This window comes from Neisseria sp. DTU_2020_1000833_1_SI_GRL_NUU_006 (assembly GCA_032388755.1).
In the GTDB taxonomy this organism is placed as follows: domain Bacteria; phylum Pseudomonadota; class Gammaproteobacteria; order Burkholderiales; family Neisseriaceae; genus Neisseria; species Neisseria sicca_C.
The window spans coordinates 1727367-1842209 of the sequence record CP135593.1; the positions used below are offsets into that span (position 1 = coordinate 1727367).

At 50.3% G+C, this 114843-nt stretch carries 110 protein-coding genes, 6 tRNA genes, 1 other RNA gene, 6 pseudogenes and 1 riboswitch (2 of these 124 running past the window's edge); of the genes and pseudogenes, 58 read left to right on the top strand and 65 right to left on the bottom strand.

The genetic code is table 11. From position 1 onward, the window contains the following. The 4 genes from rpmF to plsX all read left to right on the top strand — a co-directional run. Window positions 1-5, top strand: partial view of a 50S ribosomal protein L32 gene (gene rpmF, locus RSJ68_08340; GenBank protein ID WNU96460.1) — the end only. Its footprint begins 175 nt before the window's first position; the window shows 5 of its 180 coding nt (coding positions 176-180); the start codon falls outside the window, past its left edge; its stop codon occupies window positions 3-5. Between the two features lie 159 nt (window positions 6-164). Then, window positions 165-692: a phosphoribosyltransferase gene (locus RSJ68_08345; GenBank protein WNU98378.1), complete on the top strand. Its 528-nt coding sequence runs from the start codon at window positions 165-167 to the stop codon at window positions 690-692. Between the two features lie 112 nt (window positions 693-804). After that, window positions 805-984 (top strand): hypothetical protein, encoded by a 180-nt coding sequence (locus RSJ68_08350; protein ID WNU96461.1) that lies wholly within the window; start codon window positions 805-807, stop codon window positions 982-984. Beyond that, window positions 981-2039, top strand: a complete 1059-nt coding sequence (gene plsX / locus RSJ68_08355; protein WNU96462.1) for a phosphate acyltransferase PlsX — start codon at window positions 981-983, stop codon at window positions 2037-2039. The genes RSJ68_08350 and plsX overlap by 4 nt, the downstream gene beginning before the upstream one ends. A gap of 490 nt (window positions 2040-2529) precedes the next feature. Here plsX and glyS read toward each other — a convergent pair whose 3' ends face one another. Further along, window positions 2530-4593: a glycine--tRNA ligase subunit beta gene (gene glyS, locus RSJ68_08360; protein ID WNU96463.1), complete on the bottom strand. Its 2064-nt coding sequence runs from the start codon at window positions 4591-4593 to the stop codon at window positions 2530-2532. A 116-nt stretch (window positions 4594-4709) separates the two neighbouring features. Continuing rightward, on the bottom strand, window positions 4710-5606 hold the full coding sequence (gene glyQ / locus RSJ68_08365) for a glycine--tRNA ligase subunit alpha (GenBank protein WNU96464.1): 897 nt from the start codon (window positions 5604-5606) through the stop codon (window positions 4710-4712). 188 nt (window positions 5607-5794) lie between these two features. Here glyQ and RSJ68_08370 point away from each other — a divergent pair, with 188 nt between their 5' ends. After that, window positions 5795-6589 (top strand): 3'-5' exonuclease, encoded by a 795-nt coding sequence (locus RSJ68_08370; GenBank protein WNU96465.1) that lies wholly within the window; start codon window positions 5795-5797, stop codon window positions 6587-6589. Window positions 6590-6942: 353 nt separating this feature from the next. Here RSJ68_08370 and RSJ68_08375 read toward each other — a convergent pair. The 5 genes from RSJ68_08375 to RSJ68_08395 all read right to left on the bottom strand — a co-directional run bounded on the left by RSJ68_08375 (window position 6943) and on the right by RSJ68_08395 (window position 9413). After that, a tRNA-Asp gene (locus RSJ68_08375) sits at window positions 6943-7019 on the bottom strand. A 32-nt stretch (window positions 7020-7051) separates the two neighbouring features. Beyond that, a tRNA-Val gene (locus tag RSJ68_08380) sits at window positions 7052-7127 on the bottom strand. Between the two features lie 40 nt (window positions 7128-7167). Then, window positions 7168-7244 (bottom strand) — tRNA-Asp (locus RSJ68_08385). Window positions 7245-7276: 32 nt separating this feature from the next. After that, window positions 7277-7352: transfer RNA gene (locus RSJ68_08390), tRNA-Val, on the bottom strand. 72 nt (window positions 7353-7424) lie between these two features. Continuing rightward, on the bottom strand, window positions 7425-9413 hold the full coding sequence (locus RSJ68_08395) for a cation:proton antiporter (GenBank protein WNU96466.1): 1989 nt from the start codon (window positions 9411-9413) through the stop codon (window positions 7425-7427). Window positions 9414-9666: 253 nt separating this feature from the next. Here RSJ68_08395 and RSJ68_08400 point away from each other — a divergent pair, with 253 nt between their 5' ends. Next, a complete protein-coding gene (locus RSJ68_08400) occupies window positions 9667-10134 on the top strand; it encodes a YchJ family protein (GenBank protein ID WNU96467.1) in 468 nt (155 codons plus the stop codon). 513 nt (window positions 10135-10647) lie between these two features. After that, window positions 10648-10752: pseudogene (locus RSJ68_08405) on the top strand (IS5/IS1182 family transposase). Between the two features lie 226 nt (window positions 10753-10978). Here RSJ68_08405 and rpsI read toward each other — a convergent pair. From rpsI to RSJ68_08435, 6 genes are all read right to left on the bottom strand, one after another. Further along, window positions 10979-11371, bottom strand: a complete 393-nt coding sequence (gene rpsI / locus RSJ68_08410; GenBank protein WNU96468.1) for a 30S ribosomal protein S9 — start codon at window positions 11369-11371, stop codon at window positions 10979-10981. Window positions 11372-11380: 9 nt separating this feature from the next. Further along, the gene (gene rplM / locus RSJ68_08415; GenBank protein WNU96469.1) at window positions 11381-11812 is read right to left on the bottom strand and encodes a 50S ribosomal protein L13; all 432 of its coding nucleotides are present in this window, start codon (window positions 11810-11812) and stop codon (window positions 11381-11383) included. A gap of 258 nt (window positions 11813-12070) precedes the next feature. Then, window positions 12071-12250: non-coding RNA, 6S RNA (gene ssrS, locus RSJ68_08420), on the bottom strand. A 7-nt stretch (window positions 12251-12257) separates the two neighbouring features. Next, window positions 12258-12560 (bottom strand): cell division protein ZapA, encoded by a 303-nt coding sequence (locus RSJ68_08425; GenBank protein WNU96470.1) that lies wholly within the window; start codon window positions 12558-12560, stop codon window positions 12258-12260. 9 nt (window positions 12561-12569) lie between these two features. Next, entirely contained in the window at window positions 12570-12893 is a 324-nt protein-coding gene (locus RSJ68_08430) for a hypothetical protein (protein WNU96471.1), read from the bottom strand. A 141-nt stretch (window positions 12894-13034) separates the two neighbouring features. Continuing rightward, window positions 13035-14024: an NAD(P)H-dependent glycerol-3-phosphate dehydrogenase gene (locus RSJ68_08435; protein WNU96472.1), complete on the bottom strand. Its 990-nt coding sequence runs from the start codon at window positions 14022-14024 to the stop codon at window positions 13035-13037. A 328-nt stretch (window positions 14025-14352) separates the two neighbouring features. Between RSJ68_08435 and RSJ68_08440 the strand changes: the two are divergent. Both RSJ68_08440 and thiC read left to right on the top strand, forming a co-directional pair. Next, window positions 14353-15541, top strand: a pseudogene (locus tag RSJ68_08440) (cytochrome-c peroxidase). A 213-nt stretch (window positions 15542-15754) separates the two neighbouring features. Further along, window positions 15755-15854, top strand: a riboswitch (TPP riboswitch). A 92-nt stretch (window positions 15855-15946) separates the two neighbouring features. Continuing rightward, on the top strand, window positions 15947-17848 hold the full coding sequence (gene thiC, locus RSJ68_08445; GenBank protein ID WNU96473.1) for a phosphomethylpyrimidine synthase ThiC: 1902 nt from the start codon (window positions 15947-15949) through the stop codon (window positions 17846-17848). A 372-nt stretch (window positions 17849-18220) separates the two neighbouring features. Here the strand turns inward: thiC and rpmA are convergent, their stop codons facing one another. Continuing rightward, window positions 18221-18493, bottom strand: a complete 273-nt coding sequence (gene rpmA, locus RSJ68_08450) for a 50S ribosomal protein L27 (protein ID WNU96474.1) — start codon at window positions 18491-18493, stop codon at window positions 18221-18223. A gap of 25 nt (window positions 18494-18518) precedes the next feature. Then, window positions 18519-18827 carry a 50S ribosomal protein L21 gene (gene rplU / locus RSJ68_08455; GenBank protein WNU96475.1) on the bottom strand — a complete coding sequence of 103 codons (309 nt, stop codon included), beginning with the start codon at window positions 18825-18827 and terminating at the stop codon, window positions 18519-18521. A 262-nt stretch (window positions 18828-19089) separates the two neighbouring features. Between rplU and RSJ68_08460 the strand changes: the two genes are divergently transcribed. The 4 genes from RSJ68_08460 to ubiM all read left to right on the top strand — a co-directional run bounded on the left by RSJ68_08460 (window position 19090) and on the right by ubiM (window position 21997). Next, window positions 19090-20064: a polyprenyl synthetase family protein gene (locus tag RSJ68_08460; protein ID WNU96476.1), complete on the top strand. Its 975-nt coding sequence runs from the start codon at window positions 19090-19092 to the stop codon at window positions 20062-20064. Window positions 20065-20069: 5 nt separating this feature from the next. Next, window positions 20070-20516, top strand: a complete 447-nt coding sequence (locus RSJ68_08465) for a DUF441 domain-containing protein (GenBank protein ID WNU96477.1) — start codon at window positions 20070-20072, stop codon at window positions 20514-20516. A 4-nt stretch (window positions 20517-20520) separates the two neighbouring features. Beyond that, window positions 20521-20595 (top strand) — tRNA-Arg (locus tag RSJ68_08470). Between the two features lie 217 nt (window positions 20596-20812). Then, window positions 20813-21997, top strand: a complete 1185-nt coding sequence (ubiM, locus tag RSJ68_08475) for a 5-demethoxyubiquinol-8 5-hydroxylase UbiM (GenBank protein ID WNU96478.1) — start codon at window positions 20813-20815, stop codon at window positions 21995-21997. A 142-nt stretch (window positions 21998-22139) separates the two neighbouring features. On the opposite strand, the gene rpmG is transcribed toward ubiM, so the two are convergent. The 16 genes from rpmG to pnuC form a co-directional block, all read right to left on the bottom strand. Continuing rightward, window positions 22140-22295 (bottom strand): 50S ribosomal protein L33, encoded by a 156-nt coding sequence (gene rpmG, locus RSJ68_08480; protein WNU96479.1) that lies wholly within the window; start codon window positions 22293-22295, stop codon window positions 22140-22142. A 28-nt stretch (window positions 22296-22323) separates the two neighbouring features. After that, window positions 22324-22557 carry a 50S ribosomal protein L28 gene (rpmB, locus tag RSJ68_08485; protein ID WNU96480.1) on the bottom strand — a complete coding sequence of 78 codons (234 nt, stop codon included), beginning with the start codon at window positions 22555-22557 and terminating at the stop codon, window positions 22324-22326. Between the two features lie 276 nt (window positions 22558-22833). After that, on the bottom strand, window positions 22834-24363 hold the full coding sequence (locus RSJ68_08490; GenBank protein ID WNU96481.1) for a DHA2 family efflux MFS transporter permease subunit: 1530 nt from the start codon (window positions 24361-24363) through the stop codon (window positions 22834-22836). Window positions 24364-24550: 187 nt separating this feature from the next. Beyond that, window positions 24551-25681 (bottom strand): HlyD family efflux transporter periplasmic adaptor subunit, encoded by a 1131-nt coding sequence (locus RSJ68_08495; protein WNU98379.1) that lies wholly within the window; start codon window positions 25679-25681, stop codon window positions 24551-24553. Between the two features lie 740 nt (window positions 25682-26421). After that, a complete protein-coding gene (locus tag RSJ68_08500) occupies window positions 26422-27633 on the bottom strand; it encodes an acetate kinase (GenBank protein WNU96482.1) in 1212 nt (403 codons plus the stop codon). 307 nt (window positions 27634-27940) lie between these two features. After that, a complete protein-coding gene (gene prpF / locus RSJ68_08505; protein WNU96483.1) occupies window positions 27941-29110 on the bottom strand; it encodes a 2-methylaconitate cis-trans isomerase PrpF in 1170 nt (389 codons plus the stop codon). A gap of 407 nt (window positions 29111-29517) precedes the next feature. Further along, entirely contained in the window at window positions 29518-32127 is a 2610-nt protein-coding gene (gene acnD / locus RSJ68_08510) for a Fe/S-dependent 2-methylisocitrate dehydratase AcnD (GenBank protein ID WNU96484.1), read from the bottom strand. A gap of 101 nt (window positions 32128-32228) precedes the next feature. Next, on the bottom strand, window positions 32229-33434 hold the full coding sequence (locus RSJ68_08515) for a DUF819 family protein (protein WNU96485.1): 1206 nt from the start codon (window positions 33432-33434) through the stop codon (window positions 32229-32231). 25 nt (window positions 33435-33459) lie between these two features. Then, window positions 33460-34182 (bottom strand): M15 family metallopeptidase, encoded by a 723-nt coding sequence (locus RSJ68_08520; protein WNU96486.1) that lies wholly within the window; start codon window positions 34180-34182, stop codon window positions 33460-33462. 92 nt (window positions 34183-34274) lie between these two features. After that, complete coding sequence (gene prpC, locus RSJ68_08525; protein WNU96487.1) at window positions 34275-35429, bottom strand: 2-methylcitrate synthase; 1155 nt, start codon at window positions 35427-35429, stop codon at window positions 34275-34277. Window positions 35430-35511: 82 nt separating this feature from the next. Beyond that, the gene (gene prpB / locus RSJ68_08530; protein ID WNU96488.1) at window positions 35512-36387 is read right to left on the bottom strand and encodes a methylisocitrate lyase; all 876 of its coding nucleotides are present in this window, start codon (window positions 36385-36387) and stop codon (window positions 35512-35514) included. A 1186-nt stretch (window positions 36388-37573) separates the two neighbouring features. Further along, window positions 37574-39007 carry an MFS transporter gene (locus RSJ68_08535; GenBank protein ID WNU96489.1) on the bottom strand — a complete coding sequence of 478 codons (1434 nt, stop codon included), beginning with the start codon at window positions 39005-39007 and terminating at the stop codon, window positions 37574-37576. A gap of 486 nt (window positions 39008-39493) precedes the next feature. Then, window positions 39494-40264 carry a TIGR03915 family putative DNA repair protein gene (locus RSJ68_08540; protein ID WNU96490.1) on the bottom strand — a complete coding sequence of 257 codons (771 nt, stop codon included), beginning with the start codon at window positions 40262-40264 and terminating at the stop codon, window positions 39494-39496. A 19-nt stretch (window positions 40265-40283) separates the two neighbouring features. Next, window positions 40284-41546, bottom strand: coding sequence for a putative DNA modification/repair radical SAM protein (locus tag RSJ68_08545; GenBank protein ID WNU96491.1), 1263 nt, complete (start codon window positions 41544-41546; stop codon window positions 40284-40286). Window positions 41547-41668: 122 nt separating this feature from the next. After that, the gene (locus RSJ68_08550) at window positions 41669-41833 is read right to left on the bottom strand and encodes a hypothetical protein (protein ID WNU98412.1); all 165 of its coding nucleotides are present in this window, start codon (window positions 41831-41833) and stop codon (window positions 41669-41671) included. Window positions 41834-41966: 133 nt separating this feature from the next. Then, window positions 41967-42680 (bottom strand): nicotinamide riboside transporter PnuC, encoded by a 714-nt coding sequence (pnuC, locus tag RSJ68_08555; GenBank protein WNU96492.1) that lies wholly within the window; start codon window positions 42678-42680, stop codon window positions 41967-41969. Window positions 42681-43075: 395 nt separating this feature from the next. Here pnuC and RSJ68_08560 point away from each other — a divergent pair, with 395 nt between their 5' ends. Beyond that, the gene (locus RSJ68_08560; protein WNU96493.1) at window positions 43076-43642 is read left to right on the top strand and encodes an NADPH-dependent FMN reductase; all 567 of its coding nucleotides are present in this window, start codon (window positions 43076-43078) and stop codon (window positions 43640-43642) included. Window positions 43643-43849: 207 nt separating this feature from the next. Here RSJ68_08560 and RSJ68_08565 read toward each other — a convergent pair. Together RSJ68_08565 and RSJ68_08570 are read right to left on the bottom strand one after the other, a co-directional pair. Then, window positions 43850-44143: pseudogene (locus tag RSJ68_08565) on the bottom strand (phage virion morphogenesis protein). A gap of 18 nt (window positions 44144-44161) precedes the next feature. Beyond that, a complete protein-coding gene (locus RSJ68_08570) occupies window positions 44162-46858 on the bottom strand; it encodes a phage tail tape measure protein (protein WNU96494.1) in 2697 nt (898 codons plus the stop codon). Window positions 46859-46906: 48 nt separating this feature from the next. On the opposite strand from RSJ68_08570, the gene RSJ68_08575 reads away from it, so the two are divergent. Then, complete coding sequence (locus tag RSJ68_08575) at window positions 46907-47209, top strand: hypothetical protein (protein ID WNU96495.1); 303 nt, start codon at window positions 46907-46909, stop codon at window positions 47207-47209. On the opposite strand, the gene RSJ68_08580 is transcribed toward RSJ68_08575, so the two are convergent. After that, window positions 47204-47356: a GpE family phage tail protein gene (locus RSJ68_08580; protein WNU96496.1), complete on the bottom strand. Its 153-nt coding sequence runs from the start codon at window positions 47354-47356 to the stop codon at window positions 47204-47206. The two genes, RSJ68_08575 and RSJ68_08580, sit on opposite strands and share 6 nt — an antisense overlap. Next, window positions 47334-47636, bottom strand: a complete 303-nt coding sequence (locus RSJ68_08585; GenBank protein ID WNU96497.1) for a phage tail assembly protein — start codon at window positions 47634-47636, stop codon at window positions 47334-47336. Before RSJ68_08585 ends, RSJ68_08580 begins: the two co-directional genes overlap by 23 nt. A gap of 1480 nt (window positions 47637-49116) precedes the next feature. Between RSJ68_08585 and RSJ68_08590 the strand changes: the two genes are divergently transcribed. The 5 genes from RSJ68_08590 to RSJ68_08610 all read left to right on the top strand — a co-directional run bounded on the left by RSJ68_08590 (window position 49117) and on the right by RSJ68_08610 (window position 51649). After that, window positions 49117-49368: a hypothetical protein gene (locus RSJ68_08590; GenBank protein WNU96498.1), complete on the top strand. Its 252-nt coding sequence runs from the start codon at window positions 49117-49119 to the stop codon at window positions 49366-49368. A gap of 125 nt (window positions 49369-49493) precedes the next feature. Beyond that, window positions 49494-49808, top strand: a complete 315-nt coding sequence (locus tag RSJ68_08595) for a hypothetical protein (GenBank protein WNU96499.1) — start codon at window positions 49494-49496, stop codon at window positions 49806-49808. Window positions 49809-50054: 246 nt separating this feature from the next. Next, the gene (locus RSJ68_08600) at window positions 50055-50372 is read left to right on the top strand and encodes a Mor transcription activator family protein (GenBank protein WNU96500.1); all 318 of its coding nucleotides are present in this window, start codon (window positions 50055-50057) and stop codon (window positions 50370-50372) included. Between the two features lies 1 nt (window position 50373). Continuing rightward, a complete protein-coding gene (locus RSJ68_08605) occupies window positions 50374-50964 on the top strand; it encodes a hypothetical protein (protein ID WNU96501.1) in 591 nt (196 codons plus the stop codon). A 13-nt stretch (window positions 50965-50977) separates the two neighbouring features. Then, window positions 50978-51649 (top strand): hypothetical protein, encoded by a 672-nt coding sequence (locus tag RSJ68_08610; GenBank protein ID WNU96502.1) that lies wholly within the window; start codon window positions 50978-50980, stop codon window positions 51647-51649. A gap of 291 nt (window positions 51650-51940) precedes the next feature. On the opposite strand, the gene nhaC is transcribed toward RSJ68_08610, so the two are convergent. From nhaC to RSJ68_08625, 3 genes are all read right to left on the bottom strand, one after another. Then, window positions 51941-53329 (bottom strand): Na+/H+ antiporter NhaC, encoded by a 1389-nt coding sequence (gene nhaC / locus RSJ68_08615; GenBank protein WNU96503.1) that lies wholly within the window; start codon window positions 53327-53329, stop codon window positions 51941-51943. 246 nt (window positions 53330-53575) lie between these two features. After that, the gene (locus RSJ68_08620) at window positions 53576-54232 is read right to left on the bottom strand and encodes a hypothetical protein (protein WNU96504.1); all 657 of its coding nucleotides are present in this window, start codon (window positions 54230-54232) and stop codon (window positions 53576-53578) included. 193 nt (window positions 54233-54425) lie between these two features. Beyond that, window positions 54426-55313 carry a cell division protein gene (locus RSJ68_08625; protein ID WNU96505.1) on the bottom strand — a complete coding sequence of 296 codons (888 nt, stop codon included), beginning with the start codon at window positions 55311-55313 and terminating at the stop codon, window positions 54426-54428. Between the two features lie 3 nt (window positions 55314-55316). Here RSJ68_08625 and RSJ68_08630 point away from each other — a divergent pair, with 3 nt between their 5' ends. Then, window positions 55317-55556 carry a hypothetical protein gene (locus RSJ68_08630; protein ID WNU96506.1) on the top strand — a complete coding sequence of 80 codons (240 nt, stop codon included), beginning with the start codon at window positions 55317-55319 and terminating at the stop codon, window positions 55554-55556. On the opposite strand, the gene RSJ68_08635 is transcribed toward RSJ68_08630, so the two are convergent. The 4 genes from RSJ68_08635 to RSJ68_08650 all read right to left on the bottom strand — a co-directional run bounded on the left by RSJ68_08635 (window position 55496) and on the right by RSJ68_08650 (window position 60197). Next, window positions 55496-57295 (bottom strand): bifunctional biotin--[acetyl-CoA-carboxylase] ligase/type III pantothenate kinase, encoded by a 1800-nt coding sequence (locus RSJ68_08635; protein WNU96507.1) that lies wholly within the window; start codon window positions 57293-57295, stop codon window positions 55496-55498. The genes RSJ68_08630 and RSJ68_08635 overlap by 61 nt on opposite strands. After that, on the bottom strand, window positions 57292-57798 hold the full coding sequence (rfaE2, locus tag RSJ68_08640) for a D-glycero-beta-D-manno-heptose 1-phosphate adenylyltransferase (protein ID WNU98380.1): 507 nt from the start codon (window positions 57796-57798) through the stop codon (window positions 57292-57294). Before rfaE2 ends, RSJ68_08635 begins: the two co-directional genes overlap by 4 nt. A gap of 189 nt (window positions 57799-57987) precedes the next feature. Beyond that, on the bottom strand, window positions 57988-59400 hold the full coding sequence (locus RSJ68_08645) for a PepSY domain-containing protein (protein WNU96508.1): 1413 nt from the start codon (window positions 59398-59400) through the stop codon (window positions 57988-57990). Window positions 59401-59720: 320 nt separating this feature from the next. After that, complete coding sequence (locus RSJ68_08650; GenBank protein ID WNU96509.1) at window positions 59721-60197, bottom strand: cyclic pyranopterin monophosphate synthase MoaC; 477 nt, start codon at window positions 60195-60197, stop codon at window positions 59721-59723. 417 nt (window positions 60198-60614) lie between these two features. On the opposite strand from RSJ68_08650, the gene ppc reads away from it, so the two are divergent. Next, the gene (gene ppc, locus RSJ68_08655) at window positions 60615-63317 is read left to right on the top strand and encodes a phosphoenolpyruvate carboxylase (GenBank protein ID WNU96510.1); all 2703 of its coding nucleotides are present in this window, start codon (window positions 60615-60617) and stop codon (window positions 63315-63317) included. A 203-nt stretch (window positions 63318-63520) separates the two neighbouring features. Then, window positions 63521-64867: a chloride channel protein gene (locus tag RSJ68_08660; protein ID WNU96511.1), complete on the top strand. Its 1347-nt coding sequence runs from the start codon at window positions 63521-63523 to the stop codon at window positions 64865-64867. Between the two features lie 386 nt (window positions 64868-65253). On the opposite strand, the gene pgi is transcribed toward RSJ68_08660, so the two are convergent. Further along, window positions 65254-66882 carry a glucose-6-phosphate isomerase gene (gene pgi / locus RSJ68_08665; GenBank protein ID WNU96512.1) on the bottom strand — a complete coding sequence of 543 codons (1629 nt, stop codon included), beginning with the start codon at window positions 66880-66882 and terminating at the stop codon, window positions 65254-65256. Between the two features lie 292 nt (window positions 66883-67174). Between pgi and RSJ68_08670 the strand changes: the two genes are divergently transcribed. The 4 genes from RSJ68_08670 (at window position 67175) to RSJ68_08685 (ending at window position 73235) form a co-directional block, all read left to right on the top strand. Then, window positions 67175-68212 carry a LacI family DNA-binding transcriptional regulator gene (locus RSJ68_08670; protein ID WNU96513.1) on the top strand — a complete coding sequence of 346 codons (1038 nt, stop codon included), beginning with the start codon at window positions 67175-67177 and terminating at the stop codon, window positions 68210-68212. 219 nt (window positions 68213-68431) lie between these two features. Beyond that, window positions 68432-69763, top strand: coding sequence for an MFS transporter (locus RSJ68_08675; GenBank protein WNU96514.1), 1332 nt, complete (start codon window positions 68432-68434; stop codon window positions 69761-69763). Between the two features lie 167 nt (window positions 69764-69930). Continuing rightward, window positions 69931-72039: a TonB-dependent siderophore receptor gene (locus RSJ68_08680; protein WNU96515.1), complete on the top strand. Its 2109-nt coding sequence runs from the start codon at window positions 69931-69933 to the stop codon at window positions 72037-72039. Between the two features lie 380 nt (window positions 72040-72419). Further along, entirely contained in the window at window positions 72420-73235 is an 816-nt protein-coding gene (locus RSJ68_08685) for an alpha/beta hydrolase (protein WNU96516.1), read from the top strand. 846 nt (window positions 73236-74081) lie between these two features. On the opposite strand, the gene RSJ68_08690 is transcribed toward RSJ68_08685, so the two are convergent. From RSJ68_08690 to RSJ68_08700, 3 genes are all read right to left on the bottom strand, one after another. Next, window positions 74082-75857 carry an extracellular solute-binding protein gene (locus RSJ68_08690; protein WNU96517.1) on the bottom strand — a complete coding sequence of 592 codons (1776 nt, stop codon included), beginning with the start codon at window positions 75855-75857 and terminating at the stop codon, window positions 74082-74084. A gap of 84 nt (window positions 75858-75941) precedes the next feature. Continuing rightward, window positions 75942-76469 (bottom strand): hypothetical protein, encoded by a 528-nt coding sequence (locus RSJ68_08695; GenBank protein WNU96518.1) that lies wholly within the window; start codon window positions 76467-76469, stop codon window positions 75942-75944. A 148-nt stretch (window positions 76470-76617) separates the two neighbouring features. Next, complete coding sequence (locus tag RSJ68_08700; GenBank protein ID WNU96519.1) at window positions 76618-77859, bottom strand: YihY family inner membrane protein; 1242 nt, start codon at window positions 77857-77859, stop codon at window positions 76618-76620. 139 nt (window positions 77860-77998) lie between these two features. Between RSJ68_08700 and wrbA the strand changes: the two genes are divergently transcribed. Beyond that, window positions 77999-78601 (top strand): NAD(P)H:quinone oxidoreductase, encoded by a 603-nt coding sequence (gene wrbA / locus RSJ68_08705; GenBank protein ID WNU96520.1) that lies wholly within the window; start codon window positions 77999-78001, stop codon window positions 78599-78601. 97 nt (window positions 78602-78698) lie between these two features. On the opposite strand, the gene RSJ68_08710 is transcribed toward wrbA, so the two are convergent. From RSJ68_08710 to RSJ68_08725, 4 genes are all read right to left on the bottom strand, one after another. Continuing rightward, window positions 78699-78971 (bottom strand): hypothetical protein, encoded by a 273-nt coding sequence (locus RSJ68_08710; protein WNU96521.1) that lies wholly within the window; start codon window positions 78969-78971, stop codon window positions 78699-78701. Beyond that, window positions 78875-79498 carry a TSUP family transporter gene (locus RSJ68_08715; protein WNU96522.1) on the bottom strand — a complete coding sequence of 208 codons (624 nt, stop codon included), beginning with the start codon at window positions 79496-79498 and terminating at the stop codon, window positions 78875-78877. Before RSJ68_08715 ends, RSJ68_08710 begins: the two co-directional genes overlap by 97 nt. 255 nt (window positions 79499-79753) lie before the next feature. Beyond that, window positions 79754-80377 carry an alpha/beta hydrolase gene (locus tag RSJ68_08720; protein ID WNU96523.1) on the bottom strand — a complete coding sequence of 208 codons (624 nt, stop codon included), beginning with the start codon at window positions 80375-80377 and terminating at the stop codon, window positions 79754-79756. A 230-nt stretch (window positions 80378-80607) separates the two neighbouring features. Continuing rightward, window positions 80608-81831 (bottom strand): sugar MFS transporter, encoded by a 1224-nt coding sequence (locus RSJ68_08725; GenBank protein ID WNU96524.1) that lies wholly within the window; start codon window positions 81829-81831, stop codon window positions 80608-80610. Between the two features lie 194 nt (window positions 81832-82025). On the opposite strand from RSJ68_08725, the pseudogene RSJ68_08730 reads away from it, so the two are divergent. From RSJ68_08730 to RSJ68_08790, 13 genes and pseudogenes are all read left to right on the top strand, one after another. Continuing rightward, window positions 82026-82139, top strand: a pseudogene (locus tag RSJ68_08730) (IS5/IS1182 family transposase). Window positions 82140-82187: 48 nt separating this feature from the next. Continuing rightward, on the top strand, window positions 82188-82598 hold the full coding sequence (locus RSJ68_08735; GenBank protein ID WNU96525.1) for a YqaA family protein: 411 nt from the start codon (window positions 82188-82190) through the stop codon (window positions 82596-82598). Window positions 82599-82702: 104 nt separating this feature from the next. After that, window positions 82703-83896 (top strand): amino acid aminotransferase, encoded by a 1194-nt coding sequence (locus RSJ68_08740; protein ID WNU96526.1) that lies wholly within the window; start codon window positions 82703-82705, stop codon window positions 83894-83896. A gap of 82 nt (window positions 83897-83978) precedes the next feature. Beyond that, window positions 83979-84530, top strand: a complete 552-nt coding sequence (mobC, locus tag RSJ68_08745) for a plasmid mobilization relaxosome protein MobC (protein ID WNU96527.1) — start codon at window positions 83979-83981, stop codon at window positions 84528-84530. A 10-nt stretch (window positions 84531-84540) separates the two neighbouring features. Then, window positions 84541-85605, top strand: coding sequence for a traS protein (locus RSJ68_08750; GenBank protein ID WNU96528.1), 1065 nt, complete (start codon window positions 84541-84543; stop codon window positions 85603-85605). Window positions 85606-85819: 214 nt separating this feature from the next. Further along, on the top strand, window positions 85820-86494 hold the full coding sequence (locus RSJ68_08755) for a Fic family protein (protein WNU96529.1): 675 nt from the start codon (window positions 85820-85822) through the stop codon (window positions 86492-86494). Window positions 86495-86502: 8 nt separating this feature from the next. Then, window positions 86503-87129, top strand: a complete 627-nt coding sequence (locus RSJ68_08760) for a recombinase family protein (protein WNU96530.1) — start codon at window positions 86503-86505, stop codon at window positions 87127-87129. Window positions 87130-87132: 3 nt separating this feature from the next. Continuing rightward, window positions 87133-87354 carry a hypothetical protein gene (locus tag RSJ68_08765; protein ID WNU96531.1) on the top strand — a complete coding sequence of 74 codons (222 nt, stop codon included), beginning with the start codon at window positions 87133-87135 and terminating at the stop codon, window positions 87352-87354. 306 nt (window positions 87355-87660) lie between these two features. Then, window positions 87661-88923 carry a DNA cytosine methyltransferase gene (locus RSJ68_08770; GenBank protein ID WNU96532.1) on the top strand — a complete coding sequence of 421 codons (1263 nt, stop codon included), beginning with the start codon at window positions 87661-87663 and terminating at the stop codon, window positions 88921-88923. Further along, entirely contained in the window at window positions 88916-91093 is a 2178-nt protein-coding gene (locus tag RSJ68_08775; GenBank protein WNU96533.1) for a sensor histidine kinase, read from the top strand. Before RSJ68_08770 ends, RSJ68_08775 begins: the two co-directional genes overlap by 8 nt. Continuing rightward, the gene (locus RSJ68_08780; protein WNU96534.1) at window positions 91086-92255 is read left to right on the top strand and encodes a response regulator; all 1170 of its coding nucleotides are present in this window, start codon (window positions 91086-91088) and stop codon (window positions 92253-92255) included. The genes RSJ68_08775 and RSJ68_08780 overlap by 8 nt, the downstream gene beginning before the upstream one ends. A 101-nt stretch (window positions 92256-92356) precedes the next feature. Then, entirely contained in the window at window positions 92357-92938 is a 582-nt protein-coding gene (gene umuD, locus RSJ68_08785) for a translesion error-prone DNA polymerase V autoproteolytic subunit (GenBank protein ID WNU96535.1), read from the top strand. A 1-nt stretch (window position 92939) separates the two neighbouring features. Then, the gene (locus tag RSJ68_08790; protein ID WNU96536.1) at window positions 92940-94190 is read left to right on the top strand and encodes a Y-family DNA polymerase; all 1251 of its coding nucleotides are present in this window, start codon (window positions 92940-92942) and stop codon (window positions 94188-94190) included. Between the two features lie 24 nt (window positions 94191-94214). Here the strand turns inward: RSJ68_08790 and RSJ68_08795 are convergent, their stop codons facing one another. The 4 genes from RSJ68_08795 to RSJ68_08810 all read right to left on the bottom strand — a co-directional run bounded on the left by RSJ68_08795 (window position 94215) and on the right by RSJ68_08810 (window position 96932). Beyond that, complete coding sequence (locus RSJ68_08795) at window positions 94215-94754, bottom strand: hypothetical protein (protein ID WNU96537.1); 540 nt, start codon at window positions 94752-94754, stop codon at window positions 94215-94217. A gap of 704 nt (window positions 94755-95458) precedes the next feature. Beyond that, a complete protein-coding gene (locus tag RSJ68_08800) occupies window positions 95459-95674 on the bottom strand; it encodes a hypothetical protein (GenBank protein ID WNU96538.1) in 216 nt (71 codons plus the stop codon). A gap of 17 nt (window positions 95675-95691) precedes the next feature. Continuing rightward, window positions 95692-96480, bottom strand: a complete 789-nt coding sequence (locus RSJ68_08805; protein ID WNU96539.1) for an N-6 DNA methylase — start codon at window positions 96478-96480, stop codon at window positions 95692-95694. A 53-nt stretch (window positions 96481-96533) separates the two neighbouring features. Beyond that, window positions 96534-96932, bottom strand: coding sequence for a phosphoglycerate kinase (locus RSJ68_08810; GenBank protein WNU96540.1), 399 nt, complete (start codon window positions 96930-96932; stop codon window positions 96534-96536). A gap of 665 nt (window positions 96933-97597) precedes the next feature. Here RSJ68_08810 and RSJ68_08815 point away from each other — a divergent pair. Beyond that, window positions 97598-97978: a hypothetical protein gene (locus tag RSJ68_08815; protein WNU96541.1), complete on the top strand. Its 381-nt coding sequence runs from the start codon at window positions 97598-97600 to the stop codon at window positions 97976-97978. Between the two features lie 48 nt (window positions 97979-98026). On the opposite strand, the gene RSJ68_08820 is transcribed toward RSJ68_08815, so the two are convergent. The 4 genes from RSJ68_08820 to RSJ68_08835 form a co-directional block, all read right to left on the bottom strand. Continuing rightward, the gene (locus RSJ68_08820) at window positions 98027-98287 is read right to left on the bottom strand and encodes a Txe/YoeB family addiction module toxin (GenBank protein ID WNU96542.1); all 261 of its coding nucleotides are present in this window, start codon (window positions 98285-98287) and stop codon (window positions 98027-98029) included. Further along, the gene (locus tag RSJ68_08825) at window positions 98287-98535 is read right to left on the bottom strand and encodes a type II toxin-antitoxin system prevent-host-death family antitoxin (GenBank protein ID WNU96543.1); all 249 of its coding nucleotides are present in this window, start codon (window positions 98533-98535) and stop codon (window positions 98287-98289) included. Before RSJ68_08825 ends, RSJ68_08820 begins: the two co-directional genes overlap by 1 nt. A 507-nt stretch (window positions 98536-99042) precedes the next feature. Beyond that, a complete protein-coding gene (locus RSJ68_08830; GenBank protein ID WNU96544.1) occupies window positions 99043-99810 on the bottom strand; it encodes a hypothetical protein in 768 nt (255 codons plus the stop codon). A gap of 2 nt (window positions 99811-99812) precedes the next feature. Further along, a complete protein-coding gene (locus tag RSJ68_08835) occupies window positions 99813-100025 on the bottom strand; it encodes a helix-turn-helix transcriptional regulator (GenBank protein WNU96545.1) in 213 nt (70 codons plus the stop codon). A 120-nt stretch (window positions 100026-100145) separates the two neighbouring features. On the opposite strand from RSJ68_08835, the gene RSJ68_08840 reads away from it, so the two are divergent. The 12 genes and pseudogenes from RSJ68_08840 (at window position 100146) to RSJ68_08895 (ending at window position 107381) form a co-directional block, all read left to right on the top strand. Continuing rightward, complete coding sequence (locus RSJ68_08840) at window positions 100146-100829, top strand: S24 family peptidase (protein ID WNU96546.1); 684 nt, start codon at window positions 100146-100148, stop codon at window positions 100827-100829. Between the two features lie 111 nt (window positions 100830-100940). Beyond that, the gene (locus RSJ68_08845) at window positions 100941-101186 is read left to right on the top strand and encodes a type II toxin-antitoxin system Phd/YefM family antitoxin (protein ID WNU96547.1); all 246 of its coding nucleotides are present in this window, start codon (window positions 100941-100943) and stop codon (window positions 101184-101186) included. After that, window positions 101183-101569 carry a type II toxin-antitoxin system VapC family toxin gene (locus tag RSJ68_08850; protein ID WNU96548.1) on the top strand — a complete coding sequence of 129 codons (387 nt, stop codon included), beginning with the start codon at window positions 101183-101185 and terminating at the stop codon, window positions 101567-101569. The genes RSJ68_08845 and RSJ68_08850 overlap by 4 nt, the downstream gene beginning before the upstream one ends. 652 nt (window positions 101570-102221) lie before the next feature. Then, window positions 102222-102527 (top strand): hypothetical protein, encoded by a 306-nt coding sequence (locus RSJ68_08855; protein WNU96549.1) that lies wholly within the window; start codon window positions 102222-102224, stop codon window positions 102525-102527. A 622-nt stretch (window positions 102528-103149) separates the two neighbouring features. Then, entirely contained in the window at window positions 103150-103428 is a 279-nt protein-coding gene (locus RSJ68_08860) for a hypothetical protein (GenBank protein ID WNU96550.1), read from the top strand. Window positions 103429-103626: 198 nt separating this feature from the next. Continuing rightward, complete coding sequence (locus tag RSJ68_08865; protein ID WNU96551.1) at window positions 103627-103794, top strand: hypothetical protein; 168 nt, start codon at window positions 103627-103629, stop codon at window positions 103792-103794. A gap of 128 nt (window positions 103795-103922) precedes the next feature. Further along, window positions 103923-104474: a TrbM/KikA/MpfK family conjugal transfer protein gene (locus RSJ68_08870; protein WNU96552.1), complete on the top strand. Its 552-nt coding sequence runs from the start codon at window positions 103923-103925 to the stop codon at window positions 104472-104474. A gap of 150 nt (window positions 104475-104624) precedes the next feature. After that, window positions 104625-105386 (top strand): conjugal transfer protein TraL, encoded by a 762-nt coding sequence (locus RSJ68_08875; protein ID WNU96553.1) that lies wholly within the window; start codon window positions 104625-104627, stop codon window positions 105384-105386. After that, entirely contained in the window at window positions 105386-105835 is a 450-nt protein-coding gene (locus tag RSJ68_08880; GenBank protein WNU96554.1) for a hypothetical protein, read from the top strand. The genes RSJ68_08875 and RSJ68_08880 overlap by 1 nt, the downstream gene beginning before the upstream one ends. A gap of 7 nt (window positions 105836-105842) precedes the next feature. Continuing rightward, the gene (locus tag RSJ68_08885; protein WNU96555.1) at window positions 105843-106097 is read left to right on the top strand and encodes a lipopolysaccharide heptosyltransferase; all 255 of its coding nucleotides are present in this window, start codon (window positions 105843-105845) and stop codon (window positions 106095-106097) included. Between the two features lie 2 nt (window positions 106098-106099). Then, window positions 106100-106429: an excisionase family DNA-binding protein gene (locus RSJ68_08890; protein WNU96556.1), complete on the top strand. Its 330-nt coding sequence runs from the start codon at window positions 106100-106102 to the stop codon at window positions 106427-106429. Next, window positions 106345-107381, top strand: a pseudogene (locus tag RSJ68_08895) (site-specific integrase). Before RSJ68_08890 ends, RSJ68_08895 begins: the two are co-directional and overlap by 85 nt. Here the strand turns inward: RSJ68_08895 and RSJ68_08900 are convergent. Next, window positions 107369-107444 (bottom strand) — tRNA-Lys (locus RSJ68_08900). The pseudogene RSJ68_08895 and the gene RSJ68_08900 sit on opposite strands and share 13 nt — an antisense overlap. Before the next feature lie 170 nt (window positions 107445-107614). Next, window positions 107615-108694 (bottom strand): iron-sulfur cluster carrier protein ApbC, encoded by a 1080-nt coding sequence (gene apbC / locus RSJ68_08905; protein WNU98381.1) that lies wholly within the window; start codon window positions 108692-108694, stop codon window positions 107615-107617. 179 nt (window positions 108695-108873) lie between these two features. Here apbC and queA point away from each other — a divergent pair, with 179 nt between their 5' ends. Then, a complete protein-coding gene (queA, locus tag RSJ68_08910; GenBank protein WNU96557.1) occupies window positions 108874-109917 on the top strand; it encodes a tRNA preQ1(34) S-adenosylmethionine ribosyltransferase-isomerase QueA in 1044 nt (347 codons plus the stop codon). Between the two features lie 304 nt (window positions 109918-110221). Here the strand turns inward: queA and RSJ68_08915 are convergent, their stop codons facing one another. Further along, a complete protein-coding gene (locus RSJ68_08915; protein ID WNU98382.1) occupies window positions 110222-110449 on the bottom strand; it encodes a hypothetical protein in 228 nt (75 codons plus the stop codon). 177 nt (window positions 110450-110626) lie between these two features. Between RSJ68_08915 and RSJ68_08920 the strand changes: the two are divergent. Beyond that, a pseudogene (locus RSJ68_08920) lies at window positions 110627-110752 on the top strand (IS5/IS1182 family transposase). Window positions 110753-110851: 99 nt separating this feature from the next. On the opposite strand, the gene RSJ68_08925 reads toward RSJ68_08920, so the two are convergent. The 4 genes from RSJ68_08925 to RSJ68_08940 form a co-directional block, all read right to left on the bottom strand. Beyond that, entirely contained in the window at window positions 110852-111610 is a 759-nt protein-coding gene (locus tag RSJ68_08925) for an ABC transporter ATP-binding protein (protein WNU98383.1), read from the bottom strand. A 71-nt stretch (window positions 111611-111681) separates the two neighbouring features. Further along, window positions 111682-112305, bottom strand: a complete 624-nt coding sequence (locus tag RSJ68_08930; protein WNU96558.1) for an FmdE family protein — start codon at window positions 112303-112305, stop codon at window positions 111682-111684. A 57-nt stretch (window positions 112306-112362) separates the two neighbouring features. Next, window positions 112363-113361: an iron chelate uptake ABC transporter family permease subunit gene (locus RSJ68_08935; protein ID WNU96559.1), complete on the bottom strand. Its 999-nt coding sequence runs from the start codon at window positions 113359-113361 to the stop codon at window positions 112363-112365. Then, window positions 113351-114325: an ABC transporter permease gene (locus tag RSJ68_08940; protein WNU96560.1), complete on the bottom strand. Its 975-nt coding sequence runs from the start codon at window positions 114323-114325 to the stop codon at window positions 113351-113353. The genes RSJ68_08935 and RSJ68_08940 overlap by 11 nt, the downstream gene beginning before the upstream one ends. An 11-nt stretch (window positions 114326-114336) precedes the next feature. On the opposite strand from RSJ68_08940, the gene RSJ68_08945 reads away from it, so the two are divergent. Beyond that, window positions 114337-114540 carry a hypothetical protein gene (locus RSJ68_08945; GenBank protein WNU96561.1) on the top strand — a complete coding sequence of 68 codons (204 nt, stop codon included), beginning with the start codon at window positions 114337-114339 and terminating at the stop codon, window positions 114538-114540. A gap of 218 nt (window positions 114541-114758) precedes the next feature. Continuing rightward, window positions 114759-114843, top strand: partial view of a HesA/MoeB/ThiF family protein gene (locus RSJ68_08950; GenBank protein WNU96562.1) — the start only. 683 nt of this gene lie beyond the right edge of the window; 85 of the gene's 768 nt are visible here — the first part of the coding sequence; the start codon lies at window positions 114759-114761; its stop codon lies off the right edge, out of view.

The window sequence follows — 114843 nt, forward strand, 5'->3', positions numbered from 1 at the left end:
AATAATCTTATTCGACTGACTGAAAAAGCCAGAATATTGCCATGCAATGCTGGCTTTTTTACATTACATCCGAACTGCCCGACTCCATGCCTGCCCATACTTCAAAATGCGGCACAAAATCCTTGCAGTTCAAACTGATACACCCCATTGAATCGGGAATCGCCATGAAACAGAAAATCTGGTACACCTACGACGACATCCACCGCGTGATCAAAGCGTTGGCGGAAAAAATCCAAAACTCCGGCGTCAAATACGATGCCATGATCGCCATCGGCGGCGGCGGCTTCATCCCCGCCCGTATGCTGCGCTGCTTTCTGGAAATCCCGATTTACGCCGTAACCACCGCCTATTACGACAGCGACAACGAAGGACAGGTGACGGAAGAAGTCAAAAAAGTCCAATGGCTCGACCCCGTGCCCGACGCGTTGAAAGGCAAGAATGTGCTCGTAGTCGATGAAGTCGACGACAGCCGCGTGACCATGGAATTCTGCCTGACCGAGTTGCAAAAAGAAGATTTCGGCACCATCGCCGTAGCCGTCCTGCACGAAAAAATCAAAGCCAAAGTCGGCAAAATCCCCGAAGGCATCCCCTACTTCAGCGGCCTTACCGTAGAAGACTGGTGGATCAACTACCCTTGGGACGCACTCGACATCGACGAGCACAACCGCCTCGCCGCCGAAGGCAAAAAATAAGCCCGCGACGGAGAAGTCCGCCTTCTCCCGAAACAGCAAAAGCAAAATCCGTAGAACACCGACAAAACGAGATTTTGCCTCTTTTCAGCGTATCTTCATAAAACGCATTAGAATGTGGAACGCAACCCTTCAATCCGAAGCCCCCGACCACACATACACCCCTTTTCAGACGACCCCGTACCGCGTATCGCAAAAAGGTCGTCTGAAACCGACTGTGAAGCCGAACAAACCCACAGAGGCAGCCGACACCGCCCCTCTTCCGCTTCACAGCACAAACCGGAGAACAACATGATTACATTGGCCGTAGATGCCATGGGCGGCGACTCAGGTCTCCCAGTTACCGTCCCCGGTGCCCTTGCCTTTTTGAAACAGCAGCAAGACGTACACCTCATTATGGTCGGCGACGAATCCGCCGTCCGCCAAGCCCTCTCCGCAGCCAACGCGCCGATGGAGCGCATTACCGTGCTCCACGCCTCCGAAGTCGTCGGCATGGACGAAGCCCCTCAGCTTGCCCTGAAAAATAAAAAAGACTCCTCCATGCGCATTGCCATCAACCAAGTCAAAGAAGGCACCGCGCAAGCCGCCGTCTCTGCCGGCAACACCGGCGCGCTCATGGCAACCGCCCGCTTCGTCCTCAAAACCATTCCCGGCATCGACCGCCCCGCCATCGCCAAATTCCTGCCATCCGACAGCGAACACCTGACCCTCGCCCTCGATTTGGGCGCAAACGTCGACTGCACGCCTGAGCAGCTCGTACAGTTCGCCATCATCGGCAACGAACTCTTCCAAGCCCTCTACCCGCAAAAAGGTAGCCCGCGCATCGGCCTGCTGAACGTCGGCACCGAAGACATCAAAGGCACGGACACCGTCAAACAAACCTTCAAACTGCTCAAAAACAGCAAACTGAATTTCATCGGCAACATCGAAAGCAACGGCGTACTGTACGGCGAAGCCGACGTGATTGTCGCAGACGGCTTTGTCGGCAACATCATGCTCAAAACCATCGAAGGCGCGGTCAAATTCATGAGCGGAGCCATCCGTCAGGAATTCCAACGCAACCTGTTCAACAAAATGGCCGCCGTCGCCGCCCTCCCCGCCCTGAAAGGCTTGAAAAGCAAACTGGATCCGCGCAAGTTCAACGGCGCCATCCTGCTCGGTCTGCGCGGCATCGTTATCAAAAGCCACGGCGGCACAGATGATATCGGTTTCAGCTATGCCTTAGAAGAAGCCTACCACGAAGCAAAATCCGCCAGCCTGTCGAAAATCGAACAAGGTGTCGCGGCACAACTTGCTGCATTGGAGGCAATCAAAGGACAAAAAGAGGCTGCTTCTGATACGGCAGAATAACGCCATTGAACGACAAAATATAAAAACGTCGTCTGAAAAATTTTCAGACGACGTTTTTTTGAAAAATCATATGCCGGCATTGGGTTGATGATTTTTAGAACAAACTTGCCAAACCATATGCTGTCCGGCAAACCAAAACTTGTGGCACAAGCTTTATCGGCAAATTATGCCGAAAACTTTAAAAGCTTTTTCCATAACATTTGAAAGCAAAGTCCATGCTGCATCACCTTCGTCATTTCCACACAGACAAAAGTCTATATTTCAGTCTTTCAAGAATATTTAAATATTTCCAAGATTTCTAATCTTTAGGTTTCCACTTGCACGAAAATAGTAGAGCCAATCTCGAAAACGAAATAAGTTCGCTATATAAATCGGTTACCTAGCTCCCCCACCCCGCAACCGCGAACCTGAAACAATCAAAAAGGTCGTCTGAAAACGTTGGGCAAAGCTGCTTGTCCGTTTTCAGACGACCTTTATTTATGGCTCGATATTATTCGCCCAAGAGCGCAATATCCGCTACCGCGTTCATCTGCTCTGCCAAGCGGTTCAGCAGGTTCAGGCGGTTTTGTTTTACGGCGGAGTCTTCCGCCATCACCATCACGCCGTCAAAGAAGGCATCGACTTGCGGTTTGACGGAAGCCAGTTCGGACAAGGCGGTTTGGAAATTGCCTTCGGCAACGGCGGCGGCGATTTTCGGCTGCAAGCCTTGTGCGGCGGCGTACAGGGCTTTTTCTTCGTCCTGTTGCAGCAGGCTTTCATCGACTTCGCCCAACTCGGCATCGGCTTTTTTCAGCAGGTTTTGCACGCGTTTGTTGGCGGCAGCGAGCGCGGCGGCTTCGGGCAGTTGTTTGAAAGCGGCGACGGCTTGCAGTTTGGCGGTCAAATCATCCAAACGGCGCGGCTGTTTGGCGAGTACGGCGGCGACGATGTCTTGCGGATAGTCGTTTTGCAGCAACACGGCAAGGCGCGCCTGCATGAAGTCGGCGGTTTCAGACGGCGTTTTTTCATTGAGCAAACCTTTGGGGAAGCTGTCGAAGGTCGTCTGAATCAGCTCGTTTACGTCCAAACCATACTGCATCAGCATCCGCAAAATACCCAAGGCGGCGCGGCGCAGTGCGTAGGGGTCTTTGTCGCCGGTAGGAATCAGACCGATACCCCAAATGCCGACCAGGGTTTCCAGTTTGTCGGCCAGCGCAACGGCAGTGGCAACTTTGCCGTTCGGCAGGTTGTCGCCGGCAAAACGTGGCTGATAGTGCTGCTCGACGGCTTCGGCGATTTCTTCAGTTTCTCCGTCCAAGCGGGCGTAGTATTTGCCCATCGTGCCTTGCAGTTCGGGGAACTCACCGACCATTTCGGTCACCAAGTCGGCTTTCGCCAGACGCGCGGCGCGTTCGGCTGCGGCAGCGTCCGCACCCAAAGCTTTGGCGATGTGGGCGGCAATGCTTTGCAGGCGCTCGATTCGTTCGGCTTGCGAGCCGATTTTGTTGTGATAAACCACGTTCGCCAGCTTGGGCAGGCGGCTTTCCAAAGTTGCTTTTTGGTCTTGCTTGTAGAAGAACTCGGCATCAGACAGGCGCGCGCGCAAAACGCGTTCGTTACCTTGGATGATGTGCGACGGATCGTCGGTTTGCAGGTTGGAGACCAACAGGAAGCGGTTCATCAGCTTGCCGTTTTGGTCGAGCAGCGGGAAGTATTTTTGGTTTTGCTGCATGGTCAGAATCAAACATTCCTGTGGCACGACGAGGAAATGTTCTTCAAAACCGGCTTCCAAAACAACGGGGTATTCGACCAGCGCGGTCACTTCGTCCAGCAGGGCTTCATCGGCGGCTACGGTGGCTTTCAGACGACCTGCCTGCTCGTTCAAAGCCGTCTGAATCGCGGCTTTGCGCTCGGCAAACGAAGCGACGACTTTGCCTTGTTCGCACATTTGGGCGGCGTAGCTGTCGGCGTTTTCAATGGTGATTTCGCCGTTGGACAGGAAGCGGTGTCCCAAGGTTTGATTGCCGCTTTGCAGGCCCAAAACGCTGACGTTCACGATGTCGCCGCCGTGCAGCACAATCAGCCCGTGAACGGGGCGCACGAAGGTAAACGTGCTGCTGCCCCAACGCATCACTTTCGGAATCGGCAGTTTCTTAACCGCTTGATTGATAATGTCTTCCAAAAGTTCGCCCAACGGCTTGCCGGTTTGGATATATTCGTAGGCGTACACGTCTTGCTTGCCGTCGTGGACGATGGTCAAGTCTTCGATTTTCGCGCCTGCGCCGCGTGCGAAACCTTCCAAAGCCTTGGTCGGCGCACCGTCTTTCATGGCATTCGCCACGGCAGGGCCTTTTTTCACGATTTTTTGATCGGCTTGAACGGCTTTCACGTTTTTAACTTGAACGGCCAAACGGCGCGGCGAGGCGTAGGCGGTATATTCGGCTGCGCCGTCAATCAGTTGCGTTTTTTCCAAGCCTTCGGCAACAGAAGCGGCGAAGTGGTTGCCTAGATTATTCAGGGCTTTTGGGGGGAGTTCTTCGGTAAGGAGTTCGATTAAAAGGGTTTGGGTTATCATGTGAGACTTTCTGTTTGTCCGTAGGCCCTGCTTATAAATCCTGCATATGCCGTACGGCCTGTATTAATGGATACTCAATAAAGGTCGTCTGAAAACCTGTTTCAGACGATGTATCGTTATTTTTTAATCAACGGGAAGCCCAGTTTCTCGCGGCTTTCAACGTATTTCTGCGCTACGGTGCGGCTCAGCGCGCGGATGCGGCCGATGTAGGTGGCGCGTTCGGTAACGGAAATGGCGCCGCGTGCGTCTAAGAGGTTGAAGGTGTGTCCGGCTTTGAGGACCAGCTCGTAGGCGGGCAGGGCGAGGCTGGCGTTTTCTTCGGTGAGCAGGCGTTTGGCTTGCGCTTCGTAGTCGTTGAACTGGCGCAGCAGCCAGTCGGCATCGCTGTATTCGAAGTTGTAGGTGGATTGTTCGACTTCGTTTTGGTGGTACACGTCGCCGTAGGTGACGGTGTTGCCGTCCAGCGTTTTTGCCCAAACGAGGTCATAGACGTTTTCCACGCCTTGCAGGTACATCGCCAAGCGTTCGATGCCGTAGGTGATTTCGCCGAGTACAGGCGTGCAGTCGATGCCGCCGACTTGTTGGAAGTAGGTGAACTGAGTCACTTCCATGCCGTTGAGCCAGACTTCCCAGCCCAAGCCCCATGCGCCGAGGGTGGGGTTTTCCCAGTCGTCTTCGACGAAGCGGATGTCGTGGACTTTGGGGTCGATGCCCAATTCGCGCAGGGAGTCGAGATAGAGGTCTTGGATATTGGCGGGAGCAGGCTTGAGGGCAACTTGGAACTGGTAATAGTGTTGCAGGCGGTTGGGATTGTCGCCGTAGCGACCGTCTTTGGGGCGGCGGCTGGGTTGGACGTAGGCGGCAAACCAAGGCTCGGGGCCGAGCGCGCGCAGGCAGGTGGCGGGGTGGGAAGTACCGGCGCCGACTTCCATGTCGAAAGGTTGGATGACGGTGCAGCCTTTGTCTGCCCAGAATGTTTGCAGTTTGAAGATGATTTGTTGGAAGGTGAGCATGGCTTATGGTTCGAATTGGGATAAAAGGGGGATTTTACTGTTTTGACGGTGTTTTGGGTAGGTGTACAGGCAGATGGAATGGTGGGGCGGCGATGTGATTTGACTGTCAATAAATGCGGAAACATGCCACAATGCCGTTATCCTGTTGTCTGTTTTAATCTGTTTTGACTGAATTTGAGGAGTCGCCCATGACCCCGATTTTGGCTTTCGATATTGAAACCGTACCTGATGTGAACGGCATCCGCCTGTTGTACGACCTGCCTGCCTCTTTGCCGGATGACGAGGTGGTCTTGTTCGCCCAGCAGAAACGACGCGCCCAAAACGGCTCTGATTTTATGCAACACCACTTACACCAAGTGGTCGCCATTTCCTGCTGTATGCGCTGGGGGCAGGACAAAATCCACGTCGGCACCATAGGCGAAATGCACGACAGCGAAGAGGAAATGATCGCCAAGTTTTTCGACCTTATCGAAAGCCATACGCCGCAATTGGTCAGTTGGAACGGCGGCGGCTTCGACCTGCCCGTCCTGCATTACCGCGCGCTGATACACGGCATTGCAGCGGCGCGTTATTGGGATATGGGCGAGGGCGATTTCGGCGACAGCCGTGATTTCAAGTGGAACAACTACATCAGCCGCTACCACAACCGCCATTGCGACCTGATGGATCTGCTCGCCCTGTACCAACCGCGTGCCAATGTGCCACTGGACGATATGGCGAAACTTTGCGGCTTCCCCGGCAAACTGGGCATGGACGGCAGCAAAGTTTGGGAGGCGTTCCACGCAGGTCGTCTGAAAGACATCCGCGATTATTGCGAAACCGATGCGGCAAACACTTATTTGATGTTCCTGCGCTTCCGCCTGATGAGCGGCGCTTTGGATGCGGACGAGTATGAAGTGGAAGTCAAACGGCTGAAGCATTACCTGACCGGACAGGCTCAGGACAAACAGCATTGGAATGAGTTTGTCGCCGCGTGGCGTTAAACGTCAGACTTGGAAAGTCTATCGTTCCTACCAATCATAAAGGTCGTCTGAAAAGCATAATCCGGTATGGATTTCTGTTTTCAGACGACCTTAAACAAAATTAGAACCTACAATGGCTTAACTTCAAACCAAAACAACGTTACCTCACCTTAACTCAAAGAGAACACGATTTACTAAGGTTCGAAAGCACAAGGTAATCAACCGCAGACTCTATACAGCCGATCATTCCTCTACCCTATCCTGCTTCAAAGTAAAATCTCTATAAGACGTCGTCTGAAAACCAAATAGCTGTCCTCTCCACGTTCGTTTCTTACGCGTAAAAAAATACCGGCAAAGCCGGTATTTTTGAAATTTGGCGCGGCGGACGGGGCTCGAACCCGCGACCCCCGGCGTGACAGGCCGGTACTCTAACCAACTGAGCTACCACCGCGCATCATTGTTTTACAACAATAAAAGGAAACTTGGTGGGTGATGACGGAGTCGAACCGCCGACATTCTGCTTGTAAGGCAGACGCTCTACCAACTGAGCTAATCACCCGAAAATAAAAAATACCGACGATGTCAGTATTTTTGAAATTTGGCGCGGCGGACGGGGCTCGAACCCGCGACCCCCGGCGTGACAGGCCGGTACTCTAACCAACTGAGCTACCACCGCGCATCATTGTTTTGCAACAATGAAAGGAAACTTGGTGGGTGATGACGGAGTCGAACCGCCGACATTCTGCTTGTAAGGCAGACGCTCTACCAACTGAGCTAATCACCCTTGTCGCTGCGTTTGCGAAGACGCTATTAAATCAAAAAAGCATCCGCCGCGCAAGCTTTATTTTTCAGTGTATTAGGTATTTCCTTGCAAACTCCAGTTTTCAAAAGAAATAATTTCCTCCTGTCTGCCTGCGACGACCAAAATATCATTTGGTTGAAGCTGGAAATCCAAGTCGGGGTTTTCTATCCTGCTTGTGTTTCGGCGGATAAATAGAAGTTTGATGCCTGCGTTATCCAAAGGCAAATCACGGATGGTCTTGCCGATGGCGTAGGCTTCGCCGGTCAGAGGGAAGGCGTGGCGGCATATGGATTTGCCTTCTTCACCGAATCGGTTTTCATCATCGCTGCCGACAAACAAGCCTTCCAGAGAGGCGTAGCGGCTGTGTCGGATGTTGGTAATGGTTTGATAAACGTGGCTGTATGTCGCGCCATTGCCCAACATGGCGTAGCTTGCCAGCACTAAGCTAGTTTCTTTGGTATCGGATACTGCTTCTTCTGCGCCCATATCTGTGAAGATTTTAACGTAATCATCATTGTTCGCCCGAACATACACAGGCATACTCGGATGCAAGGACATGATATTGTCGAGAACATGCTGGGTTTCGTGCATATTGTTCAGGGTAATAACCACCATTTTGGCGCGTTCCAAACCTGCTGCCTCTAAGACTTCGCGCCGTTTGGCGTCGCCGAACGAGACCGGCTCTCCGGCATTGCGCGCGACCTGAACCCTGGCAATATCGAGGTCGAGAGCGAAAAAGGGGATGTTTTCCTGAGCCAAGACCCGTCCGACGGTCTGACCGCCGCGTCCGAAACCGATTATCAGGACGTGGTCGGATTTGCTCATGGTTTCCACTAACATACTGTGCAGATCCACTGCCTTCATATCCCAGCTTGATTTGACAAAACGGCTAACGATGGCATCGCTGCTGCCCAAGATAAATGGGGCGATAATCATGGACAACAGAATCGCTGCTGTAGCCGCCTGCTCCAGCTCGGGCGACACCATATTGATTTTGCTGGAGATGTTTAACATCACAAAACCAAATTCGCCGCCTTGTGCTAAATAGAGGGCTGTTTTCAAGCTGTCCGCAATCGGATGCTTCATATGCAAAGCGATGAAAAAGACGACCAATGCTTTCAATACCAGCAGGATTGCCAGCAAAATCAGAATCTGCTGCCAGCCGCCGATTAAAGCCTGGATATCCAGTTTCATGCCGACCGTGATAAAGAAGAAACCAAGCAGAATATCGCGGAACGGGCGGATGTCGTCTTCCACCTGAAAACGGTATTCCGTTTCCGAAAGCAGCATACCGGCAACGAATGCGCCCAATGCCATCGACAAGCCTTCCAGTTCGGTCAGATAAGCTACGCCCAAGGTTACCAGCAGGACGTTGATCATAAACAATTCAGACGACTTGCGTTTGGCGACCATTCTGAACCAGCGCGACATTACTTTGCTGCCGACAACGAATAACACGCCCAGCGTGACCAGCATTTTCAATCCGGCAAAACCGAGCGCTGCCCACAGGCTGCCTTCATCGCCCTTTCCTGACAACGCGGGAATCAAGATCATCAGCGGTACGACGGCAATATCCTGCATCAACAAGACGCCCATCGCCATTTGACCATGCGGCTGTCCCAATTCGGTTTTTTCGGACAGGATGCGGCTGACGATTGCCGTGGACGACATGGTCATCGCCCCAGCTGCGGCAAACGCCCAATTAAAATTGACGCCCATCAGCATTAAAATGCCGATAATTGACAGCATGGTTACAATAACCTGCAAACCGCCCAGTCCGAACACCAAACGGCGCATGGCTTTGAGCTTGGGCAGGGAGAATTCGAGACCGATACTGAACATCAGGAATACGATACCGATTTCACCCAAATAATCAGTGGCATGGCCTTGCGGAATCAGCTTCAACATACCCGGACCGGCGATAAAACCGACCAAAAGATAACCGAGCATGGAAGGAATGTTGAATTTACGGCAGTAAATCACCGTGATGACGGAAACGAGGAGGACGATAACGATGGGTGCGAGGGAAAAAGTTTCGTGCATAGAGCGGGCGGCCTTGATGTTTGGCTGGGAAATAACTATTTTATTTATGGCAGGCCGTCCGAGCGGACGCGGAATAGCATTCCGGCATTGTCGGGACGGAGCTAAGGTATTCTATCAAAAAACCTTGTAAAATAATGTTCCTATAAAACAAATAATACCGAATAAATGAACATTTCAAATATTTTTGTCTCAGACGACTTACTAGAGTAACTTTTATTCCCTCAACAAAGCAAACCTTAATAGGACATCTTCCATGCTCCCTACCCCTTGCCCATGTTCTTCTTCCCTCCCCTACGCTGAATGCTGCCACACCTTCCATACCTATCAAACTCATCCGCAGACTGCCGAAAAACTGATGCGCTCAAGATACAGTGCCTATGTGTTACATAATATTGATTATATTGTTGCCACCACAGTTCCCTCCCAGCAAAATCTGCTGAATCAAGAAGAAATACAGCAATGGAGCCGAGGAACCCTTTGGCTGGGATTAGAAGTAATCCACCATACCCTCATCGGCAAACGCCACGCGCAAGTTGAATTTAATGCCCATTTTCAAGATGGAGCTGAAACGGCATATCATCATGAACTATCTACATTCGTCAATATTGACGGATACTGGTACTTTATTGATCCAACCGCTCCACTCCCGACAATGAAGCAAGCCTGCATCTGCGGTTCAGGAAAAAAATTCAAGGCATGCTGCAGACAATTTTTCAAATAAGGCAGAATCAAAATCACAAAGGTCGTCTGAAAAACATATTTCAGACGACCTTTTCATCTTCATAAGGCAACATAAAAAACTTAGATAAAAAAAACCATTCATACCAAGGGAGAAGTATGAATGGCCAATACATTGCGGGAAAACGTCTTACTTGCTGCACCGCCCAAAAGGGATAAAAGAGCGGTGTGTGTCAGCAATTTGGATTCTACTATTTTTAGTATTAAATGTCGTTAAGAAGTGAAATATTTTGAATATATTGCGCAGAATTTAAGATAGACGTTAGTTTATTAAGATAAGCGGTATATTTTGCCATTATTTGTATTGGTTATTTTGCAACACCTCACTAGAACAATCATCTGAGAAGTATTTCCATATTACATCACCTCTCAAAATCAAACTTTAGAAGTAAAGATTTTCTTGGAGCTCCATCCATACACTATTAACAGGAAAAGTATATACCCCCCCCCCCCTTAAACCAAAAATGTCTTATCCCAAAGCCTTAAAATGAAGAGTTATAGTGGATTAAATTTAAATTAGGACAAGGCGACGAAGCCGCAGACAGTACAGATAGTACGGCAAGGCGAGGCAACGCCGTACTGGTTTAAAGTTAATCCACTATAATTCATCATTATTTTGATACCAATGAGAATTCATAGAGTTAAAAATAGATTAGTATTACAAACACTCCTAAAATACTCCTAATATCTGTCCCTAAAAAATAGAACCATCCTATTTGTTAAAATCAAACTTTTTAGAAAAACGCTCATTATTCTTTTAATATTTACATGAATTAGCCCATAAAAAAGCCCTGCATTGCAGGGCTTTTTGAGATTCCAAAAACGAATTAACGTTTGGAGAATTGTTTTGCGCGGCGTGCTTTGCGCAGACCCGGTTTTTTACGTTCAACTTCACGGGCATCGCGAGTCACGAAACCGGCTTGAGACAAGGCAGGTTTCAGCGCAGCGTCGAAGTCGATCAGGGCGCGGGTAATGCCGTGGCGGATAGCGCCGGATTGACCGGTTTCACCGCCGCCGATAACGTTGACTTTGATGTCGAACGCTTCAGCGTTTTCAGTCAGAACCAAAGGTTGGCGAACAACCATGCGGCTGGTTTCGCGGGCGAAGAATTCATCAACGGGACGACCGTTTACGATGATTTGGCCGGTACCTTTAGTCAGGAATACACGAGCCACTGAACTTTTGCGGCGGCCTGTGCCGTAGTAGTATTTACCGTTCATGTCGTGTCCTTATTTCAATTCCAAAACTTTGGGTTGTTGTGCGGCATGGGCGTGTTCTGCACCAGCGTACACTTTCAGTTTTTTGATCATGGCGTAACCCAATGGGCCTTTAGGCAACATGCCTTTTACGGCTTGTTCCAAAGCGCGGCCTGGGAATTGCTCTTGCATTTCACGGAAAGTACGCTCGTAGATACCGCCGGGGAAACCGGAGTGACGGAAGTATTTTTTGTCTTCGAATTTGGCACCGGTTACACGCAGTTTGTCCGCGTTGATGACGATGATGTAGTCGCCGGTGTCAACGTGGGGGGTGTATTCAGGTTTGTGCTTGCCACGCAGACGGTGTGCGACTTCGGCTGCAACGCGACCCAGAACTTTATCTTGGGCGTCGATAACGAACCATTCGCGCTTCACCTCGTGGGGTTTCGCTGAAAAGGTTTTCATAGTGGAAATCCAGATAGATATAGAAAGTTGTGAATTTTAAAGATGGGATTGGCTTTTGTCAATCGGATTAGGATCGTCTGAAAGTGTTTTTTCTATGATGGCGTTTTTATGCATTGGGAAATGTTGTTTTTAAGCTGGAAAACATTGCTGATGTTCCAAAATATCGGGATGTGTTTTCAATTTGATGCTTGGTTTTCAGACGACGTCGAAGCCGATGATAAATGAAAGCCATGCCGCAATCGGGCATGGCTTGATATGGGAATCCCCGCGAGAGCCGTTTTGGCTGAATCCGCTTGAACCTTGTTGACAAGGCGGTCACCTCGGGCAGTTTCGGGTGCATCTAAGGATAGACGCTCGCGCCCACTGCAACTCCCGGCAACCTTAAGCGAACTTATTGGTTCAAAGGAATATATGCCTTCGCGGACACCGCAGGGAAAAAGAAAAATCAGTTTTGTTCCAACCGCGCCAAAGCTTTTTGGCAGGCGTTGTTCATGTCGGTTATTTTACGCTCAAATTCACCTATTGCCAAATCGTCTTTGAGTGTGATTTTAAGGAGGTCGTGGACAACGTTGAGCGCGGTCATAATGGCGATTTTATCGCTGCCGACAATGCGTCCGCTCTCTTTGATGGCGGCACTTTTTTTGTTGAGCATATCAACGGCTTGGAGCAGGGTATCTTTTTCTTCGCTCGGGGTGTTGATGGTGAAATTGACATTCATGATGTCGAGGCTGACTTGTTCGATACTCATGGCGTGTCCTTATGATTGCGTTTCTTGCGGCAGGCGGGCAATGAGCCGGCGGATTTTTTCTGCAGTCTGCTCTAATGCGCTGCGGTATTGTTCTTTTTCGGCGGTAAGGTTGTCGATTTTGCCTTGTAGGTCTTCTTTGAGTTTGCCGACTTGTACGAGCAGCGCTTCGCTCAATTCGTCAACGGCGGCTTCGTGTTCGCGCTTTTGTTGTTCATGCTCGAGCTTGAGGCGGTCGATTTCTTCGTTAAGGCGGCGGTTTTCACCAACAAGGGTTTCAAATTTTTGGGCCAGCTGGTAAACGCTGACTTCCAAGGTGTCGAGTGATTGATTCATGTATAGGCTTCCGTATTGCCGCATGGTGGCAGGCGGTCAGGATATTAGGATGATGATGCAGGGATGTCAATCGCTGCCGAATGTTGAGGTCGTCTGAAACTTTTTGGCTTGATGTTTTCAGACGACCTTTGCCGTTCGGTCTTACTCAAAGCGCGCGCTGCGCTCCATGAGTCTTTCTGCAACTTGCTGCGGGGTCATTTCCTTGCGGATGAGTTGCAGCAGGGTTTGGGTAATGGGCATATCGATTTGGTATTTCACAGCGGTGTTAAACACTTCTTCGATGGTGCTGACGCCCTCGGAAACATGGCCGATTTCCACCAACACTTGATGCAGTTCTTTGCCTTCTGCCAAACCCAAACCGACACGGCGGTTGCGCGAAAGTGCGCCGGTACAGGTCAGGATAAGGTCGCCGATACCGGCAAGCCCCATCATGGTTTTGGGCTGCGCACCCATAGCCATGGCAAGACGGGTAATTTCGGCGAGACCGCGCGTCACCAGCGCCGCACGCGCATTGAGCCCGTATTCGAGACCGTCGGAAAGACCGGTGGCGATTGCCATCACGTTTTTGACGGCACCGCCGACAGCCACGCCGATAACGTCTGTGCTGCCGTAAAGGCGCATTACGTTGGTGTTGAGCTGCGGCACCAATTCCTCAATCCACTCCTGATTTTCTGAGGCGACAACCACAGCACAAGGCAGTTGTTTGGCGAGTTCTTGGGCAAAGCTCGGACCTGACAGCACGCCGATTTTTTTGTTCTCAGGCAATACTTCTTTCAATACTTGGAAGGTCAACAGCCCTGTGTCTTGTTCAAAGCCTTTGCAGGCAGCAAGGACGGGAATATGGTCGGCATTGTGTTGTTTGAGGAGTTCCGCGCTGCTTCTCAAGCCCGCGACAGAAGTTACGACAAGGACGAGCCCGCTGTCTTTGAGCGCATCACCCAAATCGGCGTAAACGGTTAAGGATTCAGGGAAAGGGAAACCGGGCAGGCCGCGTTTGTTTTCACGTTCTGCCTGCAATGTACGGACTTGTTCGGGATTGCGTGTCCAAAGGGCGACTTCGTTGCCGTGGCTGGCAAAGTGCAGGGCAAGGGCTGTACCCCAAGAACCTGCGCCGATGACGGTAATTTTCATTGTGTGTCTTCCAACGGTAAATTGTCGTTTAATTTAAACCAATCGGCTTGGCAGTGCAAGCGATAGAGGCCCATTCAACATGAAAACCGCATGAAAATGCAGAAGCTATCGCATATATTGTTTGTCTCTATTGAAAATCCAATATTGATTTACCGCAAAGGGCAAACTCCGCCCGCTGTTTATACTTCGCGGACAAAAAAAGCCGGACATATCAAACGGACGCAAACAAAGCGGAATGTCATTCCCCATTTTCGCCCGCCATTCATCACGGCAATCAACGGAAACGGTGCTTACTCATAATAATATCCACTACAAAAAGGAACACGCCATGAACCACCGCAACACCCGACTGCTCCTGTCGCTTGCTGTTTTATCCGCATTAGCCGCCTGTGGCGGACAGGAAAGCAAGGAACAAAAACCTGCTTCCGCACCGACCGAAGCCTCTGCCGTTCAGACGACCCCTGACGCTGCTTCAACCGCCTCAGCAGCGTCCCAAGCCGCCGTTGACAGCAATGCCTCTCCTGAAGACCAAGAGCTGCTCAAACGCGCACAAGGCATCTTCAAACCGCTGCCGAGCGCCGAAGAAATGCAGAAACTGCGCCCGTTTACCGAAGAACAGGTCAAACTCGGCCATCAATTATGGTATGAACCACGCCTCTCCAAAGGCAACACCGTGAGCTGCAACTCCTGCCACAACCTTGCCACCGCAGGCGTGGACAACCTGCCGACCAGCCAAGGCCATACATAAAGGACAGTTTGGCGGACGCAACTCCCCGACCGCTTTAAACGCCGCCCTGCTCGGCATGCAGTTCTGGGACGGACGCGCGGCTGACGTTGAAGAACAAGCCGGCGGACCGTTGGTGAACCCTGTGGAAATGGCAAACGACTCGCAAGAAGCAGCCGCTGCCAAAATCGCCAAAATCCCCGAATATCAAGAACTGTTTAAAACCGCATTCCCTGAAGACGGCGCAGTTTCCTTCAAAAACATCACCACCGCACTGGGCGCATTCGAACGCACCCTGTTGACACCGACCAAATGGGACGACTACCTCAAAGGCAACGTCAACGCCCTGAGCGAACAAGAGCGCAAAGGCGTGCGCGCCTTTATGGACAACGGCTGTATCGCCTGCCACAGCGGCGTCAACCTCGGCGGCGCAACCTTCCAAAAATTCGGTTTGGTTGAAGGCCCGTACTGGAAATTCATCGAAGATCCGAAACACGACAAAGGCCGTGCCGACGTAACCAAAAAAGCTGAAGACGAATTCTTCTTCCGCGTCCCCGGCTTGCGTAACGTTGCCAAAACTTATCCATATTTCCACAACGGCAGCGTTTGGGAATTGGACAAAGCCGTTACCATCATGGGTAAAGCGCAACTGGGCAAAGACTTATCGAAAGAAGACACCGACAACATCGTTGCCTTCCTGAAAACCCTGTCCGGCAATGTTTCCGACACCGCCCGCACCATGCCCGAACTGCCTTTGTCTGCACCGATGGAATCCCATCCGAACAATAAATAAGACATAGATTTAGGGTAACGGAACCCGTTATCCTAAATTTGTGCCATACCAAACGTCGTCTGAAAAAGTTGTTCTGCTTTTCAGACGACGTTTCGATTTATGGAAACGCAATATAGCTATCCCCTCGATATTTAAGCCATTCATTCCTTAAAATACCGATGTCAGCCCTGTTAAGATTTCCAACAAACTCCAATCGTGGTTTATAATCCCATTCTAACGAAACAGGGGTGCTGCCTGATGTGCAGGCGGCTGAGAAATACCCTTTACACCCGATCGGGATAATACCTGCGTGGGGAGTTTTCACGGATTCTGTCTTTCGGACGACCTTTTTTGATATTGGGGTCGTCTGAAAAAGCAAAACGCTCCTGTTTCTTCTTTTCAAACGAGAAAACAGGAGCATTTTTTATGACTACGCCAAAGAAAACCGCCAAAACCTCCGGCAACGAAGCACGCGAGCTTGCCGACTTGAGCGAAGACATCGGCATCCGCTTCAAATATCCGAACTCGGAGCGCGTGTATCTGCAAGGCAGCCGCGACGACATCCGCGTGCCTTTGCGCGAAATCCGTCAGGACGACACCTACACGGCGCAAGGCACGGAAGCCAACCCGCCGATTCCCGTCTATGACACCAGCGGCGTGTACGGCGATCCGGCGGCACACATCGACCTGAAACAAGGTTTGCCGCACGTCCGCACCGCATGGTTGGACGAACGCGGCGATACCGAAATCCTGCCCAAGCTTTCCAGCGAATACGGCATCGAACGCGCACACGATCCGCAAACCGCCCATCTGCGCTTCAACCAAATCACCCGCCCGCGCCGCGCGAAAAGCGGCAGCAACGTAACCCAGCTTCACTATGCGCGCCGCGGCATCATCACGCCCGAAATGGAGTTTGCCGCCATACGCGAACGTATGAAGCTGGACGAACTTTTCAGACGGCCCGAATACGCCAAGCTCTTGAAACAGCACGCAGGGCAAAATTTCGGCGCGAATATCCCGACCCACCCCGACCAAATCACGCCCGAATTCGTGCGCCGAGAAATTGCCGCCGGACGCGCGATTATCCCCGCCAACATCAACCACCCCGAACTCGAACCGATGATTATCGGCCGCAACTTCCGCGTCAAAATCAACGGCAACTTGGGCAACTCCGCCGTAACCTCCAGCCTGACCGAAGAAGTCGAAAAAATGGTGTGGTCGCTGCGTTGGGGCGCGGACACGATTATGGATTTGTCCACCGGCGCGCATATCCACGAGACGCGCGAATGGATTATCCGCAACGCGCCCGTTCCCATCGGCACCGTGCCCATCTATCAGGCTTTGGAAAAAACCGGCGGCATTGCCGAAGATTTGACTTGGGATTTGTTCCGCGACACCTTAATCGAGCAGGCGGAACAAGGCGTGGACTATTTCACCATACACGCGGGCGTGTTGCTGCGCTATGTGCCGATGACCGCCAACCGCCTCACCGGCATCGTATCGCGCGGCGGCTCCATCATGGCGAAATGGTGTCTCGCCCACCATCGGGAAAACTTCCTCTACACGCATTTCGACGAAATCTGCGAAATCATGAAAGCCTACGACGTGTCGTTCAGCCTCGGCGACGGCCTGCGCCCCGGCTGCATTGCCGATGCCAACGACGAATCCCAGTTCGCCGAATTGCACACCTTGGGCGAATTGACCGCCAAAGCGTGGGAACACGACGTACAAGTCATGATCGAAGGCCCCGGCCATGTGCCGCTGCAACGCGTCAAAGAAAACATGACCGAAGAGCTGCAACACTGCTTTGAAGCGCCTTTCTACACACTCGGCCCGCTCGTTACCGACATCGCCCCCGGCTACGACCACATCACCTCGGGCATAGGCGCGACCAACATCGGCTGGTACGGCACAGCCATGCTCTGCTACGTTACCCCGAAAGAGCATCTCGGCCTGCCCGACAAAGAAGACGTGCGTACCGGCATCATCACCTACAAACTCGCCGCCCACGCCGCCGACCTCGCCAAAGGCTGGCCGGGCGCACAGTTGCGCGACAATGCCCTGAGCAAGGCGCGTTTCGAATTCCGCTGGCGCGACCAATTCCGCCTCAGCCTCGACCCCGAACGCGCCGAAAGCTTCCACGACGAAACCCTGCCCGCCGAAGGCGCGAAAATCGCCCACTTCTGCTCGATGTGCGGCCCCAAATTCTGCTCGATGAAAATCACGCAGGAAGTGCGCGATTACGCCGACAAGCAAAAAGCCCAACGGCAGGGCATGGAGGAAAAAGCGGTCGAGTTTGTGAAGAAAGGGGCTGAGATTTACAGTTGATAAAAAGGTCGTCTGAAAAGTTTTCAGACGACCTTTTGGTTTTATTGGAAACCTGAAATTTTGGGTATATAAACCGATCTGCTTCATTTTTGACGGAGCACCTATCCTCCGCAGCTATTCTCAGACAGGCAGGAATTCATCAAAATTCCAAGAAACAAGTATTTGAAAAAAGGTTTCCGGAATTCAAAAGCAAATTCTCGCCACAATTTGTCCTCATGCAGAAAGAGACTGAATGACGACTTATGACAGGTGTCGTATCAAAAAACAAATGGCCCGGCTAATGCCGACCTGTAAAACCACTCAACCTGACACAAACAAAAAAGCCGTATTCCCTAAGAAATACGGCTTTCTCAATATCACGATAAACTCGGATTATTCTTCAGAACCGGTGTAAGGACGGATGCTGACCGTTTTACGGTTCAGCGCGCCTTTGGTTTTGAATTCAACATAACCGTCAACTTTGGCGAACAAAGTGTGGTCTTTGCCCATGCCTACGTTGTCACCGGCGTGGAATTTGGTACCGCGTTGGCGGACGATGATGGAACCTGCCGGAATCAGTTCGTTGCCGTAGGCTTTTACGCCCAAGCGTTTGGCTTCTGAATCGCGACCGTTGCGGGTGCTACCGCCTGCTTTTTTACTTGCCATTTGTAATACTCCTAAGTTTCAAAAATTAGGCGATTGCCACGATTTCGATTTGGGTGAAATTTTGGCGGTGGCCTTGGCGTTTTTGGTAGTGTTTACGGCGGCGCATTTTGAAAATGCGTACTTTCTCGCCGCGACCATGGGCTACTACTTTAGCTGTTACTTTTGCGCCTTCAATGAAAGGAGCGCCAACTTTTACAGATTCGCCGTCAGCAATCATCAAAACTTCGGTCAGTTCGATTTGGCTGTCGAGTTCGGCTGGTATCTGTTCTACTTTCAATTTTTCGCCAACGGCAACTTTATATTGTTTACCGCCGGTTTTTACGACCGCGTACATACTCAACTCCATGAGAATTATGGTTAATATCCCGCACACCATTGTGCGAAACGTGGCATTCTATTGCTATTTGCCTGTTTTGTCAAAGTTTATTTCGTTTGTGGGGTCAGGGTCGTCTGAAAGATGTGTCAAACGGGCTTTGCTGCTATAATCGCGCGTTGGATTGCCGATATTTTTTATGCGGCAATATTATTTCCGCCTTATACCCAACCCATTTATTTATACGGCAAGCCTGCTTCATTTTGCCGACTGAGAATGTGTTATGCTCGAAAACCTGCCTTATTTCCAACGCCATCTGCCTGAAGACCTTTCACGGGTCAATGAGGTGATCAACCAAGCGGTTCAGTCTGATGTTGCGCTGATTTCGCAAATCGGTACTTATATTATCAGTGCCGGCGGTAAGCGTCTGCGTCCGATTATGACGATTTTGGCAGGTAAGTCGGTCGGCTATGATGGAGATAAGCTGTATGCTTTGGCGGCAATGGTGGAATTTATCCACACTTCGACCTTGCTGCATGACGATGTTGTCGATGAAAGCGATTTGCGCCGCGGACGTGAAACGGCGAATAATCTGTTCGGCAACGCGGCGGCGGTGTTGGTCGGCGACTTTTTATATACGCGCGCTTTCCAATTGATGGTTGATTCCGGCAGTATGCGCATTTTGGAAGTCATGGCGGATGCAACCAATATTATTGCCGAAGGCGAGGTCATGCAGCTGATGAACATCGGCAATACCGATATTACTGAAGCGCAATATGTTCAAGTGATTCAATATAAAACGGCCAAATTGTTTGAAGCGGCCGCGCAGGTTGGCGCGATTTTGGGCAATGCGTCCCCCGAACATGAGCAGGCGTTGAAAGACTACGGCATGTATGTCGGTACGGCGTTCCAAATTATTGATGATGTTTTGGATTATTCGGGCGAAACCGAAGAAATCGGTAAAAACGTCGGCGACGATTTGGCAGAAGGCAAACCGACTTTGCCGCTGATTTATCTGATGCACAACGGTTCGAAACAAGTGGCGGACGATGTGCGCCACGCTCTGGAAAATGCGGACCGCAGCAGTTTCCAAAAAATCCATGATTATGTTGTCCATTCCGATGCGCTGACTTATTCGATTTCCGAAGCACGAAAAGCCGTTGAGCAAGCCGTGGCTTCTTTGGCAGTATTGCCCGACAGCGAAGTCAAGCAGGCTATGATTCAGTTGGCCGAGGAATCATTGGCACGGGTTTCTTAAATCTGATGAATTTCAATTTCGTCCCGATGTTTTTGGTGACGCTGATTTTTCTCGGCGTCGTCAGCAACAACAACTCGATTACGATTTCCGCAGCAGTTTTGCTTTTAATGCAACAGACTGCTTTGTCGCAATATATTCCTTTCATGGAAAAACACGGCTTGCATTTTGGGATTATTTTGCTGACAATCGGGGTTTTAAGTCCGCTGGTTTCAGGGAAGGTTCAAATTCCGCCGCTGTCGGAATTTGTCAATTTCAAAATGATTGCCGCCGTATTAATCGGCATCCTTGTCGCCTGGCTGGCAGGGCGCGGCGTACCGCTGATGAGCGAACAGCCTGTTTTGGTAACAGGTCTTTTGATTGGTACGGTTATCGGTGTGGCGTTTATGGGCGGCATTCCGGTCGGTCCGCTGATTGCCGCAGGATTATTATCGTTTATTGCAGGAAAAGTTTAACACACTCGCCATAGTTCAACGGATAGAACGTATGCCTCCTAAGCGTAAAATACAGGTTCGATTCCTGTTGGCGAGGCCATCACTGCAAAATATGTCGTATTGAATACCCACCATCTGCAATCCGGCATTACCCAATTCTTGATTTACATTAAGGCCAAAGTAAAATTTCCTCTAGTCATTTACATCCTTCTTTTTTCTCCATCTATTTTGCTATAATCACACCCAGTTCTTTTTTTCAGACGACCTTACTCCAAGATCCCCTGAACCTCCATTTCATCAAATAAAAAGGATGCCTTATGAGCTTACACAGCGATATTCTCGTCGTAGGTGCGGGACCGGCAGGACTCAGCTTTGCAGCCGAACTGGCCGGAAGCGGTTTAAAAGTTACCCTGATTGAAAAAAGCCCCCTGGAGGTTTTGCAAAATCCGCCTTACGACGGCAGGGAAATAGCGCTAACCCACCTATCCCGCGAAATTATGCAACGCTTGGGCATGTGGGATTTGATTCCGAAAGACGAAATTTACCCCTTACGCGATGCAAAAGTCTTGAACGGGCAGTCCGATTACCAACTCCACTTCCCGCAACCGACCCAAGCGCGCGGCGAACCTGCCGACTGCTTAGGTTATCTGATTTCAAACCACAATATCCGCAAAGCCGCTTATGAAGTCGTATCCAAACTGGAAAACGTTACCATTCTGACCGGTACGGGCGTCAAAGAAGTCAAAACTTCCGAAGATGAAGCCCAAGTCATCTTGGAAAACGGCGAAGTTTTGAGCGGCCGCCTACTCTTGGCAGCAGACAGCCGCTTTTCCCAAACCCGCCGACAACTGGGCATTTCCTCCGATATGCACGATTACAGTCGCACCATGTTTGTCTGCCGCATGAAGCATACCCTGTCCAACCAGCATACCGCTTACGAATGCTTCCACTACGGCCGCACCATCGCCCTGCTACCCTTGGAAGAACATCTGACCAACACAGTCATTACCGTCGATAGCGACAAGGCAGACACCATCAAAAAAATGTCTCCCGAAGAATTGGCAGCCAGCGTCAAAGAGCAACTCAAAGGCCGTTTGGGCGACATGGAATTGGTCAGCACCATTCACAACTACCCCTTGGTCGGCATGATTGCCCAACGCTTCTATGGCAAACGCAGCGCCTTAATCGGCGACGCCGCCGTAGGTATGCACCCTGTTACCGCACACGGTTTCAACTTAGGTCTATCCAGCGCGGACCTCTTGGCAAAACTGGTTCTCGAAGCAGAACAACGCGGTCAAGACATCGGCGCCACCAGCCTGCTGGAAAAATACAGCACCAAGCATATGCTCCATGCCCAGCCGATTTACCACGGCACCAATATGCTGCTCAAACTCTTTACCAATGAAACCGCGCCTGCCAAAATCCTGCGCGGCTTGGTATTGCGCGCCAGCAACAACTTCCCGCCGCTGAAAAAACTGATTACCAAACAACTGACCGGCTAATCCGTTTAAACACATCAAAAGGTCGTCTGAAATGCTTTTCAGACGACCTTTTATATATTTTCCACAGCAACTTTGAACATATAAGGTTCTAAATAAAAAAGCCCCTGTCCGACAGAGGCTTTTCCATTTCTCAGAAACCGGATTATTTCAATTTGGTTTCTTTGTAAATAACATGTTTGCGGGCAACCGGATCAAATTTTTTGATTTCCAATTTGCCGGGCATAGTGCGTTTATTTTTGGTAGTGGTGTAGAAATGACCAGTACCAGCACTGGATTCCAGTTTGATTTTATCGCGCATTGCAGTAATCCTTAATTAACGGTTTAAATTAAGCTTCGCCGCGAGCACGCAAATCAGCCAATACGACATCAATGCCTACTTTGTCGATGGTACGCAATGCAGCGTTAGAAACGCGCAAGCGAACCCAGCGGTTTTCACTTTCTACCCAGAAACGACGTGATTGCAAGTTAGGCAAAAAACGACGTTTGGTTTTGTTGTTGGCGTGTGATACGTTGTTGCCAGACATCGGGCGCTTACCGGTCACTTTGCAAACTCGTGCCATGGTTAGTCTCCAAACTTCTAAAATAGTAAAACGCGATTTATACCATAAAAAACAGCGTTAGTTCAAGCATTTTGACAAAAAACCGACCGCCTGTCGGGATAAATCTTCCAAATGTTGTTTTCGCGAAACGCTTTGACCGCGAAATGAATGAGGCGAAATTATAGCGGATTTCCAAAGCTTCTGCATATGAAAAGGTCGTCTGAAACTGTCGTTACCGTTTTAAGACGAACTTTTCTCTCGAATTAGCGATTCCAGTTCCTTCCGCAGCAACACTCATTAATGCCCTCCTCCGCCTCCGTCGTGATGGAAAGGCGGCTTCGCCAGCCAAATAATGGGAATCATGATAATGAACAAGATACTGCCCGCCAAAAATATCTCATTCGAGCCAACGATAAAACCCTGTTGAGTAATGGTGCTGTTTATCAGACCCACTGCCTGCCCTCCGTTCAAACCCGCTTCCGCCATCTGACGGACTGCTTCGGCGGTATCCGGAGAATACGGCGTGATATGTTCGGTCAGTTGCGTATGATGTAAAGCCTCCCGCCGCTCCCACATGGTACTGACGACAGACACACCGACACCACCCATAAAGACACGCAGAAAATTCGACAAACTGCTTGCCGATGCGATTTGCGGACCTTTCATGTGCGACAGAGTAATGGTAGTCAGCGGCAGGAAGAACATGGCCACACCCAAACCCTGCCAAAACTGCGGCCAGACAACGCTGCTCATGTCCATTCCTGCATAAAAATCCGTCCGCCAATGAAAAGTAAAGGCAAACATCAAAAAACTACCGGTAACCAACAGGCGCATATCGATTTTATTGCCGAACCGCCCTATCAAAGGAGATAGGAAAATCGGCAGAAATCCGATAGGCGCAGCTGCCAATCCCGCCCATGTGGCGGTATAACCGAGGTTGGACTGCAACACCAGCGGTAAAAGCGTCAACGTGCCCATATACACCATAAACCCGAGCGAAGTCGTCAGGACGCCGATGGTGAAGTTGCGGTTTTTAAACAAAGACAAATCGACAATCGGATATTTTTCATCCAATTCCCAAACGATGAAATAAGTCAGGCATACCGTTGCAACGACTGCCAATACGATAATTTCACCCGATGCGAACCAATCGAGCTCTTTCCCCCTGTCCAACATCATTTGCAACGAGCCGATACCGACGATCATCAAAATCAGCCCCGTGTAATCAATAGGTGTTTTAACCGTATCGGTTTCACGGTCGCGCAGTTGCTGCCAGGCAATTAACGCAGACAAAATGCCGATAGGGATATTGATGAAGAATATCCAACCCCAATGCCAGTTGTCCGAAATCCAGCCACCGAAAATCGGCCCTAAAACAGGGGCGACTACGACTGTCATTGCCCAGAGTGCCAATGCCAAAGTCCGCTTCTCGAGCGGGTAAGATGCCATCAGAAGGCTTTGGGACAAAGGAATCAGCGGCCCCGCTACAAAACCCTGCAAAATACGGAAGAGCACCAAGGTTTGCAAATTCGGTGAAATACCGCACAGCCAAGATGTAATCACGAAGCCGATGACTGATCCGACAAACAGCCGCACTTCACCCATCCGCTTCGCAAGAAACCCTGTCAGCGGTACAGAAATGGCATTTGCCACGGCAAATGATGTAATCACCCAGGTACCCTGTGTCGTTGCCGCACCCAAATTACCGGCAATAACGGGGACGGCAACATTGGCAATCGTCGTATCCAATACTTCCATAAAGACGGCCAGGCTCAGCGACAATGTAACCAAGACCAACCTGATGCCTGTCAACGGCGGATAATTCATCAAAATCTTCCTTCACTGCCGACATTGCCACTCCCGCTTTTAACCTAGGCGGGGTTTGCCGTATCGACTTTCTCTTGAAACAGAATGAGCAAGTCCCTCATCCTGATCGCACTACTTATTTCACTAATTTGCCGGATATGAACGTTTCAGACGACCTGTCGGGATACCGAAGGTCGTCTGAAACAGGTTATTTGGCGTATTTTTCAAAAATCTTATCGATTAATGCATTAGCCGCCGCCCAATCTACGCTGTCCGTTTCCGGGGCTGCCGAATTTTTCACGGCGGCCGCCGTCATCGGCTTGCCCGAACCCGCTTCGGCAATATCGACTTTGACTGTCATAGAAAGACCGACGCGCAAGGGGTTTGCTTTCAATTCGTTAGGATCCAGGCTGATTCTGACCGGTACGCGCTGAACGACTTTAATCCAGTTGCCCGTTGCGTTTTGCGGCGGCAAAAGCGAAAACGCGCTGCCCGTCCCTGCGGACAAGCCCATGACTTTACCGTGGTAAACCACTTTTTTGCCGTACAAATCGGCAGTCATTTCCACAGGCTGTCCGATTTTCATTTTTCGTAATTGCGATTCTTTAAAATTGGCATCCACCCACAAATCCGTCAGGGGAACAACTGCCATCAACGCCGCGCCTTGCGAAATTCTCTGTCCGACTTGGACATTGCGTTTGGCAATCTGCCCGCCCATAGGCGCGCGGATTTGTGTACGCTGCAAATTCAGCCAGGCATCTTTAATCTTGCTCACTGCTGTTTGAACGGCAGGTTGCTCACGCACTGGAATATTGTTACCCAACGCAGCCTGAGCCGAAGCCTCTTCCGCTTCCACTGCTTTCAATGCTGCTTGCGCCTGAACGACCGCCGCCCGGGCATGGCTCAACTCCTCACCGGAAATGGCATCCGTACCGGATAGGGCCTCCCGGCGCCGCAAATCTGCCTGAGCGCGTGCCAAATCGGCTTTACGCAGCAACACTTGCGCCCTCGCCTGGGAATTGACTGCCGTCTGCTGCTTGTTTTGACGGATTGCCTGAATCAGCTCGTTTTGCGCCCTGTCATACGCCAGCTGGAAATCACTGTCGTCCAGAGTAACCAAAACATCGCCTTTTTTCACAACATCCGTGTCGTCAAACATGACTTTGCGCACTGTCCCGCCAACTTGCGGCGTAATCTGAACCAAATATCCCGCAACATATGCGTCTTCAGTTGTTTCTTCGTGCTGCCAAAACAAAACATAAGCAAATGCCACGCCAATAGCCGCCAAAACAAATAGCAGCGTAACCACTGCCATATTCCGCTTGCACCTGTTCGGCATTTTGACCGGTTTGCCCAATGTGTCGGGAGTTTGCCCGCCGTTTGCTGACTTTGTTTCCATGATTTACTTTACCCGAGCATTAAACTAACAGGCTTTCTACAAAACTAACATCCGAATCTTGGATAAATCCGCAGCCGCTCCGATTTACCTTGATTTCAAAAACAAGACCAATCTGAAGATTCGCATAAAGCCTAATATCGAATATTATTTATGTTTATTAAATAATAATATCTTATTGATTTTATTTAAACGTCAAATAAGATATAGGAAAACGGGCATTCTATATCCGCACCATTACTCAATCAAGTAACTATTTTAAATGGAATATAATAAACTTCCCCTTTTATAATCTATCGTCATCTTTCGTTATCTAACCCAATGACTATTCAAGCATGATCGGCAGGTATTCTAATTTTGATTGAAATGTAAAACCTGTCTGAACTACGTTTAATTGTTACTTACTTACCCCCTTTAATTTCTTAAGAAACTATTTCAAGGTTTGAAATTGATGCGATGATAAACATCTATTCTTGAAATTTAACTTTTTCCTGAGTCGGGAAAGTATCTGTTTCATAACCTTGCTTTTAAGCTGAAAAACATCCCCTACCCTCTTAGTTCTCTTCCAAATAACAAAGAAAAGCATAAGATCGTCTTTCCAAACAAAGAGGTCGTCTGAAACCTATCTTTCAGACGACCTCTTTTCTATTTCATTGTTATTTCAACAACGTATTGCCTCAACCTCAGCCTGCTTCTTGCAAAAAGCCTGCCAGTTCGGCGGTGTCGAGTGCGATCATCAGTTCTTCGTTAGTCGGCACGACCAAAACGGCAGGATTGGAACCTGTCGGGCTGATGATGCCTGAGTTGCCGTAGCGTTTTTCCATATTGGCTTTGGTGTCGATGTGCAGACCCAAGTAGTCGAGGTAGGAAACGGTTTTGGCGCGGATGTTGCGTGAGTTTTCGCCGATGCCGCCGGTGAAGACGAGGGCATCTATGCCGCCGCAGGCGACCGACATCGAGGCGATGTATTTGGCGAGGCGGTAGGTCATGACTTCGAGGGCGAGGCGTGCGCCTTCGTGGCCTTCGTCGGCGGCGATTTCGAGGGTACGGCAGTCGTTGGAGAGTTCGGAGATGCCGAGCAATCCTGATTTTTTGTTCAACATTTCATCGACTTGCTCGATATTCATGCCGGCATGGGCGGTCAGGTAGCTGTACACGCCGGGGTCGATGTCGCCGCAGCGGGTGCCCATGACAAGGCCTTCGATGGGGGTGAAGCCCATGCTGGTATCGACGGATTTGCCGTTTCGGATGGCGGTGATGGACGCGCCGTTGCCGAGGTGGGCGACAATCATGCGCAAATCTTCCAGCGGTTTGCCCAGAATCCGCGCGGCTTCGGGGGCGACGTAGCGCATACTGGTGCCGTGGAAGCCGTAGCGGCGGAAAGCGTATTTTTTGCGCAATTCGCGCGGTACGGCGTAGGTGTAGGCGCGTTCGGGCATGGTTTGGTGGAACGAGGTGTCCATCACGCCGACGTTGGGCAGACCGGGGAAGTGTTCCTGCGCGGCGAGGATGCCGCTGATGTTGGCGGGGTTGTGCAGCGGGGCGAGCGGGATGCAGGCTTTCAGTTCGTCGAGGACGTCTTGGTCGATGAGGACGGACTCGTGATATTTTTCGCCGCCGTGGGCGATGCGGTGGCCGATGGCTTTGATGCGGTCGTGCAGGCCGTGTTTTTCCAGTTCGTTCAACAGCATACCCACCGCGCCGGCGTGGCAGTTGCGGCCGGTCAGGGGAACTTGGCGTTTGTTGCCGTCTTTGTTGAAGGTGATGACGGCTTCGGGTGTGGTCAGGCGTTCGCCGAGGCAGCTTAGGACGACGCTGCCACTTTTGCGGTCGATAACGGCACCTTTGAGCGAGGAACTGCCGCAGTTCAGGACGAGGATGAGTTGGTCGGACATGATATTTCTCCTTGTAGTTTGTGGTTGTTTTTTTGGTGGGGTCGTCTGAAAAAGGATGGGCGTTGGGCGGGGTGTGTTTCAGACGACCTTTTGGGCAAGCTTATGCCGCATTTTCTATCGTCATTCCCGCGCAGGCGGGAATCCATATTTGCTAACAAGCAAGCTCTGATAAAAATCAGGAAACAGAATATCGACCGTGGATTCCCGCCTGCGCGGGAATGACGGCGATTAGGCTATTCGGCTTTATTGCAATCCTTTATCAAATGTCGTCTGAAACAGTGGACAGTGATGTCCGTCCTACATGATTTCAAAAACAATCATCGGGAACGCGCACCCGACCTTCCATAATCACGCGCGCGCTGCGGCTCATGACGGCTTTTTTCACTGCCCAGATGCCGTCCGAACATTCTGCCGCCGCGCCGACGCGCAATGTGCCGGAAGGATGGCCGAAGCGCACTTCGTTACGCGTTCCGCCGCCGGCGGCGAGGTTGACCAACGTGCCGGGGACGGCGGCGGCGGCGGCGATGGCGACCGAGGCGGTGCCCATCATGGCGTGGTGCAGTTTGCCCATGCTCAGGGCGCGTACCAGCAAATCGATGTCGGCGGCGTTCACGGTTTTGCCGCTGGAGGCGGTGTAATCGGCGGCGGGCGCGACGAAGGCGACTTTCGGCGTGTGCGCACGGGCGGCGGCTTCGGATACGTCGTTAATCAAGCCCATTTTCAGCGCACCGTAAGCGCGGATTTTCTCGAATTTTTCCAGAGCGGCGGCATCGTTGTTGATGTCGTCCTGCAACTCTTTGCCCGTGTAGCCCAAGTCGGCGGCGTTCAGGAAAACGGTCGGAATGCCCGCGTTGATAAACGTGGCTTTCAGACGACCTATGTCCGGAACGTCCAGCTCGTCCACCAGATTGCCGGTCGGGAACATACTGCCTTCGCCGTCGGCGGGGTCGAGAAATTCAATTTGCACTTCGGCTGCGGGAAAGGTAACGCCGTCCAGCTCAAAATCGCCTGTTTCCAAGACTTCGCCGTTTTGCATCGGAACATGGGCGATGATGGTTTTGCCGATGTTTTTCTGCCAGATTTTCACCGTGCAGATGCCGTCTGAAGGGATTTTGCCTTTATCGACCAAGCCCTGTTCGATGGCGAACGCGCCCACGGCGGCGGTCAGGTTGCCGCAGTTGCCGCTCCAATCGACGAAAGGCTTGTCGATGGAAACTTGCCCGAAGAGGTAATCGACGTCGTGACCGGCACGTTCGGACTTGTCCAAAATCACCGCCTTGCTGGTCGACGAGCTGGCGTTGCCCAAACCGTCTATCTGCTTGCCGTAGGGGTCGGGGCTGCCGAGTACGCGCAACAGGATTTTGTCACGCGCGCTGCCCGCTTCCCGCGCCGCCTCGGGCAGGTCGGAACGTTTGAAAAACACGCCTTTTGATGTGCCGCCGCGGTAGTAAACGGCGGGGATTTTGATTTGCGGCATTTTAGGGTTCTCCTTATGTAGCGTGGGTTCTGCCCACGATTTTTGCCATGTCAATTTAGCCTTTATTTCGCGGGCAAAGCCCACGCTACACCCACTTTCCAAAAGTACATTAGGCTGCCACTCCGACAAAGCCGTTTGATTCCGCAAAATGTCGGGGGTTCGCCCCAATCTACGGCTGCTGTGTTGTGATACGGCAGACTATTAAACCCCGTCATTCCCGCGCAGGCGGGAATCCAGACTTATCCGCACAGAAACTCATCGGATAAAAAGGTTTCCTCAATTCCACTTTCTGGATTCCCGCCTGCGCGGGAATGACGATTTACAGTAGATGCCTGCCATATCGGGAATTACGTGAATGAGCAAAATGTTGGATCCGACCCACGTTACGTCTTATTTTCAGACGACCTCTAAGCCGCATTCCCTTCCAAAAAGTCTTGTGCAAACCGTTGCAGCACGCCGCCGGCTTCGTACACCAGCACTTCCTCTGCGGTATCGAGGCGGCAGGTAACGGGGACTTCGACGGTTTCGCCGTTTTTGCGGTGGATGACGAGGGTCAGGTCGCCGCGCGGTTTGCGTTCGCCGACCACGTCGTAGGTTTCCGTGCCGTCCAGTTGCAGGGTGTGGCGGTTGGTGCCGGGTTTGAATTGCAGCGGCAATACGCCCATGCCGATGAGGTTGGTGCGGTGGATGCGCTCGAAGCCTTCGGCGGCGATGGCTTCCACGCCCGCCAGCCGCACGCCCTTCGCCGCCCAGTCGCGGCTGGAGCCTTGTCCATAGTCCGCGCCGGCGATGATGATGAGCGGCTGTTTGCGGTTCATATAGGTTTCGATGGCTTCCCACATGCGCATGGTTTCGCCTTCGGGTTCGACGCGGGCGAGCGAGCCTTGGCGCACGCTGCCGTCTTCGTTTTTCACCATTTCGTTAAACAATTTCGGATTGGCGAAGGTGGCGCGTTGGGCGGTGAGGTGGTCGCCGCGGTGGGTGGCGTAGGAATTGAAGTCTTCTTCGGGCAAACCCATTTTCGCCAGATATTCGCCTGCCGCACTCGCCGCCAGAATCGCGTTGGAAGGCGAAATGTGGTCGGTGGTGATGTTGTCGGGCAGAATCGCCAAGGGGCGCATTCCCGTCAGGCTGCGTTCGCCCGCCAGCGCGCCTTCCCAATAGGGCGGACGGCGGATATAGGTGGACATCGGACGCCAGTCGTACAGCGGACTCGGGGCTTTTTGCGCCTTGCCAGTGTCGAACATCGGTACATACACGTCGCGGAACTGCTGCGGTTTCACATATTCGGCAACGACGGCATCGATTTCTTCGTCGGTCGGCCAAATGTCTTTCAGGCGGATTTCCTTGCCGTCGTCTGAAATGCCGAGTACGTCGTTTTCAATATCGAAACGGATGCTGCCCGCGACGGCGTAGGCCACCACCAGCGGCGGGCTGGCTAAAAACGCCTGTTTCGCATACGGGTGGATGCGGCCGTCGAAGTTGCGGTTGCCCGACAGTACGGCGGTGGCGTACAAATCGCGGTCTATGATTTCCTGCTGGATTTTCGGGTCGAGCGCGCCGCTCATGCCGTTGCAGGTGGTGCAGGCGAAGGCGACGATGCCGAAGCCGAGTTTTTCCATTTCGGGCAACAGCCCCGCTTCTTTCAAATAGATTTCCGCCACTTTCGAGCCGGGGGCGAACGAGGTTTTAACCCACGGTTTGCGTTTCAGCCCGAAGCGGTTGGCATTGCGCGCCAAGAGTGCGGCGGCAACGACGTTGCGCGGGTTGGAAGTGTTGGTGCAACTGGTAATCGCGGCGATGATGACCGCGCCGTCGGGCATGAGGCCGTCTGAAGGCTCTTCGTAGGGCTTCGCCAGCCCTTTCGCTGCCAAATCGACGGTGGCAAAACGCGCGTGCGGGTTGCTCGGGCCTGCCATGTTGCGCGTTACGCTGCTCAAATCAAACTTCAACACGCGCGGATAAACGGCGGTTTTCAGGTCGTCCGCCCACAGCCCCGCGGTTTTGGCGTAGGTTTCCACCAATTTCACCTGCGCGTCGTCGCGTCCGGTCAGTTTCAAATAATCAATGGTTTGCTCGTCGATGGCGAACATGGCGGCAGTCGCGCCGAACTCCGGCGTCATGTTGGAAATGGTCGCGCGGTCGCCGATGGACAAACTTCTCGCGCCCTCGCCGAAAAATTCGACAAACGCCCCGACTACGCGCTCTTTACGCAGAAACTCGGTCAGCGCCAACACAATATCCGTCGCCGTAATCCCCGCCTGCCGTTTGCCCGTCAGCTCCACGCCGACAATATCGGGCAGGCGCATCATGGACGCGCGTCCCAGCATCACGGTTTCCGCTTCCAAACCGCCCACGCCTACGGAAATCACGCCCAGCGCGTCAACGTGCGGCGTGTGCGAGTCCGTGCCGACGCAGGTGTCGGGGAACGCCACGCCGTTTTTGACTTGGACGACGGGCGACATTTTTTCCAGATTGATTTGATGCATGATGCCGTTGCCCGCCGGAATCACGTCCACATTTTCAAAGGCGGTTTTCGTCCAGTTGATAAAGTGGAAACGGTCTTCGTTGCGGCGGTCTTCGATTTCGCGGTTTTTGCGGAACGCATCGGGATCGTAGCCGCCGCATTCCACCGCCAGCGAGTGGTCGACGATAAGCTGCGTCTGCACCACAGGATTCACTTTGGACGGATCACCGCCCTTCTCTGCAATCGCATCGCGCAAACCCGCCAAATCCACCAGCGCGGTCTGCCCCAAAATATCATGGCACACCACCCGCGCCGGATACCACGGAAAATCGATTTCCTGCTTGCCTTCTATCAACTGGCCCAGCCAGCTTTGCAGCGTCGGCAAATCGACTTTGTCCGCGCGGTTGACCAAGTTCTCCGCCAAAATGCGGCTCGTGTAAGGCAGCTTGTCGTAAGAGCCGGGCTTGATGTCCTCACACGCCGCGCGCGCGTCGTAGTATTCCAAATCCGTACCGGGCAGCGGTTTGCGGTAACGTTGGTTGGCAGCCATGTTCAGTTCTCCTGTGGATCTATTTTTCTTGTGGTTTGGGGTTTCAGACGACGTTTTTGAAGGGGTCGTCTGAAAAGGTTTATGGATTGTTAGATTAGTCTTCAGCTCAATAGGGCATATACAAACGAACCTATATAGTTACCGATAATGTAGCCTACAGTACCAATTAACAAAATCGCACCGACTAAATCACGCCAACCTTTACTGATGGCTAAGGCCGCTGCAGTAGTCGGCCCTCCAATATTGGCATTACAAGCCAATACAATTTCTTCAATACTGAATTTGAACAGCTTGCCTAACACTAACGTCAGCAACAAATTCAATACTGCAATAATCAAAGTAAAAACAAAGAGTAATGGTGCTGTTTTAATAATCAACGGTATAGAGGCAGGAACACCAATCACAACAAAAAACAGATAAATACAATATGTCCCTAATTCTTGACTGCCATCTAATTTTTGAATGCCTTTACGGAAAAATAAAACAACTGTCAATGTAAATGTCGTTAACAGCAAATATTTGTCACTAATTAAACCTGTCAGCATTTTTAATGCAACACCATCAACACTTTGAAAATGATTTTGCAAAAAACTGGATAATGAGAATGAAACTGCGACCAGCAAAATCGATGCAGCCAAAGATAAGGCTATACTCTGTAGTGAAATGGATTTAGGTTTCCAATACTCGGCAGCCTTATTCACACTCGGATCATGATATTCCTGCTCCAATTTATCCTGATATGGACTTCCCCAAACTTTTCTGACCCAATATGAGGAAGAGATACCAATCAAAATAAAAAAGTAACAAGCCATCATCAAATTATCAGCAACTATTGTTGCTGCAATCACATCTTTAGAAGGGTTAAGCTTAGCTGACATGGCTGCAAAATTGACACCACCTCCTGTATAAGAAGCTGAAATCATTCCGGCAACTTTATCCAGCTCAGGAATATAGTTTTTCAATAGTGCAAATGAGACAAGCGTTCCAATGACCGTCCCTAGTGAACTAATCAGGAAAATAAACAGCATACGTCCACTTTCCTTAAATAGAGCATGAAGATCTAATTGAAACAATAACAACGGAATAGCAAGCGGTACAATATAAGACCATACAGCATCAAATACTGGAGCATCTGTGGGAATAACACCCAAATTAGAAGCAATCAACGCAATCAATAAAGCTAATACTGCACCAGGGACTTTCCCAGCCAAGCGACTGTTTTGCTCGATAAAAATTGCAGCAGCGGCAGCCAACATAACAAAAGCCCACAGCAGCAAATGATTATCTGCTGAAATTAAAGTTTGCATTTTTCCTCCCAATTTTTATTTTAATTTAAGTATCCTGCTCTTCTACCGCCCCAAAAACTGCGTTGCTTTGTTGGGTAAAATAAGCCCAATTTTGGTTGCCATAATCGAAATGCCACCATTCGGTTGGCAAATTACTAAATCCTGCCTCTTTCATCGCATGAATCAAAATCCGGCGTAAATTACGAGCAGAGGAGAAATACTCACCTTCTTTCTCTAAAGCATCGCTATAAGATAAATGTCCAGTTGCATCAAACTCACTTCCCATATCCAAACTTTTGCCACTTTTTATATCAAACAATCCGACATCAACAGATCCGCCCGTCAAATGGGGCAAAGGCATTCCTGCCCGATCTGGATCAGCAGCAAAACAGTCCAGTGCTTCTCTAACTTGAACTTCATCATATTCCGGATGGCGTTTTTCAATTTCTTGCTTCATATTTTCTCGTAATGCTCTTTGCACTATGGCAGGACGCCAACCATCAAAAATTTCCAACCCGTACACTTCCGGCAGCAAAGAGACAACCTGAGTCAGCCTATCAGCAACACTTCTACGCAATAAAACAGTATTTATTGCACCTTCAATACCCTGAGAAAAATAAACAGGATTGACACGAATGCGTCCGGTATTACCCACACTGACCAACGGTTCCCCACATTCAGAAATAGGTATTTCTTGTATTTTCTGCCAAACTAATTCTTTGGTATTTTGTACAGGAATACCCGCATAAGACCCCTTGTCCTTATCCATCAAATGTTCCGCATTAATAATGAGTGTGCCAATAAATTCATTAAATTTCTTTTTTCAGACGACCTTGTCCGAACAAGGTCGTCTGAAAATCATCAGCGTTCTTCAATCTCCACAAACGCCAAATCTTCGGGACCGGTGTAATTCGCGCTCGGACGGATGATTTTGCCGTCTTTGCGCTGTTCGAGGACGTGTGCCGCCCAGCCGGTGGAGCGCGAAATCACGAAGAGCGGCGTAAACATGGCGGTCGGTACGCCGAGTTTTTGGTAGGACACGGCGGAGAACCAGTCCAAGTTCGGGAACATTTTTTTCTCTTCCCACATCACGCTCTCCAAGCGTTCGGCGATGTCGAAGAGGCGCATGTCGCCCGCTTCCCGGCTCAAACCGCGCGCCACTTCTTTAATCACGACGTTGCGCGGGTCGGAAATGGTGTAAACCGGATGACCGAACCCGATAACGATTTCTTTGCGGGCGATGCGTTCGCGGATGTCGGCTTCGGCTTCGTCGACGTTGCGGTAGCGTTTTTGGATGTCGTAGGCGACTTCGTTCGCGCCGCCGTGTTTCGGACCTTTGAGCGCGCCGATGGCGCCGGTGATGCAGGAATACATATCCGAACCCGTACCGGCAATCACGCGGGCGGTGAAGGTGGAGGCGTTGAACTCGTGTTCCGCATACAAAATCAGCGAAACGTGCATGGCTTTCACCTGCGATTCGGTCGGGCGTTTGCCGTGCAACAGGTGCAGGAAGTGGCCGCCGATGGTGTCTTCTTTGCTTTCAACGTCGATGCGTTTGCCGTTGTGCGAATATTGATACCAGTAGAGCAGGATGCTGCCGAGGCTGGCGATGAGTTTGTCCGCGATGTCGCGCGCTTCGCTGTCGGGATGGCTTTCGCGTTCGGGATGAACGCAGCCGAGCATGGACACGCCGGTACGCATGACGTCCATCGGATGCGTGTGCGCAGGCAGGCTTTCCAACACTTTAATCACGCGGATAGGCAGGCCGCGCATGGATTTGAGCTTGGCTTTGTAGGCGGCGAGTTCGAATTTGTTGGGCAGATGACCATGAATCAGCAGGTGGGCGACTTCTTCAAACTCGCATTTCTGCGCCAAATCAAGAATGTCATAACCGCGATAACTCAAATCGTTGCCGGTGCGGCCGACGGTACACAGCGCGGTATTGCCCGCCGCCACGCCGGAAAGGGCGACGGATTTTTTCGGTTTGAAAGTCGGGGTTTCTTTAGTTGCAGTCATGGTATTTCTCCTTTGTGTTTTTATGGGATTTTGGTTTTTCAGACGACCTGTTCAAGGTTGAGGGTCGTCTGAAAACGGTTTTTTACTTCTGAAACAATTTATCCAGCTTCTGCTCGAAGTCGTGATAATTCAAATGCTCGTAAAGCTCGGCGCGGGTCTGCATGGTATCGACCACCGCCGCCTGCGTGCCGTCGCGCATAATCGCCTCATAAACCTTCAGCGCGGCCTTGCTCGCGGCGCGGAACGACGAGAGCGGATACAGCACCAGCGACACGCCGTTGTCCGCCAGCTCGCGCTGCGTATAAAGCGGCGTCGCGCCGAATTCGGTAATGTTCGCCAACACGGGCACTTTCACCGCGTCCGCAAATTGCCGGTACATCGCCAAATCCGTCATCGCTTCGGGGAAAATCATGTCCGCGCCCGCTTCCACGCAAGCCTGCGCCCGTTCGATGGCGGCATCCAAACCTTCCACCGCCAGCGCGTCCGTCCGCGCCATAATCACAAAATCCTCATCCACGCGCGCATCCACGGCGGCTTTAATGCGGTCAACCATTTCATCTTTAGAAACAATGGCTTTGTTCGGACGATGCCCGCAACGCTTCTGCGCCACCTGATCTTCGATATGCACCGCCGCCACGCCCGCACGCTCGAAGTTGCGAATCGTGCGCGCGATATTGAACGCCCCGCCCCAGCCGACATCGATGTCCACCAGCAAAGGCGTATCCACATTGTCCGTAATCCGCCGCGCATCAATCAGCACATCCTCCATCGTGGTGATGCCCAAATCCGGAATCCCGCACGAACAGGCCGCCACGCCGCCGCCCGACAGATACACCGCCTTAAACCCGCTCTGCGTCGCCAGCCGCGCAAAATAAGCGTTCACACAGCCGACCACGGCAAGGGGATTCGACTCCTTCACAGCTTGGCGGAAACGGGTGCCGGCAGAAAGTTGGCTCATGGTATTTCTCCTTTGTAGATTAGAATTTTTTCAGTATCGACTTAGCGGCCCAGTTTCCGCAAAACCTGAAACGAACCGTTCAAAAAGAAACAATGCTTGCAAAACCGTTTTCAGACGACCTTTCAAAATCTCAACCCATCAGGTTGTCTGAAAATCAAAATCAATAAAAACAATCAGTTAATAAATCCAACACATACAATTCGGCTGAAGCGGAGGTCTAAGTATTTTTTAATTATTTTAATATTCGGAAGGAAATACAGTGGGAGATACAGAAACTTTAAAACCCGAACCGACCGCAGAAATACGGGAAACCAAATCCGGGCGAAGAGCCGTCAGACCGCCGCGACTGCCCAAAAGCAGACGACGACGGATGCGGCAGAGATAGAAGACGATCTATAACAAGACGGAGAAGTTTGGTACAGATTCATGATAGGGTTCCTTTGTAGTGCAATGTAGTTTTTATAAGTATGGACAAATTTAAAAAATAATTTTCAGGCTGTCAAACACTTTTTCTAAAATATTTTTAAAAAATTCAATCATTAATAAACAATACTTCATAAATAAAACCAAAAACTCCCACCTCAAAACAACCCAAATCTATAACTGACGGAGATTATACCGTTCCAAACCAATCAGAACGATTTTAAACAATCCATTTTAAAAACAAATATAATTAATTCATTTTTTAGGAATTTTTATTCAAACAAGAAAATAGGTATCCAAACCATCCAAACCGCCCGATTTTTTACCCACTCCCTTTTCAGACGACCAGAACCAGAACAACACTCTTATTTAAAAACAACAATAACAATATTTAAAAATGTAGTCATGTGTAGTTTTAAATATAAAAAGGTCGTCTGAAAATCGTAACCCTATGATTTCAGACGACCTCACCCCAGCCGTAGCGTGGGCTCCGCCCACGAAAAAAAAACGCCATATATCGCCCGACTCGGGAACCAAGCCATCAATCCCGTGGGCAAAGCCCACGCTACGATCCGCAGTAGGCATCAAACCGCCCTACCCGCCGCCGCGTTGAATTTGCCCATCAAGGAAAGTTTTGTATTTAATGGGAAAGTTTTTTGCTTATCACAGACTCACGTTCATCCACCATAAAAGTTAAAAAAGGTCGTCTGAAACCCATAACCACATGATTTCAGAAGACCTTTTCACACATTCCCGGTACGCGTTAGGACGCTGTCTGATGCCGTTTCAGGCGCATGGCGAAAAACACCATCACCGCGCCCAACACCAACGCGCTGCCCATCGCCAGATGGATGCCGTCGAGCATGGCCTGTTGCGGCGAGGCGGCGGAGGACAGTTTCTCGCCGATATTGGTCGCGCCGACGAAAAATGCCGCGCCAATCGCGCCGGCAATCGGGTTGATGGTGGTCAGAATCGCCGCGCCGTGGGGATTGAGTTTTTTCGGCAGCGCGTTTAAGCCGTGGGTTTCGCCCGTTACGCAGGCGGATACAGACACCGCCATCAGAGTGAACATGGCGGTCAGCATCATGACTTGCGTGTCAATCCGCAAAAACAGCCACAATACCGCCAGCGACACCGTCAGCATCACCGTGGCGGGCAACACGACAAACCGTCCGCCCTTCTTGTCCAGCAGTTTGCCGAACAAAGGCGCGGCAACCGCCTGGGCGATACTCGCGGGCATCAGAATCAGCCCCGTCGCCGTACCCGTCAGCATCAGCACCTGCTGCGTGTACATCGGCATCATCAGTTCCAAACCTAAAAACAGGAATACCGCGCCCGCCAGAATCACGACGCAGTGGCGGAACTGCCTATATTCAAACGCCCGAAGGTTCAGCAGCGGCGTCGCCAAGCGGGACTGGCGGTATGCGAACCAACCCACCAGCGCGACGGAAACGGCAAACAGCAGGATAAATTCCGCCAGCGGCAGACGGGCGAAATTACTGCTCGCATACACCAGCCCGCCGAAGCCCGCAATCGACAGCACCGCCGACAAAATATCAATCTTCGGACGGCTGATGGTGCTTAAATTGACTGTCAGATATTTGCCCACCAACACCATCGCCGCCAGCATAAACGGCGCGGTAAAGCCGAACAGCACGCGCCAATGTGTGTGGTCGATGATGATGCCCGACAGCGTCGGCCCTATCGCGGGCGCGGCGGTAAACATCATGGTAATCACGCCCATCGCCGTCCCGCGTTTGTTTGGCGGGTAAATCGACAAAATGCCGTTAAACAGAAGCGGCACGAAAAACGCGGCGGACACCGCCTGCACCATCCGCCCCGCGACCAGAATCCCGAAGGTCGGCGCAAACGCGCAAATCAGCGAACCCGCCAGAAACGTCGCCTGCGTAAACAACACCATCTTGCGCGTTTCAAACCATTGAATCACGCCCGCCGTAATCGGCGTGAACGCGCCCATCACCAGCAAAAAGCCCGTCGTCAGCCATTGGACGGTGGTCTTATCGACAACGAAGTCTTTCATAATCGGCGTGAGCGCAACATTTAAAAGCGTGTCGTTGAGATAGCCGAAAAACGCGCCGATAAACAGCGTCGCCACAACGGTTTTGGCAGGGAAATCGGGATTGTCGGCATGGTATTCGTGAGCCGTATCGTCTGTGTCAATATCGGAAGTATGCATAACATCATATTGAAATATTTGAGGAATGCGGATTTTAGCATGGAGATGCAAAAGGTCGTCTGAAACCCCATACCGGATTTTCAGACGACCTTTGAAGCTTGATACTCATTGAGATTTTTACAAAATTCACCTAAATTCCTACTCCGGACATTTAACGCACCGAGGCCATCTGAAACTATAGTGGATTAACAAAAATCAGGACAAAGCGACGAAGCCGCAGACAGTACAGATAGTACGGAACCGATTCACTTGGTGCTTCAGCACCTTAGAGAATCGTTCTCTTTGAGCTAAGGCGAGGCAACGCCGTACCGGTTTAAAGTTAATCCACGATACAACGCGACAATAAAATTATTGGACATGCCGCCGATGAGTAGGGGCTGATATTCAGAGCCGCATGGCCTCCTGCTGAAAAATGTCAGCCTCAAGATAAGTAATAAGTTTATTCGCTATAAAGCCTGTCCGAACCTGTTTTCGATAGGCATTTTTTTATTTTAAAACAGCAGGTTGTTTTTCAGTAAGGTATTTCCAATAGCGTTGCGGCATTTGTTGGCGGTGCAAGCGGGGATTGCGTCGGGATGGAATATTGCTGCTGTTGAAATAGTCCTGCCAAAGGGCTTGGTAACTGCGTTCGTCAGGGGCGTACGCTGTTTGGATGCGGTGGGCTTCAAGCCCGTTGATTGCGTGCAGGCCGTCTGGGTCGCTTAAGATGCCGTAATGGCGCTGCATATCGAATATCGCCCATTGCTGTTGCGGATAACGGCTGCGGAAATGGCGTGTAATCAAGGGCAGCACATCGTATTGAGGTTCGATACGCGCAAGATACAGACCGTCTGCCAGCTCTTCAAAACGGACAAACGCTTCCATCCGGTGTTTTTCATGTCCGACGGTTTTCACCCATTGCGCCCATTGCATCACATCGTAAAGACCGTAATCGCAGAGCACGTCTTTGCGCATCGGACGGGCAAGCATCATGCGGACGATGCGCAGAAAAGTATCGGGCATCTCAGGCAGGTCGATTAGAAAACCATACAGCAGTTTGACCATGCCGCTGCGTCCGATTTGCTGTTCGAGCCGTTTGAAAACGCGCTGGGCGCGTTCGGGGGAGGAGGCAACGGTTTCGCTGCGGCTGAATAAATCCGTATCCTGCACATCATGGGTAATATGCACGTTTTCAGGAGCGTATTTGCAGGCGTAAACATGAAACACGGTGCTCAGCAGTCCGTCGAAGCTGCCGTCGTAGTGCAAAGTGATTTGCATAATGTGGACCTTTTCGCTATCAGCCGAACAAATCGCTTTGCACGGCATCGCTTTGGCTGAATTTGGAGCGTGTGTTTTGTAAAAGCAGGCCGCGTAGTTGAGGGCTGTCGATTAGGTCGGCGTAGCGGTTGGGTTCGGGCAGAGTGATGAAATAGCGCGCGCGGTTTAGCACCACGCCCATTTTGCTCAGTTGTGCCATGGTAATCATGCGGAATCGGCGCGCCTGTACGATTTTGCGGGCGGACTTCACGCCGATACCAGGCACGCGCAAAATCATTTCAAGCGGCGCGTGTTGCAGCGGCACAGGAAACCATTCGCGGTGGCGCAGCGCCCAAGCGAGCTTGGGATCGAAATCCAAGTCGAGAAAAGGTTGCTGTTCGTCTAAGATTTCATGATCGGAAAAACCGTAAAAACGCATCAGCCAATCTGCCTGATAGAGCCGGTTTTCGCGCCGCAGCGGCACTTGTGTCGATAAAGGCGGCAGGCGTTTGTCTTCCAATACCGGTACATAGCCCGAGTAATACACACGTTTGAGACCGTAATGGCGGTAAAACCCGCCTGCGGCGCGGATGATTTGACGGTCGGTTTCGCCTGCCGCGCCGATAATGAACTGCGTGCTTTGTCCGGCAGGGGCGAACTTGGGCGTGGATTTGATGGTTTTGCGGCTGTCGGCAAAGGCGGTGATTTCGTTACGGACAAACGCCATCGGTTGCGTCATGTCGCTGTGGTTTTTTTCGGGCGCGAGCAGCTTGAGGCCGGAAACGGTGGGGATTTCCATGTTGACGCTGAGGCGGTCGGCATACAGCCCGGCTTCGTGCAGGATTTCGGCAGACGCTTTGGGAATGGTTTTGAGATGGATGTAGCCGTGGAATCCGTGTTCTTCGCGCAGTTTTTTAGCAATCCGCACCAAGCGTTCCATGGTGTAGTCGGCGTTTTTGAAGATGCCGGAACTCAAAAACAGTCCTTCGATATAGTTGCGGCGGTAAAAGCTCATGGTCAAATCCACCACTTCATCGACCGTAAACGCCGCGCGTGGGATGTCGTTGCTGCGGCGGGAAGCGCAATAAGCGCAGTCGTAGATGCAATGGTTGGTCAGCAGGATTTTCAGCAGCGATACGCAGCGGCCGTCTTCGGTGAAACTGTGGCAGATGCCCGCGCGCGAAGAGTTGCCCAAGCCCTGCCCGTCGTTGCCGCGCGAACCGCCGCTCGACGAGCAGGAAACATCATATTTGGCGGCATCGGCTAAAATTTCGAGCTTACGGCTGATTTTTTGATAGTCCATAGCTTATCTGTTATTAGAGAAAGTTAAGTTTTTTTATTATAATTGTAAGATTTTATTTAGTCAGCTAAATTTTTCCTTAGTTTAAAGGATGATTCAGACAGACATGATGCCTGTCTAAGCATTTATGAAGGTTTGTAACGCGACAGAATGCTACGTTTTGGATTGAAAGCAAAATGCAAGATATTCGGGTTAAGCAGGAGTATGATGAAAAACGCGCCGATAAACAGCGTCGCCACAATGGTTTTAGAAAGGAAGTTGGGATTGTCGGCGTGGTATCCGTGAGCCATATTTTCTGAGTCAATATCGGAAGCGTTAATATCAACATATTGAAATATTTTAGGCATGCAGATTGGTATGGATATGCAAAAGGTCGTCTGAAACCCGATACCGGATTTTCAGACGACCTTTGCAATTTGATACTTATTGTTCAGAGTACCGTTTTACCAGCTTCGTCCAGTTGATATAGCCGTAAACCGAATTGCACAAATACATGACGTACATCAGCAAAAGTGGCAGGCTCGTTTCTCCGTTTTTGAACCATGCCGCAGCCCACAGCGAAATCGTCAGGATATTGACCACAATCCACAATGCCCATTGCTCGCGATAGCGCAGAATCATCAAAACCTGAGCCACAATCGACACGACGACCGTTACGCCGTCGAGGGTCGGCAACGCGCTGCCTAAGTGGTGCAGCCATTCGATATATGCCGAAGTCCCCACAACGGACACGGCAACCACCAGCAACCACTGCCTGACCGTCAACGCCTTCGCCTTCACTTCCTCCGTTTCCGCCGTTTCGCCCAGAGCCATATGTCTGCGCCACATAGCGAAACCGACAAACTGGACAGGCACATACACCAATAAATTCAGCATCATCTCGCCGTAGAGCTTAAACGTATAGGAAACATAAGCATACAGCGATACGGAAATCAGCCCAAACAAATAATTGCTGATTTTCCCTTTACCGACGAAGACGACGCACAAAATGCCCGTTACCGCCGCAATGCTCGCCAGCCATGAGTCAGGATTGAAGACGAACACGACCGCCTGTATCCCCAAAAACATCAGCAGCCACACCGCTTCGAAATGCGTCCAACCGCCGAACAATTCGCGTTTCCACCAGTCTAATGACATGATTTTTCCCTCTTTTTTCTTTATTGATGCTCGATGTGGGATGCCTCTCAAACCCAAAAATCCATCCCATATTGCATATGTTTTACATTATGCGTAAGTTTCAATTCGCACGCAATAAAATAATTACTAAAGTTATATATCTAATTAAAACTGTTGTCCAAGGAATACAGTGAATCCGAAAAAAACAAGGCTTTCCATCTGTCGATATGTCTTCAAGCAACTGAATTTTCATCAAAATTCCCATAACAACCGCAAAGAAACGAAATCTCAGCGTGTACGACCTGCCCGTAGATAAAGCCGCCTTAACGCGATGCCCTAATCTTGACCGTTATCCGCACCCATTTTAAAATGAATTTACGAATCGTTTTTATTTTTACACAATCAGGAGAAAATTCATGGCAAAAAAAGTCAGCATTTTAGTAGGCAGCCTGCGTAAAGGCTCGTTTGCCCGCAAAGTGGCGCAAAACGTCATCCCCATGTTCCCCGAAGGCTACGAAGCCCAAATCGTCGAAATCGGCGGCTTGCCGCTCTACAATTTCGACTACGACGACCCCGCCGAAACCGACTTCCCCACGCCCGAAAGCTACACTGCCTTCCGCGAAACCATCAAAGCCTCCGCCGGCGTATTGTTCGTTACCCCCGAAAACAACCGCACCGTCCCCGCCTGCCTGAAAAACGCAATAGACATCGGCTCCAAGCCCAACGCCGACGTCGCCTGGAAAAACACGCCCGCAGGCATCATCAGCCATTCCGTCGGCAAAATGGGCGGTTACAGTTCGCAAAAAAACCTGCGCCTCGCCTTGTCCTACTTCAATATGCCGCTGACCGGACAGCCCGAAGTCTTCCTCGGCAACTCCCCCACCCTGTTTGACGATAACGGCAAACTCATCGAATCGGCACGCAGCTTCGTCCAAGGCTATATCGACCAACTCGTCGCCCTGATCGAGAAAAATCCTAAATAAGCCGTCATCTATTCCGTCAAAGCATTTCCATAAAAAAGGTCGTCTGAAAACCCATACTGAAACCCAATGAGATAAATATATAGGAATGATGAGATAAATGGGAAGAAGTGGGATGATGGGGGATTAGGCGGGATGGAAAAAGTGAAAAAGAGTTGCAAATAGTGAAACAAAAAACGGACGGTTTTTTTTCTCGTCCGTTTTTTGTTGTCAGAGTCCTTTTTTGAGGGCGGCGATGGCGATGTCTAGGATTCGGCGTTCGGCGTCTGGTTGGGGTTGGTTGTTGCCGTTGATGGGGAGATAGGGGCGCGCGGGGAGGTTGGTTTTGTGGCCGCGGCCTGCTTGACCGCCGAGGTGGTGGATGGCGGCGTATTTTTTGTTGCTGCCGATGCGGGCATAGTTGCTGCCGACCTGTGTGGTCAGGCTGGCGGTAAGTTGCCCGCTTTTTTGCAGGGTCTTGCCTCCCTCGTCTGCGGCGCGCCGGCTTTGTCTCCATCGCTGTCCGCTCCATCTTTGTCATTTTTAGTAAGCTCGACGCTGTAAGTCGTGTTGATAGCGTTTCATTAAATTTTCAAAATCACGCATCGTCATTTTTGCAGCTTCATTAGGATTAAAATTCTGACTGTTCACATTGTATGTCGGGTTGAAATAGATGGTAACAGCATTTGAACCTATACTTTTCCCTTGTATGCCCGCTTCTTTATCTTGCCTAGCTTGTGATAATTGAGAATATCGAAGTGCAGTTTCTGACAAATCGGCATTTTCAATTCTATTTTGCAGTTTGTCTGATAAACGGCTCATTTGGCTTAAAGGTTGAGTTTGCCCTCGTTTTAATCCGATATTCAGGCCGTCCATTAAAAAGCCGCCATACTGCATAAATACACGACTTGGGGAATGTATTCTGTTGGGAATGGTAAATCCTAACTGAAGCCTTGCCGCAAAATTCTTCATTACCGCAATGGCTTCTGCTGCTTTAGCTTTAATTCCATTAATCAGACCGGTAATCAACATTTGCCCAAAACCGGTAAATGTTGCGGGCAAGGTCACGCCAAACCAATTCAGTACGGCGGCAAAGGTTTGATAAAATAATCCAATAGGTGACCAATTCAGAATTTGGGCAGATATGTTCACTATGCCACTGCTGAAAAAAGCCTGAATATTTGTCCATGCAGCACTAAAAAACATACTTACCGAATTGGCAACATTTCCTACCAAGTTCCCTAAATCCTGCCACAATAATTTAGCACCGCCGACAACACTATCCCAATTGGTATAAAGCAAATATGCAGCTGTTGCCATTGCGGTAAATGCCAATCCGATCGGTGTCATCAATAATGTCCGCCCCAACATCAAAAAGGCATTACTCAACATAGGCAAAAATCTTACCAGTTTCAAAACGACTGTTTGCGCAAAAATTCCAAAAACTTTAAACATGCCGCCGAAACCGGCAAGCAAACCTTGTCCAAATGCTTTAAACAACGGCAATCCGCGCATTAAAACAGTACCTAATCCTTTAAAGACCCCAAGGAAACGGGAACCGACGGAAAGCACACCGCGCCATGTTGCAGAAAGCAAAGAACTTGCTTTTGCTGCTGTTTTGGCAGACATTCCGAACATTCTTAAAAACATCTGCATTTTTCCGACTTTACCCAATCGCATTAGTTGAACAAGACGGAATGAAGCACTTAATTTGGCAAAGGCAATACCTACTGAACGAACGGGCATCATCAGCATACTAAACCCGTAGGCAAGGCCTAAAACAGCCAATTTCCCTACAAACAAACCTGCAAATAATCCCGCGCCTGTTTTAATCAGTTCTTTGTTTTGCTGAAGCCATGGCTGGAAAGTATTTTCCAAAAAATCCTGTGCGGTTTTGGCAAATTTTTGAATATCAGGTGCAAAAGCACTGCCGAAAATAGCCGCCGTATGTTCGGCCACACCGCCCAAACTTTCCAAAGCAGCCCCTAAAGTTGCGGTTTTCGTGGCAATCCGTGAATCTAAATCGGCCTGTTCACGCATCAGTTTCAGATTCGCTTCCAAACCGGCACGACCTTTTTCAGCAATAGTTAAGGCCGTCCGTTTTGCTTGCGCTCCGAACAATTCGTCAGCCACAATTGAAGCAGCTTCGTCTCCCTGTTCCTGTTTGATTTTTTTTAGCTTTTCCAACTCTGAAATCATGCCTTCCAAGCCTTTGAATTTTCCTGACTTATCGAAAAATTCAAAATCAACATTGGATTTTTCCAAAATATCTTTGGCAATTTTTTTCATACCGCTTTTGGCCATAGCAAGCTGTTTCGGTCCTGCTGCCATTTGGTCAAGCATCATGGAAAAATTTGTACCGAACTGGCTGCCTTCCAATCCGACTTGTGCGCCCATACCTTCGATGGCCATCATCTTTTCATAATTGCCCAATCCTTTGAGATTCAGCATATTCATCGTTGGCGCGTTGTATTTCATCGATTCGAACATGTCTTCTTTATTCATGCCGAAACCGAAATAAGCCCGCTGCGTTATATCTGCGGCTTTGGCAAATTCACTTTCGTTCAACCCCCGCGCTTCAATCAATTTAGCAAAGAACGCGCCGCCTTCCTCTTGATTCATCTGCATCACGGTATTCAGCTTTGCAGATGTATGCAAACCGCCGTTTGTCAGCAAAGAATCTGATAAACCTTGGGATTTCAAAGCCTTTCCAAGGCGGAAGAAATCTGCGGTTGTTCCCGGCAATTCTTTTCCCAGTTTCACGACCTCCCTGCGAACCGTTTCAAATGCACCAAAACTGCCGTTTGATTTCTGCATGGCCATTTTTAAATCGGTTTCGGCAGATTCTTCTTTCAGAAAGATTTTGACCGACGAAATAATGGGCGCGGCGGCAACCGCCCCATGACCGGCAGTATCCATCATCTCGCTTCGCAAGCCGCTTCGGTATGCCTTGGCTTTTTCCTGCTTTCCAAGCGCAATATTCAGCTTTCTTTGAGCTGCCTGCGCTTTTTCAATGGACTTGCCCAATAAATCGTATTGGGCGCGCATCGCCCCTAAGCTGCTTTTTCCGGTTGTCAAACCTTTGGCAATAGACTTGCCCAAAGATTCCTGCTTGCGTGTTACGTTTTGGATTTCGCTTCCCAATTCCTTAACGGTATTCTTCGCACGTCCGAAAATTGAAGAAAAACCTGCACGGATACCCGCACCGATAACAACACTGACTGCTAATTCACTTGACATTTCAGCTTCCTGTTTGGAAAATTAATTGATGGAAAGGACGGCAAAATCATGACAACACAACATCAGTTTGAAGACGGCCATACCGAAACAGACAATCTGCCTTTGGATTTTTCCGACTATGTCGAAATCACAGGCAAGGTAATCTTTTGCCTTTTCAATGCCGGACTGTTTATCTGGATATTTTCAGGCCTGTTTGATGCGGCCAGCCCTGTTTTCTCCGCTGTTTTTTCCGTCTTTATCGGCCTGTTTGCCTTAATCTGCGTATCTCCGGCAACCGCTTTGGCTGCCTACCTGTTCTCCATAGTATTTTCGGGCGCATTGGCTATCGCCAACCGCCCGAAAACATCATGATTTCACATATCCTGCTTTGATTTGGCGCGTTGCCTGTTCCAGCCAGCCGTTAAATTCCGCTAAAGTCATGCGGTACATCACTTCAGGCGGCCAACCGTACCACCACGCCAAATCAGAAACCGCTTTATTCAGTTCCGCCGGTTCCACCTGCGGAATTGCGAAAAAAGAGCTGCAATTTCTGATAATCGGCCAAATCCAGCAAATCCAAGTCTTCCGGCACCAAGCCCGTAATACGAGCCATCATGGCCAGTTCCTGTTCCGCATCGGTTTTCAAACCGGCAACCGCGCGCAAATCGCCCACGGTCAAACGGCGGACAGGCAACGATTCCAACAGTTTTTCACCGTTTGCCGTGTGAATACGGATAGGGTAGTCCAATTTTACCGATTGGATGTTTGCCGCTTCGTTTTTTACCTGCATTTGATTCATGTCTGTTCCTTTAATGGGTATTAATACAACGAGACAAATATAAGTCAGCCATATTCTGGCAAACATTATTACTGACGTCAGGAATTTTGTCCTGATGTTTCCTCATCACCAAATGCGACGACGTCGTCGCATTTGAAAACGGTCGCCGGCGACCGTTTTGAAGCGGTATTTTCCGAATGTCCCGTCCGCGGGATATTTAGATATACAAAATCAAACACTTATTGAATTGAACTTCAAAAGCGACGCCGACGTTGCTTTTGAATCTTTGCCGCCAGCGGCAAAGATTGATACATCAAAAGTAACGACGTCGTTACTTTTCAAAATTCCTGACGTCAGGAATTTTGGAAATTTCGCATACGTCTGCGAACTGAATACCTTTGTGCATTTTTGGAAGCGGACGACACCGTCCGTTCTATCAGCCAAGAATTGCCGACATCGGCAATTCTTAAAAATCCTGCCTAAACGGTATCCGAATGCGCGGATATTTCAAAAGTTGAAACATCGAAACTTTTGCGGATTACCGCCCAATCTTTCCCGACGTCGGGAAAGATTGATACACCAAAAGTAATGCGGAAATTAGTAACAACATGATTGTAAGCGTAAAAAGTGTAAAACCCGATTTCTAAAATGCACGACGTCGTGCATTTTGGCATCTTAGTATATTTAAAATGTAACTCCAGCGTTACATTTGGACAATTACCCGCTGGCGGATAATTTTCGACGTCGGAAACTTTGGGCAGCTAAAAACTTGAACGCCGCTCCACTTCACAGACGCATCAAACAGCCGTTTGAGATAGGAAAAAGTTGCGATGTCGCAACTTTTGCGCTTTCCTTTTCGGTTTGCAATCTGAAACCGACGACAAAACCGTTTTTAAGTCGGTCAGGAGTGCGCCTGACCGATGGGAAATGTGCAAAACGCAACTTAGGCCGTCTGAATGCAAACAAGCCTGAAAACGGCGGATTTAGGCGGCTTCCAAAATACAAGGCAAACAGGTCAAATGTGACGACGTCGTTACATTTGAACTTTCCTGACATCAGGAAAAATTGCAGGAAAAGCAAAATGCGACGACATCGTCGCATTTGAATCTTTGCCGACGTCGGCAAAGATTTGCCCCTAAAATTCCCCAAAACGCTCGATGTAGGGCGTTTTCAAATTCGCTGCAAAATACCGCTTGACTTTTCAGCGCAAGCGCATAATAATGAATCTGCTGCTTTCAATAGAGCAGCCAGCCGTAGGAAGCTGAATACACAATAGGCAAGCAACCGCCTAATACGTTTGGTCATCATCCGAACACAAAAGCGGTATTTTTACGCTTGTATTCCCTTGTTTTGCCTTTTTCTTATGGTAGGCAGGGGCAAGGCGGGCATCTGCCCACCGGTTCTATTGTGCCGGTTTCCTACTCCTTGCCCTTTGTCTGCCGCCCCACCGTGTAGGAACGGAAAGGCGGTATCAACTGACTACAATAGAAAAGGCCATATCATGAAAACTTCTCAAACCGATACCCTGAAAAACTTCCAAGATTCCGATGCGCCGCAATGCCTGTATGACGGCCAAAATAATATTTACAAGCTGAACGAAGCGGCATACCGGCAGATAGCGCATATTGCCGATATGTTGGCGGCTATATCCTGCTATTCACGCGGCGGCGACAAGCGGGAAGAACAGTTATTCAACACGCTGCATTTTGCCGCCGAAACGCTGGAACAAAGCCTGTCTTGGAATTGCGAATAATCCGGATTGTATAAACAGCCCATACCTGAAAACGGTATGGGCTGTTTTTTTAATGCGCTTTAAAACGCAATCGCCTGAATATCGCTTTAATATGCGTTAAATGGCGATAGGAAAGGGAAATTTTGATGAACAACTACTTAGAAGCAGCACAAAATGCCCGACGTGAAGCGGAAATTCGGGCTAAAACAGCACAGGCGGAATTAGCGGCTTTCCATGACAAACAGGCAAGGGAAAAATGGGGCAAACTGCATGCGGATAATGCGGAATTTGTTGAGAACCTGATTCGGGAAGGCCGCCTGATGCCGCGTGACCGTGCTTTGTTTGTTCACGCTTTGGATTTTGCGGAAATGCCTGAAACATGCGTTGAATTCAGCGAATACGACAATGGGAAATCATTAAATTCGGCATTGCGCGAACGCTTGGATTTTTATTTGAAATAAAAGAGAAAAAGCGCATTGCGCTGATTCTCTAGGAATTCCGGCAATACGCTTTTTGTAACCCAATCGAACCGATGATTTCAGAAGATAGGGATAGATTAAAAGAATAAGCCTTTGGCGGATTTTAATTTGTATTAATAAATTAGTGGCAAGGCATTCTGACAAAAATGCAGCGGCCATCTACCCGATTCATGGCTTGAATATTACAGGCGGCGGGGAAACTTTAATTCTCAAAACAAGAATTTGAAAATGGGCAGTAAATCAAGAACAACTATCAAAGGTGATGAAGTTTTAACCTACATTGCCGATAAAGTAACCGAAGTTTTAAATCAGCGCGCCGTTCCTAAATCGGTTGTTGCTGCGGCAGCTTTGGCCGTTTCGGACGGCATATCTGAAACCTTTGGCGGACAACTGATTTACTTTAGAAGCGGGCATTCAACTTCGTCCGAAGAACGCCGTCTTTCAATCATTGCCGATTTTGAAACAGGTAATTATTCGCGTGGTGAATTAGCCTCTAAATACGGTATTTCATTGCAACAAGTCTACCGAATTTTGAAAGTAGGTTGAAATGAATTTATCTCTGAAACGCTTTCAGATTTTCCGTGTGGGAACGCACCGGGATTCTAAAGGACGGCGTCGCCAGTTTTCCGCGCAAATGCTGAAAGATATTGCCGACGAACACAACAGCCGCACCAATGGCCGCGCCGCTTTGTTTATCGGGCATGGCGAATACCGCGAAATTGGGAAATTCCCCAAAGGGTTAAAGCCGCTTGGACTAGTTCATGAATTGGAATTTGACGGCAAAAATCTGTATGCCAATGCCTTTATTACTGCAGAATTGTTGAGCATGGTAAGAAAAGGCATGTATAGGCACGTTTCAGCAGGGTTTGACCCCTTTCCCAGCGGCCTAAAACTGAATCACATTGCCTTTTTGAATAATCCAGCTGTTAAAGGTATGGAACCGCTGAATTTTTCTGAAATATCCACACCATACATCACATTTGAAATGGATATTGATTTTTCCGAATCCAAACTGCCAATCTTCCAAAACGAATCTCAAAAGCTGGATTATTTAGCCCGAGAATATCAAAAGCAACATCCCGATGTAACCTATTATCAGGCCGTGAAAGCCTGTATTCATTTGACGAACTACCGATGAAAGACCAAACACCATGAACAAAACAAAAGCCATTGAATCTGCAAAATCTGCACTACAAGCCTTTCAAAATCAGGCCGCCGCAATCCGTAAGGAACGTGAAGATGTAGCGGGGAAAATTGAAAAACTGAAAAGCGAAATCAAACGCTTGCGCGATATGCCCGTAAGCAAGACGGATTTCAGCCTATTACTGAAAGAACATATTGCCGCCGAGAGCAAACAGGCAGAACAGATTTTGATTGACCTCTTGACGAGCGAACGGCGCGGTTTCGGCGAAAACGCCGCGATTGAAATACCGAGTTACAGCAATATGCCTTTAAATGAGCTTGAAACACACACAATAGGCAGAAAGGAATACGGTACATTGCGCGAAAACTGGATTTTCTCCGGCTTCCGCGCGGCACACGGCGAATTCTTATCAGGCAATTTTTTCAGCCATGGAGAAGACCGTACATTAAGCACACTTTGTTACTTCGTCCCCGATGCGGTTCACAGCCGAATTATGCAAACCATTGAAACCGCCATCGGTTCAAAATGGGGAAACGAAGAACTGCCGAGCATTTCCGAACGCCGCGAAACCATTGCAGACCTGCAAACCGAAATAGAAGACATGCAGGCGTGCTTGGCAGGCCTAGACGAGGCATTAGTGAATTTAACGAAGCAACTGCACCCGCACCGATCGAATTAGACGAGCAAACCCGCCTGATTCTCGCAAATTATAGATAATAACTAATGTAACATAAAAAAATCCTGCCTTTGTTTGGCAGGATTTGAAACATTATTGCAGCGTGTGAAATAAGTTTAAAAAGTGTTTTTCTCAAAAATTAGCGCGTGTGGCTTCACGCTTTTTTAAAAAGTGAAAAAGAGTTGCAAATAGTGCAATAAAAAACTGAGCAGATTATCTCAAAAATCGCTGCGTTTTTTCGCGGGCGGCTTCACCATACCGAAGGTTTTCAGACGACCTTTCTATCCCGCCGCTTTACGCGGTTTCTTTCTTGCTCAACGTCAGACCTGTCCAGCCGAACAGCAGCGTCAAAATCAGGCTCAGATAGCAGAAGAAGGCGTAAGGCAGGTATTCCCAAACGGGTACGCCGAGGGCGTGGCTGATGAACACGCCGCAGACGCTCCACGGCACAAGCGGATTGATGACCGTACCCGCGTCTTCCAGCGTGCGCGAAAGGTTGCGCGAATGCAGTCCGAGCTTGTCGTACACGGGTTTGAAGGTTTCGCCGGAAAGCAAAATACTCAAATATTGTTCGCCGATAAGGAAATTGACGCCGACCGACGTAGCGGCAACGCTGAATGTGGCGCGTCCGGCGGTGGTCAGGAACGCGCGGATGGCGTCCAGCAGCGACGGAATCACGCCGAGCGTAAACAATAATCCACCCAAACTCATGCCGAGAATCACGATGGTTTGCGTGAAGAACATGCTTTCCAAACCGCCGCGCGAAATGAGTTTGGCGATGTCTTGAAACGCTTCGCCTTCGAGTTTGTAGCCGCCGTAAAACCATGTGCCGAGCTGGTTCAAGTCGGGCGTGCTGTGGAAATAAGTTACCGCAAGCGCGGCGAGGATGGTGAAGAGCATGGCGACAACGGCGTTGATGCGCAACAGCGCCAGCACGACCAACAGCGCAAACGGAATCAGCGAATAGCCGTGCACCAAGCCCGTCGCTTCAAGCTGGCTGCGGAAGGATTCGACGCTGTTCAAATCGTGGGCGGCAACATTGGGCAAGAGCCACAGCATCAATGCCGCGCTGATGAGCCACGCGGGAATGGTGGTGTACATCATGTTTTTGATGTGTTCGAACAAATCAATGCCGACGATGGAGGCGGAAATACCCGTGGTATCGGAGAGCGGGGACATTTTGTCGCCAAAGAACGCGCCGGAAACAATCGCACCCGCCGTCATCGCCAAATCGGCATGAAACGCCGCCGCCATGCCCATAAAGGCAACGCCGACGGTGGCGCAAGTGGTCAAACTGCTGCCGATGGACACACCGATGACGGAACAGAGCGCAAAGGCGGAGAAATAGAAATAAGTAGGGGAAATAAGCCCGAAACCGTAATACATCAGCGTTGGAATCGCGCCGCTCATCATCAGCGCGCTGACCATCAGCCCGATGAAGAAAAACAGGTAAATCGCGCCCATGCCCTGCCCCACCGCGCCGACCATGCCTTTTTGCATGTCGTTATATTTCAACCCGCGCGCGAGACCGTAGAGGATAAGGACGGTAATGGCGGCAATGATGGACATATGGGGCAGCCAGCCCAGCGAAATGATGGTGTAACCCATCGCCCCGATTAACGCCACGACGACGGCAAGAGCTTCTCCGCGCGGCATATCGAGCAGTGATTTGAATGTAAACATATTGCTTTGCCTGTTTTGTGTGTATTTAACGAAGTTTAGCACACGGGGTCGTCTGAAAAACCGCTTTTCAGACGACCCCGTGATTTTTTATGAATGTAGCAATAGATTTTTATTAAAACAATATAATTTTAAATTGGATTTTTTAGAATAAAATATCTATTTTTTAGTATTTAAGAAATATTATGGCTTTTTATACCACAGATAACCATATCGGCCATCATATGAAAATACTGGGCGAATTTCGTTTTATTCCGCTTCACACTGTTTCAAGTTAAACCTTGCCGCAGACGCTTCGCGTTTGTAATCTGTTTCGTTGATGTAATTTGGCCGATAATCCCGCAGCCATTCGGACAATGGGGCAAGCGTTTTGCGGCAGGCCGCTTTATCTCCGGCATTTTTAAAGCTGACTGCCAAGTCATTCAAAACCCGCATCCAGTCGGTCAGATAGAGGAATCTGCCGCATTGGTTCAGATATTGCCGCTTTAGGTTTGCCGCCTCTCGGAAACGTTTTTCCCGATAGGCAGCCCGGAAACGCCGCTCTGCCGCTTCTGCATATTTCGGGGCGCAGGCCGTCGGCATTTTATAATAAACCCTGTCGAAAAAAGCATTATGCCCGCAATAGCTTTGACAGGCTTCTCGGGCGGTTTCGGGGATGTCCAAACGCACGCTGTCGCGCTTGAAACTGAAATGCACGACACAGCCCTCCCCGTCACTGGCAATACGGTTGCGAACGATGCCTTCATAATCGCACACATTGCCGTTTGGATTGACGGTACTGACGGAAAAACTGCTGCCCTCAAGCGTCAACACCCCGCTACTGAGCCGGTCGTCGGCAATGACGTAGTTTTGTGCGGCAGCATGCAGGGATAACACGGCGGGAAGTAAAAAGATTAAGGGTTTCATCAATACGGACACTCCTCAGAATTGACGGTCTCAGGCACTTGGCAAAGCTTTCACGCCCGAAATGGATTCATTAAGAAAATACCCTTACCTCCTTTTCCACCCAAGCAGGAAGGAAGGCAGGAACTTTCACGGTTTGAATGGGCTATATTTCTGTAAAAAGGTCGTCTGAAAACGTTCAGACGACCTTTGGGTTTTATTTGCAGGTTTTCATATTCAGGCTGCCGTAGCGGCCGACGATGTTGCGGATTTCCTGTGCGTCCTTTTCATCGACCGACATGAAGATGACGGTCATGCGGGAGACGCTGAGGGTGCTGTCGGCGGCGTTGCCTTTGTCGTCTTGTTCGACGATGCGCGCGCCGCCGAAACCTGCTGCGGACAGGCGCGAGATGAGGACTTGGGCGGAGGAACGGCTTTTCATGACGCCGAGGCTGATTTCGCCGTTGTGGAGCGTGCCGTTGAAGCCTTTGTTGCCGAGGGCTTCGAGGCGGTTCATGGCTTCGCTGTCGGCGGGCAGTACGACGCGGAAGGTTTTGGCGGCGTGGTCTTTCGATGCGCCGCGTTTTTCTACGGTGCGGCTGGCGGCGTGCGGCCAGCGGGTCAGCAGGCCTTTGATGCGGTGGTAGTCGTCTTCATCCAGGGTAACGCTGGCGTTAGACGTACATTGGCGGGCGGCGGATGCGTTTTTGGCGGCAGGATTTTCGTTGGCGGCAGCAGCCGGGTTGGTGTTTTCGGCGGCGGCTTTTTCTTTTTCGCGGCGGGCTTTTTCTTCACGTTCTTTTTTTTCTTTTTCGCGGCGCGCCTGTTCCTCTTCTTCTTTTTTCTTGCGTTCGGCTATGGCTTCTTCGGATTCAGGCTCTGGCAGGTCGGCTTGTGTTTCGTCGGTTTGCAGCCAGTCGGGTTGCGCGTTGTCGGCAGGCGCGGGAGCTTGCTGCGGGCGCAGGGATTCAGGTTGGGCGAGTTCGTGGGCGCCGCCTTCTACGGGGGCGGCGTTGGGGGATTTGGCGTTGTTGAGGCGGTGCGTAATCATGCCGCCGAAGACGATGATGTTGAGTGCCACGAGGGCGGCGAAAAGCCATTTCATGAGTTGTTTTCCTTTTTTGTGTTCGGTTGCCGTTGTAGTGTGCGGGCGGTTTTGTGTTGTTATTGGTTGTGGCGGATCGGCATCAAAGCCAACCGGCTGGAGTTTGCTGCGTCTGAAGGTCGTCTGAAAAGCGGTGTTGCGTTTCAGACGACCTTTTTGATTCTGCGCTACGGCATTGCTGCTTATTCGGGCAATTTATCAGGCTGTTCCTGCTCTTGCGCGACCCAGTTCAATAAGCCGTAAATGACGAGATTATCTACAATTTTTACTGTATTGTCCAAAACAAACTGCTTGGGCAGGGCGTTGACGACTTTGCTTGCGCCGCCGCCGGTGATGATGACGTCGACGGGTTTGCCTTCGCCTGTTTTTTGTTGCAGTCGCCCGTGCATCATGATGACGGCTCCGCAAACGGCATCCATCATGCCGCTGGTGATGGCGTTGGGCGTGGTGGTGGGGAAGGGGTACACTTTACCGGCGGGGCGGTCGAGGTTGGCGGTTTTGGCGGCAAGGGCTTCTTTCATAAGGTGGAAGCCGGGCATGATGGTGCCGCCGAGGTAATGGTTGTCTTCGGTGAGCGCGTCGGTGGTTACGGCGGTGCCGCAGCTGACGACGACGCAGGCGTTTTGGCTGAAACGGCGGCTGCCCAAGGCGTTGAACCAGCGGTCGGAGCCGTGTTCGGCGGGGTTGCGGTAGTGGTTGCGGATGCCGAGCGCCTGCGGCATGGAGGGCAGCCAGCGGACGGGCGCGGTCAGGTGGGCTTCGACCAGGGCTTTTTTGAGGTCGCCGCACACGGCGCAGCCGACGATACGGGTGCGGTCGTCTGAACGCGCTGCCCATTCTTCGCCGAGCTTGCTCAAATCGCGGTAGGGCGCGCGGGTGACTTCGTTGAACACGCCGTTTTCCACCCATGCCCATTTGAGCTGGCTGTTGCCGCCGTCGAGCAGGAGGAGGCGTTCGGGCGGGCGCGGCGCGGCGGTGCGGGGCGTGTCGTCGGGGCGCAGACTGATTTCGCCGCTGACGACGGTTTGTTCGCCTGCCGATGTCATCAAGTGTAACGCGCCTTGTGCATCGACGTTAAGTACGGTGCCTTCGTTTACGGTCTGCCCGTCGCGCAGGAGCAGGACGGGTCTGCCGTGGTCGCGGTGGGCGGTTTGGTATTCTTCGAGGAAGGGGGCGAACCCGTCTTGCGCGTATTGCATCAGGACGGCATTGAGTTCGCCCAACAATTTGTCCAACAGCGTTGAGACGGGAATGCAGTGTACGGCGGTTGCGCCGCGGGCAAGCTGCGCGTTGTGGAAAAGGGCTTGGACGGAGGCGGCGTTTTCGACTTCTTTGGGCAGGACGAAATTGATGCCTATGCCGATGACGGCGGCGGTTTTGCCTTCGTTGCGGACGGTTTCGATCAGGATGCCGCCGAGTTTGTCCCTGCCGGCGACCAAATCGTTCGGCCACTTGATTTGTATGTCCAAACCTGATGCTGCCAAGGCGCGGCGGCAGGCGAGCGCGACGGCGGGGGCGAGCGAGCCGAGTTCGTGCTGCGGTTTGTCGAATACCCAGCCGAAGCTGAACATCAGGCATTCGCCCAGCCGGTGTGTCCACTTGCGTCCCTGCCGCCCGCGGCCTTTGGTTTGCAGATGCGCGACGCAGAGCGATTTATGGGCTTGTTCGGGCGAAGTGCGCGCCAGATTCAGGATTTCGTCGTTGCTGGACGTGCATTCGTGTTTTAAGGTCGTCTGAAAACCGCGTTCCGCGCCCAAGCGCTGCAAGGCTTCTTCATCAAACAAAGCAAGCGGGCGCACGAGCCGCCATTGCCCGTCGTGCTGGCGCAGCAGTCCGCGGATGTGCGCGGGCATCTGTTGCCAAAAGCCGTTGAGCTGGTGCGGCTTCACGCCCGCGATACGCGCGAGATGGGAAACGTGTTGCGGCAGACCGTCGGCGAGTTCCGCCAAAACCCGACTGTGCGGCAGTTTCAGCGCGGTCATTTGCCGTCCTCGGCTGCGCGGATTTTCTCCAGCGTTTTCGTGGTGGAAGTCTGGTGCAGGAACGGAATGGAAAACACTTTGCCGCCGCGCGCCAGCGTTTCTTGCGCGCCGACGATTTTTTCGACCGGCCAGTCGCCGCCTTTAATCAGGATGTCGGGTTTGATTTGCTCGATCAACTCGGCGGGCGTGTCTTCGTCAAACCAAGTGACCAAATCCACGCTTGCCAATGCCGCCGCTACCGCCGCGCGGTTTTCCAGCGGATTGACGGGGCGGTCGTCCCCCTTGCCCAAACGGCGCACGGACGCATCCGTGTTCAAAGCCAGCACCAACGCCGCCCCCGCCGACCGAGCCTGCGCCAGATAGGTAACATGCCCCCTGTGCAGAATATCGAAACAGCCGTTGGTAAACACCAGCGGGCGGGGAAGCGTGTGCAGACGTTGCGCCAATTCTTCGGGCGGGCAGATTTTGCGTTCGAAATCGGGGAGGGACCAGTCAGACATAATCGGGATTCCGTCAGGGATAAACAGACAGGCGGTATGATACCGAAGCGGGCGGAAAAGGAAAACCGCGGGGTAAAAATAAGGAAAGGTCGTCTGAAAACCAAAATCGGATTTTCAGACGACCTTCAAACCCATACTATTCGCGGGCGATGCCCACGCTGCGTATCGGTTTGCGGGAAACGGCTCAAACCATCATTTGAACCACCTCGACAGCACCGGAATCCGCGACAGCAACACCGTATCCAAGAGCCAAATCACGACGATGGCGGCGATGGCGGTCGGGAACAACACTGCCACAATCAAAAGCGGCACAGCCATTGCCCACCATACCGGCAGCTCGATTTTCTGCGCCGGAGGTACCAGTCCGCCCGCTTTGGACGGGCGGCGTTTCCACCACATCACGCAGCCGCTGACGCAGATGAAAATAACCGCCAGGCAGAACAAGACGTTCGCCAGCACGCTCCACCAGCCCAGCGTCCCCATGTGCAGCGCGATGCTCGCCGCCATGAATTTGCCGAAGAAGTTGTAATCGTCGAAACGGATGTCGGCCAGGATTTTGCCGCTGTATTGGTCGATGTGCACCGTGCGGTCGGCGGTCGGGCTGACCATGTCGTAGCTCATCGAATCCTTCGACAGCGTCCACACGCCCGTTTCGCCTTTGGGCAGGTTGAGCTGGTAGCGGCCTTTGAAACCGATTTCGCGGGCGAAGCGGTCAACCGTTTCCAAGGTCATCGGTTCGCTCGGATTGATGCCGTTTTCGCCCTTCGTCGTACCGGAAACAGGCATGGGCGTGAGTTCCAGAATCCACGGCACTTCTTTGGTTTTGCCGTCGTTCAACGCATCGCCGTGGGTCGGCACGACGGATACGGGGTTCGGTTCGACCCCCCATTTGCCGGCGGGGAACTGGCTCCAAGACTGAACGAACTTACCGCCCCAAATGCCCGCCCAAGCAACACCAGACAGGCAGAACAGCAATAAAATCAAAGAAACCCAAGTACCGAATGCGCCGTGCATGCTACGCCACCATGTGCGTCCTTTGCCCGTTTGCGGCACAAGCATGGATTTCAGGCTGCGCTGTTTCGCCCACCAAAGATAAATCCCCGTGATCATCATCAGGATGGTCAGCGACGCGGCAGTTTCTATCAGGTAATCGCCCGCCGTGCCGAGCATCATATCGCCGTGGATTCCGTCCATCGTGTGATACCAGCCCTCATTGCGCGGCATGGAACTGACGACTTTCGCCGTGTAAGGATCGACGGCGACCATGGTCGCTTTGTCGTCGTTGTTCACGCGGAACACGGCAACCATATCGTCGGCGCGCGGCGCGATATATTGCACCACCGAAGCGGTTTCAGGGTTCACAGACTGCCGCGCCGCTTCCGCCTGCGCCGACAAAGGCTGCACCTGCGCCTGCGGGGTAACGTTTATACGCTCACCCTCTTTGCCGGTAATGTTGGCGAATAGAAGCATGCCCAGACCTGTGATGGCAAGCAGGGTCAGAAAGGGCGCGACCAATAGCCCGAAATAAAAATGCCACCGCCACACGGTCAGATAGCGGCGGTTGGCTTGTTGGTCGGAACGGGGCGCAGGTTGGGATGTGTCCATAAATTCTCTCTGTTGTTTTATCGTGGGTTAAAAAAGAAAAACGCCTGCCCGCGCGGGAATGACGACATAAGTATTCCCTATTTGATTTAAATTTACTATAAAATTAATTCAAAATAACTAATACTTTATAAGTATAACGAAGTTTTGGAATACTAACAATTCCTGATGAAACCATTGCCGCATACGGAAATGCCAAAAGAAGACCGTATCCGGCAGAAATAGTTCACCGACCGAAAGCATTTCATAGCAAAGCTTTAGCGTAAATAAAAAGGTCGTCTGAAACCTCAAACCGGGTTTTCAGACGACCTTTGTTTGTTCAATCAGAATTCGATGTTTTCGTAGGCATCGTCGAATACAAACGGGCCGCGTTCGCCGCCGCTTTCGGATTCGAGGTGGATGCGGGTCATCATCATGGACTGGTCGACTTCTTTCATCATGTCGTAGATGGATATGAGGGCGATGTTGACACCGGTGACGGCTTCGGTCGTGATGCTTTTGCCGACTTCCGAAGTGACGGTTACGGTAGCTTTGACGTAGGCGAGTTCGAGATCGACATCGAAATCGACGCGGACGTGTTGCAAGACAGCGGGTTGGTAAAGCGGGACAATCAGTCCGACCTGCTTGATGCCTTGGACGGCGGCAACACGGGCGACGTTGAGGATGCCTGCGTTTTGGGTGGCGTTTTCCGCCAAAACTTTGATGGCGGAGGTGCTCATGTTGATGGAGCCGCTTGCCACGGCGGTGCGGACGGTGGGTTGGCGTTTGTCGTTTTCGCGTACGGAATTGAAGTTGAACATACTGTGCCTGCGTGAAAATAGGATTTTATGTCGTAGTATAGTGGATTAAATTTAAATCAGGACAAGGCGACGAAGCCGCAGACAGTACAGATAGTACGGAACCGATTCACTTGGTGCTTCAGCACCTTAGAGAGTCGTTCTCTTTGAGCTGAGGCGAGGCAACGCCGTACCGGTTTAAAGTTAATCCACTATATTTTACGGGATTTCTACACTTCGGACTATGCTGCGGATACGAACGGCAGAATAATCGGACTGAAATGCACGGGCGGTTTTGTTAAGGAATTAACGGCTTGACTTGTGCGGACGCGGGTTACATCAAGTTTCAGTGTTTTGCAACACCTTTTCCGATGGCGGTTTCAGACGACCTGCTATACAATGTTTTACGTTTGTTTTTAAGATAAATAAAGAGAGAAAATCATGCAACTGCATATCCTGAACAATCCCAAAGACGCGGCTCTGGCGGCGGACGCGGAATTTTTGAAACAGTCTTTGTACAAACTTCTGCACGAAGAAGCCTCGCCTTTGGTAGTGGAAACGGTCAAACTGTTGTCCACTTCGGACGACAGCGCGGCTTTGATTGAGAAGGTTTTGCCGCAACTGGACGAACAGCAAACCCACGACCTGACGCTTGCCTGCGGCCTGTTTGCGCAGATTCTGAACATCGCCGAAGACGTACACCACGAACGCCGCCGCCAAATCCACGAAGAGGCGGGACACGGCGGCGCGGAAGGCAGCTTGGCGGAAACGGTACGCAAACTCAAAGCGGCGAAAATCGGCGGCAAGGCGGTTCAAAAACAATTAAATACAACCAATGTTACCGCCGTTCTGACCGCGCACCCGACCGAAGTGCAACGCCAAACCGTGTTGAACTTCAACCGCCGCATCCGCGCCCTCCTGCCCCGCCGCGAACGCTGCACCCATCCCGACGCGCAGGCGGAATTGCGCCGCGAAATCGACACTATCTTGTTGAGTTTGTGGCAAACCAGCGAAACGCGCCACCACAAAATCAGCGTCAACGATGAAATCAACAACGGCGTATCCATTTTCCCGATGAGTTTCTTCGAGGCGCTGCCCAAACTCTACCGCAGCATGGAACGCGAGTTTCAGACGACCTATCCTGATGTGGACGTGCCCGACATCTTAAAAATCGGCGGCTGGATAGGCGGCGACCGCGACGGCAATCCGTTCGTCTCCGCCGAGACCCTGCGTTTCGCGTTCCGCCGACATGGCGACGCGGTGTTCCGCTTTTACCGCGGCGAACTCGACAAACTCTACCGCGAGCTGCCGCTTTCCGTCCGCCGCGTCAAAGTCAACGACGACGTAATGGCGTTGTCCGACGAATCGCCCGACGAAGAAATCGCCCGCACCGAAGAGCCGTACCGCCGCGCCATCGCCTACATCATGGCGCGCGTCATGGGCAAAGCCCGCTCGCTCGGCTTGGGTATGGGCTGCAAATTCGGCTTTATGATGCCTTACGCCTCGGCGCAGGAGTTTTCAGACGACCTCCACAAGCTGCAACGCTCCCTGTGCGACAACGGCAGCGCGCTTTTGGGCGAAGGCAGGCTCGCCGACCTGATCCGTTCCGTGTCCGTGTTCGGCTTCCACATGATGCCGCTCGACTTGCGCCAACACGCGGAAAAACACGCTGATGTCGTTGCCGAACTCTTCAAACACGCCGGTTTGGAAGACTATGCCAGCCTATCCGAAATGGAAAAACAAACCGTCCTGCTGCGCGAGCTGAAACACCAGCGGCCGCTGTCCAGCCCGTTCATCACTTACAGCGAACACACCCGCCGCGAAATGGCGATTTTCAACGAAGCGCGCAACATCAAAGACGAATTCGGCGAGAACGCCGTTACCCAAAGCATCATCTCCAACTGCGAACAGCCCAGCGACCTGCTCGCCCTCGCGCTGCTGCTCAAAGAAAGCGGCTTATTGACGGTTGAAAACGGCAAACCGCAAAGCCGCATCAACATCGTCCCCCTCTTCGAAACCATCGAAGCCCTCGAAAACGCCTGCCCCGTCATGGAAACCATGTTCAGCAACGAATGGTACCGCGACCTGCTACAAAGCCGCGACAACATTCAGGAAATCATGCTCGGCTATTCCGATTCCAACAAAGACGGCGGCTACGTTACCAGCTCTTGGTGCCTCTATCAGGCGGAATTGGGCTTGGTCGAACTCTTCAAAAAATATGATGTCCGTATGCGCCTCTTCCACGGCCGCGGCGGCAGCGTCGGTCGCGGCGGCGGCCCGTCTTACCAAGCCATCCTCGCCCAACCCGCAGGCAGCGTGGCCGGACAAATCCGCATTACCGAGCAAGGCGAAGTCATCACCGCCAAATACGCCGATCCCGGCAACGCCGTGCGCAACCTCGAAACCCTCGTCGCCGCGACGCTCGAAGCCAGCCTGCTGCCCGATCAAAAAGACCCCGAACCCGCGCTCATGCAGGCATTGTCGGACGTATCGTTCAAATACTACCGCGAGCTGATTACCCACCCAGACTTCATCGACTATTTCCTGCAAACCAGCCCCATACAGGAAATCGCCACCCTCAACCTCGGCAGCCGTCCCGCCAGCCGCAAAACCTTGGCGCGGATTCAGGACTTGCGCGCGATACCGTGGGTGTTCTCATGGATGCAAAACCGCCTGATGCTGCCCGCGTGGTACGGCTTCGGCAGCGCAGTGGAAAGCCTGTGCGAAGGCAAACCCGAAACCCTTGCCGCCCTGCAGGAACACGCGCACCACAACCCATTCTTCCAAGCCATGCTCTCCAATATGGAACAAGTCATGGCGAAAACCGACATCACCCTCGCCGAAAACTACGCCGGCTTGAGCGAATCGCCCGAAAAAGCCGCCGTCATCTTCGGCATGATTAAGGAAGAATACCAACGCAGCCGCAAAGCCCTGCTCGACCTTCTGCAAACCGACGAACTCTTGCGCGACAACCGCAGCCTCGCCCGTTCGCTCGCCCTGCGGATTCCGTACCTGAACGCGCTCAACGGCCTGCAAGTCGCCATGCTCAAACGCCTGCGCAAAGACCCGCACGACCCGCACACCCTCCTGATGGTGCACCTGACCATCAACGGCGTGGCACAAGGTTTGCGCAATACCGGTTAAGGCAGTACGAAAAAAGGTCGTCTGAAACGGTTTCAGACGACCTTTAGGTCAAGCGCAAAACCATAGTGTGGGCTTTATCAGCAAAAAACCCATACTGTTTTAACCCGCTTGCCGCCCTGCTTTACAAGCTATTTTTACCTTATTCGCGAACCGCCTTCCGCAATAACCCTTTTCAGACGACCTTTTCCACACTTCCGCATACCATGCCGACCAAACCGCCCGCCTACCACATCACGCACAAAATCCGCCAAACCCGCCGCATCTCGCGTAAAAGCATTGCTTTTCTGTTCCTGCTGGCAGGTTCGGCACTGGTTGCGCTGACCGCCCTCCTGTTTGCCTGGATGGCGGATTTCGCGTTGGAAACGAACGCGGAGCTGGTGCAAAAATATCCTTGGTTTGCCTGGGTCGCCCTGCCCTTCGGGCTGCCGCTCATCGTCTGGATCACCCGCCGTTTCGCCCCCTACACCTCCGGCAGCGGCATCCCGCAAGTGCTCGCCAGCCTCGCCCTGCCCTACGGCGCCAACAAAACCCGCCTGATCCGCCTCCGCGAAACCCTCCTCAAAATCCCGCTGACCTTCCTCGCCATGTGCGTAGGTGCATCCGTCGGGCGTGAAGGGCCGTCCGTCCAAGTCGGCGCAGCAGTCATGAGCGCGTGGGGCGCATGGTGCAAAAAACACGGCTTCGCCTTTCGCGGCATGCAGGAAAACGATCTTATCGCCGCAGGCGCGGCAGGCGGTCTGGCCGCCGCGTTCAACGCCCCGCTGGCAGGCGTGATTTTCGCCATCGAAGAACTCGGGCGCGAAGTCATGCTGCGTTGGGAGCGGCAAATCCTGCTCGGCGTCCTCGCCGCCGGTTTCATCCAAGTCGCCATCCAAGGCAACAATCCCTATTTTTCAGGCTTCAGCGGCGGCGCGCTCGACAATATGCTCGGCTGGGTATTGGGCTGCGGACTCGCGTGCGGCATCGCCGGCGGACTGTTCGGACGCACCCTGTATCTCGGCGCCACTGCCTTCGCCCCCGCCAAATGGCGCGAACACATCCGCCGCCATCCCCTGATTACCGCCGCCCTCATCGGCATCCTGCTCGCCGCTATCGGCACGCTTTACCAAGGCAAAACCTACGGCACAGGCTACCACGAAGCCGCCCAAGCCCTGCGCGGCATCCACGAAGCCCCCGCCGGACTCGCCGTCGCCAAATGGTTCTCCACCGTCCTGACCTACTGGACAGGTACGCCCGGCGGCATCTTCACCCCTTCCCTCACCATAGGCGCAGTCTTGGGCGAACACATCGCCATCCTCATCGGACTCGCCCAAGGCACCCACGTCCTCGTCCTCATCTGCATGGCAGCCTTCCTCGCCGGTGCCACCCAATCGCCGCTCACCTCCGCCGTCGTCGTGATGGAAATGACCGGTGGGCAAAACCTCCTCTTCTGGCTGCTCATCGCCTGCATCTTCGCCTCACAAGTCTCCCGCCAATTCTCCCCCCGCCCCTTCTACCACGCCGCAGGCACACGCTTCAAACGGCAGGTGGAACAAAGCGGACAGAAGTGAAGCCAGATATTGCCGATGCGGGAAGGTGTAGGAAAGGTCGTCTGAAATGTTTAGCAATTCGCGGGCGAAGCCCACGCTACAAAGTTTTTTGGCGACACAAGTGCCGTAGCGTGGACTCGGTCAACGAAAACGATAGACGCAAAGGCCGTCTGAAATCTTAAGTGGCTCGCGGGCATAGCCCACGCTACAAAGTTTCTTGGCGACACAAGTGCTGTAGCGTGGACTCTGTCCGCGAAAATGATGAACACACAAAGGTCGTCTGAAAACCCGATGTATAGTGGATTAACTTAAACCAGTACGGCAAACCAGTACGGCGTTACCTCGCCTTGTCCTGATTTAAATTAATCCACTATAAGTTTTCAGACGACCTTTTATGTTTGAACTGCCTATCGGTTTTGGCTGGCGCGGTAGAAGGCGATGAGGCCGTTGGTGGAACTGTCGTGCTGCGGGTTGCCGCGGTCGAGTTCGGGTTCGATGGTTTTGGCGAGTTCTTTGCCGTATTCGACGCCCCATTGGTCGAAGGGGTTGATGCCCCAAACCGCGCCTTGGACGAAGGTGCGGTGTTCGTATGCCGCCATGAGCATGCCGAGGCGGCGGGGGTCGGTGGCGCTGAGGAGGAGGCTGTTGCTCGGGCGGTTGCCGGGGAATTCTTTTTGCGGGGCGAGGCGTTCGCGTTCGGCTTCGGGCAGGTCGGCAAGTTCGGCGCGGGCTTCTTCGAGGGTTTTGCCTTTCATCAGGGCTTCTGCTTGGGCGAAGGCGTTGGCGACGGTGAAGCGGTGTTGGCGGTTGATGCCGTAGGCGGTGGTCATGGGGACGATGAAGTCGCAGGGGATGAGCCGTGTGCCTTGGTGGAGGAGTTGGAAATAGGCATGCTGGCAGTTGACGCCTTCTTCGCCGAAGACGATGCCGCCTGTGGTATGGGGGACGGGACGGCCGTCGGCGGTGCGGTTTTTGCCGAGGCTTTCCATGTCGAGCTGGTTGAGCCACGAGGGGAGGTGGCGCAGGTTGTGGCTGTATGGGACGGCGGTTTGTCCGTCGGCGTGCTGGAAGTTGTTGTACCAGATGCTGATGAGCGCCATGAGGACGGGGATGTTGCGGCGGTAGGGGGTTTGGAAGAAATGGGTGTCCATGGCATGCGCGCCGGCGAGGAGTTCGCGGAAGCGGTCGGTGCCGACGGCGACCATGACGGGCAGGCCGATGGTTGACCAGACGGAATAACGTCCGCCGACCCAGTCGAACATGGCGAAGACGTTGTCGGGGGCGATGCCGAAGTTTCGGGCTGCGGCAACGTCGGAGGAGATGGCGCAGAAGTGGCGGTAGATGCCGGATTCGGGCAAACCTGCATCACGATACCAGGCGCGGGCGGCGTAGGCGTTGAGCAGGGTTTCGGGTGTGCGGAAGGATTTGCTGGCAATGCTGAATACGGTGGTTTCGGGCTTGAGGTGGGCGAGTGTGCGGCTGATGTCGGCGTCGTCTGAATTGCTGACGAAGTGGACGCGGATGTTTTGGCGGTAGGCTTTTAGGGCTTCTACACACATTCTGGGGCCGAGGTCGGAGCCGCCTATGCCGATGTGGACGAAGTCGGTGATGGGTTTGTCGGTGATGCCCCTGTGGCTGCCGTTGTTGAGTGATTCGGCGAAGGCGAGGGCGCGGTCGAGTTCGCGGTGGATTTTGGGGAGGATGTTTTCGCCGTCAACGTAAACGGGCGCGGCGTCGGACGGCAGGCGCAAGGCGGTATGGAGGACGGCGCGGTGTTCGCTGAGGTTGATTTTTTCGCCGTTTTGCATGGCGTGCATTTGTCCGGCTAGGGGCGAGGCTTCGGCAAGGCGGCACAAGAGTTGCAAAGTGTCTTCGCCGAGGCGGTTTTTGCTGTAATCGAAGAGGAGGCCGTCGAGGGTTTCGTGCATATTGCCGAAGCGGTCGGGTTCGGCGGCGAAGCGGTCGCGCAGGTGGAGGTGTTGTGTGTCGAGCCGGTGTTGTTCAAGGGCTTGCCATGCTTCGGTAAATGCGGTCATCGGGTTTCCTTCGGGATTGGGTTCGCTCATTCGGCGGGATGTGATTTAGTTATAGATTGTACCGCGGCTGATTGGTTCGCTACTTAATGATTTTTTTGTAGTTTAATGTAGTTTAACAAAACGGCGCAGGTTTGCCGGATACGGGTAAGCAATTTAGTTAAGAATTGTATGCAATATGCAAATGATGTGCTTGATTTTCATCAAGGTTTTTTAAAATTTTCAGTATGACACCGATGTCAGGTGTGATATGCTTCGTAATCAAATGAAACAGGGCTGAGGCGGGAGTCGTAAGATGGCTACAATTTATGATGTTGCTGCTTATGCGGGCGTCTCACCCAAAACGGTCAGCCGCGTCATCAACGGCGATGCGCCGGTCAGCGATAAAACCCGTGCAAAAGTCGAAACAGCGATTGCGGCTTTGGGTTATATCCCGTCTTCGGCGGCGCGGGTGATGCGGTCGAACCGCTCGGACTTGGTCGGACTGATTACCGGCGCCATCTCGCGCACGGGCGAATACGGCGGGGTACACGGTCTGCCGGATATGTTTTTAATCAAAGGCATCCAGCAGAAAATCCGCGAAGCGGGCAAAACGCTGATGATTGCGGATACGGACAACCGCTACGAGCAAATCGACCCTTTGGTCAGGACGTTTATGGAACACCGCGCGGAAGGCATTTTGTATGTAACCGAATCGCACCGCGAAATCGTCCTGCCCGAAATGCCCAACCGCTGCCCGATGGTTTTGGTCAACTGTTTCGACGCGGCGGGTACGCCGTCGGTTTTGCCGGACGACGAGCGCGGGCAATACGATTTGGTACGCAACATCATCCGTCACGGACACCGCCGTATCGCCTATATCACCTTGCAGGCGGGCGCAGAAGCGACGCGGCTGCGTTTAGCGGGCTACCGCCGCGCTTTGGACGAATCGGACATGGTGTTCGATCCTGACTTGGTGCAAACCGGCATCACCGATTTTGCCAACGGCAGCGAGCCTTTGATTGCGGCAGTGTTGAAATTATTGTCGCTTGCCGACCCGCCGACGGTCATTTGCTGCGGCAACGACGAAATGGCGGTCCGCGTTTACGGCATTTTGAGGACGCGCGGCGTACGCGTTCCGGAGCAGGTATCGGTGGCAGGTTACGACAACCACAGCGCGATTGCCGAAACCCTGTTTCCGCCGCTGACCAGCACCGAGCTGCCCTATATGCGCATGGGCGCGCTGGCGGCGGAAATCCTGTTCGACATTATCGAGACCAAAGAAACCGCCCGTCCGCCCGTTCGGGTTGTCGGGGAAACGATTTGGCGGCAGTCGGTCACGGCATTGAAGTAAAACATTCTTTCAGACGACGTCTGCTTCATGAGGCAGACACAATACGACAATAAAAGGTCGTCTGAAAACACAAACAACGCATCACTCTACCTATTTGCAACGTATCAATACGATACGCCAAAGAATAAAGAAAGCGGTCCAACCGCTTCGATTATGCAGTGTTTCCTGCAGTTTGTTGTTCCATGTTTTCTTCTTACAAAGTCCAGGAGTAGCTTCAAAATGAAGATTTCCCCACAAGTATCGATGACGCTTCGCCAGATTATGCTGATGAACTTCGGCTTCTTCGGCATCCAATACAGCTTCGGTTTGCAGCAAACCGCCATCAACCCGATTTTCAGTTTCTTACATGCCGACCCCGGCCAACTGCCTATTCTGAATATGGCAGGTCCGATTACCGGCTTGCTCGTTCAACCCCTTATCGGTGCCATGAGCGACCGCACTTGGATTCCCGGCTTGGGACGCCGCCGCCCGTATTTCTTAATCGGAGCCATCGGTTGCAGCCTCTGCCTCTTCATCTATCCGCACGTTACCGCATTGTGGGTTGCCGTATTGCTGCTGTGGCTCTTGGACATCAGCAACAACACCGCCATGGAACCCTTCCGCGCCTTCATCGCCGATACCGTCCCCGAACACCAACAATCCACCGGCTTTTTGATGCAGTCCGTGTTCACCGGCTTGGGCATTACCCTTGCCAACGTATCGCTCTACATCTTCCAACAAATCGGCTGGCTGCAACAAACCTCTGAAGCAGGTATCCCCTACTGGGTATTCGGCTCGTTCTATATCGGCGCCGTCTGCTCCATCGGCTCTGTTTTAGTAACCGTATTGTCCACGCCCGAACACGAACCTTCTCCCGAAGAAATGGCGGCAATCAAAGCCCAACCCAGAGGCCCCGTCCACGCCGTCAAAGACATCGGCACAGCCATTAAGGAAATGCCTACCCCACTGTGGCAGCTTGCCTCCGTTTACCTCTTCCAATGGTACGCCCTCTTCATCTACTGGCAATACATCTCCCACAGTATCGTCAAATCCGTCTGGGGTTCGACATCTGCCGACCAGGCTGCCTATGAACAGGCAGTGGCATGGACCGGTCTGGTCAACGGTTTTTACAATGTCGTAACCTTTGTTTCCGCCTTCGGACTGATGTGGATGGCGCGTAAATATGCCGCGAAATATGTCCACGCCTTTGCCGTTATCCTGGCATCGCTCGCCCTCTTAACCATCCCGCACATCACCAATAAATACCTGATGTTCGCCCCGATGATCGGCTTCGGTATCGGCTGGGCAAGTATGATGGGCGTGCCGTTTATGATTGTCGTACACTCCATCCCGAAAGAGCGCTACGGCGTGTATATGGGCATCGTCAACATGATGATTGTGATTCCGATGCTGATTGAAACCGTTACCTTCGGTTGGATCTATGACACCTTCCTCGGTGCAAACCCGTCCAACGCCATGACCTTCGCCGGCGTCTTCCTCGCCATCGCCGCCGTACTGACCCTGACCATCAAAACGTCAAACAAACCTTATGGCGTAGAATCGGCAAGCTGATTCAAGCAGTTGCTACAAGGTCGTCTGAAACCCAAATTGAGGTTTTCAGACGACCTTGTCGCATATTCACAAAAGATTGTCGGGAAAACGATAGTTTTTTTCCACAATGTCAGCCATCAAAAATATAAAATACAACAATTCTCATTTGTAAAAGACCGGAGAAATTGATGTTCCGACCCAATCTGACCGCTGCCGCCGTTGTGGCCGCTTTATCTTCCACTGTATTTGCCGCCGAAACGGCCGAGCTGGATACTGTCCATGTGAAGGGGCAGCGTTCGTATAACGCGATTGCCACCGAGAAAAACGGCGATTACAGCTCGTTTGCCGCCACTGTCGGCACAAAAATCCCCGCATCTTTACGCGAGATTCCGCAATCCGTCAGCATCATTACCAACCAGCAGGTAAAAGACCGCAACGTTGATACCTTTGACCAATTGGCGCGCAAAACGCCGGGCCTGCGCGTGTTGAGCAATGACGACGGGCGTTCGTCGGTTTATGCGCGCGGTTACGAATACAGCGAATACAACATCGACGGCCTGCCCGCGCAGATGCAGAGTATCAACGGCACGCTGCCCAACCTGTTCGCCTTCGACCGCGTCGAAGTGATGCGCGGCCCGAGCGGCTTGTTCGACAGCAGCGGCGAGATGGGCGGTATTGTGAATTTGGTGCGCAAACGCCCGACCAAAGAGTTCCAGGGCCATGCGGCGGCAGGGTTTGGTACGCACAAACAATATAAAGCCGAAGCCGACGTTTCAGGTCCTCTGAACGCCGACGGCAGCGTTCGCGCCCGTGTGATGGCGCAGACTTCAGGTGCGTCTCCCCGTCCGGCGGAGAAAAACAACCACCACGAAACCTTCTATGCGGCGGCGGATTGGGACATCAACCCCGACACGACTTTGGGCGTAGGCTATCTCTACCAGCAACGCCACCTCGCTCCATACAACGGTCTGCCCGTCGGCAGCAGCGGCAATTTGCTGTCCCTGCCCAACCACACTTTCGTCGGCGCGGATTGGAACAAATTTAAAATGAACAGCCATGACGTGTTCGCCGATTTGAAACATTATTTTGACGACGGCGGCTACGGCAAAATCGGTATGCGCTATTCCGACCGCGATGCCGACTCCAATTACACCTTCGCCGCCAACAAACTTTCTGCCGACAATAAGGCAAACGTCGTCGGCTTAGGCACGGAAATCAAACAAAAAGCCTTCGCGGTTGACGCAAGCTACAGCCGTCCGTTTGCCTTGGGCAACACCGCAAACGAACTCGTCGTCGGCGCGGACTACAACCGCTTGCGCAGCACCAACGAGCAAGGCCGTGCAGCCGTTGCGCGTAATGTTGCCTTGGGCGATTTCCACTCCGTTCCCTATGTCAACCTGATGCAGAACGCCCGTGCCGGCGCGCGCGGTTACAGCCATACCGTCGCTACTGAAAACCTTGACGAATTCGGCGTTTACGGCAAATCCGTCTTCCATCCGGTCGACAGGCTGTCGCTCATCGGCGGCTGGCGTTTGGGACACTACAAAATCGAAGCGGGCGAAGGTGACGAGTTGCACAAAGCCAGCAAAACCAAGTTTACCGGCTACGCAGGCGCAGTTTACGACTTGAACGACAACAACAGCCTCTACGCCAGCTTCTCCCAACTTTACACACCGCAAACCAGCCTCGGCACCGACGGCAACCTGCTTAAAGCGCGCGAAGGCAACCAGTTTGAAGTCGGCTACAAAGGCAGCTACATGGACGACCGCCTGAACACCCGCGTCTCCCTCTACCGCCTGAAAGACAAAAACGCCGCCGCACCGCTGAACCCGAACAACCGCAACACCCGTTACGCCGCCTTGGGCAAACGCGTTATGGAAGGCGTTGAGACCGAAATCAGCGGCGCGATTACACCGAAATGGCAAATCCACGCAGGTTACAGCTATCTGCACAGCCAAATCAAAACCGCCGCCAACTCGCGCGATGACGGCATCTTCCTGCTGATGCCCAAACACAGCGCAAACCTGTGGACGACTTATGAAGTTACGCCCAAGCTGACCATCGGCGGCGGCGTGAACGCGATGAGCAGCATCTCCTCGGCGGCAGGGCTGCGCGCGGGCGGCTACGCCACATTCGACGCCATGGCGGCATACCGCTTCACGCCTAAGCTGAAGCTGCAAATCAACGCCGACAACATCTTCAACCGCCACTACTACGCCCGCGTCGGCAGCGCAAACACCTTCAACATTCCCGGCTCGGAGCGTAGCCTGATGGCAAACCTCCGCTACGACTTCTAAAAACGGGAAAAGCAAAAGGAAAACAAATCACCGCCAAAAACCAGAAGACCAACACATTACGGAAACAGACCGGACAGGCAGGGAACACCACCTGTCCGGTTTTATCATTTATGTCCATGTATTCAAATATAGTGGATTAAATTTAAATCAGGACAAGGCGACGAAGCCGCAGACAGTACAGATAGTACGGAACCGATTCACTTGGTGCTTCAGCACCTTAGAGAATCGTTCTCTTTGAGCTAAGGCGAGGCAACGCCGTACCGGTTTAAAGTTAATCCACTATAGAAAAAACAGCAGATATAGCCCAAAGGTCGTCTGAAACATCCGCCAACCCGATAACACACACAACACACCCCACCAACACAACCGACAACCCCGCCATGACCTCACGCACCGTACACTGGCAAGCCGCCCGCCTGCTGCAAGCCGAAGAAACCCACATCCGCTCCGAGCACACCGGCCGCAGCTACCGCATCCAAACCGCCGCCATCGGCGACCCGCCCCCGCAAGGCTATCCCGTCCTCCATATCCTCGACGGCGACGCCTTCTTTCCCGCCGCCCTCAGCATGGCGCAATCCCTGCTCATCAACCCCATGACCCGAAGCCGCGCCGCCTGCCTCATCGTCAGCATCGGCTATCCCAACGGCGAAGTCCGCGACCTGACCCAACGCGCCCTCGACTACACCCCGCCCCTGCCCGAAACCGCCACTGAACCAGACCGCCGCCAGTACGGACAAGCCGACCGCTTCGCCGCCTTCCTCGACCACGAACTCGCCCCGACCCTTGCCGCCAAATACCCTGTCAACCCCAAAGAACAAGCCCTGTTCGGACACTCCTTCGGCGCATTGTTCGGACTCTATTCCCTCTTCACCGCCCCCGACCGCTTCAAACACAACCTGCTCGCCTCCCCCTCCATCTGGTGGCACAACCGCCGCGTCCTCGACTTCCTCCCGTCCGCCCTCCCCGCCGACACCGCCGTCCGCATCAGCGTCGGTGAACACGAAGGCCGCAGCAACCGCCCCGAACAAATCGGCAGGGAAATGGTCGCCCAAGCCAAACTGCTTGCCGGCACCCTCCAACACCTCGGCGCAGACGCACAATTCACCCTATACCCCAACGCCAACCACGGCAACACCCCCTTCTACGCCCTCCCCGACCACATCGAATACCTCCGCCAAGCGTGGCAGAAGAAATAAACCGGCAGAAACGAAAAGCCGTATGCCCAACAAACAGGAATACGGCTTGAGTGGTGGCGGTTAGGGATTTTCAGACGACCTTGATTCAATTTTTTATGCGATCAACGTAGGTTTTATTCAATTAAATTGGAAATCCAACCCGTAGCGTGGGCTGCGCCCACGAAATCTGCTATCTAAAAATCCAAATCAGACAACCGCCAAATGGGCATCCATTTCGGCATTCATCTCGTGGACAAAGCCCACGCTACTCGTTGCCACAACGGCAACCTGTCCCTTCCCCCGTCCGGCGGGGGAAGGTTAGGATGGGGGTGGCTTTACGGTTTTAGGTAAAAGCAAATTCGTATTCGTACCCCCCGTAGAGCCACCCTCTCCCCAGCCCTCTCCCGCCGGACGGGAGAGGGGGCGGGTTGCAGGTAAAAAAGAGGTCGTCTGAAAACTTTGGGATTTGGGTGTTAGGGAAACCCGTTCACGTTCGTTTTCAGACGACCTTTCATTCAATCAATGCAAGCTTGGGATAACTCAAGTAGCGTGGGCTGCACCCACGAAACCTGCTATCTAAAAATCCAAATCAGACAACAGCCGAGTGGTTACTCATTTCTTGGGTAAAGCCCACACTACTCATTGCAGCAACGACAACCTGTCCCTTCCCCCGTCCGGCGGGGGAAGGTTAGGATGGGGGTGGCTTTACGGTTTTAGGTAAAAGCAAATTCGTATTCGTACCCCCCGTAGAGCCACCCTCTCCCCAGCCCTCTCCCGCCGGACGGGAGAGAGGCAGGTTGCAGATAAAAACAAGGTCGTCTGAAACCTAAATCTCGAGGCTTTCAGACGACCTTTTATCCGCCCCTCCTATTTCCACCACCCGCTACTCAGCGGGAACGTTATCGGGTCGTAATACTTCGGCAGTTGTTGCGGGATGCCGAGGTTGTTGCGGTAAACGACGCGGTAGCGGTCGGCGTACCAAGCGGGGACGATGATGTATTGGTGGCGGATGGTGCGGTCTAGTGCCCGGGAAGTGGTTTTCAGCTCTTCGCGGTTGGTAAAGCTGCCGAAATGTTTGAGCAGCTTTTCGACTTCGGGGCGGCACACGCCGGCGAGGTTTTGGCTGCCGGGGATTTTGGCGGCATCGCAGCCGAAATAATCGTATTGTTCGTTGCCCGGGCTTTCGCTGTTGGCATAGACGGTAATGGTCATGTCGAAGTCGAAATCGTTGAGACGCCTTTGGTATAAGGCAGGGTCGGTAACGCGGATGTTCATGGTGACGCCGATTTTGGCAAGGTCGCGCTGCCATTTGGCGGTAATGCGTTCGTAGTTTTTGGATGCGGTCAGGAACTCGAAGGTCAGGGGTTTGCCTTGGCTATCGGTCAGTTTGCCGTTTTTATAGCGGTAGCCTGCTTTTTCTAAAAGGGCGCGGGCTTTGAGCAGGTTGGGGCGTATGCCTGTCTTCGGGTCGGTTTGGGGCGGTTCGGGGACGGGTTGGTTCAGGACGGCGGGATCGAGAGTGTTGCCGAGGGACTGGAGCAGTTTCAGTTCCGCGCCTTGCGGTTTGCCTGTCGCCGCCATCTCGCTGTTGGTGAAGAAGCTGTTGCTGCGGCGGTATGCGCCGTAGAAAATGCGGGCGTTGACGCTTTCAAAATCGAAGCTCTCGACCATCGCCTGCCGCACAAGGATGTTGTTGAACGGGACGCGGCGCATATTCATAACAAAGCCCTGCATGCCGGCATTGCTTTGTTGCACCCATTCGTATTTGCCCAAGCCGCGTTTGGCGAGCATTTCGCCGGGATAAGCCCGCGCCCAGTTTCGGGCGATGTTTTCATAAACGAAGTCGTATTGTCCGGCTTTGAGTCCTTCGAGGCGGACGCTGTTGTCTTTGAAATATTTGAAGCGGACGGTGTCGAAGTTATATCTGCCTTTGCGGGTCGGGAGGTTTTGCGCCCAGTAGTTTTTGTCGCGCGCGTATTCGCTCATGCGCCCGATGTCTGCTTTGACGAAGCGGTAGGGGCCGGAGCCGATGGGCATTTTGTTTGCGCCTTTTTCCAGCCCTTCGGGATAGCTTTTATGCGAAAAGACAGGCAGTTGCCCCAAGACCATGTGTAATTCGGCATTGCGCTGTTTGAAGCGGAAAACGACTGTCCTGTCGTCGGGCGTTTCGACTTTGGCAACATCGCTCCAGTAGATGCGGTAGGAGGGATTGGCGGCTTTGTCTTGGGTAAGCAGGCGGAAGGAGGCGGCCACATCTTTGGCAAGCACGGGATCGCCGTTGTGAAATTTGGCTTTCGGGTTGAGCCTGAATGTTGCCGACAGCCCGTCTTCGGCAAGTGAGAAGTCTTCCGCCAGCAGCCCGTACATGGAGAAAGGTTCGTCCCAACTGTTGTCCGTGAGCTTGTCCACGGTCAGCATGAGGACGCCGACTTCTTTGTCGCCTTTGAGGGTAAACGGGTTGAACGTATCAAAGCCGCCCTGTATCGGCAGGGAAAACACGCCGCCTTTGGGCGCGTCGGGATTGACGTATTCGTAGGCGCGAAAGTCGGCGGGATATTTCGGCTCCTGCCCCAAACCTAAACCGTATGCGGCAAAAGCGGTGGCAGTGGAGAAGGAAAGCAGCAGGGGGACGAGGGTTTTCATAGGGTTTCAAACCGAGCGGGACGATGAAGCCCGATTATAGCAAAAGGTCGTCTGAAAACCGTTTTCAGACGACCTTTTGCTTAATTATGGTTTTGGCAAATAAGGTTTGCCGTTACACTTAATATCTTTTTCCAAAACAGAAAATTCTGCTCTGAATTTGTCAGCCAGTTCGACGGCGGCTTTTCGCTCTTCTGCATATTTGCCAAAGCCGAATTTAGGCAATTTCCCTTCCGCATCCCGATAACGTTGGCTGAGTTTTTTACATTCTTCTTGATGGGCTGCGATTTTATCTTTCATCCGCGCATCAATTTTTTTATAACGGCTTTTGTCAACATACATCTCTTTTTTATCATCTGAAAGGTTGATCGGCATTTCACCGAATAATGTACCGATGCCTAACTTACCGTCCCGTTCGACTAAGACAGTCGCCTGAGGTTTGCCCGTTAAGAAACTGATGTCGGTAAGAAAATAGTTGCCGTTTTCCTTTTTAATCTCGACAATATTCTCTCTATCGATGTCTTGCTGACGCCAATAACCTACATAATCGTCGGTACTTTTCCCGCACGATGCCAATAAAACAGTAGCACAAACCGCCAAAATCAAACGTTTCATACCGATTTCTCCATAAAATAGAATTATAAAGCAGGACAAATATAATATTTTTTTTTAAAAAAATTTGTCAAATATAATTTTCGAAACCATCTGTCAGGCAATAAGAAAAGGTCGTCTGAAACCGCTTTCAGACGACCTTTTGCCGGTATCAATAAGAGCGTTTACGCTTTCTCGCACTTCCCGTATATGAAGCGAATTCAGCCAGCGTCATGTCCAGATTCTTCAAACAGGGCCTCATGACCGCACCGAAGGTACGGCTTATTTCATCACGCCGGTCTGTCGAACGGCGGTAAACGAAGAGCTTGAAGAGCTCGCCCAACTCAATCGAATCTGCCCCCGTCTTCAATACCCAGCCCTGACGGCCGTTGTAGATATAGCCGCTTTGCGCAAGCTTTTCCAGAAGTTCTCCCAATTTATCGTAACCCATATTGATGTATTCTCTAAACTCCTGGACAGTCAGCGCCCTACCTTCTTCTTGCGCATCATTTAAGAGGATCAATATTTTCAGCACATCATCAAACCGCCTGCTCGAATCCAAATCCCTGCGAAACGCCTCTCCCTGCCAATAAGACAGCGACGAAGTCAGCACTGCGCCGCCCAACAGCAGCGTCCAGAGCAAATTCAGCCACGCCAAGAAAAACGGCACGGCGGCAAACGCTCCGTAAATCGAGCGGTAGCCGTCGAAATTGCCCATATACCAGGCAAACAGGAAACGAGCCGTCTCCAAGCAAAACGCGGTAATCAAAGCCCCTATGAAAGCATGGCGCCCGGGCACAAAACGGTTGGGTACGAATCGGTACAGACACCACAGCAAAAGCGTTGCGAAAAACAGCGTGCCTAAGGTTTGCAGCACTCCCCCCATCCATTGGGGCACAAACGAAGCCAGCGCGGAACCTTGAAACGAGCCGACCATAAAGGAAATGCCTACACCCAAAGACAACGGCCCGAAAGTCAGCAACGCCCAATACACCAAAAACTGCATCATCCAAGGCCGCTGCGTATTGACCCGCCAAATCCGGTTAAAGGTATTGTCTATCGTCCGAATCAGCATCAACGACGTAACCATGAGCATCACACTGCCGATCGCCGTCAATTTCCCCGCCTGATCGCGAAAATCATTGATATAATCGAAAACCATCTCGGCACCCTGCGGCACGATGGTCTGGTTCACAAACGAGACGAAAGAATCCGACCAGCGGTCGAACACAGGAAAAATCGAAGCGACCGCCACCATCACCGTCAATACCGGCACCAAAGCCAGAAGCGTCGTAAAGGTCATACTCGACGCCGCCTGCGGCACGCGCTCCTCATCGAAACGCCGGACGACAAATCGTGCAAACGCAAAGAGCTTACTGCCCGACAAACCTTGCCACCATTTCAAAAACAGCATAATCTTTCCCAAAAATTAAAAATAAAAACAGCAATAATAAAAAATTTTGCCGGAAAACCGATTCATATCCTGCTCAGGACAAACACTTCCCCCGAAGCCCGGCCTTCCCGCAAATCCGCCATTATAACGGAATACCCAAATGAACCCAAACCCCCTCAAAATCCTCGTCCTCTACTACTCCCAAAACGGCAGCACCCTCAACCTCGCCCGCCAAATCGCACGCGGCATCGAAAGCGTCGCAGGCTGCGAAGCCGTATTGCGCACCGTCCCCAAAGTCTCCGCCGTCTGCGAAGCCGTCGAAAAAGACATCCCCGACAGCGGCGCACCCTACGCCACCGCCGAAGACCTCAAAACCTGCGCCGCCCTCGCCCTAGGCAGCCCCACCCGCTTCGGCAACATGGCGGCCGCCATGAAATACTTCATCGACGGCACCATCCCCCTGTGGCTCGGCGCAGAACTCGCCGGCAAACCCGCCACCGTCTTCACCAGCACCTCCTCCCAACACGGCGGACAAGAAACCACCCTGCTCACCATGATGCTCCCCCTCCTGCACCACGGCATGATCATCAGCGGCATCCCCTACACCGAAGCCGCCCTCGGCAACACCCAAAGCGGCGGCACCCCCTACGGCGCATCCCACGTCGCCGGACACGACAGCAAACCCGTCCTGACCGCCGAAGAAAACGACATTGCCTTCGCACAAGGCAAACGGCTGGCAGAACTCGCCGTCAAGTTGGCTTAAAGCGGGCAGTTTAGAAATCCAATCTGCCAAAAGCTAAAAGGTCGTCTGAAAACCTGATTTCCAAGTTTTCAGACGACCTTTTACCAACATCTGCCCGTCAAGCCGAAAAATCCTTATATGCCATCGAAGCAATAATCAGCAAAACCGTTACAACCAAAACCTTACGGATGATTTCCCCGTCTGAATTAATAGCATGGAGGCTGCCGAAATGGTTGCCCAACAAATTCGCCAAAATCATCGGGATTCCGATTAGGAACGCCATTTTCCCCGCTATCAAGAAAGCGACGAATGCCCCGATATTAGAAGCAAAATTGAAAATCTTGGAAGTAGCCGAAGCCTGCAACAACGACAATTTGTTGATGACAAACAAAGCGATGATGAAAATGCTGCCCGTGCCCGGTCCGAAAAACCGTCATAAAAACCAACAATCAGACAAGTTAAAAAGACGGCGATAGCGGATTTTTTTATCTCGCCGCGTTCATCGTCTTTTTTCAGCAAAACGCCTTTGAACAAAGTTGCCAGCAAGCCTATGGGTAAAAACGCAAGAATGATGTAATTGATGGTTTCCACAGGCAGAATCAGAATGACTTTCGCACCGACGAACGCCCCGATTAAAGCCGCAACGATGCCGACCGGCACAATGCGCCATACAATCGAACTGCTTTTCATAAAGTTTTTAATCGCAGCCACCGTACCGATGGTACTCACCAATTTTTCCTGTGCCAACGCGACCTGCGGCGGCAGGCCGACCATCAAAAACGCAGGAATCAAAATCAGCCCGGCTCCGCCCGCAATAGCATCGACATAGCCCGCAATCAAAGACGCGGCAACCAGCAGGAAAAGACCGAGATAAAAATAATCGGCAATGATACTGCCAGGAATAAATAGTTGCTCCATAGATTGTTTCCTCTTGATTAAATTTAAATTTTTGTAGGTAGTACAGTACGCAGGGCTGTTGAAAACCTCAAATAAAGTGTCGGTACATTAATGACCACTACAAAAATTGTCAACACTATTTATTTTTGTAAAAATAAACTGCAAATCAGTTAACCGATTCAAACAGTTTCTTCTGCCAAAAGGTCGTCTGAAAACCTGATTTCCAAGTTTTCAGACGACCTTTTTATTATTCTCAAATCCCGTCATCCCAGTTTTTTAGCCATGATTAAACCGCCCCTCGCGCAAAAATGTTGCGGTCTGCTCAGCAGTAATGTGCTTAAACAGCATACCGCTGTGGCTGACGGGCAAGATAACGTGGTCGCGCATATTCGGACAGCGGGTTTCGCTGACCAAAACCGTACCGTCGTGTTCGCCGTGCAAACCCAATACGCGCCCCAGCCCGAGCGGTTTGTTACCAGCGATGCTGCCCAATTCGATATGCTCGGGCAAATCGGGTGTGCCGCCGTCGAGCGCATCGCGATAAGCGCCGCCGAGTACGTGGGTTTTCAATCCGAGCCGGAACACCCTTTGCGCAGCCCGGCTGCCTTGGTGGGGCGTGCCGAAGGTAACGATGCGTCCGGTAATTTTTTCGGGGTGGGCGGCGGCAAAGTGGCGCAACACCAGCCCGCCCAGACTGTGTCCGGCAAAATGCAGAGGCTCGCCCGTATCGTGTTTTTCAACAAATTCCGCCAATGCCTGCGTGTGCTGCTGCATGGTGTGCCAGACACTGTAATAACCGAACAGGGCAACGTCAAAGCCCTGCTTTTCCAGCATATCCGCTAAAGGTTTCATCACCCAAGAGTGCATGTGCAGTCCGTGCAATAAGATGATTTTCGACATGAGGGCCTCCTGTATTTTTGCCGCCAGCATTATGCCATAAGTCAGTCAGACCATATTGCGGACGCGTTTTGTCTTTTGAAAACGGGTTTAAGCTCCGGTTAAAATCTGTTGCCGTATTTTCAGACGACCTCGGTTTGGGCGGATCAGGTTTACAAGTCCGCCGCAAAGCAAAAAGGTCGTCTGAAAACCTGATTTCCAAGTTTTCAGACGACCTTTTGTTCAGTCAACGCTTACTCGTCGGCTTTATAACCTTTGAGGGCAAAGAAGACGATGTAGAGGTAGCACACGGCTGATACGACAAAAGACGACATCAGGCTGTAAGTATCGACCGCCCAACCTTGTACGACCGGAACAATCGCACCGCCGACAATGGCAGTACAGAGTACGCCTGAAGCAGCATTGGTGAATTTACCGAGATTTTTGGTCGCCAGCGAGAAGATGGTCGGGAACATGATGGAGTTGAAGAAACCGATGGCAAGCAGCGACCACATGGCGACGTCGGCATTGCCTTTACCGGTCATCATGGCGATGATGAGCAGGACAACAGCGATAGTGGCATTGAAGGCAAGGTAGCGGTTGGGCGCGATTTTCGCCATAACTGCCGAGCCGAGGAAGCGTCCGACCATGGCGCCGCCCCAGTAGAACGACAGGTATTGGGCGGCGGAAGCATGATCCATCCCTTTCAGGAAGCCCAAGACATTGACCATCAATGAGCCGATGGATACTTCGGCACCGACGTAGCAGAAAATACCTGCCGCACCAAGGACGAGGTGTTTGTATTGCCACACGCTGCTTTTGCCGTCGTGGTTGTGTTCGCTTTCTTCTTCGGCGATTTTGCGCGCGTCAGGCAGGCGGATCATCTTCACGAAGACGGCAAGGATAATCAACAGGCCTGCCAAACCCAAGTAAGGGATTTGAACGGAGGAAATCTGTTCGGCTTTGCTGGCGGTCTGCGTCGCATCCGCCAGAATCAGGAACGCGCCGATTTGCGGGGCGATGGTCGTACCCAATGAGTTGAATGCCTGCACCAAAGTCAGCGTAGCGGATTCTTTGCCCGGTTTCGCCAACAAGGTTACATACGGGTTGCCTGCAACCTGCAACAGGGTTACGCCTGAAGCAAGAATGAAGAGCGCGCCCAAGAAAGTCGGGTAAGAGTGACTGCCCGCAGCGGGATAAAACAGCAAGCATCCGACGGCGGTCAGCAAGAAGCCGCCGATGACGCCGTTTTTATAGCCGATTTTACCGACGAGATGCCCCATCGGAATCGACATGATGGCATAGGCGGTAAAAAAACAGAATTGAATCAGCATCGCCTGAACATAAGTCAGCTCGAAAATTTCTTTCAGATGCGGAATCAGGATGTCGTTCATGCAGGTGATGAAACCCATCATGAAGAAGAGCGTGGTCAGGACGACCAGCGCGGGATTATGGTTTTGTTGTGATGGCGCAGACATGATTTGCCTTTCGATTTATTGGAATTGACCGTACAAACAGTTAATATTCGTTAATAACGGGCCGAATCATACTGGCTTTTGCCATTCTTGCAAACACTGGAAATGCGCCGACTACATAGAGTTTCAGCAAGATTCTGTCCGATAACCCATTTTTATAGACAGAATCCGTCTGAATTTTACAATTAACCTAGCCGCAAACGACTTATAGTAGATTAAATTTAAATCAGGACAAGGCGACGAAGCCGCAGACAGTACAGATAGTACGGCAAGGCGAGGCAACGCCGTACTGGTTTAAAGTTAATCCACTATAAAATCTTATTTCAGACGACCTTTGACCTGACGCAAATTTATCCGCCATGCCCCTCATTTACGCCTATCTCGGACTCGCCGCCTCCGCCTTTACCTCCGCCACCATCCTGCCCGGCACGTCCGAAGCCGCCTTCGCCGCGTTTATCTACACCTATCCCGAACAGGCATACGGCGCGTGGTTGTGCGCCGGACTGGCAAACGGCTTGGGCGGCATGGTTTCCTATTGGATGGGGCGGCTGATTCCGTCCAAGAAAAGGTCGTCTGAAAAAACCCTGCGCCTGCTCCAACGCTGGGGCACCCTGCCCCTTTTGTTTGCCTGGCTGCCCGTCATCGGCGACGCGCTGCCCATTGCCGCAGGCTGGCTCAGGCTCAACCCCTACACCTCCGCACTCATGCTCCTGACCGGAAAAATCCTGCGCTACGGCATCATCCTCGCCGGCATCAAAGGCATGATGTAAACCATTTGCACAAAACCTGCCGCATTCATTTTCAGACGACCTGAAACAGCGTAAAATCCCAAAGGAAATATCCCGTCCCTTCATTTTTTTCAAAGCGAGAAATCATGTTCTTCAAGCACATCGAAGCCGCCCCCGCCGACCCCATCTTAGGCTTGGGAGAAGCATTCAAAGCCGAAACCCGTCCCGAAAAAGTCAACCTCGGCATCGGCGTTTATAAAGACGCATCCGGCGCGACCCCCATCGTCAAAGCCGTCAAAGAAGCCGAAAAACGCCTGCTCGAGAGCGAAACCACCAAAAACTACCTCACCATCGACGGCGTTGCCGACTACAACGAGCAAACCCAAATCCTCCTCTTTGGAAGAGACCACGAAATCATCGCCAGCCGCCGCGCCAAAACCGCCCAAAGCCTCGGCGGCACAGGCGCATTGCGTATTGCCGCCGAGTTCGCCAAACGCCAGTTGAACGCACAAACCGTCTGGATTTCCAACCCCACATGGCCCAACCACAACGCCATCTTCAAAGCCGTCGGCATCCTAGACAAGCCCTACCGCTACTACGACGCCGCCAAACACGGCCTAGACTGGGACGGCATGATTGAAGACCTGAGCCAAGCGCAAAAAGGCGACATCGTCCTGTTGCACGGCTGCTGCCACAACCCCACCGGCATCGACCCTACTCCCGAACAATGGGAAACCCTCGCCAAACTCTCCGCCGAAAAAGGCTGGCTGCCGCTGTTTGACTTCGCCTACCAAGGCTTCGGCAACGGCCTCGAAGAAGACGCATACGGCTTGCGCACCTTCCTGAAATACAACAAAGAATTGCTCATCGCCAGCTCCTATTCCAAAAACTTCGGCATGTACAACGAACGCGTCGGCGCATTCACCTTAGTCACAGAAGACGAAGCGACCGCCGCCCGCGCCCACAGCCAAGTCAAAACCATCATCCGCACCCTCTACTCCAACCCCGCCTCCCACGGCGCGAACACCATTGCCCTCGTATTGAAAGATGCGGATTTGAAAGCACAATGGATTGCCGAACTCGACGAAATGCGCGGCCGCATCAAAGCCATGCGCCAAAAATTCGTCGAACTGCTCAAAGCCAAAGGCGCAAATCAAGACTTCGACTTCATCATCGAACAAAACGGCATGTTCTCCTTCAGCGGCCTCACGCCCGAACAAGTCGACCGCCTGAAAAACGAGTTCGCCATCTACGCCGTGCGCTCCGGCCGCATTAACGTCGCCGGTATTACCGATGACAACATCGACTACCTGTGCGAAAGCATTGTAAAAGTGTTGTAATCCGCATCAGGCAATACCAAAAGGTCGTCTGAAAACCTAGGCTTCAGGTTTTCAGACGACCTTTTGGTATTAGGACAGACAGATGAGTAAGGACACAATTGAAACCGACGACAAACGCCTTGCCCTGCGCGTATTCGGTTTAACCGAAGGCGAATTGGCAGCTTTACGCGAAATTGCCTGTAAGGAATACGGAAAACCCCGTGTATCGCTGCTTGCAAAAAATACGCTCAAAGCTCGGTTGGTTGCACTGGAAGAACCCGAACTGGTCAGACTTCCACCGCCCACAGGCAGCAGGCGCATTACAGTCCGCCTTCCAGAAAAAGACCGTGCCTACCTCGAAGCCGCCACCGAAAAGCACAAAAGCAGCGTGAACGACATCATACGCGATATAGTCCAGTCGCACGTCCGCAAACATCCCCTACTGACGGCGGCCGAAGTCAAAGTGCTTTTCCAGTCAAACTACCAGCTTTTAAGTATAGGCCGCAACCTCAACCAAATCGCCCGACAGCTCAATAGGGGCGAAGGCGCATCCCTCACGTCCGAGCAGATCAAAGCCCTGTCCCAATACATCAAACAGCACACCCAAAGGGTCGGCGACGTACTGCGTACCAACCGAAAACGCCTGTCCGAATAGGAGCAAAACCGTGTCCCTGCACCGTAAAATAGACGACTGGTTCTTGGGCTACAAAACCCGTTCCGTCCGAGCTAAAGATTCCGGTATCCCCATCCCAAAATCCAAACACCGGGCAAATTCCCGCGTTCCGCTCAAACCGGGCAGCGGTTTGGCCAACCTGACAGCCGCCGCAAAAAAACACCCTGAAGTCATGGTTAAAATCCCCAAGCGTCTTAGCCGTAACTCTAACGGTATGCAGGGCATACGCAACCATTTGGACTATATTTCCCGAAATGGTAAAACTACTGTCGAAAATCATTCCGGCGAAAAGTTAAATGGAAAGAAAGCTGTCAAATCACAGCTTGATGACTGGCAGAAACTTAATATTCCCGAAAGAGGCAAACATAGGGAAGCTCTCAATATCGTCCTGTCAATGCCTGCCGGAACACCTCCACAGGCGGTATTGAATGCAGCACGCAATTTCGCCGCCGAACAGTTTGCCGACCATCAATACCTCTTTGCTTTGCATCACGAATCTGAAAAAGAAGGTGAACCCGAGCATCCCCATGTCCATTTGTGTGTATTGATGAGAGATACTTATGGGCAGCGACTTAACCCACGCAAAAACGACCTTTTTGAATGGCGTGTCCGTTTTGCCGAAAAACTCCGTGAGGAAGGCATAGAGTGCGCCGCCACCAAACGACAGCACAGGGGAAAGATACACAAAGCCGAAAACGGCATAGTGAAAGCAATGAAGAAACGCGGAGCGACCCCCCGCATTGAAAAGCCGCGGCTGGAGGAGTTGAACCAAGCCATCAAGAACTTGGAACGACCGACACATCCCCACATTCAGAAGGTCATGCAGACACGCGGTTACATATTGGCTGAATACGGTCTAATTGCCAAAGAACTGTATAAGATGGGACACAAAAATGAAGCCCGGCTTATCAGTAAACTTGCTAAGGATATGGTCGGACAGCCTCTAAGCACCAAAGCTCAACAGGAATACGACCAAAAAGTCAGACCTCAAATGCAACACGAAACCCGCTCTTTCAAGCAATCAAATGCTGAACAAGACAACGACCCCTTTCGTTAAACGATAAAGCAAAAGCCCTACGGTCATACAGACATCTGTACGGCCGTAGGGCTTTTTTGTTTTTTTGATGAGTCAAACTGTGCAAATCATGTTGCCCGTTGGGCAAACAGAATGGACAATTTGAGTCCATATTATTTCAAATTGCCCTATTATTTAATATTGGTCAATTAGAGCATACTCAAATTACCCATCTTGTCCCATATAAGGAGCAACAGTGTTTCCCGACAAATATAATCTCAGCCTGAAAGAAAATATCTTTTTGGCCAAAAAGGTATTGGTTGCCCAAATCCACAATCTAAGCAGGTTTGAAAACTGTCAGACAACTTTGTTGCAGACCGAACAGATTATCAACGGGCAAAATATTGCCTCGGTATCCTTGAACGATATTCAGACCATCCTAAACCTCAAGCGTGCCTATCAATATGTGATACGCCATATTTCAGACGGCTTTCCTGTTGACATTTCACTGTTAAAAAAAATCAACAGTATCGTTTCCCAAGAAGATTCATTGGCTCTCGGAGATTTTCGTACCGGTACAGTCGGCGTTACCCTAGTTGACGGATCGCGCCATACCCCGCCCGCCATATCGGAAGTTGAAGTGCAGAACCTGTTCGGTCAAATTGCAAACCGAAGCCGTTCAACCACTGAAACTGCCATCCGCTCCATGTTGGCCTTTATGCGGCAGCAAATCTTTTGGGACGGCAATAAAAGAACGGCCACGCTGTTTGCCAACGTGCTGTTAATAGAAAAAGGCTGCGGTATTTTGGAAATTTCCGAACTGCAAATGCCTGAGTTCAACGAAAAACTTTCAGCTTTCTACCGCTCTGGCGATGATTCCGATGTGGTCGCCTTCCTGTATCAAAACTGTATTTTTGGTATCGACTACTGAGGCCGACAATGAAAGCAGCGAGAATTTACCAACGTGTCAGCACCGAAGAACAAAATCTCGAGCGGCAAAACACCCTAATCGAACAAGCCAAGGCTGAAGGTTACTACATTGCGGGAGTCTATAAAGAAAAGGCTTCCGGCATCCGTGCCGACCGACCTGTGTTGAACCAACTGATTGCAGACTTGCAAGAAGGCGACGTAATCATAGCCGAACATATAGACCGCATCAGCCGCCTTCCTTTGGCAGAAGCGGAAAAACTGGTCGGCCGCATCCGCGAAAAAGGCGCGATCCTGTCCATTCCCGGCATTATCGACCTGAGCCAAATCCAAACTGATTCCGAAATCGCCAAAATCGTTTTGGACAGCATACAAACCATGTTATTCAAAATTGCCCTACAAATGGCCAGAGACGACTACGAACAACGTCGTAACCGCCAAGCCGCCGGTATTGCCGAGGCAAAAAAACAGGGGCGTTTCAAAGGTCGTCAAGCAGATATCCAAAAGCATAAACTGATTGTCAGCCTACGCCAAAACCATACCCTTCAAGAAACGGCCGCTCTAGCCGGATGCAGCGTATCATTAGTCAAATTGGTAATGCGGCAACATAAACAATCTCAAATCTCAAAAGAGGAATGAAAATTGGCTACATTAATGCAGAAAGACGCTCTAATTGAGCGTGTTGCCAGTGTACAGGCACTTATTTCACGCAAAACACCCTATTCGGAGGTGCGCTCGGAAGACCAAAAACGCATTGCTGAGTTGCGTGGTTTCCTATACGACACCAAACCGGAAAATATCGACTTCAATCGAATAGCGGAGGAGTGTAATGTCTTGTATCAAAAATATGATGCTATACCTTAAAAACTCAAGAATAAATAACTATGACGAAATATCATACATCCTATTAAAAACTGAACTAAGCACTTGTTCTGAAGTGGTAAATTTATAATTAAATACCATCACATCCTATAATTTTATGTATAGAACTATCTCTAAAAGGTAGATACTACCGTGTACGGACATCGGGCGATGATTAAATTAGGTCGCACCCTTTGATGAACTACTGCCTACTATTGTTATATTTAACCTGGTATAATGTATTTCACGCTGCTTATAATTTATAACTAATAATTTCACATTTCTTAATTAAAATTTACAAGGAATAGAATGGCACAATTGCGTTTTTTGGATCTTTTTGCTGGCGCAGGCGGACTTTCCGAAGGATTCATTCAGGCAGGTTACAAGCCCGTTGCTCATATTGAATCAGACAAGGCCGCCTGTTTTACTCTTCAAACTCGCATGGCTTATCACTGGTTAAAATCCGTTGATAAGCTAAGCTTATATGTTGATTACTTAAAAGGGGAATTAAACCGTACTGAATTTTATAAAAATATCCCTGAACATATTTCAAAGACGGTAATTAATAAAGAAATTTCAGAAGATTCTTTAAAAACAATTTTTAGTCAAATTGATGACTTACTTGAAAATTCTTCTCTTGATCTGATTATAGGTGGTCCCCCATGTCAAGCTTATTCTTTGGTCGGCAGATCATGCGACTCTAATAAGATGCTTGGTGATAAACGTAATTATCTGTACAAATTTTACGGTGAGTTTCTAAAACGTTACCAACCAAGATATTTTGTCTTCGAGAATGTAACGGGACTTTTGTCTGCAAAAGATGCTGACGGAAGATATTATTTTGAAGAAATGAGGATGCTTTTTAAAAAGTTAGGATACGAAACAGAATATCGCATCCTTAATGCAAATGATTATGGTGCACTTCAAGCTCGTAAAAGAATTATCCTTATGGGTAGAAGAGGAGAAAAAACAGGATTTTATCCTCAACTTGAGATTGAAAGACCCAACGTGTGTGTCAATGAAATATTTTCAGATCTTCCTGTAATTCATGCAGGAGAGGGAAGTGTGCGACCATGCAAGACGAAGAAATATTCCGGTCAATGGTTGTATGATTCAGGTATAAAAAACGATAACATCCCTGTTACATGGCATATTGCGCGTCCGCTGAATCAACAAGATTCAGAAATATATCGTATGGTAGCAGATCTGTGGAGCAAGGAAGGTAAAAGGATGGAATATAATGATTTACCTGAAAACCTTAAAACTCATAAGAATCGTACCGCATTTGCGGACAGGTTTAAAGTTGTAGCAGGTAATTTATCCTCATCTCATACAGTATTAGCTCATCTTGCAAAGGATGGGCATTACTATATCCATCCAGATCCCAAACAGAATAGATCAATCACTCCTAGAGAAGCTGCACGGCTCCAAACTTTTCCAGATGATTATTACTTTGAGGGGTGCACTGATAAACCAAGTAGAGCCGCTGCATTCAGGCAGATTGGTAATGCTGTTCCAGTTATACTGGCAAGAAAAATTGCAGAAAATTTGAAGGAGAATTGGCATGAGTGAAAATGCTTATAAAATAAGACCGGCTGGACGACATTTATTAACCATCGGTAGAGATCTGATTCAGGACAGTTATGCTGCTATCGTTGAGCTTGTAAAAAACGCTTATGATGCGGATTCAAAATCTGTGGAAATACATTTTAAAGCGACTGAAAAACCATCAGAAAATATAAGTGGCAATCCTGAGAAAAGAATAGAGATTACTGTCCGTGACTATGGTCATGGGATGTCACAAGATACTGTGATTAACAAGTGGATGGTTCCATCAACGCCGGATAAGCTTGAGCGCAGAACAAGTCCGGATGGTCGAATTATGCAAGGTCGTAAAGGGATAGGCCGCTATGCTGCATCTATGCTTGGTTCTACCTTATTACTAGAGACAGTTTCAGAAGGTGCCGAAAAAACAACAGTTTTGGTTGACTGGCGTGATTTTGAAAAATCTGAATACTTGGATGATGTTGAAATTTTAGTTGAAAGCCACTCAACTAAAGAACCTCATGGAACTACTTTAACAATCGAGGGTGGACAGGATTATTACAAAGAATGGGATAAAAATCAGTTTATTAGATTAAATTTTGAATTAAAAAAACTGATATCCCCAGTGCAAAATTCAATCGACAAAACTGCTCAGGACTTTCAGATTCATCTGAAAATCAGTGGGTTTTCTGATTTTGAAGATATAGAGGAGACCATTGCCCCATACCCTATCTTTGATTTATTCGATTATAAAATTTCTGGGAAAATTGAATCAAATGGCAAAGGTACTCTGACTTATACTTTGCAGAAAGCAAGAAATACAGTAGACGAGGTTATTTCATTTAATTTAGGAGAGCCTACTAGTTGTGGTGATTTAATCTTTGATATCCGTGTTTACGACAGGGAAAAAGAATCAATAGAACAATTAATCCACCGCGGTCTTAAAGATAATAATGGCAACTATGTTGGAAAATTGCTGGCCCGACAGATTCTTAATGATTCTAATGGGATTGGAGTTTATCGTAATGGATTTCGGATTCGCCCCCTTGGGGATCCTGAATTTGACTGGTTGCAGCTCAATGAAAAGAGAATTCAAAAACCTGCTCAAAAAATTGGTAGCAACCAAGTAATTGGTTATGTACTAATTGGCTCTGAGGAAGAATCCGATTTAATAGAGAAGAGTGCAAGGGATGGTTTGCGTGATAATAACGCTTATAAACAATTGCAGAAGATTACAAACGATGTGATTAAAGAGCTGGAAATACGGAGATTCAGTTTTAGGCGTAAAGTAGGATTGAGTAAACCTGCACTTAAAGTTGAAAAAGAGCTTAATCGGATTTTGTCTTTTGATAATTTAAAACAAACTGTTCATAAAAAATTGATTGCAGGGGGAATGAATGAAAAATCAGCAGAAGAAGTTATTGAATTGATCAGTAAAGAAGAAGAAGAAAAAAGCCAGACAGTAGAAGAAATCCGTCAAGCTATTGCGACTTACCAAGGACAAGCAACCTTGGGGAAAATTATGAATGTGGTTTTACATGAAGGCCGAAGACCACTAAATTATTTTCGCAATGAAGTTCCTAGAATAGATAGATTTATCAAGAAATACAAGGAAACAAGTGATTTTGAACATATAGAAACGATTGAATCAATTGCACACAATACAGTTTCAAACGCTAAAACATTTTCTGACCTCTTTTTACGACTAGACCCTCTTGCCATGGGAAAACGCCCAGCTAAACGACAATTATCTATAGAGAATGAAATTTCTAATTGTTTTGCAATATTTCGTCAACAAATGGAAGATAAGGGCATTAAATTCAAAATTAGTGGAAGTGCAATTATAGAAGCATGGCAACAGGATATTGCTGCTATATTTACTAATCTTATAGAAAATAGCATCTTTTGGCTGTCAGAGAAAAATACTGACATTAGGGAAGTTATGATCAGTATTATTACTGAGAAAAATTCTTTAAGTTATATAGATTTTCGTGATACAGGTCCTGGGATAGAATCCAATCTTATTGAGGATAATCTTATATTTGAACCTCAATTTAGCACTAAACCGGGTGGTACAGGTATCGGTTTGGCAATTGCAGGTGAAGCTGCTGATAGAAACGGGTTAAAACTTACAGCTTTAGAATCTACTACCGGAGCTTATTTTAGACTTTCTACAAAAGGGTATGAAAATGAATAATATGACGTTAATTCTTATCGAAGATAACGTTGAAGAGACGCAATCTTGTCAGAACGCCGTAAAAGATTTTAATGATGATCACAAAGACAAGAAGTGGTGTATTCGGTTAGAAACTTATACCAATATAGAGAATGCATCAAAAGCATTAGAGAATTCTTACTTTGATGGTGCAATTATCGATATGAAATTAGCTGATTCTGGCAATGAGGGAAATCAGGCTTTAGATGTAATAAGAAAGCATTTAAAACGGATACCCGTAGCAATATATACTGGAACTCCTGATGTTGCAGATGTAACAGATATTCCTTCAATTGGTCTGTTTAAAAAAGCAGATATAACATATGGACAGCTTATATATAAATTTTGGGATATTTACAAAACTGGATTAACCAAAATAATGGGAGGAAAAGGTCAAATTGAACAAAGTCTAAGTCAAATTTTTATAAAATACCTTCTTCCTAAAATTTCACCGGAACCAACAGTTTCAGAAAAGAGTAATTGGGTTTCTTATGCAGAAGAAGATCCGGATAACACGGAAAAAGCTTTACTGCGCTATACGCTTAATCATCTCATTCATGAATTATATAAAAGCAGTGAAAATTGCTACCCTGATGAAATGTATATACATTTGCCAAACCTAGAGCTGGATCAAGTAAAAGTAGATACAGGGTGCATTTTAAAAAATAAAGATAACAATAAATTTTATATTGTTTTGAGTCCTGCTTGTGATTTGGCAGAGCGTGAAGGGGGAGAATGCAATACTGATAGAGCATTACTGGTTGAGATTCAAATGCTTGAAGATATTTTATGTGATGACTATTTTATTAGTAATTGCCATGGTGGTAAAAAACTTAAAAAAAGGCAGAGAAGTAATCTTGAGTCTCAAGGAGAGTATCTTTCAAAGCAACAAGATAAAGACTTAATAAAATACCAAAGAAATACAAAAAATTTGTATTATTGTTGGCTTCCCAAGACTAGTTGTTTTAATAATGGAGCTGTCATTAATTTTAGAAGAGTCTCTACATATTCTCAAGAAGAGCTAGATAACTCTTTTAATAGCCCTGTTATTCAAGTAGCCAGTCCGTTTCTAAAAGACATAATATCGCGATTTTCATCCTATTATGCACGACAAGGGCAACCTGATATTAATATAAATCTATGATTTCAATTCTTCAATAATGAACATAAACGGGCTGTCCGAATATTCGCGACAGCCGTTTTTTTCTGTTAAAATGATTTCGTTACAAATTCAAATATAGCATCATGGATGAAATTCCTAAAAGACGAGGTGGTCGTAGAGAAGGAGCTGGTCGAAAAAGCAAATCTGGTGAAGCAACGGCAGTCAAGCGTATTCCTGTGTCGCTGATACCAACAGTGGATGCCATGATTGCTTTTACAGCTATGCCTCAAGGCAGCCTTATACCCATCAATCGGACAACACTAAAAGTCCCATATGCTCTCGAGAAAATTCCCGCTGGCTTCCCATCGCCGGCGGAGCCGTATGTTGCTGACTATCTCGATTTTAACGAATACCTTATTACAAACCCGTCTGCCACTTTCGCCGCACGTTCCGGCGGCTATTCCATGCTCGACGCGGGTATCGGTAAAGACGATATTATGATCATCGACCGATCCAAAACGCCGAAGCACGGCGATATTGTGATGGCCGATGTTGGCAATGAGTTTACGATCAAACGACTGTACAAAGTTCCAGGTCGCAAGCCTGAGCTACACTCTGAAAATGCCTCCGGCGAGTACCCGGATTTTGTACCAACCGATGAAGACACATGGTCGGTTGTCGGTGTTGTGACTTTTGTCATAAAAGATGTCCGACAGGGGAGTTAAGATGTTTGCCCTCATTGACGGGAACAGCTTTTACTGTTCTTGTGAAAGAGTTTTCAGACCGGAATTGAAGAATATCCCAGTCGTTGTCCTGTCAAACAACGACGGCTGTGTGGTTACCCGTTCTGCCGAAGCAAAGGCGCTTGGCATCAAGATGGGCGAGCCGTATTTCAAAGTAAGACATTTAGTGGGACAAGGCCGTCTGAAAGCCTTTTCCAGTAACTACGAACTCTATGCCGACTTGTCCCGCAGGATGATGGAAACCATCGCCGGTTGTGTCCCTGCGGTTGAAGTCTATTCAATTGACGAATGTTTCGCCAGTATGGCCGGTATCGAAAACCTCGCCGAACTCGGCGGCCAAATCAGACATCGCGTATTGCAGTGGGTTGGTATACCGACCTGCGTCGGCATCGCACCGACCAAGACGCTGGCCAAGTTTTGCAACCATCTTGCCAAACGTTACCCCGATCACTTTGGAGGAGTGGTGGTTTGGTCAGATTGGAATGAGTCTGTCCGCCTTCGTGCCTTGCGTAGCCAGGGTGTCGATGAGATTTGGGGAATCGGGGGGAAAACGGCGGCCAAACTCGCAGCACAGGGAATTTATACCGCATTAGACTTCGTTCGAGCGGATACTGCGACCCTACGCCGGCGATACGGTGTGACGGTCGAACGGACGCAGCGAGAAATGCAGGGTATTGCCTGTGATGGTTTGTACCTCGAACCACAAACAAGGCAGAATCTTGTCCGCAGCCGCAGTTTTGGAACGTGTATCGAAACGCCGGAGGCGTTGCAGGCGGCGATTACACATCACATCAGCTCGGGGGCGGAAGCCTTGCGTCGTGACGGACTGGCGGCTTCTGCCGTTACCGTATTCTTACACACGGATTTTTTTCGGGAAGAAGCCCCTCAATACCATAAGAGCCTGAGTCGTAACTTGGCCGTACCGACAGCTGATACCGTCATTCTGAACCGCGAGGCGCAAAATCTGTTGGCGGATGTTTATCGAAGCGGCTACCTCTATAAAAAATGCGGGATTGAATTGCATGGGCTGAAACCAGCCGGACAGGTACAGACTGACCTTTTGCAGTCCGAAACTAACAATCCGGTCATGGAGGCATGGGATAAAATCAATCGTCGGTACGGTAGAGGCCATCTGAAACTTGCGTCAGAACTATTGGCTAACAACTGGGAGATGAATAGGGACAGATTGAGTCAATGCTATACCACACGTTTTGTTGATTTACTCATAGTTTGACAGAGGATTGTCCCCATGACCTTATCAAATTAAAGATGGGCGGTGGCATATGGAAATTTCAAATGAAGTGTTACGGCATATTTCATTTATCCGGTAAATTTCCTGCCATGCCTTATGCAGTAAAATGTTCCGCACAATTGGGGTGGCTTTCAATATCCGGTATCGGTAAAAATAAATTTTTCGTCGGTTACACCAAATCCTCAAAAGCTCGTCTTCGTCATTAATCACGATATGCTTCAGAATCAACCCTTTTGAACCCACAGGAAGCAGGTAACGTGGATCAGGGTTATCAAAGTGCCGTCCTGATCCGTTAAAGTCATAAAGAATGTTTGGCTTCATCCCCGCAATATCATGGGTATCTCGTGGTTCGGAGATCTTCCCTTTCCATTCAAAGCACAATGTCGCCGATCGGTTTCCAAGCTCGTGTACCGGGACTTCGCCAAACGTACCCAAAAAATTCATCCCACCATCGTACTCCGTAATTTTAAATGGAGTATCAAACCTGCGGTTTGCTATCAACATATCAAACAAGCGATCAATGTGTTCACGCCTTAGTAAAAGCATTAGTTTTCCTTATGTGTTATTTTCCATCCCTGCCCACGTCAAACACCGCTCAAAATCGACAAAGGCAGATATTTTGTCTAAATAGCTCCAGTTTAAGAGCTGTCAGCTACTAGATTGAATAGTATTAATCTTGCATAAATAAAAAAGCCCGCCGTAGGGGGCAAGAGAAAAACAGGCGTGGCAATTTTGCAGGCTGCCGAAGGTGCCGGAAAAGTTGCCTAAGTCTGTTTTTCTCTTGGGGGCGTGAGGACGTTTCGGCAGAACCTTGAGAGGCGGTAACAGGGCCGCGGCGGGCTTTTTTTTCTTTCATTTCCCTTCAGCATATAAAGGTCGTCTGAAATCGCCGTTTCAGACGACCTCTATATCTTAGTCATTGTAAATAATCTGCTCTACCCGTCCACCATATATGCGGGTAATTAGCCTTGAAATCTTCAATTTTCCATTGAATGTTTTCATCGTAAGCTCCTGTATCATAGATATATTTTTATCAGAACCTATAAAATGTGTTGCCCTAATAAACCTTTTCTAATGCTTGCCTCTACTTCAGATACGTTTTCGAACATCAACAGCTTTATTAGGGCTTCAGTTTCCAGCTCCGTTTCAGCGGGAATTTTACCTTTAAGGCATTCAGAAAACATTTTGTCATACGTTTCACGCGGCAATAATGTAAATGTATCTGTCATCGTTCCAACGCGATAATCATGTCAGGTGTCTTTCAGCAAATCATAGGTCAAATCTGAACTGCCTTTTAAAGCGGTTGCAAAAAGTTCGACACAATCGTCAGCCGTCAAGCCGTCATTCAGTGCATCCATATGCCGCCACATCCGCATAAAAATTTCTCGGATTTCCTTTGGGCTTAACGCTGAAATTTCATTTAAAATTCTATCTATCATATTCACTTCTTTAACTTCTTGAATCATCACTCTTCTGTCTTTCTTTAAAACAAAACCAACTGTTCTTCCAATGTCAATAAGGGGGCGGTTATCTTCGTTTCGTCTTGACTGTGCTGTTTTGCGTCGAAAGCGGCTATTTTGTCGGCTTCAATTTCGGCTTTCATATCGTCTTCAAAACCGCCACGCAACCAATGCACTGTGCGCCATGCCGTATAAAATTCGTTTTTTATACTGTCTCCATGTATGATTTTTGCGGGGATACCGTAAAAATGGCATTGCACAAAACACATCCACACACATAACACGTCTATATCGACCGCAACCGCTGCCATATGTAAAGTCGGAACTTTTCCGCTATCTGCGATATGTTCCGCAAAGGCAAGCAGATTCGCACCGCTGCCGCAACATGGCTCAAGCAAAGAAACAAATCTTTGTTTCTCCAGTTTCTCCGCCGCATCGATTCCTACCAGTCTCGCCATCATCCTTGATACTGACATCGGCGTAAAATACTGCCCGTTACGCTCGTTCGACGCGCCCAAGTCCATATAAAGCTCACCCAAAAAATCTTCGTAGCTTCCGACGTTCACCGCTCTAATGCAGCCCGAAGCCAAAACGCCCAACAGCTCAGGAAAGATTTTAAAAGCCTCTTCTTTATATTCTCGGCGGATAGTGTGGTATCGCTCCTCGCGTATTTCCCAATCATCATCCCGCATATAACTATTAAAAATCGCAAGTGCTGCCAGCTCTACGAAATCACGGAAAACATCAGACGGCTTATACGTCGCACCGAATGAATAAATGAGTTTTTTCAGGTCTTTAACCGTGTTATCCATTTTTTTCTCCCGAAGGTTTCAGACGACCTTTGCCGCCCGAAACCGTTTAGCCATTACCACCAACTGTCATAGAAAACTGCTCGCCCCTCAGCTATCGCTAACCGCGCATTCGCTATAAAGGTTTTGGTTTCAGTAATGTCATCGGGATAGATTTGCGAGTCTCCAAAGAAAAAGCCTGGCGTGTGTTCTAGTTTTTCTTCATTTAAATCAGCTTCCAGCCGTTCTAAATCTTCTAGTTCCAGCCGCACCGTACAACAATTAAATACATCGCATTTACCGCCTTTTTGCCGATATAGTTTTTCCATCCAGCCATGTAGATGGTTAAACTTCCGCCAGTACGCAAATTGATTCAGTTCTGCTTCATCGCGTTCATCTTCACTCACATTCACATCGGTTTGACGGTCGCCAACAAACTCGGCATTCATGGTGTAGCCGTACATATCAAGACCCATTTGATAATCCTTTCATAAATGTTCATTCATAAATAAACAACCATCGGGGGCAGCGGCCGCCGTGTTGTGATGTCGTAAAAAATTTCAAAGCGCAAAAAGTCCAGACTGGCTTTGTGCGGCTTTCATCTTTGTCCGGTGCGCCCTCTGCGGCGTGGTGGAAAAGGTGGAAGCCGTGCAAAGACACTTGTCTTGGTCTGGACTTTTTGCGCTTTGAAATTTAGACATCAACCAACAACACGGCGGCCGCTGCCCCCGATGGTTGTTTCAAACCTTCAGCCGCTCTGCGGCGTTTCCGCCCTTTTGGGCGGAATTGAAAAAACGCTTTAGGGCGTTTTTTGGCACTCGTTGCCTATCCTGCGTTGTAGTTAAAATTAGTGTTGTACTTATGAAATCTCCCTTTTTGAAGGGTAGATACGCGCTGATTGGAAAGATATTAGTTCAAATATTAGATATTATTAGATTCAAATAGATTTAAAATAGATTATTATTAGAATAAATTTAGATTTATATAGACTATAAATAGATTTAGTTAGATTTAAAATAGTTATATAATTAGAATGATATTAGATTGAAAAGTAGATTCTATTGGTTTACTATTAGATTTTATGGGTTCTTTATTAGAAATTATTAGATTTGAATAGATTAAAATTAGATTGGATTTATATATGGGTATTTCGGTAGAAAAATTCATAACCGAGCAGGAAGAAAAAGGACGGCGTTCCAAATTGGAGCCGTTCAAATCCGACATCCTGCTGCTCAAACAAAAAGGTTTTTCTCAAAAACAGATTCAGCAATTTTTGAAAGAAAACGGCCTCGAAGTCGGACTGACGACGATCAACTGGTTTGTCAAAACACGCTTACGAACGGAGCAAAGCAACCAGCCGGAAAACAGCAAAACTGAAGCTCAAAAACCGCCTTCATCTCTAAATCATTTGAAAGAAAATGAACGTCAAAAGACAGAAAACCCGGATCAGTCCTCCTCCGGGAAATCAGGCGAACACAAATTCGATTGGCAGAATCAGATCAATCCTAAGGAGTACATATAAAAAAAGCCGTCTGAATTTTCAGACGGCTTTCGAGGTAAAATACCGCGTTCAGCGTTCGTAATGGTATCGGCAGGCATAAACCGTTACCGTATCTTCTTCTACCGAGTAAACCAAACGGTGTTCCCGATCAATCCTTCGTGACCACAGTCCCGATTTCTGATGACGCAGCGGTTCAGGTTTACCGATTCCCTTCGGATGGTTGGCTTTAATATCTTCCAAAAGCAACTTGATCCGTTCAACCTTCCTGGCATCGTGCTTTTTCCAATAAGCCAAATCTTCGGCGGCATCGGTGGTAAAACGGTGCTTCATCACAGATCAACCTCTACAAATTCTCCCTGTTCTGCCTGAGCCAGCGAGTGTTCCAAACGTGCAGCATTGGCAGGATTTCCGAACAGGTAAAGCGTCTCCATAATAGAGCCGTACTCTTCTTCAGACATCAAGACACAGTTCCCTCCGTTCCGGCGCGTAATATGTGTTACTACTTGGTCTTCGCACACTTTGGTCATAACCTTCGCCAAATCTTCACGGGCTGCGGTGTAGCTGATTACATAGTCCATTTTTTGTATCTCCATTAAGCAACACAATTAATTGTACAGTAAACCTGTACATATTTCTAGCTATTTATCCACAAAACCTGTACATATCCCCTCCTCAAAAACACCCCATATCCGCCCAAACGCCAATATCTATCTACATAGATCATAAATTGCACAAAAAACAATCAGGCGGCCGCCTGTAATATTTTTTGATAGTGGTCTGTGAATGTGGTCTTTGTATAAAGGTCGTCCTATGGGGACAAAGTTCTCTGTCTTCTAAAGCCAAAATTCTTAGTTCAATATGTACAAACACAATGTTTTCAATTACTTATTTTCATCAAAAAAGCGGGTTCTGATAATCTAATTAGTATAAAAACACGAAAGCAGGACAGAAAAACAGACAGGTATATCCCACTTTGCGCCGAAAAACAGGCAAAACAGCCTTTCAGACGACCTTTCCGGTTTCAAAGGGCGCAAAAAAAGCTGCCGGAGCAGCATTTGGGCGTGGTGGTGCCAACAGCCTGATGATTACTGTTTTTTCTTGTAGTAATTTATGAGATTTTGACGATTAGGATTGTCAGGATTCCGCTGTCCGCCTATATCGGGCGGCGGGTCGGCGGATTGTTTGATTTGCGCTTCGTATTCCGCCTTAGCTTTGCGCGTGGCCGCTTCGGATGTCGGTGGCGCAGGGATATTAGGGGAACGGTCGGATGGATAGAAGCCCGCCCAGCCGTTCAGAATCGATTTCTGCATCACGGCATCGAGATCGTAGTTTTTGTTTTTCAGGTCTTTGAGTTGGTTTAGCAGGATTTTTTTCTGCTTCAAGTTGACAGATTTGCCTTTTTCGGCACGCATCTTCAAAAAGTCATTCCAAAGGCCGAGATTAATCCATTTCTCGAGGCGGAAATTGTCTGTATCGATATGATAGCGGCTGTCGAATTGCGGCACTGCCTCGCCTTTAACTAGATAGCAAAGCTCCAATAAACGCTCTTTATTGAGCTGCCAGTGCATTCTGCCGTGTACGCCTGCGCGTCGGCATTGGATTACGCCTTTGCCCGATAAAAACTTCCGCGCCTTCTCGTAGCCACGTCGCGTCAGCCCAAACTCGTTGAACAACTGGGCGGCCGTCTTGTATATCCAGCCATGACGTTTCGGCTCTTTGTCAACCACATCGCTCCACCAAAACAGCCCCGACAGCAATGTTGCCGCCTGAATATTAGAGCCGCACAAAAGCCCGAACTCGCGATAAACCACGAAGTCCGTTGTAATGTGATGGCGGATGTCGGCGGTGAGCATGGCTACTTTTTAGGTTTATAGGCTTTGGAGATGGCTTCAACCGTAACTTCGTTATTGGTATAAGCCGAAATTTTAATTGCTGTATCCAAAGGGGCTTTTTTCCGACCACTGGCAATTTGAGAAATCCACGAGTAGTTGATGTCTAATGTTTGAGCCATCTCTTTCAGACGACCTCTTCTTTCGCGCAACCACTGCTGCAATGTGTATTCGCTCACTGTCATTTCCTTGTAATTGACAAAACCAAGGTTCTCATATTACCCATAGCTAACAAATAAATCAATAATCGAAAAAATGCTATTACCCAAAAGAAAAAGCCGTAAAGCGATAATTAGAAAATGAATACACTTGCAGACAGAATCAAAAAACGCCTTGACGACTTAGGCAAATCACAGGCTGATTTGGCTAAATATTGCAAAGTCAAACCACCTTCAGTATCCAAATGGCTGAATGGCACAACCAAAGTTTTAGCTGGGCAAAATTTACTAAGAGCTTCTGAATTTCTTGAATGTGATCCTGACTGGCTGGCCAGCGGAAAGGGATTTTGGGCAAATAAATCTAGCAATACAAAATCTGCTGAAACAGCCGTATCACCATTTACTGTAAAAATGCTTGATAACGACATACTCAATCAGTATCTAATCAACACTTCAGATATTTCAGCCAACATTTCTTATATTGAATATGCGGAAGACCAGTATCGCAGGATTTTCGCTGCTAAAAATCCCGAAAGTTTGAGACTGACAAATATTCGGGTTGATAATATGTCCGGAACACTGGAGCCGGGCGATTTAGTGTTTGTAGATATATCTATAAACAAATATGACGGAGATGGCGTGTATCTGTTTATGGTTGGAAATCATCTCCATCTGAAAAGACTACAAATGGTCGGAAATAATCTACTCGTAATCTCTGACAATCGGCAGTATAAGAGTTGGGAAATCTCCCCCAAAGACAGAACAAGCCTAGTAGTCATCGGCAAAGTCTTAATAGGACAGTCTCAGATTTTCCAAAGGTTTTAGAAAAAAGGTCGTCTGAATTTTTAGACGACCTTTTGTTTTGGTGAAAATAGTAGCTGTTTATTTCAATATAGGATATAGTTAGCTAACTAAACTAAGTTTAAGGTCTTAATCATGTTCCAAGCAAATATACATCAGGCAAAAACCAATCTCAGCCAATTGATCCAAAAAGCTGAGGCAGGCGAAACAGTCATTATAGCCAAGGCAGGAAAACCCTGCGTTCAATTGACCGGTATTGTCAAACAAGAGCGGAAAGCAGGCGGTCTGAAAAAATTCAGCAATTCCCAAAATACCGATATTTCCAGAATCCTTGAAAGTGATGACGATACCGCAGATTTATTTGAGGCTTCTTCGCTATGAGAAAGATTCTGTTAGATACGCACGTTTTACTGTGGTGGCTGATGGATGATGACAAATTAGGCGAAAATGCCCATAAAATAATCAGAAATCCCAATAATCTGATTTTTGTCAGTGCAGCAAGCATTTGGGAAATTTCCATCAAATTAAATAAAGGGCTGCTGAAACTGCCTGAAGAATTTTTTGATATTACAGAGCAACAAGATTTTGAGAATCTGCCTATAGATTTCTTCCATGCTAAACAAGCAGGATTACTCCCTCCGATACACCGAGATCCCTTTGACAGAATGCTGATTGCCCAAACTCAAGCGGAAGGCTTAGAACTGATGACTGTTGACGGATATATCCCTCAATACGGAATCAGGGTAATTGATGCAAGCAAGTAAAAATATATTTCAAACACAAAAGGTCGTCTGAAATTCAGACGACCTTTTTTCAATCCTAAGCATCTTATTACCTTTAAAATATAACCATTATAATCAATACGTTATTTAATTTTAAATGTAAAAATTTAGCTTTGGCTAATATTTTTCTTGCAATATTTGTTACCTATGGCTAATATACGTACATCAAAGTTCTTTAACAGTTTGGAACGAAGCAACCGGCCTTCGGAGTTATTTCGGCTTAAAAAGTCCGAAACAACGGGCGTAGAAAAGGCGATCGAGCCTTTGGGTAAATCGGATAAACGGTTGTGGGCAGCATTCAACCTGCCCAAAAAAAATGCCGCGCATCCGGGTAGCCTGATGAGAGGGTCCGGTAACAGGCGGCAAGTTGGACGTATTTTTTAATCGGGACGTAATCCCGATGCAGCAGCGATAATCTGCGGACAAGCTGCAAAATACATTTTGATTTTTCTTTTGCCCGCCATGAGCGGGTATTTATCGGATAAATCCGATAGGGCGTATGCCCAAATGTTCAGACGGCTCTACCCGTCTTTAAAGGTGTATCCAAATCCAAGCCCACTTCTTGCACAAGTGGGTTTCCGTTTAGATTCATCCGAAATAATCAGACAGTTTATTATAGTTCAAAGGTGCGGTTATGACAAATATGACAAAGGATGAAATTAAAGCCCTGCAAATCAAAGCAGCAGAAATCAGTGATCATTTTGAAAAACGCTCGGCGGTTTATGTGCGATCGGGACAGGAAATTTATGAGGCGAACCGTGAGAATCACGATGACGCATTCGTCACATCGTGCATCGCGAACGACTACTGGTGGAAGTTTGAGTGGTATCTGAAAGGCAGCGATCTTTGGAAAGATAGCGATTTTGACGATATTGATGAGATTGCTGCGGAGTTTGAGGGGTGGTTTGCAGGATTTTGTCAGAAGAAATCGGCAAATTGACAGCACCTGTCGGCTGTATGTGCTGTATATGACTGTATGTGGTTGTCTGTGGCTGTATATCAGGATAAAATAAAGTCGTCGGGTGCGCCAAGAACCGACGGCTGCTTTATATTAAGTTGTCTTAGACTGCTACCAAGCAGGAATCGAAGCAAATAAAAGCAAAACTAATACTGCAATTTTTATTATTTTCACGAGGCTCCACCTCCTTTCGGGCGGTTCGATGCCGTGATACGCCTGACTTTCTCAGGGTGCGGGCGTATCGGTGCAGTCCGACCGCCTGACGTGATTATACTGTTCTGAATAAGCGGGTTTTGTTTTTGGGTCGTTTGAAGATGGCTTCAGACGACCTTTTCTACCGCCTAGCTACACAAAAGGCGGCGGGCAACTCAGCGGCTCGAGAGAAAGGAAGACTGAGCGGTTCCGATACCGTCCGTGTGTGATGTTGTGTGAACAAGCACTTTGCCCGTGAACAACCAGCAGTAGCGGGAGGGTAAAAATCGGCGGCATGGCAGTTATCGCGCTTTGCCGTTTTGAGCGATGCCCTGATAAGGCTGACTACCGGCAATAGGTCGGGGAGCAGGTGGAAGCCCTGCATTTCAGCCTGTTTTGACGGAGACGCAAAATGAAGCAAGAGAACGACGCCTTAGTACGACTGAAGGCAAACATAGATGCCAAACTGCGCCATGCAGTGGAATACCGCCGCGATCAGGAAGAACGTGAAATGCTGGAGCGCATGATTTCACGGGGCGTGATTCCCCAAGACGATTACAGCAAGGAGGAACGGAAACTGCTGGTTAAGGCGTTCTTCGCCAGTATTTTCGGGCAGAAACAGGTTTCCATCGTGGAGGCAACACAAGAGGTTGAATCTGTATTGAGGGGAATTTTAAAGGCTAGAGGATAAACATTATTTTATCGAACTCTTGAGGCTTCCCGTGTCGTATGTATCGCCGCAAGCATCAATCAAACGTCCTGCCTGACATTAAGGGCTGACTACCGGCAACAGGTCGGGGAGCAGGTGTAAGCCCTGCAATTAAATTCTGAGGTCGTCTGAAAACGTTTCAGACGACCTTCACTTTATCTAAAAGCGAAAGGAAGCAACATGAAAAAACTCCGCAAGCCCGTCAAACAGATCGTCATCGGGGCATATCAAAGCATGAGAGCCGCTGCACAGCAGGTTGACCTGCTGATGAAGGGCAATGGTGATTTATGTGTGAACATTGTCCAAGAAGGAAGAAAGTTCCAAGTTCGGACGGTCATATGGCAATGAAAAAACCGCTTTCTTACGAAAGCGGCTTTTTCGGAGATGGATAATCTCGCGTAGGGGTACGCAGATTATCCTTTTTTTCGTCTTTGGTTTCAATACCCGCATCGGCGGGTCTTTTAAAAGGTGTGTGTATGAATAAATCTTTGGGTTTGCTGGCGGCCGCCATGCTGGGAGCTGCTCCTGCGGCTTTTGCCGACGATGTGTTGGCGGGTGATGCTCGCTTGGCGTGCGAGGCGGTTTTGTGTCTGTCTTCGGGCGACCGTCCGAGCGAGTGTGCGCCGTCGATTAAGCGTTATTTTTCGATCCGACACAAGAAATTGGGAGATACCCTCAAAGCACGTCGGAACTTCTTGAAGATGTGTCCGGCAAGTTCTGAAAATCGGGAAATGGCTGGATTAGTAGATGCCATCGCGGAAGGAGCCGGTCGTTGTGATGCAAAAGAGTTGAATCGAATGATGCGTTACTCGGCATGGGAAGAGGTTTGCGAACAGAAAACCTATAACCGCCTTGGTCGAAACTACACGAAACAGGAAAACTGTCAGATGGTTAAAAAATTCCGTGTCCGTCCCGATAAACCGCAATACTGCAAAGCATATTTTGAACATGGTTGGACAACCACTGGCGACAAGGTGCGTTATGTAGGCGAAGAGAAAACCGGTGGTCGTTGGGTTGATGTTCACTGAAAATTTCACTCCTGCTCTACATCGGCATAATGTTTAGCAGTTTATGCAGCTCTTCCGAAAGGTGAGAGCTGCTTTTTTACAAACGAAAGCCTGTTCAAGGGCGAGCAGGTTTCTTTTTGTGAAAAATCATTACAAACGAAAGGTTATGCCATGAAGGAAGTCCATTTTATTGCCCAGGGTAAGGGCGGGGTCGGTAAATCTACGATTGCTGCATTTACCGCCGACTACTTGAAAAACGCCGCAGCCGCAGCCATGCCTGTCCCTATGTTCTGCTTCGATACAGACCCTGTAAACCAAACCTTTCTGCGTCATCAGGCTTTCAAACCCGAGCTGGTTAAAATCATGACGGAACACAATACCATCAATTCGCGAAATTTTGACGGCTTGGTGGAAAAATTAGTATTCGAAGAAGGTATAGCCATTGTTGACAACGGCGCGGCAACGTTTGTGCCGTTGATGTCCTATATGGCGGAGAACTCAATTCCGGAGTTGTTGGCCGAGAATAATGTGAGAATGGTAATTCATGTGCCACTGACGGGCGGACAGGCATTGAACGACTGTATTACCGGGTTAGTACAGATACTGAAAAGCCTGAAAGCCGAGGTTGTTGTGTGGTTGAACGATTTTCGGGGAAACGTGGAGCAGGAGAAACCGTTTGACCAATTTAAAGTTTATAAAGAATTTAAAGACCAAATTATAGGTATCGTACATATTCCGAACCGCAATCCCGACACTTTCGGTAAAGACCTGGAGGAGATGACAAGTAAAAATTTATCACTGTCCGAAGCAATTACATCTGACACATTTGGCTTGATGCCGCGCCAGCGTCTGAAAACCGTACAGCGCGATTTGTGGCAACAACTGGATAAAGTCCCGTTCTTGGCAACGCAGCAAGCAGACGGAAGCGAGTGATGATGAATCAAGCCGATGTAGATGCCATTATTGCAGAAACATTCCGCCTGTCGGGCGTAAAGCTGACGGCGGACGATCCCATCATTCCCATCCTGCTGATAATGGAAGGCCGTCTGAAAGCTCTGTTTGCCGAGCAGCGCGTCCATACCCGTCAGGATTTTGACGAAATCACTGCCGAAATCGAAGAACCGCTGAAAGCGGCGGTTCAGATTGCGGAAGATTTGAAAACCTATCGGGCACAGATTCTGGCTGATCTGCTGGCAGGGTACGGCAAAGAATTGTCCGAAAGTGAAGGACGAATATCCAGTTCCATTCAACAAACAATTGCAAAGCAAACTCAGGCGCATATTGATGAAGTGGTAGCTAAAATGAATCGTTCTTGGTTAGTCGCTGCATTGATATTTTTTGCAATTATTCTTTTGGGGCTCTTTATTTCAAAATTTGTATAGGATTCATATGTTATCGGAATCAAGAATAAAGGTTGTTACCGAAAAAGTAGGTAGGTTGTTTGTCCCACATGAGGAACAATACCCACATTACAAACTGGTTCCGATTGATACAGACAGGCAGGGTTATCTCTGCCTGCTGTTTTATATCAACAGGAGCAATTTTTTGGTACTTGAGCCGCGTATTAAACGCTATGCGGCAGTTCGGCGGTTGTCGCTGCTGCTGGAAAATGCCCCCTATACGGTCTATGAAACAGTGAGGTAGCCATGAAAACTTATGACGTAAAAGAAGCGGCGCAATACTGTAAATGCCACCCCGAAACCATACGGGAACACATCCGCTCCGGCCGTTTGGCAGCCTCCATGCCCGGGCGGAAATACTGTATTACGCAGCCCGCACTTGACGCATTTTTGACCGAACTGGAAAATGCGCGGTTGCTGGCTTCACTCGAAAGTAGGAGTGGACAAAAATGCCGATCTATAAACGCGAAAATGGCGTCTATTACATTGACATCACAACGCAACGCGGTCAAAGAATTAGACAATCTTCTCGCACCAAAGACAAAAATGAAGCTCAAAGGCTGCATGACAAACTGAAACATGAATTGTGGCAGCAAGAACATTTCAACGAAAAACCGAAACGACTGTGGGATGAAGCGGCAGTTCGGTGGATTGAAGAGATGGGGGACAAGAAAAGCATCAGGGATGACATCAGCCGGCTGCGCTGCCTGGTTCATTTCAGAGGTGTCTTCTTGCACCATATGAGCCGTGATTTCATCATGCAGACCATCAACCGCATGACTTGTTCAGACAGTACCAAAAATCGCTATCTTGCCTTAATCCGTTCGATTTTGAATAAGGCGGAAAAAGAATGGGGCTGGCTGGACAATGTGCCGAAGTTGAAGCTATATCGTGAGGCCAAACGCCGTATCCGTTGGCTGAAGCATGAAGAAGCCCAAAGGCTGATTGATGCCCTGCCGGAATATATGGCAGATATGGCGGTCTTCAGCTTGGCGACAGGCTTGCGGCAACGCAATGTACTGGGGCTGAATTGGTCGCAGATCAATCTAAGCCGCAAGACGGCATGGATTGAGGCCGACGAAGCCAAAGCAGGACGCGCTATCGGCGTTGCCCTGAATCAGACGGCACTCGGTATATTGGAAAAACGGACGGGCAAACACCCGTCTTTTGTTTTTACTCTACCAAACGGCAAACCCGTGAAAAGCATCAGTTCGCGTATTTGGAAAAACGCATTGTCTCAGGCAGGCATTACCGATTTCAGATGGCACGATCTGAGGCATACTTGGGCAAGTTGGCTGGTACAAGCCGGCGTTCCGCTCGCCGCTTTGCAGGAAATGGGCGGTTGGGAAAACGTCGGGATGGTTCAGAAGTATGCCCATCTGGCTCCTGAACATTTGCACGGACACGCGGCTTTATTGGACAGTGTCGGTCTCGGTTTCGACACAAAACAGGCACACCCCAACATAGGCGATGGTAAAGAAAAAAACCTAAACGACTGTTTAGGCTTAGGAAAAGTGGTGGGTCGTGAGCGATTCGAACGCTCGACCAACGGATTAAAAGTCCGCTGCTCTACCGACTGAGCTAACGACCCGATAAGCTATGAATTATAGAAGGCGGAACTTTTTGTGTCAAGCAATTTTCTCAAAACAACAAGATTAAATCTTTAAATATTTGATTTTCCGATTATTCGCTTTAGCATAATCTTCAGCACTACAAGGTCGTCTGAAACCGTTCGAAAGGCTTTCAGACGACCTCTGCCCTTTATTCCACTACAATTTTCGGGAAGCGGCTGCTGAAATCTTTGCCTTTGTCTGCAATGGTCAGGGCGATTTGGAAGGCTGCGTCGGTGTAGATTTTGGCAATGGCGGGATGTTCGTCAAACAACTGTTTCGCCGCGCCGCCATCCATTGCTTCGCGTACGGGCAGGCTTAACGGGAGTTGTCCGAGCAGCGGGACATTCAGACGACCTGCCAAGTTTTTGCCGCCTTCAGAACCGAAAATAGCTTCGGTGTGGCCGCAGTTGGAGCAGATATGTACCGACATGTTTTCCAGTACGCCGAAAATCGGGATGTTGACTTTGTGGAACATATCGACCGCCTTGCGTGCGTCAATCAGGGCGATGTCTTGCGGCGTGGTAACGACGACCGAGCCGGTTACAGGGATTTTTTGCGACAGGGTGAGCTGGATGTCGCCAGTGCCTGGCGGCAGGTCGATGAAAAGGTAGTCCACTTCGTCCCACTCGCTTTGGAACATCAACTGCTGCAAGGCTTGGCTGACCATCGGGCCGCGCCAAACGACGGCTTGATCGGTATCGACCAGAAAGCCGATGGACATCACTTGGATGCCGCTGTCGGCTTCGACGGGAATCAGTTTTTTGTTTTGTTGGTCGGGTTTGCGGTCTTGCACACCCAACATGGTCGGTTGGCTGGGGCCGTAGAGGTCGGCATCCAGCACGCCCACGCGCGCGCCCATGCGTGCCATAGCGGTGGCGAGATTGGCGGTGGTGGTGGATTTGCCGACACCGCCTTTACCGGATGCAACGGCAATGATATTTTTGACGCCTTTGATGGTGGCAACGCCGGGCTGTACTTTGTGTGTTGTGATTTCAGTGTCAATGCTGAGGTGGATATGCGCATCGCGCGTGATGCCGATGACGGCTTCTTGCAGGCTGTTGGCGATTTCGGCGGCGATATGCCCGACGGGGAATCCGAATTTCAGTCCGATATGGAGGCCGTCGGAACGTTCTGCCAACAGTTTGACGGCTTTTTCGCTGCCGAGCGTGCGTTCGGTGCCGGGGATTTTTACTGCTTCGATTGCGGCGGAAATGGCGGGGATATTCATGTTGTTCTCTCTGATGCGGTGGCGTTTGAAACAGAACGAATGATACCGTATTGCCTTGTTCGGACGCAAAATATTGCGGGCTTGGCGTTTCAGACGACCTTTCGCATGAAACGCCAAGCCCGCGGGGAAATGCGTATAATGACCGCCTGACAACATTTGTAAGCATCAAAATTAAGATTATGGACATTTCCGATTTCGATTTCACCCTGCCCGACCGATTAATTGCCCAGCACCCACCCGAAGTGCGCGGCAGCAGCCGCCTTTTGGTCGCGCTGCCCGATATGCCGCTGCAAGACCGCGTGTTCGGCGATTTGCCTGATTATATTGAGGCGGGCGACGTTTTGGTGTTCAACAACACCAAAGTCATGAAAGCGCGGCTGTTCGGGCAAAAAGAGAGCGGCGGAAAAATCGAGGCCTTAATAGAGCGCGTTTTGGACAACCACACCGCGCTGGCGCACATCCGCTCGTCCAAATCGCCCAAACCCGGCACGAAGCTGATTTTCGAAGGCGATATTTGTGCCGTCATGGTGGAGCGTGCGGACGAACTGTTCTGCCTGCGCTTTGAAGGCGAACAAACCGTTTACGAGCTGCTGGAGCAAAACGGTCATTTGCCGCTGCCGCCCTATATCGAACGCGCTGCCGGCGCAGATGACGACACGCGCTATCAAACCGTCTATGCCAAACATCAGGGCGCGGTCGCGGCGCCGACGGCAGGTTTGCATTTTACAGACGAGCTTTTAGGTCGTCTGAAAGCCAAAGGCGTGGAAACGGCGGAAGTCACCCTGCACGTCGGCGCGGGAACGTTCCAGCCCGTGCGCGTGGACAAAATCGAAGAACACAAAATGCACAGCGAATGGTTTGACGTACCGCCCGAAACCGTCGCCGCCATCGAAGCCGCCCATACGCGCGGAAACAAAGTTTGGGCAGTCGGCACCACTTCCATGCGCGCCCTCGAATCCGCCGCTCGCGAGACAGGTCGTCTGAAAGCGGGACAGGGCGATACCGATATTTTCATTACGCCCGGCTACCGCTTCCGCGTCATCGACCGCCTGATTACCAATTTCCACCTGCCCAAATCCACGCTCCTGATGCTCGTCAGCGCGTTTTCGGGCATGGAACACATCCGTTCGGTGTACCGCCATGCGGTCGAACATGAATACCGTTTTTTCAGCTACGGGGACGCGATGGTTTTGGGGCGGAGAGAAACGGACATCGAGGATTAAAAGATACTGCTCCTCCTGCCGCCCTTCCCGCCCTGGAAATTTGCTTTTGAATCCGGCAACGGTTTTTAAACGCTTATTTCGTAAAATTTCCTATGGATTTCCTGCCCGCGCGGGAATAACGGCAGGAACCTTATTATTTCGGTTCGCCATCAGTCTCCCGGTTCAATATGAAACCAGCTTTATAGTGGATTAACTTTAAACCAGTACAGCGTTGCCTCGCCTTGCCGTACTATCTGTACTGTCTGCGGCTTCGTCGCCTTGTCCTGATTTAAAGTTAATCCACTATAATTCATGAAGTCGAACTTCAATTATTTGCATCTTCCTTTTCTTGATTGGTTTTCCTGAAAATTCGTCTAACAAAAACATAGGGAAGAAATATTGAAAGAAAATTCAAAGTCCCCTGAATAAAATTCAAATTCCAACTGTATTTATTGATATAGCTGAGAAGGAACATATCGGATAAAAAATATAGAAATTGATAACAAGCTATGACCAATATTACAAAAAATATAAACTGCTTCCAATTGTTCATAGAATCCCTCACGCCATTTCCAAAAGTTCCGACGCTGCCAACGATAAATCCCTTCCCTTGCTTCTTCATGCTTTTCCTGATTGAAGCCGGTCGGTAGGTTTTTCAATAACAAATATTCATTTATTCATTCTTGCCGATGCGTTCTAAAGCTTTTCCCGAGTCATCCGTACTTATTCCCTATCAAACACACCTTATAGTGGATTAAATTTAAATCAGGACAAGGCGACGAAGCCGCAGACAGCACAGATAGTACGGCAAGGCGAGGCAACGCCGTACTGGTTTAAAGTTAATCCGCTATACATTCAGCCGCAGCTTGATGTCGTCTAAAAACGGGGTTACGTTGGGGTTGATGATGGAAGGTCGTCTGAAAACTTTTCAGACGACCTTTTCCACATCCGCATCTCAAACGTGATGGATAACCAGCTTCTTGCCCTGATAGTCCAATACGTCGACATCCATATCAAACAAATCTTTAATATTTTCAGCGGTAAAGATGTCGTTCGGCGCGCCAGTCATGGCGACTTGTCCGTTTTTCATGGCGACGACGTGGTCGGCGTAGGCGGCGGCTTGGTTGATGTCGTGCAGGACGACGACGGTGGTGCGCTTGTGTTCGCGGGTCAGCCGCTGGAGCAGCTGCATGAGGGCGCGGGCGTGGTACATATCGAGGTTGTTGAGCGGTTCGTCCAAGAGGACGTAATCGGTGCTTTGGCAGAAGACCATGGCAATCATGGCGCGTTGGCGTTGTCCGCCGGAGAGTTCGGTCAGGTAGCGGTTGGCGAAGCTGTCCAGTTTGAACTCGGAAAGTGCGTTTTCGACGATAGCAAGATCTTTGGGGGTCGGTCTGCCTTGGTGGTAGGGATAACGCCCGAACATGAGCAGGTCGCGAACGGTAATGCGGCTCATGACGCTGTTTTCTTGGGTCAGGATGGAGAGCGTTTTTGCCAGATCGGCGGTGGGCGTGGTCGAAACATCTTTGCCGGCGTAACTGATGCTGCCCTGTTCCAGCGGGCGGAGGCGCGCCATGAAGGAGAGGAGCGTGGATTTGCCTGCGCCGTTTGGACCGATGAGCGCGGTAATGCCGCCTTCGGGGATGTCTAGGCTGACGTTGTTGAGGATGGGGTTGCCGCCGATGTGGAAGCTGACGTTGCGGATGGTAATCATGATGGGTGTGATGTGTGGATTTGTTTTCAGACGACCTCCGAACATGAGAGGTCGTCTGAAAAGGATGGGCTTCAGATTTCGCGAACGATGACGAATTGGGGATTGTCTGCCAAATCAATCAAGAAGGCTTTAACACGCGCCTGCCAGAGTTCGCCGAAGCGTTTGAGTTCTTCTGCGGTGGCGGTGCCGCTGACGGCTTTGGGCATGATGTCGCGCATTTCGGGGGCGAAGGGCTGCATGGCGGCGTTGAGGCTGACGGCGACGGTTTTGCCGTTGTCTTTGCGGCGCAGGGTCAGCGTGCCTTCGATGTCGGCATCGAAACTCAACAGGTTGCGGCGGGCGAAGCGTCCTTGCGGGCCGACGCCGCCGAAGCCGGTTTCGGGAGCGGCGCCGGTTAAAAGTTGGACGACGGATGCGGTAACGCCGACCGTGCCTTCGTCGCGCGCGCCCTGCATGGCGGCTTCGATTCCGCCGCGCTGCGGCAGGTCGCTGCCGTAAAGTGCTTTCAAGCCTTTAAGCGTCATGAGGTACGCGCCTGCGACGGTGGGACAGGAGTGTCCGCACAGGCGGACGGCATCGGCGTAGCGATACTGCATGATGCCCTCCTCTGCCGCGCCGAGAAATTCGGCGAGCGCGTCTTGGACGGTCAGCGTCGGGGCTTGCTCGAAAAATTCGGGGAAATGTTCTTGAGTCATGATTTATCCTTTACCTATCAACGGTCGTCTGAAAAACGGATTCGGTTTTCAGACGACCTACCGCTTGCGTTTCAGCACCAAATATAAAAACACCAGCCCGCCCGCAAATTCAACCACTACGCTCAACACCGCCTTCATGCCGAGCAGGTGTTCGAACACGGTTTGCCCGCCGACCAGCAGGATGCCGCCGACGCACACCGTCATCGGCAGCCGCACGCTATGGCGCACGCTCGGGGCAAAATGGTTGGCAAGCGCGGCAGCTAGAAGGCCGAAGAAGCTGACCGGCCCGACCACCGCCGTCGCCGTCGCCACGAGCGCGGCAATCCAAAGCAGCAGCCACAAAGTATTGCGCGTGTAGTTTATGCCCAAATTAATCGTTTGGTCGCGTCCCAAAAGATGGACGTCCAGACGGTGCCGCTCGCGCCAAATCACCACCGCGCTCGCCAGCAGAATCAGCGCGCCCACGCCCAAAAGCTCGCTGTGGACGGTATTGAAGTTCGCAAACATATTCGCCTGCGCCGCCGTAAATTCCTCCGGATCAATCATGCGCGTCAGCAGCGAAGAGAGGCTGCGGAACAAAATCCCGAAAATCACGCCAATCAAAATCATGCGCGACAAATCGCGTCCGCCCTGCCGGATGAGCGTGTAAAACAAAAGCAGCGAGCCGCCCATCATCATCACCAGCTCAAAGCCGAACTTGCCCGTCAGCGGCAGCGACGTATAGCCCACCCCGCCCAAGGCAAACAGCAAAAGCGTTTGCAAAAATACATACAGCGAATCGAAGCCCAAAATCGAAGGCGTAAGGATCGGGTTGTTCGTCAACGTTTGGAAAAGCTGGGTCGAAACCCCGACCGCATACGCCACCAGCAGCAAAGCCGCCAGCTTGGTCAGCCGCAGCTGCAACACAAAATCCCAATCGCCTTGGATGTTCAAAGTCAGGAACAAGGTGCAACAAGCGAGCAGCAAGATAAACGCCGCCCACAGCGGACGGGAAGAACCCTGCATAAACGCAACCTTGTTCGAGCGAAGCGCGCTACGCTTGTTTTCAGACGACATGGGCAGGCTTCCTCAACAAAATCCACAAGAACAACACCGTACCCAACACACCGAACACGGTTGAGACCGGAATCTCAAACGGGAACACAATCACGCGTCCCAAAATATCGCACAAAAGCACCAGCGACGCACCGAGCAAAGCCACCGCAGGCAGGCTTTGGCGCAGCTTGTCGCCCATCAGGCGGCTGATGATGTTCGGCACGACCAGCCCGATAAACGGAATATTGCCGACCGTTACCAACACCAGCGACGTAATCAGCGCGACAATCACCAAGCCGACCCACAACACCGCCGTCCGGTTCAGACCCAGATTCACGCTCACCGTTTCGCCCAAGCCCAAAATCGTCAGCTGGTCGGCAATCAAATACGCCGTCAACGCCAAGCCGCCCGTCAGCCACAACAATTCGTAACGCCCCAACAGCACGCCCGAAAAATCGCCCTGCTGCCACACGCTCAACATCTGCATCATCTCAAACTCATACGCGATAAACGTCGCCACCGCCTCGATAACGCCGCCGAAAATAATCCCCACCAGCGGCACCATCAACTGCGCCGTCGGCGGCAAACGGCGTATCAGCATCATAAACACCAGCATCCCCGCCAACGCCGCCGCAGCCGCCACCGACATTTTCGCCGTCAGCCCGGCAGCCGGAAACATCAGCGTCATCACCAACACACCCAACGCCGCGCTCTGACTTGCGCCCACCATAGACGGCTCGACAAAACGGTTGCGCATCAAAATCTGCATAATCATCCCCGCCACCGCCATCGATGCCCCCGTCAGCACAATCGCAAACGTGCGCGGCAGGCGGCTGACCAGCATCAATTCCGTGCTGTCAGACAAAGTCCAGCGAAACACATCCGCCCAGCGGAAATCGCCGACGCCCACCGACAGGCTGACGAGAAACAGCACCGCCAGCACAAAGCAGTTGATTAAATTTAAAGATAAAGGTTTGACGGACATAAGGAAAAAATGTGAAATATTTAAAACACGGCAACAGCCATGTTCGGCAATGTAATGCATCTTCGCCCTCTTACAGCATGAGAGGACACTTTGAATTTCGGCGTCTTTTAAAACAATCTCATCCTAAATACCTCATCGCTTCAGGATATGGCAAAGGACAAAATTGCTGTTATGGCAATCAAGGTCGTCTGAAAATAAATCAGGCAACACCTTAATAAAATTCTGATACAAACCAAAAATCGTGCTAACGATAACATTTACTACAAAAAGAGACAATATTTATTCGAATAATAACCATTCTTGATGAAAACAAAGTTTGCCGGCATAGAATCCCATTAATAGGAATCTCCGTTTCCGCACAAATCTACTGTATCTTTCCAAATCCCATTTGCTATAAAATTCCCCGATACAACCCCTTTCAGACGACCTCATCATGAACGACCACCAACTGCTCCGTTACAGCCGCCACATCCTTCTCGACGAAATCGGTATCGAAGGACAGGAAAAAATCCTTGCCG

What these genes read in the sequence shown, in the direction of transcription:
- RSJ68_08925 (WNU98383.1), bottom strand. Translation starts at nt 111,610, where the DNA reads ATGATTACCATCCGCAACGTCAGCTTCCACATCGGCGGCAACCCCATC.
- RSJ68_08795 (WNU96537.1), bottom strand. Translation starts at nt 94,754, where the DNA reads ATGCTTTTACTAAGGCGTGAACACATTGATCGCTTGTTTGATATGTTG.
- RSJ68_08545 (WNU96491.1), bottom strand. Translation starts at nt 41,546, where the DNA reads ATGGACTATCAAAAAATCAGCCGTAAGCTCGAAATTTTAGCCGATGCC.
- RSJ68_08600 (WNU96500.1), top strand. Translation starts at nt 50,055, where the DNA reads ATGGGCAGTAAATCAAGAACAACTATCAAAGGTGATGAAGTTTTAACC.
- RSJ68_08930 (WNU96558.1), bottom strand. Translation starts at nt 112,305, where the DNA reads ATGACTCAAGAACATTTCCCCGAATTTTTCGAGCAAGCCCCGACGCTG.
- RSJ68_08915 (WNU98382.1), bottom strand. Translation starts at nt 110,449, where the DNA reads ATGAACAATTGGAAGCAGTTTATATTTTTTGTAATATTGGTCATAGCT.
- RSJ68_08940 (WNU96560.1), bottom strand. Translation starts at nt 114,325, where the DNA reads ATGTCCGTCAAACCTTTATCTTTAAATTTAATCAACTGCTTTGTGCTG.
- RSJ68_08840 (WNU96546.1), top strand. Translation starts at nt 100,146, where the DNA reads ATGAATACACTTGCAGACAGAATCAAAAAACGCCTTGACGACTTAGGC.
- RSJ68_08670 (WNU96513.1), top strand. Translation starts at nt 67,175, where the DNA reads ATGGCTACAATTTATGATGTTGCTGCTTATGCGGGCGTCTCACCCAAA.
- RSJ68_08570 (WNU96494.1), bottom strand. Translation starts at nt 46,858, where the DNA reads ATGTCAAGTGAATTAGCAGTCAGTGTTGTTATCGGTGCGGGTATCCGT.
- RSJ68_08775 (WNU96533.1), top strand. Translation starts at nt 88,916, where the DNA reads ATGAGTGAAAATGCTTATAAAATAAGACCGGCTGGACGACATTTATTA.
- RSJ68_08935 (WNU96559.1), bottom strand. Translation starts at nt 113,361, where the DNA reads ATGTCGTCTGAAAACAAGCGTAGCGCGCTTCGCTCGAACAAGGTTGCG.
- ubiM (WNU96478.1), top strand. Translation starts at nt 20,813, where the DNA reads ATGAGCTTACACAGCGATATTCTCGTCGTAGGTGCGGGACCGGCAGGA.
- umuD (WNU96535.1), top strand. Translation starts at nt 92,357, where the DNA reads ATGGATGAAATTCCTAAAAGACGAGGTGGTCGTAGAGAAGGAGCTGGT.
- RSJ68_08685 (WNU96516.1), top strand. Translation starts at nt 72,420, where the DNA reads ATGACCTCACGCACCGTACACTGGCAAGCCGCCCGCCTGCTGCAAGCC.
- RSJ68_08735 (WNU96525.1), top strand. Translation starts at nt 82,188, where the DNA reads ATGCCCCTCATTTACGCCTATCTCGGACTCGCCGCCTCCGCCTTTACC.
- ppc (WNU96510.1), top strand. Translation starts at nt 60,615, where the DNA reads ATGCAACTGCATATCCTGAACAATCCCAAAGACGCGGCTCTGGCGGCG.
- wrbA (WNU96520.1), top strand. Translation starts at nt 77,999, where the DNA reads ATGAACCCAAACCCCCTCAAAATCCTCGTCCTCTACTACTCCCAAAAC.
- RSJ68_08345 (WNU98378.1), top strand. Translation starts at nt 165, where the DNA reads ATGAAACAGAAAATCTGGTACACCTACGACGACATCCACCGCGTGATC.
- RSJ68_08590 (WNU96498.1), top strand. Translation starts at nt 49,117, where the DNA reads ATGAAAACTTCTCAAACCGATACCCTGAAAAACTTCCAAGATTCCGAT.
- RSJ68_08645 (WNU96508.1), bottom strand. Translation starts at nt 59,400, where the DNA reads ATGGACACATCCCAACCTGCGCCCCGTTCCGACCAACAAGCCAACCGC.
- rplM (WNU96469.1), bottom strand. Translation starts at nt 11,812, where the DNA reads ATGAAAACCTTTTCAGCGAAACCCCACGAGGTGAAGCGCGAATGGTTC.
- RSJ68_08515 (WNU96485.1), bottom strand. Translation starts at nt 33,434, where the DNA reads ATGCAAACTTTAATTTCAGCAGATAATCATTTGCTGCTGTGGGCTTTT.
- RSJ68_08465 (WNU96477.1), top strand. Translation starts at nt 20,070, where the DNA reads ATGAATTTCAATTTCGTCCCGATGTTTTTGGTGACGCTGATTTTTCTC.
- RSJ68_08820 (WNU96542.1), bottom strand. Translation starts at nt 98,287, where the DNA reads ATGAAGCACCGTTTTACCACCGATGCCGCCGAAGATTTGGCTTATTGG.
- RSJ68_08395 (WNU96466.1), bottom strand. Translation starts at nt 9,413, where the DNA reads ATGCACGAAACTTTTTCCCTCGCACCCATCGTTATCGTCCTCCTCGTT.
- RSJ68_08720 (WNU96523.1), bottom strand. Translation starts at nt 80,377, where the DNA reads ATGTCGAAAATCATCTTATTGCACGGACTGCACATGCACTCTTGGGTG.
- RSJ68_08500 (WNU96482.1), bottom strand. Translation starts at nt 27,633, where the DNA reads ATGTCCGACCAACTCATCCTCGTCCTGAACTGCGGCAGTTCCTCGCTC.
- RSJ68_08435 (WNU96472.1), bottom strand. Translation starts at nt 14,024, where the DNA reads ATGAAAATTACCGTCATCGGCGCAGGTTCTTGGGGTACAGCCCTTGCC.
- apbC (WNU98381.1), bottom strand. Translation starts at nt 108,694, where the DNA reads ATGAATATCCCCGCCATTTCCGCCGCAATCGAAGCAGTAAAAATCCCC.
- RSJ68_08620 (WNU96504.1), bottom strand. Translation starts at nt 54,232, where the DNA reads ATGAAACCCTTAATCTTTTTACTTCCCGCCGTGTTATCCCTGCATGCT.
- glyQ (WNU96464.1), bottom strand. Translation starts at nt 5,606, where the DNA reads ATGCTCACCTTCCAACAAATCATCTTCAAACTGCAAACATTCTGGGCA.
- RSJ68_08810 (WNU96540.1), bottom strand. Translation starts at nt 96,932, where the DNA reads ATGGGTCTTGATATGTACGGCTACACCATGAATGCCGAGTTTGTTGGC.
- RSJ68_08850 (WNU96548.1), top strand. Translation starts at nt 101,183, where the DNA reads ATGAGAAAGATTCTGTTAGATACGCACGTTTTACTGTGGTGGCTGATG.
- RSJ68_08595 (WNU96499.1), top strand. Translation starts at nt 49,494, where the DNA reads ATGAACAACTACTTAGAAGCAGCACAAAATGCCCGACGTGAAGCGGAA.
- RSJ68_08875 (WNU96553.1), top strand. Translation starts at nt 104,625, where the DNA reads ATGAAGGAAGTCCATTTTATTGCCCAGGGTAAGGGCGGGGTCGGTAAA.
- RSJ68_08815 (WNU96541.1), top strand. Translation starts at nt 97,598, where the DNA reads ATGGGTATTTCGGTAGAAAAATTCATAACCGAGCAGGAAGAAAAAGGA.
- mobC (WNU96527.1), top strand. Translation starts at nt 83,979, where the DNA reads ATGAGTAAGGACACAATTGAAACCGACGACAAACGCCTTGCCCTGCGC.
- prpF (WNU96483.1), bottom strand. Translation starts at nt 29,110, where the DNA reads ATGCCGCAAATCAAAATCCCCGCCGTTTACTACCGCGGCGGCACATCA.
- glyS (WNU96463.1), bottom strand. Translation starts at nt 4,593, where the DNA reads ATGATAACCCAAACCCTTTTAATCGAACTCCTTACCGAAGAACTCCCC.
- RSJ68_08400 (WNU96467.1), top strand. Translation starts at nt 9,667, where the DNA reads ATGCTCCCTACCCCTTGCCCATGTTCTTCTTCCCTCCCCTACGCTGAA.
- RSJ68_08635 (WNU96507.1), bottom strand. Translation starts at nt 57,295, where the DNA reads ATGACCGCGCTGAAACTGCCGCACAGTCGGGTTTTGGCGGAACTCGCC.
- nhaC (WNU96503.1), bottom strand. Translation starts at nt 53,329, where the DNA reads ATGTTTACATTCAAATCACTGCTCGATATGCCGCGCGGAGAAGCTCTT.
- RSJ68_08725 (WNU96524.1), bottom strand. Translation starts at nt 81,831, where the DNA reads ATGTCTGCGCCATCACAACAAAACCATAATCCCGCGCTGGTCGTCCTG.
- acnD (WNU96484.1), bottom strand. Translation starts at nt 32,127, where the DNA reads ATGGCTGCCAACCAACGTTACCGCAAACCGCTGCCCGGTACGGATTTG.
- RSJ68_08865 (WNU96551.1), top strand. Translation starts at nt 103,627, where the DNA reads ATGAAAAAACTCCGCAAGCCCGTCAAACAGATCGTCATCGGGGCATAT.
- RSJ68_08660 (WNU96511.1), top strand. Translation starts at nt 63,521, where the DNA reads ATGCCGACCAAACCGCCCGCCTACCACATCACGCACAAAATCCGCCAA.
- RSJ68_08715 (WNU96522.1), bottom strand. Translation starts at nt 79,498, where the DNA reads ATGGAGCAACTATTTATTCCTGGCAGTATCATTGCCGATTATTTTTAT.
- rplU (WNU96475.1), bottom strand. Translation starts at nt 18,827, where the DNA reads ATGTACGCGGTCGTAAAAACCGGCGGTAAACAATATAAAGTTGCCGTT.
- RSJ68_08740 (WNU96526.1), top strand. Translation starts at nt 82,703, where the DNA reads ATGTTCTTCAAGCACATCGAAGCCGCCCCCGCCGACCCCATCTTAGGC.
- queA (WNU96557.1), top strand. Translation starts at nt 108,874, where the DNA reads ATGGACATTTCCGATTTCGATTTCACCCTGCCCGACCGATTAATTGCC.
- RSJ68_08870 (WNU96552.1), top strand. Translation starts at nt 103,923, where the DNA reads ATGAATAAATCTTTGGGTTTGCTGGCGGCCGCCATGCTGGGAGCTGCT.
- RSJ68_08790 (WNU96536.1), top strand. Translation starts at nt 92,940, where the DNA reads ATGTTTGCCCTCATTGACGGGAACAGCTTTTACTGTTCTTGTGAAAGA.
- plsX (WNU96462.1), top strand. Translation starts at nt 981, where the DNA reads ATGATTACATTGGCCGTAGATGCCATGGGCGGCGACTCAGGTCTCCCA.
- RSJ68_08770 (WNU96532.1), top strand. Translation starts at nt 87,661, where the DNA reads ATGGCACAATTGCGTTTTTTGGATCTTTTTGCTGGCGCAGGCGGACTT.
- RSJ68_08520 (WNU96486.1), bottom strand. Translation starts at nt 34,182, where the DNA reads ATGGATAAGGACAAGGGGTCTTATGCGGGTATTCCTGTACAAAATACC.
- RSJ68_08700 (WNU96519.1), bottom strand. Translation starts at nt 77,859, where the DNA reads ATGCTGTTTTTGAAATGGTGGCAAGGTTTGTCGGGCAGTAAGCTCTTT.
- rpmB (WNU96480.1), bottom strand. Translation starts at nt 22,557, where the DNA reads ATGGCACGAGTTTGCAAAGTGACCGGTAAGCGCCCGATGTCTGGCAAC.
- RSJ68_08805 (WNU96539.1), bottom strand. Translation starts at nt 96,480, where the DNA reads ATGGATAACACGGTTAAAGACCTGAAAAAACTCATTTATTCATTCGGT.
- RSJ68_08650 (WNU96509.1), bottom strand. Translation starts at nt 60,197, where the DNA reads ATGTTCAACTTCAATTCCGTACGCGAAAACGACAAACGCCAACCCACC.
- RSJ68_08425 (WNU96470.1), bottom strand. Translation starts at nt 12,560, where the DNA reads ATGAGTATCGAACAAGTCAGCCTCGACATCATGAATGTCAATTTCACC.
- RSJ68_08780 (WNU96534.1), top strand. Translation starts at nt 91,086, where the DNA reads ATGAATAATATGACGTTAATTCTTATCGAAGATAACGTTGAAGAGACG.
- rpmA (WNU96474.1), bottom strand. Translation starts at nt 18,493, where the DNA reads ATGGCAAGTAAAAAAGCAGGCGGTAGCACCCGCAACGGTCGCGATTCA.
- prpB (WNU96488.1), bottom strand. Translation starts at nt 36,387, where the DNA reads ATGAGCCAACTTTCTGCCGGCACCCGTTTCCGCCAAGCTGTGAAGGAG.
- RSJ68_08560 (WNU96493.1), top strand. Translation starts at nt 43,076, where the DNA reads ATGGCAAAAAAAGTCAGCATTTTAGTAGGCAGCCTGCGTAAAGGCTCG.
- pgi (WNU96512.1), bottom strand. Translation starts at nt 66,882, where the DNA reads ATGACCGCATTTACCGAAGCATGGCAAGCCCTTGAACAACACCGGCTC.
- RSJ68_08680 (WNU96515.1), top strand. Translation starts at nt 69,931, where the DNA reads ATGTTCCGACCCAATCTGACCGCTGCCGCCGTTGTGGCCGCTTTATCT.
- thiC (WNU96473.1), top strand. Translation starts at nt 15,947, where the DNA reads ATGACTACGCCAAAGAAAACCGCCAAAACCTCCGGCAACGAAGCACGC.
- RSJ68_08800 (WNU96538.1), bottom strand. Translation starts at nt 95,674, where the DNA reads ATGATTCAAGAAGTTAAAGAAGTGAATATGATAGATAGAATTTTAAAT.
- RSJ68_08885 (WNU96555.1), top strand. Translation starts at nt 105,843, where the DNA reads ATGTTATCGGAATCAAGAATAAAGGTTGTTACCGAAAAAGTAGGTAGG.
- RSJ68_08880 (WNU96554.1), top strand. Translation starts at nt 105,386, where the DNA reads ATGATGAATCAAGCCGATGTAGATGCCATTATTGCAGAAACATTCCGC.
- RSJ68_08540 (WNU96490.1), bottom strand. Translation starts at nt 40,264, where the DNA reads ATGCAAATCACTTTGCACTACGACGGCAGCTTCGACGGACTGCTGAGC.
- RSJ68_08495 (WNU98379.1), bottom strand. Translation starts at nt 25,681, where the DNA reads ATGCCGAACAGGTGCAAGCGGAATATGGCAGTGGTTACGCTGCTATTT.
- RSJ68_08350 (WNU96461.1), top strand. Translation starts at nt 805, where the DNA reads ATGTGGAACGCAACCCTTCAATCCGAAGCCCCCGACCACACATACACC.
- RSJ68_08575 (WNU96495.1), top strand. Translation starts at nt 46,907, where the DNA reads ATGACAACACAACATCAGTTTGAAGACGGCCATACCGAAACAGACAAT.
- RSJ68_08825 (WNU96543.1), bottom strand. Translation starts at nt 98,535, where the DNA reads ATGGACTATGTAATCAGCTACACCGCAGCCCGTGAAGATTTGGCGAAG.
- RSJ68_08550 (WNU98412.1), bottom strand. Translation starts at nt 41,833, where the DNA reads ATGGCTCACGGATACCACGCCGACAATCCCAACTTCCTTTCTAAAACC.
- RSJ68_08860 (WNU96550.1), top strand. Translation starts at nt 103,150, where the DNA reads ATGAAGCAAGAGAACGACGCCTTAGTACGACTGAAGGCAAACATAGAT.
- RSJ68_08760 (WNU96530.1), top strand. Translation starts at nt 86,503, where the DNA reads ATGAAAGCAGCGAGAATTTACCAACGTGTCAGCACCGAAGAACAAAAT.
- RSJ68_08845 (WNU96547.1), top strand. Translation starts at nt 100,941, where the DNA reads ATGTTCCAAGCAAATATACATCAGGCAAAAACCAATCTCAGCCAATTG.
- RSJ68_08460 (WNU96476.1), top strand. Translation starts at nt 19,090, where the DNA reads ATGCTCGAAAACCTGCCTTATTTCCAACGCCATCTGCCTGAAGACCTT.
- RSJ68_08535 (WNU96489.1), bottom strand. Translation starts at nt 39,007, where the DNA reads ATGCATACTTCCGATATTGACACAGACGATACGGCTCACGAATACCAT.
- pnuC (WNU96492.1), bottom strand. Translation starts at nt 42,680, where the DNA reads ATGTCATTAGACTGGTGGAAACGCGAATTGTTCGGCGGTTGGACGCAT.
- RSJ68_08695 (WNU96518.1), bottom strand. Translation starts at nt 76,469, where the DNA reads ATGAAACGTTTGATTTTGGCGGTTTGTGCTACTGTTTTATTGGCATCG.
- RSJ68_08830 (WNU96544.1), bottom strand. Translation starts at nt 99,810, where the DNA reads ATGCTCACCGCCGACATCCGCCATCACATTACAACGGACTTCGTGGTT.
- RSJ68_08625 (WNU96505.1), bottom strand. Translation starts at nt 55,313, where the DNA reads ATGAAATGGCTTTTCGCCGCCCTCGTGGCACTCAACATCATCGTCTTC.
- RSJ68_08855 (WNU96549.1), top strand. Translation starts at nt 102,222, where the DNA reads ATGACAAATATGACAAAGGATGAAATTAAAGCCCTGCAAATCAAAGCA.
- RSJ68_08890 (WNU96556.1), top strand. Translation starts at nt 106,100, where the DNA reads ATGAAAACTTATGACGTAAAAGAAGCGGCGCAATACTGTAAATGCCAC.
- RSJ68_08490 (WNU96481.1), bottom strand. Translation starts at nt 24,363, where the DNA reads ATGAATTATCCGCCGTTGACAGGCATCAGGTTGGTCTTGGTTACATTG.
- RSJ68_08610 (WNU96502.1), top strand. Translation starts at nt 50,978, where the DNA reads ATGAACAAAACAAAAGCCATTGAATCTGCAAAATCTGCACTACAAGCC.
- RSJ68_08370 (WNU96465.1), top strand. Translation starts at nt 5,795, where the DNA reads ATGACCCCGATTTTGGCTTTCGATATTGAAACCGTACCTGATGTGAAC.
- RSJ68_08585 (WNU96497.1), bottom strand. Translation starts at nt 47,636, where the DNA reads ATGAATCAAATGCAGGTAAAAAACGAAGCGGCAAACATCCAATCGGTA.
- RSJ68_08675 (WNU96514.1), top strand. Translation starts at nt 68,432, where the DNA reads ATGAAGATTTCCCCACAAGTATCGATGACGCTTCGCCAGATTATGCTG.
- prpC (WNU96487.1), bottom strand. Translation starts at nt 35,429, where the DNA reads ATGACTGCAACTAAAGAAACCCCGACTTTCAAACCGAAAAAATCCGTC.
- rpmG (WNU96479.1), bottom strand. Translation starts at nt 22,295, where the DNA reads ATGCGCGATAAAATCAAACTGGAATCCAGTGCTGGTACTGGTCATTTC.
- RSJ68_08430 (WNU96471.1), bottom strand. Translation starts at nt 12,893, where the DNA reads ATGAATCAATCACTCGACACCTTGGAAGTCAGCGTTTACCAGCTGGCC.
- RSJ68_08605 (WNU96501.1), top strand. Translation starts at nt 50,374, where the DNA reads ATGAATTTATCTCTGAAACGCTTTCAGATTTTCCGTGTGGGAACGCAC.
- rpsI (WNU96468.1), bottom strand. Translation starts at nt 11,371, where the DNA reads ATGAACGGTAAATACTACTACGGCACAGGCCGCCGCAAAAGTTCAGTG.
- RSJ68_08690 (WNU96517.1), bottom strand. Translation starts at nt 75,857, where the DNA reads ATGAAAACCCTCGTCCCCCTGCTGCTTTCCTTCTCCACTGCCACCGCT.